The organism is Priestia megaterium (assembly GCF_046599315.1).
GTDB lineage: Bacteria > Bacillota > Bacilli > Bacillales > Bacillaceae_H > Priestia > Priestia megaterium_F.
Genome location: NZ_JBKIKC010000003.1, coordinates 120,343 through 235,685, shown reverse-complemented (window position 1 = coordinate 235,685; position 115,343 = coordinate 120,343). Strand labels below are relative to the sequence as shown.

Sequence of the window (115,343 nt, the reverse complement as noted above, 5' to 3'; positions counted from 1 at the left end):
CGGCGAAGCACGTTAGCACGTTCTTCATTTCCGACAATTTCTAAAAAAAGCGAATTAACAAACCCAATGTGACCAATTGCCACTTTAAATGATTTAAGTCCCGCCCTTTTTAATGCACCAATCATAAGGGCAATGACTTCAGCATCGCTGCTCATCGTAGCGTCTCCAATCAGCTCAACACCTATTTGTTCAAACTCCGCCGGGCGGCCACCCTCACGCTGCTGAGCTCGGAATACATTTGCTTCATAAGCTAAGCGTAAAGGAGAATTATTTAAAAGTTTTGAAGCGGCCACGCGTGCAAATGGCGTTGTTACATCCGGTCGTAGCACAAGCGTATGTCCTTCTTTATCTAAAAGTTTAAACAATTGTTGATCTAAAATAGCTGATGCGTTTCCTACCGTTTCGTAGTATTCCACGGTAGGCGTTGCCATATATTGATAACCCCAGCTGCTGATTTCATCTGCCAGCTGATTGCGAACTTGTTTTTTTCTTTCAAAAAGAGCAGGCAGAGTATCTCTCATTCCAAGGGGTTTTTCAAACATAAATAACTTTGACATTCCGACACGTCCTTTAAGCTTGATTTTATCTATTTAAGGAACCATTGATAGGTTGATTTCACTTTATCACACTAATGTATTAGCGAAATAACAAATTAAAGTTATTGATAGTTTACACCCGATAAAGTCAGCCGTCAACCGCCAGCTGCTCAAATTTACAAAAAAAGCCACAGCTTAGTTCTTGCTAAGTTGTGGCTTTAGGTTCTTCTTCCCTACGCTTTTCCATTTCTTCTTTTGTATAGATGACACGCATCGGGTTACCTCCAACAAAGAAACCGGGTGCTACATCTTTATGAACCACCGTTCCAGCCGCTACAACCGCTTCGTTGCCGATTGTTACACCTGGAAGGATGGTACTATTTGCTCCAATCATCACTTCATCCCCGATGATGACATCTCCAAGACGATATTCCGTTATCAGATATTCATGAGCGAGAATAGTTGTATTGTATCCAATGACCGTATTGCGTCCTACTTGTATTTTTTCAGGAAACATAATATCGAGCATCACCATAAGGGCAAAGGATGTTTGAGGCCCTACTTTCATCCCTAAGCACGCTTTATACAGCCAGTTTTTCATCGAAAGAAAAGGCGTATAACGAGCGCATTGAATGATGAGGAAGTTGCGCACTACTTTCCAAAAAGGCACAGTCTTATAGACATGCCAAAGAGAGTTAGCTCCTTTAACCGGATAGCGCATCGTTTTTCTCACTGACGTTCTCCTTTTAATATATCAATTAAATCCGTCATATTTTCTAAAATAATATCAGGGTTATAAGAAGCGATATGTTCTCTTCCTTTTGCACTCCAAGCAACACCAGCTGTTTTTGTGTAAGCTCTTTGGCCAGAAACGATGTCGTGATGGTTATCTCCTACCATCAACGCTTCTTCAGGTTTAGCGCCAAGGAGCTTTAGTGCTTTTTCTACCGGCTCAGGATGAGGCTTTGCATTTTTCACGTCTTCAATTGCGACAATCGTATCAAAGAACTGATCTAAGTTTGTTAATTTAAGTCCCATCATGACCGTATTCCTTTGCTTTGTAGTTACAATACCTAATTTATAATTCTGTTCATGAAGCCATTTAACTGTTTCAAATACGCCTTCAAATTCTTTAACAAGCAAATCATGATTGGCTAGATTATGCGTGCGATACATATCAATCATTTCGTTTACTCTCGTTTTATCCATTTCTACAAACGTGTCGTATAAAGGCGGCCCCATAAACTGTAAAATATCTTCACGGGTATATTGTTCAGGATAATAGTGATTGAGCGTATGAGTAAACGAGGCAATAATTAATTCATTTGTATCAATTAACGTACCATCTAAATCAAACAAAACCGTATTAATTGTCATTATTCATTTCCTTCCCTTGCACCAGATCAAGTTTGTTTAAGTTTTATAGCTTGTTTCATTTACGCCTTAGATTGTGCTTCTTCATTCTCTAAATATCTCTGCTTACTCATTCCCGTCACGCGACGGATAATAATTAAAATAATGGCTATTACAATCAGTGCAAGTGAAACAACTTGAGCGATTCTGAGTGTATGCGTCAGCATTAAGCTATCCGTGCGAAGCCCTTCTACAAAGAAGCGTCCAACTGAGTACCAGATTAAATAAGATAAGAAAATTTCTCCTTTTCGCAGACTAGTACGGCGAAGTACCAGCAACAGGATAAATCCGGCAAAATCCCATAATGATTCGTATAAAAAAGTAGGATGATAATATGTACCGTTGATATACATTTGATTAATAATAAAATTTGGAAGGTGCAATCCTTCTAAAAAAGCACGGGTCACCGGCCCCCCATGTGCCTCTTGATTCATAAAGTTACCCCAACGCCCAATAGCTTGGCCAAGGATTAAACTAGGCGCGGCAATATCAGCCAACTTCCAAAATGAAATCTTTTTCACTTTCGAATACACAATGGCAGTTAATACGCCTCCGATTAAGCCACCATGAATGGCAATCCCACCTTGCCAAATCTGAGGTATTTCATTTAAATGCTTTGAATAGTATCCCCATTCAAAGGCTACATAATAAATTCGTGCACAAATAATGGCTATTGGCACAGCAAATAAGATAAGATCAACAAATGTATCTTTTGCTAAGCCTCTTCGTACGCTTTCTCGCGTTGCAATATAAAGGCCTAGCAGAACACCTACACCGATAATTACGCCGTACCAGTATACCGTTAGAGGGCCAATCTCAAGGAAAACGCGATCTAACGGCTGAATAGTTGCTTCCACAAGTTAACACCCTTTCTTATAAATCTTCACGATCTCCTTCTTCAATTACATCTGTTAGACGCGCGGAAAATTGTTCTGCTGCGTTAATACCCATACGCTTTAAGCGGAAGTTCATTGCTGCCACTTCAATGATAACAGCTAAGTTTCGTCCTGGACGTACTGGCAATGTAATTTTTGTAACGTCTGTATCAATAATTTTCATTTTATCTTCTTCTAAACCAAGTCGATCATAATGTTTTTGCTGATCCCATGTCTCTAGCTGAATAACAAGCGAAATTCGCTTATAGCTTCGCACAGCTCCTGCACCGAATAACGTCATTACATTAATGATCCCTAGTCCGCGAATTTCAAGCAAATGCTCGATTAAACCGGGCGCATTTCCTACAAGCGTGTCTTGATCTTCTTGACGGATTTCCACACAGTCATCGGCTACAAGGCGATGTCCTCGCTTAACAAGCTCCAGAGCTGTTTCACTTTTACCAACGCCACTTTTCCCCATGATTAATACACCGATTCCGTATATATCAACTAATACGCCGTGCAGGGCAGTAGTAGGTGCTAGTCGGCTTTCAAGAAAATTCGTTAGATGACTGGAAAGTCGCGTTGTTTTAAAATTTGAACGCAGCACAGGAACTGATTCACGTTCTGAAGCTTCGATAAGTTCTTCCGGTACATCCATTTCACGCGAAACAATGATAGCCGGCGTGATATCTGTACACATTTTTTCCATTCGAACTTTTTTTTGTTCATCATCTAATTGTTTAAAAAATGATAGTTCTGTTTTACCTAACAGCTGGATACGTTCTGCCGGGTAATATGTAAAATAACCTGCCATTTCAATACCTGGACGTGAAATATCACTCGTTGAAATAGGGCGATCGATTCCTTCTTCTCCGCTAATAAGCTCTAATTTAAATTTCTCAATGATGTCTTTTGTACGTACTTTAACCACCGTGCATCCTCCTTTTATAAACAGCCATATGCCTGTTCATGTCTACAGTATATCCAACTCTCGCTTTTATGTCGCGTTTGGTTCTACTAGCCACTTTATTTTATCATTAATACGGAAAGAAAAGAAAAAAAAAAAGATGGCATAGGGCGCATCGCCTTACCATCTTTTTCAGAAAATTAAATATTGTAAGAAAGTCACCTTCTATTTTGAAGCGGTTCAATAATCACTCGTTGAATAAGCGCATTTAGAAGCGACATGATTACTGAGGCTAAAAGCGCTGTACCAAACCCGTCAATATTAAAAGAATCTCCCATAACACTTTGTGTAATCATCAGCGTAATGGCGTTAATGACGAATAGAAATAGGCCAAGCGTAAGAAAAGTCACCGGCAGGGTAAGTAAAATTAAAATCGGCTTAACAAACACATTCAAAATTGATAGAATCAAGCTGGCAATAATAGCTGCACTGACTGATTCCAAATGAAAGGTGTCAATATAACCTGCGATTACTATTAATACGAGGGCATTGATTAAAATACTAATGATTCCACGCAATAACATCTTTAGAAATCTCCTTCTTCATTTGGAACTAAAAATACAAAAATCATATATAAAATAACCGGAGTGCCTACTGTAAAAAATAAACTGATGATAAACAATACGCGCAGTAGTGAAGCATCTATTCCGATATACTGAGAAATACCGCCGATAACACCCGCAAGCTTGCGATTTGTTCGCGAACGATACAACTTTCGCACGTTAATCATCTCCTTTACTTTTTTACTAAAACAAGCGTTTTCTATTTTATAACAATTGAACCCGTTTTGGATTCAGCTAACAATTTATAGCCTTTAGGCGAAGCGACATTGGCTTTGAAACGAAGTTGTTTCATTACCGTTTCTTTTTTCTCATCTACTATTTCCACCTCAGGAAGTGTACATGTAAAGTTCCCAAAATTAGATTTCAAATCTCCATCAACGGAGAGATGCGGCGGCGTATAGAGCGTAATACTTCCCGTAGTTGTTTTAAAAAATGCTTTTTCGATGCGTTCCCCTTTTAAATACGTATCAATATCTCCGTTAAATGTTTGAACGTCAATTTTCTTTGTATCTCCATCAAATTTAACGGTTCCATTGATTGTTTCAAGCTCACATTTCGAAGCGAAAATTCGAGAAAGTTCCATATGCCCGTTTGATGTCTCCATTTCAAGAGAATGGCTATTTACATCGTAAAAGCGGATGGTACCATTAGCTGTTTTGGCTTTTAGATCTCGTACGCTTAGTCTTTCCCCATCGATTGAACCATTAAACATACGGAGTTTAACCCGCTCATATTCCATTTCTGGAATATAAATAATCGCTTTTACCTTCATTTGTTTTTGCTGAATAGCAAAGCGCAGTTTGCCATTTTCAATAGAAAATGCCGTGTGCTGCAAGAAAGTACGGCGCGCTTCATCCAAATTCTCTACTTTGTATATAGCAGCTTGACACTCTATTCGCACTTCTGGACTCCCCCAAGGGCGGAGCTGGACGCTTCCATTTGCTAAATCTACATCAATCTCTTGAATATATGCTTCTGATTGTTGAAAGATGTGCTGAACGTCAATCGAAGGTCCAAAGTTAAAATCCAAATCTCCTTCTTTTACTTTTTTTACCGTTTGGTCCACAAATGTAAATAATTTTTCTTTTAAAGAGCTTTGAGATGACTTAGAAGCGTACGGTTTTTTCTGTTTTTCTCCTACATAAGGGGATAGTTCAGCTTTATCAGACGTAGCATAGGAAGAATCACTAGCTGAGTTTTTTTCTAGTGAGTTTAGCAAAGTTAAAGCCTCGTCTACACTAAGTTTTCCTTCTTCTACCATCTGTAAAATTTGTTTGCGCTTATCACTCATACGTTCCATCTCCTCTTTATGTTTTAGTCATTTAACTTTTATCTACTTAATATTTGTATTCCTTTTACAATGTTCCATACAAACACAACAACATTAACTAAAGAAACGACAACTAAAGCTACAATTAAAAGGATAAATACTGTTCCACTAGACCCAGTAAGAGCAGGAAGTAAGAAGAATAAAAACAAGATCGCTGTAGCAATGGGTAATAAATGTGACAAAAATGCATTTTTTGCATGTTTCTTTACTTCTATGTTATGAACAACAAAATAAATAATAATAGGTAATAAGAATGGTGCAAAGAAAACGCTAAAATAATTTAAGGAAGATAGTACGCGATTTCCTTCCATGATAATCAACTCCTTATATCATGTATTACGGTTTAATGAGTTAAAAAGTTTCACTCTTTATAAAAAAGACACCAATGCTGGTGTCTTTTAACGAGTTAATGCCTCTGCTTTTTCAACTTTTTTCTCCATACGCTTACGGTCGCGTTCTAAAATCGGTTTCAAATAATGGCCCGTATAGGATTCTTTTACTTTTGCGACTTCTTCTGGCGTACCCGTAGCTACAATTTGTCCACCTTTATCTCCGCCTTCAGGCCCTAAATCAAGTAGGTAATCAGCTGCTTTGATCACGTCTAAGTTATGTTCGATAACCAGAACCGTATCTCCATTTTCAACTAAACGCTGAAGTACTTTTAATAAGCGTGCGATATCATCGACATGAAGACCCGTAGTCGGTTCATCTAAAATGTACAGTGTTCTTCCTGTTGAGCGACGGTGAAGCTCTGAAGCTAATTTTACACGCTGCGCTTCTCCACCAGATAAAGTAGTAGCCGGCTGTCCAAGCGTAATATAACCAAGCCCTACATCGTAAATTGTCTGCAGTTTCCGCTTAATCTTTGGAATATTTTCGAAGAAGTGAAGCGCATCCTCAACCGTCATATCCAACACATCTGAAATGTTTTGATCTTTGTATTTTACTTCTAAAGTTTCACGATTATATCGTTTACCGTGGCAAACTTCACAAGGAACGTATACATCTGGCAAGAAATGCATTTCAATTTTAATAATGCCGTCTCCTCGACAAGCTTCACAGCGACCGCCTTTCACGTTAAAGCTAAAACGGCCTTTTTTATATCCGCGCACTTTTGCTTCGTTTGTTTGTGCAAATACATCTCGAATATCATCAAATACACCTGTATACGTTGCAGGATTCGAACGAGGCGTACGACCTATTGGAGACTGATCAATATCAATGACTTTATCTAGGTGTTCAACGCCTTTGATTTCTTTATGTTCTCCTGCTTTGCTTTTTGCTTTATGCAGTTTTTGTGCTAATGTTTTGTGAAGGATATCGTTTACAAGCGTACTCTTGCCTGATCCAGATACACCTGTAACAGCCATAAATGTACCAAGAGGAAGCTTAGCTTTTACATTTTTTAAATTGTTTTCTTTTGCTCCTATAATTTCAATCATCCGATTTTTATCTATCGATCGTCTTTCGGCTGGAAGAGGAATAAACTTCTCTCCTGACAGGTATTGACCCGTTAAAGAGTTTGCATCATTCATCACTTCCTGAGGCGTGCCTTGGGAAACAACCGCACCCCCATGTACGCCGGCTCCTGGTCCAATATCAATTAAATAATCAGCTGCCATCATCGTATCTTCATCATGTTCTACAACAATTAACGTATTTCCAATATCGCGCATATCTTGCATCGTCCGAATTAAGCGGTCATTGTCGCGTTGATGAAGACCGATAGAAGGTTCATCTAAAATATAAAGAACCCCCGTTAAACGAGAACCAATTTGAGTAGCTAAACGAATGCGCTGCGCTTCCCCTCCTGAAAGAGTTCCAGCAGAGCGGTTCAATGTTAAGTAATCAAGTCCCACGTTAATAAGAAAGCTTAGACGCTCACGAATTTCACGTAGTATCATATCCGCAATCTTCATGTCTTTTTCAGATAAACTGAGACTGTCAAAAAATCCATATGCTTCTTTTACTGAAAAGCGCGTTGTATCTCCTATATGCTTTTCGTCAATAAGCACCGCTAAGCTTTCGCGTTTTAAGCGATTTCCTTTACATTTTGGACAGGCTTGCTGAGCCATGTACTTTTCCATTTGCTCACGGATATAATCTGAACTTGTTTCATGATAACGACGCTCTACGTTCCGAAGTACGCCTTCAAATTCGATATGATTTTCTCTTACTTGACCAAAGTCGTTTTCATAACGAAAATAGATTTTTTCTTTACCGCTGCCATATAATACTTTATCAAATAAATGTTCCGGGATATCTCGAACCGGCACATCCATATCAATACCGTAATGTGTACATACGGCTTCGAGCAGCTGCGGATAGTATTGAGAGCTCGTTGGCTCCCAAGGTGCAATTGCGTGTTGGCGAAGTGTTAAATCATAGTTAGGAATGACTAAATCTTTATCCACTTCTAATTTCGTTCCTAACCCGTCACACGTAGGACACGCACCGTACGGGCTATTAAATGAAAACATACGAGGCTCAAGTTCTCCAATAGAGAATCCACATTTTGGACAAGCATGATGCTCACTAAAAAGTAATTCTTCTTCACCTATCACGTCAATAATTACTTTGCCATCTCCAAGGCGAAGAGCTGTTTCTAAAGAGTCCGACAAACGAGCAGCAACACCTTCTTTTACAACAACGCGATCAATCACTACTTCAATTGAGTGCTTTTTATTCTTTTCGAGTTCAATCTCTTCTGTTACTTCACGCATTTCTCCATCTACTCGAATACGAACGTACCCTTCCTTTTTTATATCTTCTAATACTTTTACATGGGTCCCTTTTCGGCCGGATACCACAGGGGCCAGCACTTGAAGCTTTGTTCGTTCAGGGTACTCTAAAATTCTATCCACCATTTGCTCAATCGTTTGAGACGTAATTTCAATCCCATGATTAGGACAAATTGGCTTTCCTACACGAGCAAACAAAAGGCGCAAATAATCATAGATTTCGGTCACAGTTCCGACGGTTGAACGAGGGTTTCGGCTCGTTGTTTTTTGATCGATTGAAATAGCAGGCGATAACCCTTCGATTGAATCTACATCCGGCTTATCCATTTGACCTAAAAACTGTCTTGCATACGCCGAAAGCGATTCAACATAACGTCTTTGTCCTTCTGCATAGATTGTATCGAAAGCCAAAGAAGATTTACCAGAACCTGATAACCCTGTTAACACAACTAATTTGTCCCGTGGAATTTCAATATCAATATTTTTTAAATTGTGGGCTCGTGCACCTTTTACCACGATTTTTTCCATCGCCATGTTTTATCACCCTTCCGCTTTTAATTCTAGAATCAAGTCACGAAGTTCAGCTGCACGTTCAAAGTTAAGTGCTTTGGCTGCTTCTTTCATTTCTTGTTCCATTTCTTCTATGAGCTTTGCTTTTTCTTTTTTGTTGAGCTTATCAAATGCCGGTGCTTCTTCGTACGTTTCTGTATCTTCTGCTACCACTGTCGCACGAATTGAGCCTCGAACTTCTTTTTGAATTGTTGTCGGCGTAATGCCGTGCTCTTCATTGTAAGCTTCTTGAATACTTCTACGACGCTTTGTCTCATTGATCGCAATGTCCATGGAGTTCGTAATGCGATCTGCATACATAATGACATGTCCATTAGCGTTTCGCGCAGCACGTCCGATAGTTTGAATAAGCGATCGTTCTGAACGCAAGAATCCTTCTTTATCCGCGTCTAGTATGGTTACTAACGAAACTTCCGGAATATCTAAACCTTCACGGAGCAAGTTAATTCCTACAAGCACATCGTATTTTCCAAGCCGCAGTTCTCGGATGATTTCAATACGCTCGAGCGTCTTCACTTCAGAGTGAAGATATTGAACTTTAATACCGATTTCTTTTAAGTAGTTCGTTAAATCCTCAGACATTTTCTTTGTTAACGTTGTAACTAGCACTCGTTCATTTCGCTTAATCCGCTCGTGAATTTCCCCAATTAAATCATCAATCTGCCCTTCAATTGGTCGAACTTCAATATTCGGATCTAATAATCCCGTTGGCCGGATAATTTGTTCAATCACATCAGGTGCCTTCTCAAGTTCGTAAGGACCCGGCGTTGCTGAAACATGGACAATTTGGTTGATGTGCTGTTCAAATTCATCAAATTTAAGCGGGCGGTTATCTAACGCAGACGGCAAACGGAAACCGTGATCCACCAACACTTGTTTACGCGCTTGGTCTCCATTGTACATCCCTCTAACTTGAGGAATTGTCACGTGGGATTCATCCACAACAAGAAGGAAATCTTCAGGGAAGAAATCCAGTAGTGTATAAGGTGTAGAACCTGCCGGACGAAGCGTCAAATGACGAGAATAGTTCTCGATTCCTGAACAAAAACCCATTTCTCTCATCATTTCTAGGTCGTAGCGCGTGCGCTGTTCCAAGCGCTGCGCTTCTAAAAGCTTGCCTGCTTCTTTTAACTTCTCTAGCTGTTCTTCTAGTTCTTTTTCAATATTTTGAATGGCAACACGCATTTTTTCTTCCCTCGTGACAAAGTGAGATGCCGGGAAGATAGCGACATGTTCACGATCTCCAATAATTTCTCCTGTTAAGGCATCGACTTCTCGAATGCGGTCAATTTCATCACCGAAAAACTCAACGCGAATACAGTGTTCATCTCGAGACACCGGAAAAATCTCAACAACATCACCGCGAACGCGAAACGTTCCGCGCTTGAAGTCAATATCGTTTCTTTCATACTGTACATCCACTAGCGTGCGAAGCAGCTGATTGCGCTCTTTTTCCATACCTACTCGAAGAGATACGACCATTTCTTTGTATTCTTCTGGAGACCCTAATCCATAAATACAAGACACGCTGGCAATAATAATGACATCTTTTCGTTCAAACAGAGCAGAAGTTGCCGAGTGACGAAGTTTATCAATCTCATCATTAATGCTTGCATCTTTTTCAATAAATGTATCTGTTTGAGGTACATAAGCCTCAGGCTGATAGTAATCATAGTAACTGACAAAGTATTCAACTGCGTTATTAGGAAAAAACTCTTTAAATTCGCTGTATAATTGACCAGCAAGCGTTTTGTTATGAGCCATAATTAATGTTGGCTTATTTATTTCCTTAATAACATTAGACATCGTGAAGGTTTTTCCCGTTCCTGTAGCACCTAACAAAACTTGATGCTGCTTACCTTCTTTAATTCCTTTTACAATCTTTTCGATTGCCTTTGGCTGATCACCTTGCGGTTGATATGCGGATACTAATTCAAACTGATCTTTCAAATGAAGGCCTCCATTTCCATTTTCTTGTTTTATCTATTTTTTATTACGATATGTAAAAACCGAAAACACGAACTGATATTCGTATTTTATCACTTTATAGTCATAAATGAAACCAATGAGTATTAATCTTATATAGTGTTTGTTTGTTTTTATTTTTTACCCTGTTACTTTATTACCCACTAAATTCTTATACTACCCTTTTCGAAGGGAATACAACTCTTTGGATGAAAGCAATACAAGAGAGTAAGCTGCGCAATTGTTTGAAAAAGATAGGATTTTGCGCCAATTTCTAAATTATGATACATTATAAAAAATATGTACTGAGAGGGGTTTAGTATGGCAAACGTTGATCAAGTTCTTATAAATAACTCCTTTAAAATAGTTGAAGAATCGACTTCTTTAGCTAAAGTGAAATCTGAACTTTCAAGCTATGATTTCGTTATAGTCACAGCAAGTACCTTTTATGTAATACAAAAAAATGAACGATACCTTTTAACAGGTCATGACGAGGCATCTTCCATTAAGCAAGTAATAGCGGATACAAATTGGCCTTCATCTTCTACTTCTACGTTAGCCAATTTACAAGCCAACACAAACTGGAACAGACCAGTCCTCATTCAAGCAGAAAATCAAGAAACCACAATAGGACTTGTAACACCTTCGCAGTGGATTACACATTTGCATAGCCAAAATGAGATATTAGCTTCCTATTTTGATACATTGGCAGAAACCATTAACGATGCAGTGACAGCGGTTGATAATGAAGGAAATGTAATCTTGTGGAATACTGCTGCGGAACATACGTATAAGATTCAGAGAGATGATATTATTGGCAGAAAAATCGGAGAGCATTTCAAAGACGAATCCATCATTCTACATACGATTCTAAATGAAGGACGCCCTGTTCGCGGAACGTATCATCGTCCTAATGAACAAACTCACGTGCTCATCAATGCATCACCTATTGTAAGAAATAATCGAGTCATAGGAGGAGTCGCCACCGAACATGATATTACCAATATTGTAAGGTTAAATGAAGAAATTGATGTGTCTCTTCTCATTCCGAAAGATAATCCATTTTCTTCTTTTACGGGTATCAGTCCTGAAATTAAGCAAGCCGTTGACATTGCCAAAAAAGTGGCATCTACAGATATGCCTATTTTATTAACAGGAGAACCTGGTTCGGGAAAGAAATGCTGGCTCAGGCCATTCATTACGGGGGCTCTAAACATAAAGAACCATTTTTATCTTTAAATTGTGCCACTATTCCATCTGGACTTCTGGAAATTGAGCTCTTTGGCCATCAAAAAGATGTCTTTTCAGAGGATCCAACGACCATTGCGGGAAAACTAGAGCAGGCTCATAATGGCACATTATTTATTGAGGAAATTGATAAAATGCCTCTTGAAATTCAAGTTAAGTTTTTCCGTTATCTGGAAGAACGATCCTTTTATCACGTTGGAGGCACTGAAGAAATTCAAGTACAAACGCGAATTGTAGCCTCTACAACTACACCTTTGGAAGAGTTGCTAAAGGCCGGTGAATTTCATGAAAACCTTTACTATTTGCTGACCGTTATTAACATTATTATTCCGCCGCTTCGAGACCATAAAGAAGACATCGAAGCATTGACTCAGCAGTTCGTACAGGAATTTAGTAAAAAGTATAAAAAGAAAGCTCCTTTCATCAGCTCTGAAGTTCTCGAAGCCTTTATGCAATACGATTGGCCAGGCAATATTCGTGAGCTGAGAAATACGATTGAACGAATGATTTTTCTAAGTGATCAATCGTTGATTAACCTTACGCACCTTCCTGACAACCTGAAGGATGCAAGTTCTTTTACAGAAATTCAAAAAGAAGAAGATTCTCTCCAAGAAGCTAGGCTAATAGAAGAGACTCTTCAAAAAACCTATGGAAATAAAAGTGCAGCAGCAGATTTACTTGGCATCTCACGCGGCACGCTTTATAACAAAATTAAAGAATACGGATTAAACTAATTAAAACATTCGACACGAAGCTAAAGGTGATCGTGTCGAATGTTTTGATTTTCCTTGGACTAAACTTATTTAGATAAGTTTTTCAACACGAACCATACGTTGGCGGGACGCTCCGCTAAGCGTCTCATGAAATACCCAAACCAATCGATGCCGTAAGGAACATAAACCCTTATTTTATATCCTTCTTTTACCAAACGGTCCTGCAGTTCTACGCAAATTCCATAAAGCATTTGGAACTCAAATTGATCATTTGAAATATCATTTTCTCTTACTAATCGCTTGGTGTACTGAATCATTTCTTCATCATGACTTGCTACAGCTGTATAGTGTCCATTTAATAAATGCATTTTAATTATTTTTTTATAGTTTTCATCTACGTCTTTCTTTTCCTCAAATGATACTTCTGGTGATTCTTTATAAGCTCCTTTTACCAGACGTAAATTGGCTTGATATTGATGTAAGTCTCTCATATCTTGTTCTGTACGATAAAGATACGCTTGAATTACAATTCCAACATTATCGAATTCTTTGGATAATTCTTTATACATATCAAGAGAGATCTGGCAGTGCAAGTAGTCTTCCATATCAATTCGAACAAAAATATCGTTCATCCTGGCCATGTGTAAAATTCTGCGCATGTTTTCCATACAAAGTTCTTTGCTAATATCCAACCCTAAAGAAGTCATCTTTAATGACAGATTTGATTGAACGCCCGATTCTGCAATGGCTTCTAATGTCTGAATACACATGGCAGTAGATAACCTGGCTTCTTCTTCTGTAAAAACGAATTCTCCTAAATGATCGAGTGTAACAACTTTTCCACAATTGTTAAGCTCCTTAGATGTTTGAATTGCCGATTCAATTGAGTCTCCAGCTACAAAACGAGCTGCCCCCATCCGCAATCCATACTTTTTAGCTAATTTATTCATTGAATGGTTTTTGCCAAGCGACTGAAACATTGTTCTCATTAATACTTCCATCAATACTAAACCTCCTTTTATTTTTTAAATTCAGGAATAAACTAAATTTTCAGATTAATATCTTTATTTTTCTATACCCCAATCACACTTCTGTACACTTATTCGAAATAATTTAATACATAATTGTTTAAATGTATTTATTTTTAAACATATTTGTATAATAAATTTAATTATCTCACTTATCAATTGAACCGTAACAATATTTTCATGAGTTCTAACTCGTTTTTGACATAAAAAAGCTCTCCACATTTTTGTAGAGAGCTTTTTTGTACATTTTAATAAAAATCGATTAACTTATCATCAAAGTAATAATCTTTATTTTTTAGCTTCCAGCATGTCTTTTGCATACACAAAACCGATGGCTGCTGAAAGTAAATCTATTAAAATAATAAGTGGATAATCTGCGTACCCTTTATATACAGAAACAGCTATCAGCAAAATCGTCAGTGCTGCTGCAACATATAAGTTATATGTTACTCTAGCAAACAGAACAAGCAACATGGCGGGTAGAAAAACTGCGGCAATCGTTTTGATCTCCACACACATTTCTCCTTTTCATCCATCTTTTAACCAGCTTGTGAATCACGTTTTGTATAATTGTGTACAAACAAAATACCTAGTTCATGATGTTCGTTGTCATACAATGCTCGCTGAGTAAATCGAACTTCTCCATTTTCGTCAATAACTTCTAGCTTACAAAAAGCACGGTTATTAACTTGTAATGCTTCATAAAATTTATGCACTTCAGATATGGCGATTCCATTTACCTTAATAATCACTTCTCCTACTTTCAAACCCATTTTCTCTGCCGGAGAATGAGGGATGACTCCTAGTACAACCAAACCTTGTGTACGCTTAGTAAACAGAGCAGGAGCTTTTTCATCGCTTCGACGCTGCTGCAAACGAATCCACTCTCTTCCTATAATCGCCAGAAGAACAACAGCTACAGCCGCAAGAGAATAAAAAATCGCAGCAATCGTAATCACCGTTAATCCTACGCCTAATGCTAATACACGCTTACCTGTAAATTCAATGGATTTAAACGGCACCATACTTTGAATTCGCTGATAGAAGCCGATAGCAAAAGGAACAAAAAACAAGCTAAACGATGTCCCGTCAATAGATAATACAGGCCACCATGGAAGCACAGACGTAATAGCGCTGCCTGGAATTAAGACAAAAAGCGGGACTACCCATAACTTTTGAGAGTAATGAGCTCCAATTTCCTGCCCTCTTTTACTTTTTACAATGGCTGGAGACGTACCTTTTGCTCCAAACTTCCAAATTAAATATCCTTCTGCTAATACAAGCAGAGACATTAAAATAGTAAGAGAAGGTAAATCTGCGTTATGAGCTTGTACAGACCAAGTTTGAATAAACCCTTCACCGAAACCAGATGCAGGGATAAGCAAGGTTGCAAGAACAGCTAGTCCTATCGTATAAGAAGGAGAAAGCCATTTAAACGTCCAAGGGCCGCTTACGATAAAAGTTAAAACAGCTACAAGTACAATTGTTCCTATAGATACATAGACACCTAGCAACACGGTAACAACGGATAAAATCAACCCAATAACGATACCTGGAAAAAATAAATATTTTGCTTCTAAAATAAAATCAAACACGCGAACATGAAAATTCTGACGCTCTCTCTTGACGCGAGAAAGACCTACAAAAAACGAAACGAGCAGAAATAAATAAGTTAACGGATGTAAAAACAAACGCCCGATACCTTTTAAGAGCTCTAATGCAAAATCCATTTTTTCACCACCTGTATTTTTCACATTTTTATTACAACATTTACGATTGATTGTTATGTATCATAGGCTTCTTTATTTTATCAAAATGAATCACTAACCGACAATGTTGTTTTTACTAAAAAAGTTCCGTGCTTTGGAAAAGCACGGAACTTTTTCTATTTCTTATTGACTAGCTAACTTTAAAGCTGTTTGAAGCTGACGATCTTCATCTTTTGATTTGATTTTTTCTAACAGTTTTGTTTGTAAAAGCGCTGCTGTATCTTCATCGATTTCACCTGTAGCTTTTTGCTTATTGGCTTTTTGGAATGCTGTTACAGCTGTTTCTGTCTCTTTACTAAAATATCCGTCTGTACGTCCAGGTTCAAAGCCAAGGCCTTTTAGCATAACTTGAGCATTTTTCACTTGGTCACCTGTCGTATCACGTATTAATGGCTTTTTATCAACTTGGATTGGATTTGCATAATAATAATCCGGCTGCTTGACTTCCACCGTTGGTTTTATACCTTTTTCGTTAATCCAGTTTCCATCAGGCGTTAGCCATTTATAAAAAGTCAATTTTAAATTACTGCCGTCTTCCATTGGAACAGCTTGTTGAACCGTTCCTTTTCCATATGATTTTTCACCTACTAGCTTGTATCCTCCTGCTTCTTTTAATGCCCCGGCAAGAATTTCAGAAGCCGATGCACTTCCTCCATCAATCAAGGCCACAATTGGATAATCTTTTTGCTTTTTCATTGAAGAAACCACTTTTTGACGTTCTCCGTTACGATCTTCAATTTGAATATATGGTTTTTTATCCGTTACTAATTTGTCGAGCATTTTTTCAACGCTCGTTAAATAGCCACCAGGATTTCCACGAACGTCTAGAACTAATCCATCAATATTTTTATTTTCAAGTTTCTTCAACTGTTTCGTAAATTCGTCTCCCGTTGATTCAGAGAATGACGTAATTTCCATGTAACCAATTTTTTTATTGTTTACATTTTTAACAGAAGAATAGACGGTTTCAATTGGAATCTCATCTCTTACAACTTTCACTTTCATCGTTTCTTTCACGCCTGGTCGTTGAACATCTAATGTCACGGTAGAGCCTTTTTTACCGCGAATTTTTAATACAGCTTCATTTAATTCAAGACCTGCGATACTTTTACCGTCAATCTTTAAAATTTGATCATTTGGTTTTAAGCCTGCTTTTTCCGCAGGAGATTGTTTAAATGGAGATACAATTGTTACTTTTCCATCTACCATGCTCACTTCAGCGCCAATTCCCTCGAACGATGAATCAAGAGACTGCGTGAATTGCTGTGCCGTTTTCTTATCCATGTAAGATGAGTGAGGGTCCCCTAAGGTTTGTACCATTCCTTGGATTGCACCATCTAATAACTTTCTGTCATCTACATCTTTGTAATATTTTGAAGATATCAGTTCATAAGCTTGCTTGATTTTGTCTAGCTCTTCCTTTTCCACTTTACTATCATTTGAAGAAGTTGTAAGGGGCGTACTGACCGTTCCAGCATTTGCATACTGAATGCCAAAATATGTACCTGCTGCTCCAACAACTAAGGAGAGTGCCATTAATAGTGCAACGATTTTCCGATTCAAGTTCTTTCATCCTCCTCAACCTTAAGCCATCTCTTCTTATTATAATGGATACAATCAAAACTATGTAATAAAAAGGATGCATGTGTTATTTGTAGCAAAAGGCACCACACAAATCAAGTGCGATGCCTTTTTGTTAAACTATATGTTGAGCTTGTACCACGTATGCTAGGAACTTAAAATTTAATATAACTTTCAGGGTTTACAGCAGAGCTTTTGCCTTTCCAATCGCCTTTATGCAATTCAAAATGCAGGTGAGCACCGAATGAATGCCCTGTGTTTCCTATATAACCTAATTGTTGACCTTTGTTAATAGATTGACCACTCGAGACGCTGTAGCTCTCTAAATGAGCATAAACTGTAACCCAAGTCTGACCGTCTACATTATGACGAATAAATACGGCATTACCAAAAGAAGAAGATTGATATGCTCTAATTACTTTTCCGCTTGCTGCGGCTACAATTGGAACACTTTCTCCTCGCTTTCCAATATCAATACCGTAATGTCCTCTTCCAAACGTTTCTCGATAGCCAAAATGAGACGTTACCGGGCCTTTTGCCGGCCTCATAAACGAACCGCTTGTGACAGTAGGTATCTCCTCTGCTGTCCCGGCTTCTTCATTAAATTCTTTGTCCTGATCTCTGAGCGTCTGCATGAGCTTATTCTTTTCGCCTACTTGTTTTTGCAGCTTCGCGCGAAGGTTTTTAAGCTCTTCAAGCGCTTGATTTACTTCAGTTAACTTGTTTTGCACTTTCGTTTCTTTCAATTCTTTTGCCTGTTTATCCGCTTCATGCTGCATTAACAAGTCGCGGTCAGCTCCTACAATTGTCGACACCGCACTCATTCTGCTAATAAAGTCTCCGAAACTTTCAGAGCCTAGCAGTACATCTATGTAATCCACAGACCCACCGTTTTCTTGTAAAGCACGAGCACGTTTTTTTAATAGCTCATTTCGTTTTTCAATCCTTTTTTTTACAACGTTAATCTCGTTTTTAAGCTTTTCGATGTCTCGCTTTGCTTGTTCTACTTCAGCTTCACGACTGTGGATGTCTGCATTCGTTTGTCCGACTTCCGAATCCAGGCGCGTAATCTCAGCTTCTTCACTCTTTTGTTTTTCTTGAACTTCTTTTAATTTCTCTTTATTTTGATTAATATCTCGGTTCACATCATTACTTTTTTTCTCTAAATCACTGAGTTTAGTAGTGCTAGCATTTTCTGCATAAGCAATTTTTTCATTGCTTGTCCAAGCTGCACTTAGTCCTACTAAAACTGCTGCTGTCATTACTAATGTCTTACGTGTCATTTATTTCTCCCCATTTGCACATATTTCCCTGTATAAAATGGGCATTAGCAAGATCCCCATTAGCACTTTTTTCTATTTTTATGTGTAATTACACAACAACCTCACATTTGATAAACATCAAATGTGAGGTTGTTGTAATCTATTATGTTAAAAATCTATTCTTATTTTCGTAAGAATTTACGGATGGATAGTGTACTTCCCCACATCCCAATTAGACCACCGATTACTAGTAACAATAGCGATACTTGAAGCACGAATGGAAATGCTGGTAAAAGTTCAAAGAATCCATCAAACCTAGGTTGAACTTCATTATATAAAACACTGTACACGCCGATAATAACAGCGATTGGCACAATAGAACCAAGCACCCCTAAAAACAGACCTTCAATAAAGAACGGCCAACGAATAAAGGAGTTTGTGGCTCCCACTAAGCGCATAATTTCAATCTCTTCACGGCGAGCTACAATCGTAATTTTAATAGTATTTGAAATGAGGAACATCGCTGTAAATAGAAGCCCTAAGATCAGTACTACCCCGATGTTACGAGCTACTTTCAACACTTTAAATAACTTTTCAACTTGATCTTGTCCGTACTGAACTTTTGCCGCATACGGATATTTCTCAATTTGTTCAGCTACTTTTGCGACATCAGTCGGCTCTTTTGTTTTAACAACAAATACATCATTTAATGGATTTTGTTGTTCAAACGGTTCAAATGCCTGTCCTTCATCACCCATACTATTAATTAAATCTTTTAACTCTTTATCTTTAGAAGAAAACGTCACCGTATCAACTTGCTTAATTGCATCTAGCTTTTCCTTCATAGCTTTTCGGTCATCTGCTGTCGCTGCAGCGTCAACGTGAACGCGAATTTCTACATCATTTTCAATCAATTTAGCAATATGATTTAAATTCATCATTAACATAAAAAATACGCCTACAAGTAAGAGCGTCACGGTAACCGCACTTGCAGATGCGAATGTCATCCAGCCGTTTCTTCCTAAACTTTTAGACCCTTCACGTAAGTGGCGACCGAATGTTCTAGCCTTCATATCCGTATTCACCTCTTACTTCATCGCGTACAACATTTCCATTTTCAATCGCAATTACGCGCTTTCGAATTGTATTTACAATTTCACGGTTATGTGTTGCCATTAAAATAGTCGTGCCGCGTTTATTAATCTCCTCAAAGATATCCATAATTTCCCATGAAGTTTCCGGATCAAGATTCCCTGTCGGTTCGTCGGCGATGACAACCTTAGGACTATTCACAATCGAACGCGCGATAGACACACGCTGTTGCTCTCCTCCTGATAGTTCATCAGGAAAAGAATCCATTTTACCCTTTAACTTAACAAGCTCTAGTACCTCTAGCACTCGCTTTTTAATTTCTTCGGGACTTTGCTCAATTACTTCTAGTGCAAAAGCAATATTTTCATAGACCGTTAATTTTGGAAGCAGCTTGAAATCTTGAAAGACTACACCGATATGACGTCTAAAGATAGGAACTTTGCTATCTTTTATTTTTGCTACATTTGCACCGTTTACAATGATATTACCTGAAGAAGGCTTTTCTTCACGGTACATCATTTTAATAAAAGTGGACTTTCCTGCTCCACTTGGTCCTACGATATAAGCAAACTCACCTTGATTAATCTTGATGCTAATGCCATTGATTGCTTTTACACCGTTCGGATATGTTTTATATACATTTTGCATTTCAATCATAAGTAATCACCTAATCAAGTGTGTTATTTTAATACTATGTAAAACTTGTCAAAATACGACAAAACTCTACAATCCAAACCAAAAATTCGACTCTTCTCATGCGCTTTCTCATTATAACATCACTCTTCGTGAAAATAAGCCCCAAAAATATTACATTTTTATTTCAAATATGACAAAAGTAGGATATTTTTAGCAAGGGATGAGAATTTATCCTTATTTTTATTTTGTTATTTTTTGCTACCCATTTGTTTCTTACGAGTATCGTTAGACAGAGCACCTTCATATCTACTTTTGTACAAACAAGGTATGATAAACAAGAAAAAAGATGAGGAGAGATAACATGATCACCATTTATGGAAGTTCACGGGAAAACGGAAATACAGAAGAATTAGCTAAAGCAGTCTTAAAAGGCATCAATACTGAAGAGGTTTACTTACGTCAGCATACCATTCATCCTATTACTGATATGCGTCACGATGAACATGGATTTACTAATCAACAAGATGATTATTATGATATAGCGAAAGAAATGACATCCCACGACACTATTCTATTTGTTACACCTCTCTACTGGTACGGTATGAGCGGATTGATGAAGAACTTTGTGGATCGTTGGTCTGAAAGTCTCAGAGATTCAACAATTAATTTTAAAGAACAAATGAAAAATAAGCGCGTTTATGTATTAGTAGTGGGAGGCACAGGCGCATCTGTAAAAGCCCTTCCTCTTATTATGCAATTTCAATACATTGTCGATTTTATTGGTGCTTCCTTTAACTGATACATTATTGGAGAAGCAAATGCACCTGGCGACATAGCTAAAGATACCAATGCTCAACAGCAAGCTATTATCTTAAACCAAGAATTAAAACAGCTTTAACACAAAAATAAGACGGATATCCGTCTTATTTTTTCTTTGCTAACCAAGCAGCAACTTTTTTAGCATCTTCCTCATTAATTAGTGCTTTCGGCATACCGCCTTGACCATCGTTAATAATGTTTTCAATTTCAGCTTCTGAGTGTTCGCTGCCTACCTTTTGCAAGCTCGGTCCATTCGCTCCTCCTAAATCTACTCCGTGACAGCCTGTACAGTTTTTCTTCACAATATCTTCTGCACTCGCTGAAGATTCACTACCAGCAGATTCATTTTTAGAAGTTTCTCCTCCGCATGCAGACAAAACAAGCGCTAGACCGATTGTTAACGTCAGTAATATTTTTTTCAAGCCTTCTCTCCCCCTTGCTGTAGAGTTTTCACTCTATTATAACCTACTCCAGAATGTTTAAAACACTCTGTTTACAAGGACTTTGTTTCAATTTCATGAATTCTCTTATCACATTTATAGGTATTATTATGCAATCGCTTCGTTCCCTAAACGTTTTTTGTATACTACGCGTGAAATTGTCACACTGAGCTCGTATAAAAGAAGAAGCGGAACAATTACTAAAATATCCGAAATAAAGTCAGGAGGAGTAATAAGTACGGATATCACAATTAAAGCAAAATAAGATAGCTTCCTTGCTTTAGCTAATCTTAATGGATTTAGAACCCCTAAGCGCGTTAAAAATAAGACAACTAAAGGCATTTCAAATAAAAAACCAAATGGCAAACACAAATTAAGCATAAAACGAAAATAATGCTCAGCCGTAAACATCAGGGAAAACTGGTCATTCGACAGGCCTGTTAAAAACGCTAAAACCATTGGAAATAAAACAAAATAACCGAATCCCAATCCGCTTACAAACAAGAAAAAAAAGAGTGGAATGAAGGTAATCATAACCTTATATTCTTCCTTTTTTAATCCCGGTGAAACAAAGCGAAATACTTGATATGCAGCTACTGGAAGCATAAAAGCAAGTGCAAAAACGAATGCAATCACCATATAAATCCATACGATTTCACTTGGTCCAAGTACAGCAAGCTTGCCGTCCAAATCTTTCACTAGCCACTGATAAATATCTTGTACAAATATAAAGCTAAAAATAAGTAAAACTATAAATGCGCAAAGCGTTTTAATAATACGAATCCGCAATTCTTCAAGATGCTCCATCAAACTCATTTCTCCCATCGTCTATTTCTCCTTTCTGACAAGTAGAAATAGACGAGTTTCCTCGTCTACTTCTTTACTTACAGGGTTGATTTATTCTCTTTTTGTTCAGAAACAGTTGCTGCCTGCTTTTCTTTGACACTTTCATCATCTGATACGAGCCCTTTTGCAGCTCCTTTAAATTCCGTTAGCGTTCGTCCAAAAGCTCGTCCAACTTCCGGCAGCTTAGACGGTCCAAAAATAATTAACGCAATGACTAAAATAATAACCAAACCAGGAATTCCAATATTGGAAAACATACTTGTCCCCCTTTCTTTTACTTAGATTTTTACTGCTCTACCTTTCCCTTCTTCTTCAACTCTTGTTTTTCATGTGCTCTCCCGTGTGCCCTCACACGATCTTCTTCTACTTCTTTAGAAATCTTTAATCCACGCGGTACGTTATTCACTTCAACTTCCGTCATACCTTTACCATCTTTTTTATATTGAAAAGAAGCTCGAGTTGAAATTTCCGCACCGGGCTCCGTTACAAAAGGCACAACGCGATAATCAGCTTGCCATAAATCAGGAGTTACCGTACACCTTACATATCCTCTGTAATCATTAAAGAATGTGAGATGCGGGTTTTGGCTTAAAATTTTATCCGTATCAGCTCGTTTATCTGCTCCGTTCCCTCCAGAAGTGATAGAGGTGCCGACGAACTCTGCACCAATAATTCTTGAATTAAGATTGACAAAATCCGTGTATAAATTAGAAGCCCAGTTAGCGTGTACGTCTCCAGTTAGTACGATGATGTTGTCCAATTTTTTCTTTTCAATAAAATCAATAACACGCTGACGATTCGCCGTATAACCATCCCATGCATCCATGCTGTATGTAGGCTTAGCTTCCGTTCCAAATTTTCTTGGTGCAAAGAAAATTTGTTGAGCTAATACGTTCCAATGACATACTGACTTTTCAAGATTAGTAAAAAGCCATTTTTCTTGTTCACTCCCCAATAGCGTACGTTTAGGATCAAGAGATTCTGGAGTTTGCGGCTTTGTTCCGTCTCCGTTTGCTTGATCATCTCTGTATTGACGCGTATCCAACACTTGAAAGGAAGCTAGTTTCCCATATGAGAAATCACGATATAATCTCATATCCGTTCCGTGAGGCAAAGATGTTTGACGCAAAGGCATATGTTCGTAATAAGCTTGATAAGCTGCGGCGCGGCGTTGAATAAATGCTTCTACTGATTGGCCTTTTTCAGGAATTACATTTGCATAATTGTTTTCTACTTCATGATCATCCCACGTCACAACCCATGGAAAAGCAGCATGAGCAGACTTCAAATTAGCATCTGACCTGTACTGGGCATGCCTGTTTCGATAATCTTGAAGCGTTTGAATTTCTGCGCTGCTGTGAGTACGAACGTTTCCACTTGCAGCCACATACTCATTTGGCCCATATTCATAGATGTAATCGCCCAAATGCACTACAAAATCCAATTGTTCCTTAACCATATGCTCATAGGCTGTGAAATAACCATGTTCATACTGTTGACACGAAGCGAACGCAAACGTCATTCTGTCTACTTCTACATTTGCTGAAGGAAGCGTTTTGGTTTTTCCAACTGGGCTTAACTCATGACCGCTTTTAAATCGATAATAATAAATATGGCTTGGCTTTAATCCTTTTACGTCAACGTGAACAGAATGAGCAAGTTCAGGTCTAGCCATTTCTGTTCCTCTTTTGACAATTCGATGAAAGTCTTCATCTGCAGCAAGCTCCCACTTTACCGGTACGGGTTGATTAGGCATCCCTCCGCCATTTAAAGGGTCCGGCGCTAATCTTGTCCAAAGGACGATGCTATCTGCTAAAGGATCTCCTGATGCGACGCCTAGAGTGAACGGATAATTTGAAAATTTAGGCGCTGCAGCGGAAACATCTACTGTATTTAAACCTATAGATTGAGCAATTGTTAAGCCAAGAGATAATCCCGCTACTTTTCCAGCTCCTTGTAAAAAACGCCGTCTATCAAACCCCTTACTCGAAGAAAAACTATTCTGTTTTACTTGTTCTATTAATTCATTTAACAATTTATTTTCCACTGGATATGCCCCTCCCTCTTGATTTAGCTCAAATTATACAAGCTGTTTGTAAAAGAGGTATAAAGGATTGTAAAGAGAAACCTACTGTGAATCAGGTATTTTTAACCATTTTATTTCATTGACAAAATAAGAGTCCTTACGACAGCGCCTTTTAAATTTCTCCATTTTCTTAATTTTCTATCTAAAAATAGTTCTTTAAACTCAATTTTCTTTATCCAAATTTTACAAAGTTCTAACAACTAAAAAAGCAGCATACCAAGGTATGCTGCTTTTTGATTAAATATGAGAACGTAAATATGCATCGATAAACGGATCTAGATCTCCATCCATTACGCTTTGTGTATTTCCGACTTCCGTGTTTGTACGGTGATCTTTTACTAATGAATACGGATGGAATACGTAAGAACGAATTTGACTTCCCCATCCAATATCTTTTTGTTCTCCGCGAATTTCAGCTAGCTGCTCTTGCTGCTTTTCAATTTCTAATTGATACAACTTAGATTTTAGCATCTTCATTGCTTGCTCACGGTTTTTAATTTGTGAACGTTCCGTCTGACAAGATACGACTACGTTAGTTGGAAGGTGAGTAATACGAACAGCTGAATCTGTTGTATTGATATGCTGACCTCCGGCACCGCTTGCACGATACGTATCAACTTTCAAATCTTCCGTACGAATATCAATTGAAATTTCATCATTAAATTCTGGCATAATATCACACGATACAAATGACGTATGACGACGGCCTGATGAATCAAACGGAGAAATACGAACGAGGCGATGAACGCCTTTTTCAGCTTTTAAATAACCGTACGCATTATGTCCTTTAATTAAAAGCGTTACACTTTTAATACCTGCTTCATCTCCAGGTAAGTAATCAAGTGTTTCTACCTTGAAACCTTTTTTCTCAGCCCAGCGCGTATACATACGTAGTAACATTGAACCCCAGTCCTGTGACTCTGTTCCACCAGCGCCTGGGTGCAGTTCTAAAATGGCGTTATTTTTATCATATGGCTCGCTTAAAAGCAGCTGTAATTCAAAGTCATTCATACCTGAAATAAGCTCTTTTAATTCACCAACTAGTTCTTCTGCTAAATCTTCATCGTATTCTTCTTTTACAAGTTCATACGATACTTGTAAATTTTCGTATGTTTCATCCAAGTGGTTAAATTGATTTACGGCATCTTTTAAACCATTCGCTTCATTAATAACAGTCTGAGCTGCCTGCTGGTCATTCCAAAAATTTGGATCAGCCATAGTCTCATCTAATTCATCGATACGAGCTTGTTTTGTATCGAGGTCAAAGAGACCCCCTAAAGTCCGCTAATCGCTTAGCTGTTTTGTCAAGTTCTTGCTTAATTTCTACTAAATCCATGAGTTAAACACCTCTATTTTATTTTTGACGCACAGGAAGGAAATGAGAAGACTCATTTCCTTCCTGTACTAGTTCATTCTATACTAATTGACTCTTATTTTATGATTCTTTACCGCAGCAGTTTTTATACTTTTTGCCACTTCCGCAGATACAAGGATCATTTCGGCCAACTTCTATCGCATTTACTTTTGGTTTCTTCTTAGCCGGCGCGTCTCCTTCTTTCGGATGAACAGCCGCCTGACCTTGCGCTACTTCTTGACGCTCAAGATTGTTGTTAATTTCTGCTTTCATGATATACTTCGTTACTTCTTCTTCAATGGTTGCAATCATATTTTCAAACATCGCAAAACCTTCCATTTGATATTCGCGAAGAGGATCTGTTTGGCCATATGCACGAAGGTGAATACCTTGGCGAAGCTGATCCATCGTATCGATATGATCCATCCATTTAGAATCAACTGCTCTCAGAACAACAACTTTTTCAAATTCACGCATTTGTTCTTCAGGGAGCTGAGCTTCTTTTTCATTATAGCGAGCTTTCGCATGATCTACCAGCAGTTCTACCATTTCTTCAGGCTCTTTGCGGCGAAGGTCTTCTTCTGTGACTTCCCCTTCCTCAAGAACATTAGCATTTACGTAATCAATAATCGCTTGTAAATTCCATTCTTCTTCTAATTCTTCACGCGGTGTGTTTACTTCAACCACACGCTGTAGCGTTGATTCAATCATACGTTCTACAATAGCACGTAAGTTGTCTGAATCAAGCACTTCAAAGCGCTGTTTGTAAATAACTTCACGCTGCTGACGAAGAACATCATCATATTGAAGCAATTGTTTACGCGCATCAAAGTTATTACCTTCAACGCGTTTCTGAGCGGATTCAACAGCTCTTGTTACAATTTTACTTTGAATTGGCTGTGAGTCATCCATACCAAGACGATCCATCATTGCCATCATATTATCTGAACCAAATCGGCGCATTAATTCATCTTCCATGGATAGATAGAATTGAGATACCCCTGGGTCTCCCTGACGTCCGGCACGCCCGCGGAGCTGATTATCAATACGGCGTGATTCATGACGCTCTGTACCAATTACAGCAAGACCTCCAGCTTCAATGACACCTTCACCTAGTTTAATATCCGTACCACGACCGGCCATATTTGTTGCGATTGTTACCGCACCTTTGTGACCCGCATTTTCAATAATATCCGCTTCACGCTCATGCTGTTTTGCATTTAACACGTGATGGCGAATGCCTTTTTTCTTTAACAAAGCTGATAAAATTTCAGATGTTTCAATCGCAACTGTACCAACAAGAACAGGCTGTCCTTTTGCATGGCGCTCGGCAATATCTTCTACTACCGCATTAAACTTGCCTTCCATTGACTTATAAATTAAATCCGCTTTATCATCACGTGAGATTGGCTTGTTTGTTGGAATAACAACAACATGCATATTGTAAATATTCCGGAATTCTTCTTCTTCCGTTTTAGCTGTACCCGTCATACCTGATAGTTTTTCATACATACGGAAGTAGTTTTGGAATGTAATCGTAGCTAACGTCATGCTTTCATTTTGAATCTCGACGTTCTCTTTAGCTTCGATTGCTTGATGCAAGCCGTCGCTAAAACGTCTTCCTTTCATTAAACGACCAGTAAATTGGTCAACGATTACGACTTGATCTTCATCAATTACATAGTCCACATCATTTTGCATCGTTACATGTGCTTTAAGCGCTTGGTTGATGTGATGGTTTAGCGCTACATGTGAAATATCAAATAAGTTTTCAATGCCAAATGCACGCTCTGCTTTTGACATACCTTCTTCAGTTAACTGAACACTTTTTGTCTTGATATCAAAAGTAAAATCAGTTTCTTTATCAAGCGTCCGAACGAATGCATTAGCCTGAATATAAAGCGCAGTTGATTTCTGTGCGCTGCCGGATATAATAAGCGGCGTACGTGCTTCATCAATTAAGATAGAGTCAACTTCATCGATTACGGCAAAATGAAGTGGACGTTGAACCATTTGTTCTTTGTAAAGCACCATGTTATCACGTAAATAGTCAAACCCTAGTTCGTTATTTGTACTATACGTAATATCTGCTGCATATGCTTCTTGCTTTTCTTCACGCGTTAAATTGTTTAAATTTAACCCTACTTTCAAGCCTAGGAATTCGTATAAGCGACCCATTTCACTAGCATCACGGCTTGCTAAGTATTCATTGACTGTTACTACATGTACGCCTTTTCCTGTAATGGCATTTAAGTATACAGGCATGGTAGCTGTCAACGTTTTACCTTCACCAGTTTTCATTTCTGAGATATTCCCTTCGTGCAGAGAAATACCCCCCATTAGCTGAACTTTGTACGGATACATGCCTAACACACGTTTCGCTGCTTCACGTACAACCGCAAAAGCTTCATCTAATAGATTATCGAGCGATTCGCCATTTTGGTAGCGTTGTTGAAATTCAGCTGTTTTTTCACGAAGCTGATCGTCCGTAAAAGACGCTATTTCAGGACCTAACGCATCAATTTGGTCCGCCATTTTTTCTAAACGGCCGATTTGGCGCTGATTGCCGTCAAACACTTTTTTAAATAATCCAAGCATATTAAAACGCTCCTCTATTTATAATCAGTACATTTCATACTATTTTCATTCATATCTGTATCTTTCATTATAAAACATTCTGAGTAAAATTGTAACATTGCAGCTAAACAAGTAGCAACTTGTACCCTTTTTCATCTGTCTCTTCACTCGCACTACTTTATTAATGAACTATTTTCCATTGTGATTTCTCCTATTTAACTCTTACAATAAAAAAGGGGAATGTAGAATGAACGTTCAATCTATTACAAAAGAACAAGCTTGGCAAGTCCGACATATCGTCATGTGGCCTGATAAAGATTTTAAGTATATTCAGCTGAAAGATGATGCATCAGGCATGCACTATGGATTGTTTGAAGAAGGAGAGTTAAAATCGGTTGTTTCCTTATTTATAAAAAATGATGAAGCTCAGTTTCGGAAATTTGCTACTCTCCAAGAAGAACAAGGAAAAGGATATGGCAGTCATCTACTAGAAGAGGTCTTTCTTAAAGCTAAGAGCCTTGGGGTACGAAAGATCTGGTGTAACGCGCGAGAAAACAAAGTTCCTTTTTATCAGACGTTCAACATGAGAGAAACAACGCGTGCATTCACCAAATCTTCTACGCGCTATGTAGTCATGGAACTATTTTTTTAAACAGTTAAAAAAGCAGCGTGCGAAAGCACGCTGCTTTTATTTTTATAGCTCTTATTTGAAAGAGCATATAACCTTTAGTTTGGTTCAATCAATCCATATCTTCCATCTTTTCTTCGATACACAACGTTTGTAATGTTTGTCTCAGCGTTTGTAAATACAAAGAAACTATGTCCTAACATATTCATCTGCAAAATAGCCTCTTCGCTATCCATTGGTTTTAAGTTAAATCGTTTTGTACGAACTAGCTCCAGTTCATCTTCTTCAGTTGCAACGGCTACGTTCGCTTCGCTTTCTAATGCAGCGAACAGATACTTCTCAGCACCTTTTTCACGCATTTTTCGATTCACTTTTGTTTTATGCTTACGAATTTGACGCTCTAATTTATCTAGGACAAGATCGACAGCTGCGTATAAATCACTGTGTGTCTCTTCAGCTCTCAATACGAGATCATTCATTGGAATTGTGACTTCTATTTTTTGATCGTTATTGTAGACTTTTAAGTTTACATTTACGTCAGCAGTTGGTGTTTCGTCGAAATAACGCTCTAACTTACCAAGCTTTTTCTCTACGTATTCCCTAATTGCTGGAGTCACCTCAATGTTTTCACCACGAATGTTATACATCATGTTCGAACTCCTCCTTTAATCCATTGCTATACCTCTACAATTCTACAATACCCGACACAATCCCTTCCTAAACTATTAAAATTTTTTGAAAATTTAGTGAAAATTTTTGGAACCTGAGAAAAGTTTATGAAAAAACCAAAAAAATAGACCTTCTTCATAAGAAGAAGGGTTGTATTTTTTTACGCCGAATTAATTTTTTTTATCGTAAAACATCCCATCAAACGATTTCGTTTCGTAAGGGTTTACATAGCTGTTATTATGCTTTTTTTTCGTTTTTAGCAAACGGAGATCAACCACGATTTGATGTCGAATTAAAATCAGCTTTTGATCAATCACCTTATTCATTTCGACAATTTTCTTACCCATCCAGTCATGATCTCTACTTTTTGGCGGCAGCTTCTCTATAATATCGTGCCTTTTTAATAGAAGATACTCTAACTTTTTAATGTTTTCTTCTCGGTTTTTATCTGAAAATGTTTGAGTAAGCCGATAAATCTCATCAGTTAGCTGATACAGTTCGCTTATCATATTTATGCTTGCCCCCCGCTTCCATGGACTTGCTGGCGATGGAGCTGCACAACTTGCTTCCATGTATCGCGGAATTCAGTTACATATTGTTCAGCTTCATCCAAACTTGCTGTATCATTTTTTGTATTAGCTTCAATTAAACACTGGTTAATGTAGTCGTACATAGCCATCATAGACTTAGCGACTTGCACATTTATATCAAGTGTAATCATTAATTCCTGAATAATACTTTGAGCTTTTAACAGATTTGTATTTTTTAGCTCAATATTTCTTTCCTGTATGCCTGTTCGTGCAAGTTTGATAAATTTCAAACATCCGTTATACAGCATAAGCGTTAACTCTCCTGGAGAAGCAGTCTGAACAGCTCCTTGTTGATACGCTTGATATGGATTATTTGCTGTCATAAGCATCCACTCCCTCTTAACTAAAATATTGTGATAGCTGCGCGCTTTGAGCATTTGCATTCTGAATGGCTTTTTCCATTGCTGTAAACTGACGATAATACCGATCCTCTATTTGGGTGAGCCTGCTTTCAAAACTAGTGATTTGGCTATCTACGCTTTTTAAATTACGTCCAAGCAAAAACTGTTCACTTGTCCATGTCGAACGTCCAGCGCGCTGCTCCACTTTGGATACGGTTTGAGTAATCGTATCTCGTAAGCGTCGGACAATTCCTTTTTCACTCGTTGTACTTCCATTTTTCATAAATAAATCCATGACGGACTGCGGGTCTTTTTCAAATGCTTCTTTTAATTTAGTACCGTCACCTTCAATCACTAGCTTGCCTCGCTCACTATAGTTTGCGCTAGTTGAAATACCGATGTCGGTTAGCTGTGAAAACGCTCCACTAATCCCTGATACAGAGGCATACCAGTTAGAGCGCATTTGATTCAGCCCGCTTGATAAAATTGAGTCTCCTTTTAACAAACCGCTTTTCGCCTTATCATCCCACTGCTCAGCTTGTTTATCCGTTAGCTTTTCTCTTTCTTGGTCAGTCAAAGGCTGATAATTCCGATCTCTTTCTTCCGTAATCTTTCCGTTAATTTTCTCAATCAATTCATTATATTTAGTCACAAAATCTTTGATTGTATCAAATACTTTTTGCGTATCGTTGCTTACGTTAATGCGCACGTCTCCTGTAAAATTATTTTGCAGGGTATAAGTAACGCCTCCCGTTGTAAACGTATTGGATTTACGAGTTGTTTCTAGACCGTTTAGCGTAAATTTTGCATCTGTTCCTTTGGCATCACCGCCGAGATTTAAAAAGCCCGTCAAGAATGCGCCTGAAAAAACTATGTTTGAACCATCCGGACTATCAGCAGAGGATAAATTCCCCGTATCTTTACGAGTCATGACAACTTTATTTGTTCCTTCATCGAAAAAAGCTGAAACGCCTGCTTTTGAATTACTGATTTGTGTAAGAACGGTGTTTAAGGATGTAGAACCGTCGAATTCAAATACAGTGCTGCCACTTGGGCCATCTCCTGTGGCTTTACCGCTGCTGTCATATGTTGTAATAGAAAAATTCAGCACATTTTGCTGATACGAGAACGCTTCAATTGTGCTGCCGCTTGTTAATGTCGTACCAAACGTCATTTCACCTGTGTCTTCGTTAATGAATACTTCGTTAGCATTTACTGCTCCTACCTCGGTTCCTATTCTCACGCTATAACTGTTAGTTACACCCCCAGTAGTAACAGAGATAGACTTGAGAGTATTCTCCTCAGAAAGAGATCCTTTAGCTAGTTTTACTGTACTAGTATCAGCACTTAACGCTATAGCAGCTTGATCAATTGTTTTTTTAGCCCACACACTTGCATCCATCGACCCGCGTTGAGACCACAAGCTTTTCGTAGGATCAATATTAGAGGCAATACTCTCAGAGCTAATACTCTGAGCAGCAGTCGCCATTGTGACGTTTGAAAGAGTATAAGACGCATTACCTGCCGAGGAAGTAGCTGCTGCTTTTACTTTCGTTTCATCTGCTGAAGATACTGTTTTAGATGAATAAGAAGACTGCAAGGTCATGTTAAAAGCGAGATTATTAAATTCTGATAGCAGCAAGTTCATAGAACGGTAATCATCTCGCTGCCACTCTAACGTTTGCTTTTGTTTTTTCATTTTATCAATAGGCATTCGTTCAGCCTTCATTAAATCACTGACGATTTGATCAATATCCATTCCGCTTGCTAACCCGCTTACTCTTACCATTTACTATCACCACCGTTTTTTTATTTATCTATCCATCAACTGTTGGCCATAAAATATGAGTGTATTTTTTAGAGGCTTCCTATCAGTTCTTAGGTCATCACTTCTCTATTTTTTATCGGTGAAATAAATATTTTTTCCATAGGTCAAATGATGCAAGATATAAAAAGCTCACTTATTTTTCTACAATAAGTGAGCTTTTTATTATTGACCGAACATATTCAGTTTCTGGGATAAATTTCTTTGAATGTCTTTAGGAATAAGGTATGGTGCTAGATTTATGATATCCCGTAATGAATCAATGGTTACAGAGGCAGATAAATTTATATATTCGTTCGTGGTATCTGCTTGTTCAAACGAAATTGAATCTGGCAAGTTATTAAGTAGAGTAATTTCATTCGTTTCTTTATCGACCGTGACATCGGAAGACTCGTTAATATTTAAGCGATCCCATACAAGAGACATAGGAATCGGCACTCTTCCTAAATGCACGCTGTTCACTTTTAAAACAAGCTTTCCATTTTCAGCATTTGGCGTTACATCCACTACAAACTGCGATTCCATAAAGGATACTACCTGTTTATTAATATAAAATTTTATATGTTCCGGAAGCAACTCGGCTTCTGCTCCGTCAATCGTTTCATCTTTTTTATAAAGGTAGCTGCGCAAATAATCAGTAACATCGCTCTCGCTTAATCGATATCCTAAAATAGGAGATCCTCCATTAAGTTCTAGTGAGGTCGCATGGGCTGACTTTTCTTGTGCTAGTGAAGGTAACGAAGCAGCCTGATCAAGCTTTTCAACGTTTCTAACTGGACTAACTAAAAAATACAGGCCAAATAAAAGGACAATAAATAGAAAAATAACAGCTATAAATTTTCTCAAACACACGCACCCTCTCAAACATTCTTCATGGAATATAATACCGATTTCTCTTTTAGCATACAAGATAAATAAGATATATGTCGAAAACTTGTATAGAATGTACGTATATAGCAGAAATTCCGAACAACAAATAAGTCTTTTATGAATATATTGAGTCTTTTTTAACTTAAAACACTTTAAATTTAGTAACTTAAATGTGATTTTAATAGTAATTTGATAATTGGCACACTTCTTGCTTATTATAAAGGTAAGGGGAGGAATTTCTATTTATATTTTCTGAATTTACTTTATTTTCTAATATTCTTTCAATAATTCTAAAGGAGTGAATACGATGGGAAACAAAACAGAATCACACGGAAAGTTAAAACAACGTCACGTTTCCATGATTTCTATTGCAGGTATTATCGGAGCCGGCTTGTTTGTAGGAAGCGGATCCGTTATTAATGCAACGGGCCCAGCAGCAGTAGTTTCATATGCAGCAGCAGGACTGCTAGTCGTTCTATTAATGCGTATGCTCGGTGAAATGGCTATGGTAAATCCAGATAAAGGCTCATTCGCAACGTATGCTCAGCAAGGAATTGGCGCTTGGGCCGGTTATGCTGTTGGATGGCTTTACTGGTTCTTCTGGCTAATTGTAATTGCAATCGAAGCCACTGCAGGAGGAGCAATTGTTCATGAATGGCTCCCTTCCGTGCCAATTTGGCTTTTAAGTTTAATCTTAACTTTTGCATTAACCTTAACGAACTTGTTCTCTGTTAAATCATTTGGAGAATTTGAATACTGGTTTGCCATGATTAAAATTGTGGCTATCGTTGCCTTTATGGGAATTGGTTTAGCTATTATTTTTGGATTGATCCCAGGCACATCTTCACCTGGTTTATCTAATTTAACGGGCCACGGAGGCTTTATGCCAAAAGGAACGAACTCTATCTTTTTAGGCGTTATTACCGTTATTTTCTCTTATTTTGGAGCTGAAATTGCGGCTATTGCAGCTAGTGAATCAGAAAATCCAGCGAAATCAATTACAACTGCTATTCGCAGTGTTGTATGGCGAATTTTGATTTTTTATATTGGTTCAGTTGCTATTTTAGTAACTCTTTTACCTTGGAACTCAGCTGATTTACTAAAAAGCCCGTATGTAACAATGTTAGAAATGATCAATATTCCAGCAGCTGCACAAATTATGAATTTAGTCGTATTAGTATCCGTTTTGTCTTGCTTGAACTCTGCTTTGTATACGAACTCACGAATGATTTTATCATTGGCTCAAAAAGGACAAGCTCCTCGTGCTTTAGCAAAGGTAAGTAAATCAGGCGTGCCAGCAAGAGCTGTATGGATTAGCACAGCTGCTGCATATGTGTGTGCTATCTTTAGCTTCGTTTCACCAGATAAACTCTTTTTATTCTTAGTTAATGCATCAGGAGCCATCGCTCTTATTGTTTATTTAGCTATCGCTATTTCTCATTTACGCCTGCGCAAGAAAATGATTCAAGCCAACCAGCCAATTAAAGGAATGAAAATGTGGTTGTTTCCGTATTTAACATACGCAACAATCGCTGTCATTACTGTGATCTTCTTATCAATGGCATTTATTGATTCCATGCGCTCTCAGTTTTTCTTAACGCTTGGATTAACAGTTGTGGTTATTCTTTCATACTCGTTCATTAAAAAAACAAACAATAAGCAACCTGACGATCAATTTTCTAATTCAGAAAAAGTTGCAAAATAAAAAAGCCGCATCTGCGGCTTTTTTATTTTGCTTTTTATAATACAAGGGTCCAACCTGCTTGAGAGCTTTTGATTATTTTTCAACCGATACGTCACGATGGAGATTTCGAAGCGGCTGAGGAGGGCAAATACGTCTCGTTGCGTATGAAACAATAAAAATGGTTAACAACCCTCCTACCATCGCAAATGTACGAAACGGAAACATAACCACCCCCTCTTCAATCATCGGATACGGAAGCAGCGCTTTTAAATGAAGCAATGGTTCTCCTCCACCGATTCGAAGGACGAGAGAGACAATGAATCCAGCCAAAGATCCGTACCAGTTAGCTCCTTTAAAGAACAAAGCACAAACTAACTGTGGAAAAAGAATACAGTATACGAGGTCTCCTGATAAATACCATAAAGAGTAGACGCTCTCGGAGTTTAAAGCAATTAGAGTTGCCCCTGTTCCAATAATAATGATAGAACGTTTAATAACTTTATCTAACTGCGCCTGGGTCGCATTTGGTTTTACAATGGGGCGATACACGTTCCAAGCTGCCATCCCCGAAGCCGAAAGCAACGAAGCCGCTACTGCAGCCATAACAGCAGCCGCTAGTCCGCCAAGAGCAATCGCTCCTACTAAATCAGGCGTTAAATATTTAAATACATACGTTAAAATCATCGACGCGCTCTCAGGGCTTGACGCTCCAAATGAAGACCAGTCTGCACTATAACCAATCATTCCTATTAAAGTTGGAGGCAAGGCTGCTAACGCGCAAAAAATGCCGGCTGTAATAGATAGCCACATGGCTGCTTTTTCATTTTTAGCAGATAGCACGCGCTGAAAGTAAATTTGCCATGGAATACCGCCAAAAATAAGTAAAAATGTGCTATCCCACCATTGCCAATATGTATTTCCCCATTTCGGATCTTCCCAGCCTTTTAATGGAGGAAATAAATGGAGAGAACCAGCCATGCCTTCTGAATAAGTAGAAAAAACGGCTCCCACTCCTCCCGTATTCGAAAATGCAAAAGGAAGAACCAGAAATAGGCCTAAAAACATAATAGAAAGCTGTAAGATATCGGTATGTGCTACTGCCCACAAGCCGCCAATCACGGTGTATGCAATGGCAATAAGTGCGGAAAGAATGATGGAAATTGAAAAACTGAGGCCTAAAATTATACCAAATGTTGTTCCCAAAGCAGTTAAGATAGCTGCGCTCCAAAACAGCTCTCCTAATATGGCTGGAAAATAAAGAACCGTAGCCATTTTCTTACCAAAACGAGATTCTAAAGGATCAAGCATTGTCATAAACTCAAATCTTCTCATCTTTCTAGCAAAAAAGATACCGCCTAAAATTAAGCTGATTGAATAACACCATGGTGCTTGGGTCCAAGTTAATCCTGAAGAATAAACTGTTTCGGCCGTTCCAGCAATATATCCTCCACCGACCCAAGTAGCGGTCATTGTGAACATCGAAATCAAAAGCGGCATAGACCTTCCTGCAACAAGCATATCGCCTGATTTTCCTTTTTCACTTTCAGCGGCTCGAGCGCCAATAAAATAAATAACACCATACATAATGAACATTAAAATGAGGCCTGGCCAATAGAGATCTGGATTATAGAGAGAATAGATAAATGCAACAACCATAAAGATTGAAAATCCTATAATAGTTGTCCATAAGGGGGTTAGTAGACGGTTTTTACTGTTTGATTTCCCTGAAAAGTCAGAGGTCTTATTCGACTTTTCAGGCCTGGCTTGTTGTGTGTCTGAACGAAATGGCTTTTTAGCATTTTGCATCGTCTCACATCCTTTAAATTGATAAAGAAATCTGAAAACATAGTTGTCCTCTATTCCTTTTTTCTACCGGCATACAATTAAACCCAAAAATAGATTTTTTAGAATAAAACACAAATAGTTGGATTACACATACCAATGCTAAGGGGAGAAATTACGTTTATATAGTTATACTAAAATAATTTAAATTAACTTATTTTAGTATTCTGCTAAGAACTCATATTTTTTTCATCTTCTATCTAAACTCCTTTCTTAATTTCTATTTTAAAAATCCTTTATTTTTCAAGGTTTGTATGCAAGCAGATATAGTACTATGGTTAATATATCTGAATGTTTAGTATATTGTCAAAAAAGTTTGAGTTTTTTTATATGAAAAAAGAATAACATTTTTATAGCTCGTACATCAAAAAACCTTATGTATCAAGGGACATAGCAATCTCTGTTTTTTTATCATTTTTTGTTAAATTTTCTCTTAATATCCGAATAATTAACCTCTTAAAGAAAATTCGTTAATTTCAGAATATTTTAATTATTTTAATTTGACTAAATTAAATACTCGATGCTATAATTCAAATTGTTAAGAACGTTAAATATAAATTTAACAAATTCTATTATTTGGAGGTATACGCTATTGGAACAAACACTTACGCTTGAAAAAATGCACATAAACGGCGAATGGGTTGAAGCACGCAGCGGTGAGAAAAGAGAAATTATAAATCCTTTTAATCAAGAGGTTATCGCTGTCGTTACAGAAGGAAATCGTGCTGATGCTATAAAAGCCATTGAAGCAGCTAGAAAAGCTTTTGATACAGGTGAATGGTCTAAATTTACAGCGGCCGAAAGAGGTTCCTTGCTATTTAAAGTAGCGGAAGAAATTCGCAGTGACCGAGAGGAACTAGCAAAGCTTGAAACCTTAAATACTGGAAAAACCCTCGTTGAAAGCCTAGCGGACATGGACGGAATTGCTGATGTCTTTCAATATTATGCCGGATTAGCAGATAAAGACGGTGGACAGATGATCGAGTCCCCTAATCTACATTCTGTTAGCCGCGTTATCCGCGAACCCGTAGGCGTGTGTAGCCAAATTACTCCTTGGAATTACCCTTTACTGCAAGCCTCTTGGAAATTGGCTCCCGCACTTGCTGCTGGGAATACAATTGTTATTAAACCAAGCGAGATCACCCCTTTAACAACTATTCACATGATGAAAATTTTTGAAAAAGTTGGCTTCCCAGCAGGCGTAGTCAATATTGTACTTGGCCCTGGTGCGACAGTTGGACAAGAAATGGCAGAAAGCCACTTAGTAGATTTAGTTTCATTTACAGGTGGCGGTGTATCTGGACGTAAGGTCATGCAAGCTGCCGCCGGAAATTTTAAAAAAATCGCTCTTGAACTTGGAGGGAAAAATCCGAATATCGTCTTTGATGACGCCAACTTTGACACTGCGGTTGATTATGCATTAAATGCTGTCTTCTTTCATGCCGGTCAAGTTTGTTCAGCTGGTGCGAGATTACTGGTTCAAGATTCTATTCACGATGAGTTTGTTTCAGCAGTTATTGAACAAGCCAAAAAAATTAAGCTAGGGGACGGCATGGATGAAGCCACTCAAATGGGACCTGTTATCTCAAAAGAGCACCTAGCTAAAGTGGAACACTACATTGAGCTTGGTAAGCAAGAAGGTGCTTCTCTTGTTTTAGGCGGCAAGCGTCCAACTCAAGACTCTTTACAAAAAGGCTTATTTATTGAGCCAACTATTTTTACAAATTGTCATGGAGATATGAAAGTTGTCCAAGAAGAGTCATTTGGTCCGATTATGACAATTGAGCGCTTCGACACTGAAGAAGAAGCGGTATCACTTGCTAACGATACAATCTATGGATTAGCTGGAGCTGTGTGGACAAGTGATATGAATCGAGCTGAACGTGTAGTGAAAGCACTTCGTATGGGAACAACTTGGATTAACGATTATCATCCCTACTTCCCGCAGGCTCCTTGGGGAGGTTATAAACAATCTGGGATTGGAAGAGAGCTTAGCCATATCGGACTAGAAGAATATACGGAAATCAAACATATTTATACGAATACAAGTCCACAGCCAATGCGCTGGTTTCAATAAAAATTAAGGGGGAATTTAAAAATGTTTATGAGATTTGAAAGAATGGAACGTTTAAAAAGTTTTGAGATGCCGACGGTTGTAAAACACGGAATTGGCGCTGTAAAACATACTGGAGCGGAAGTAAAAAACCTAGGTGTGTCTAAAGTTTTATTAGTAACAGATCCTGGTGTAAAAAAAGTAGGTTTAGCAGACCCTGTAATCGCTAGTTTAAAAGAAGCGGACGTAGATGTTATTCTATTTGATCAAGTGGAAGCCAACCCGTCTATTCACGTAGTAGCAGACGGCACAAAAATATACAAAGAAAATGGATGCAACGGCCTAGTAGCTGTTGGAGGCGGAAGTTCAATGGATACGGCAAAAGCCATTGGTGTAGAAGTGGCTCATAATGCTCCCGTCCTAGATTATGAAGCAGCTGAAGGAAAAAAACCTTTAACAAAACGTATCCCTCCTTTAACAACAATCCCTACAACTGCCGGTACAGGAAGCGAAGTAACACAATGGGCTGTCATTACAGATCCTGTCCGTGAGTTTAAATTTAATACAGGTGGACCTTTGATTGCTGCCCACTTAACCATTATTGATCCAGAACTGCATGTATCTATGCCTTCACATATTACGGCGGGTACAGGAATCGATGCATTAGCTCATGCAATTGAATGTTATACATGTCATTTTGCACAGCCAATGACAGACTCTGTTGCTTTATTGGCTATTGAGTACGTTGGAAAATACTTACGACGTGCAGTTGCGAATGGACAGGATATCGAAGCACGCTATGGAATGGCGCATGCAGCTATGCTTGCCGGTCTTTCATATGGAAGTGAATCTGCAGGAGCAGCTCACGCGATGGCTCAAACATTAGGAGGTATTTATCCAATTGCTCACGGCCCTTGCGTAGCAGCAATGCTAGGTCCTGTAATGGAATATAACTGGATGGGTGAGCCTGAAAAATTCGCTCGCATAGCTCAAGCTCTAGGAGTTAATACACATGAATTAACGCTTGAAGAAGCAGCTCAAGCAGCTGTTCGTGAAGTATATCAATTAGTTAAAGATGTCCAAATCCCTTCTTTAGAAGAACAAGGTGTTCCAAAAGAAGCAGTCTCTCGCTTAGCTCAAGAAGCATTTAATGATCCACAAACAGTTGGTAATCCTCGTGATTTAACTGTAAAAAGTTACGAATGGATTTATAACCGCTGCTTTGAAGCTACACCATTAACCGTATAAAAATGATAAAAAGGCTGTTGATTTCTCAACAGCCTTTTTATGTTAATCTTTCGCTAATTCTTCATTTAAAATATCGATGATTCTTCGATCATCAAAAACTTTTACTACTTTTTTCAAGAAATGATAATAATGTTTTGACTCTATAATCTGCGCTAAATTACGCTTAGCTTTTACCGCAATCTCCTCAGGTACATCCTCATTATTTAAAAGAATTTGCAGCTTGTTTTCTGCTTCTTCAATTGCCTCTAGATTAACTGAAATTTCTCTTTGCCACTTCTTACAGAAAAAAGAAAAAAAGGACTTAGAAAAATCTTTTTCGGCTTCATACAGGTCTTTCCGAACACCTTTTTTCCACACTTTGTGCACCATGTCAATATTTTGCAGTGAACGAATGGACGTACTCATCGTTGGTTTACTCATACCTAATTCTTCACTCATTTGATCCAATGTAACAGGTTCATCCATAAAATAAAGCATACCATATAGCCTTCCTACTGAAGGTGTTACACCGTATAGATCCATCGTATCAGCTAAAGCGCTGACAACAACATCTTCTGCCTCTTTTAATAAATCGTGATACGCTTGAACATCACTCATTTGCTCTTCTCCTCTTTTGTTAAATTCATTTGAATTATACTTAATAAATTTAATGATACATGATAAAAAGGAAAAAAACAGAAATTCAGTTCAATTTTTTGATAAAAAAAGAAGCCTTCTCTTAAAGAGAAAGGCTTAAGACATAGTGGGGAATACTATATGTTTATCTTTCCCGGTTTAGGGATCTTTTATACCATATATTTTTGGTTATTTTTAAACTAATTGTTTTGTTTCTTTTTCGGTAACTGTTTCAGCATATTAATAGCATGTAACGTAATTTGAGAAGCAATTTTATTTTCATTACGTATCTCTTCGTAAACCTCTTGTCTATGAATATCCACAGACTTTGGAGCTTGAATTCCTAACTTTACTTGATCACCATTAACTGCAAGGACGGTCACTTCAATTTCATCACCTATTTTGATTGTTTCATTTAACTTTCGCGTTAAAACAAGCATGGACTCACTCCTTATCTATTCCTCTTACTCAAATAACCTGTGCTTTGTTTCGTAAGATGTATTCATTAAAATCACTTGCTTAGCAAGCTGCTGCTTTGTATTAATAATAACAGGAGCCTGCAAATTAGCTGTTATTTTTTCAACAGAATCTGACATCGTAAGCAATACGTAAACAGCTGCATCTTCCACTTGTTGTAATTGAAGCTTTTCAATTTCCTGAGGTTCTAATTGAAAATCATAATCTAAAAAAAATTGAAACGGATCCGTGATAATAAAAGCTAGTTCTTTTGTTTGAATAGACTGCAGCACTTGGAAAGCTTCTGCTTCCGGAAGTGGTAAAATAACAAATTCAGTTTCTTCCAAAAAACCTGGAATCCCTTGATTAAATGTAAATATTTGATAATTATCTATTTCTATATCTCCATGATAGCTTGTTGAAATTTTCATTTCATCACACCTTTGCTGATTAATTTTGATTCATCTTGTTATCTTTTTTCATTATAAAAAAGCTCCTTCTGTCTAGAAGGAGCTTTTTAACGTAAGAAATCTAAAAGCGTAGGCTGAATAATTTGAGCCCCTACTCCTAAGGCAGCACGATGCACACTTTCTTGTACGGTTAAATCCGTAATAACTTTTTCAATATCTGCATCTTCATTATCTGAAAGCATCTTAGTAGCCGTAATTTCCTGTGAGTCGAGGCGGTTTTCAATCAGCTCAAGCCGATTGCTCCTTGCTCCTAATTCAGATCGCTCCGCTAATAGCGTAGACAGCTGCGTGTCTACCTGTATAGATAGATCTTTTAGTGAATTTACATCGTTTTGTTCAAAAGCTGTTTGAATGTTGTTCATCAAGTCGAATGCACCTTGTCCAAAGATGTTTTCAGCATGAATATTGACTCTCAGCTGGATACCTTTTGATACCTCAATTGAAAAAGGATCTAGATTAATATTCGATTCTATCGTGCGGCTTGCGTTTTCACTAACAGGCGGTGCCCCTACATTTACACCGTTAAAGATATAATTTCCTGCCACTTGCGTATTGCCTACTTGCATATAATCCAGCTTTAACTGTTCAATTTCACGTGCAATCGCCTGGCGGTCATCACTTTCATTCGTCCCGTTTAACCCTTGCACAACCAGCTCTTTAGTGCGCTGAAGAATGGAATTGACTTGTTCAAGTCCTGACTCTGAACTATCAAACCAAGACTGTGCTTCTGTTAAATTACGTTTATATTGATTTACCTCAGAAAGGTTAGAACGATAAGCCATTCCTTTAGTAGCCACTACTGGATCATCCGAAGGACGAGTAATTTTCTTTCCTGTTGATAATTGGTTTTGAAGTGTTTCCAACTTATTGTAGCTATTGCTAATCTGTTTTAACGAATTAGCTGCTAACATTCCTTGTGTGACACGCATCTCTTCCCCTACCTTCCTCCAGTTCCAAGACCGTTTACAATTTTATCAAGCATTTCATCAATCATAGTCACCATACGGGCACTGGCATTATATGCGTGCTGAAACTGAATCATATTCGTCATTTCTTCATCTAATGAAACTGCACTTGTAGATTGGCGTCTTTGCTCTACAGCTCCCTGAAGGGTTTCTGAATTACTTTTTAAACGGTTCGCTTGTTGGGCATCCACTGACATTTGGCCAATAATAGATTGATAAAAGCCATCTAGGGAAACATCTTGATTCCCGGAATTAATAAGCACCTTTTGACGAAATTGAGACAATAGCTGAGCATTTTGTCCATCTCCTTGGCGATCACTTCCAACAGCACCAGAGGCCGCAGCAATACTGTTCGTGTTTCGTTTGATTTTATCAGCAATAACGATTGCAGCTGCTGCTCCTTCTTTTTGAGACACATCATTAAAAAAGGTAATATTCGTCTCTCCGTCTAATGTTACACCTTGTTGATGTACATCATTAAACCAGTTTACAAACTCATAGGCCATTTCATCTAGATGGTCAATCATCGAAGCGTAAACACCTGTTTTGTTACTGCTATTATTTATGAAACCTGAAGCTTCAATCACTCCTTTAAGTTTCCCTTGAGGAAATAATTCAGGATTCCAGCTCTGATCACCTATATGAATTTCCGTCACATAGGAATCTTGATTTGTTGTAAGACTGATAGCATTTACTTGATGATTTTGTCCATCTAAAAGGGTAATAGGGCCTCGAGACGTTTGAAGCTGAACCGTTACTACTCCTTCTGACTGTGCAGAAGCATTCCCACTACTTTTTGTATACTCTAAAGAAACCGGCATAAATTTAGAAAGCTCATCTAGTAACCTGTCTCTTTCATCATACAAATCATTAGGCAGATAACCATTTGGTTCTACGTTTTTTATTTGTTGGTTCACATTATTCATTTGCTCTAGTAAAGAGTTCACTTGTGTTACGGCTACATTGCGTTCGTTTTGTAAATCACCTTGAATCGTTTTTAAAGAAGTAGATAAATAAGAGAATGTATCACCTACTGCTTCAGCTCGTTCAATCATCACAGACCTGGCTCCTGCTTCTGAAGGATGTGAAGCTACATCTTGAATAGCCTCAAAAAATTGATTAAAAACAGCTGAAAGTCCATCTTCAGTAGGTTCATTCATAATTTCTTCCATTTTCTCAAGAGCACCAGCGCGTGCACCCCAATACCCTACTTTAATAGTTTCATCTCGATACTGGGTATCTAAAAATGCATCACGTATCCTTTCTACTGTATTGGCTTCTACTCCCATTCCTATTTGACCCGCAGTTCCAGGCTGATTCATCCCCGGGGCTGGATAAGCTGGGAACGTTTCTAAACTTACCCGCTGACGCGTATAGCCCGGCGTATTTGCATTAGATACGTTATGGCCAATCGTGTAAAGAGCCGCTTGTTGGGCATCCATTCCCCGTTTAGCTACCTGTAAACCATGAAATGTTGAACTCATCCTGCTTTCCTCCGTTCCTTATACCTTCGAATTAAAAATAGATCTGGACTGAAACGAACTATTATTTGTTTTTGTGTAATTGAACGAATCCTCTCGTTTTGATGGAACAAGAAGGTCTAATTCGGTATAAATCAGCTGCAAAGACTGTGTGAGCAGCTGATTGTTTAAGTCATTTGCATACTTTATATCTTGAATTATATCTACTAGCTGCTTTTGAAAAGGCATCAAGATGGAGTATTCAGGAAATGAGCCTGCTATTTCTTCAATGGAACCAGCAGTATGTCCACTTTTTTCCATTTCTGCTATACGCTTTGTTTCAAGTGCGGAAATCGCAGCTATATGAGATTGCTCTTTTTGTAATGAAGACGTCAATGCCTTTACATCCTGTTTAATAATAAAGTTTGTTTTCTCTTTAACAATGACAGACAAACTTTTGTGAAGTGTTACTTGTTTTTCTAGTATCATTTGAATTTCCTGCACGTTCAAGCAATGTCAGTCCTTTTATTTTTTATAGAAATCTACAATACTTTTAGCAATTTCTTTTCCGTTAATTTCGTATGTTCCGCTGTTAATTTGCTGTTTTAGTTTTTCTAATTTTTCAATTCTTTCTGGAGATGGCTCATTTTTCTGAAGCTTCTTCGCTTCAGATGAAATATGAATCTGATCTTGGGGGTTCTTTTTAGAGACCTGTTCTGCTTTTTCTGATTGTTTTTTGTACGGATTTATTCCAAATAAGTTCGATGGGTTAATCTTCATCTCTCTCACCTCTTTTTATATTTGTATCCGTTATCTCTATTCATTATATCGGAATTCCCACCTAAACCTTTAGCATTGGCAAAGAAGTTGAGACCATTTTCACAGTTCACCTTACACATAGGTCTATGGGTAGAGAATTCTTAAACAATCACTCTCAGCATACTTCTACTCTTTTTTTCCTTCGTTAGAACGATAGGTTGGACGCGTCAGCTCTTCATTTGAACGCAACACCTCACGATTATGCTTTTCTAACTGATGTCTAATTTCTTGAGAGCATGAATTACAAAGTTTCCCTTCTCGAATTTGGGCGTTGCATTGCATGCATGGATAGCTTATATTTGGAAAGTTAGTTAGCACCAAGCGACCTTGTCGAATAAATTGATGAATTAAAGACTCTGAAACTCCCGTTTCGTTCACCACTTCATAAGTAGTTGCTGTACGATTTGCTCTTTTCTTTAAGAATGAAGAAACACGTTGAAATAGAGCTTCTTCTTTGTCAAAGCATGACTTACATATATTTATTGATCCACTCTTTACAAATAAACGACCGCATTCACTGCAATTATCTAACGTTCCCATATTCGAAACTCCTCATTTGTTTTTTTATTTTACTATCGGTCAAAGTTTTAAATTATACATCTTCATGCTCGAATAAAAGTGAGCGAATGAACTGAACGTGCCCCAGCTTCTTTCAGACACTTGGCCGCTTGGCGCACGGTTGCTCCCGTTGTATAAATGTCATCAACCAAGAGAAACTCTTGATTCGTAACCATAGAGGAATCGATTACTTTAAATTCCAGCCTTTCTGTCAGCCGACTTTGCCTATCTTTCTTTGATTGCTTTGTTCCTGAACAACGAATAAGAGGCATTTCTATGTTGTCACTGAGCAGCTCAGCTAGTGCTAAAGATTGATTAAACCCTCTCTCATATAATCTCTCTTCGGTTAAAGGTATAGGAACTAGTATAGCTTTTGGATTACATTCTTTTTTATAAAATTTATACCACTGTCCTTTGAATGCTTGGATAATTTCATAGTCTCCTTGAAACTTAAAACGTTCTATTATACTTTGCATAAAATTACTATACGTATAAAGAGAACGGTTAAAAAAAGAAGCATCGTTCCATTTCTGACAATCCATACATGTGTCTAGCTCATAATGAGAAGAAGCTAGGTCTGCAAGAGAACGGCCACACCCCCTGCAGATGTCACTGCTAATGATGGGACATTTTTGCAAGCAAGCAGAGCAAACCCTGTCCGTTGAAGAAGGGTTTAATAATGACCTCCAATCGAAAGTGGAGACAAGCGGTTCAAAACAAATAAAACATATCGTCATCGGCCAATCAGCCCTTCCTTATAAGCTAGAGCGTTCATTTGTTCAATATGTTCTTTTGCTTTTCGCATAGACAAAGACTGCCCATAATGAAAAAAGACAACGTCTCCTGTGGGAAATTGAGCACTCCTCCCTACCCTTCCTGAAATCTGAACAAGAGCACTTTCAGTAAAAATTGTTTCTTCTGCTCCCAATACTGCAACGTCTATATTAGGAACCGTTACGCCTCGCTCTAGAATTGTTGTCGTTACTAAAATAACTAGCTGCCCTTTTCTAAATTTCATTACTTTTTCTTTTCGCTGGGAATCTTCAGCATGAACGCCTTCTACCTGTTCGGTCAATTTTCGAATCATGTCTGTGATGGGGACAATCCATTTAATTTTTGGAACGAAGATAAAGCATTGTTTTCCTTCCTCTATTCTTTTCTTTAGCCATTTTTCAACATTAGCAGGCAGAGCATCTGCTTTCATTTTTTTCTTCCAATTGCCGCACCATTCAAATCTAGGAACAGGAATAAACGCTCGGTGATAGCGGGCTGGAATTTTAACTACCTGCTTTTTTCCTTGCTCAACGTCTTTTTTTAATGATTCACTTGGAGTCGCTGTTAAATAAATTTTTGATCCAACAGGTTTAGCTGCTTTCGCAACAGCATAGTGCAACATAGGCTCTGTTGAATAAGGAAATGCATCTACTTCGTCAATAATTAGCACATCAAATGCTTGGTAATAATGCAGAAGTTGATGAGTCGTGGAAATAATAAGAGAGGATTCATGAAAACGGTCTTCGCTACCTCCATACATAGCCAGCACAGACATATCCGGAAATGCTGATTGAATTCTTGGCTTTAGCTCAATAACTACATCTGTTCTTGGGGTAGCAATACAAACTTTCTTTCCGGTGTTCAACGCTAATTCAATACCTTTAAATAAAATTTCCGTTTTTCCCGCTCCACAAACGGCCCAAATTAACAGTTCTTCATCCTTTTTTATGGCTTGAATAAGTTCATTTGAAGCATGTTCTTGAGCCTTAGATAGCGCTCCCTTCCAATTCATCACGCTGCTTTTTGGCAGTATGTTGCTTTCTGGTCCTTCCCAGTTTATAAAGGGTGTACACTCACTTACTTTGCCCATTACAATACATGCTCGGCAATAATGGCACTTCTGGTGACATCTGTTGCATGGAAATGATGCGAAATAGAAAGGGCTATCGCTTCCACAACGGTTGCATCTATATCCGTTTTCTTTCTGGGTAAGTGCTTTTTGATAGGAAATATATCCGTTTAGATAATGCTCATGAATGAGGGATAAAGGATAGGGAGTCTGAGTGAGTAGAAGCTGCTTTCCGCTTAAAGAGCGCTGAAGATCTAAAGAATAGGGGTATGAAGGATTTAAAGGTGGAGTTCTCCACGTGTCGATTTGCGAGAGAGGAAAAGCATAAGGACTAGGTACTTGAACAGGATCTAGCAATTCTTGTTTAACAGTAAAAAGCATATTTTCATTCCTTTCTATGTTTATCGTACACATCTATATACGCAAAGAAAGGTGTTTTTTCCTGCAAAAAAACCAAATCAAATGATTTGGTTTTCGATTACTTTTTATACCAGCCTATACCGATGGCACCTTCACCTAAATGCGTGCCAATGACAGCGCCAAAATAAGAAAGGCTCCATTCAATATGAGGATATTCTTGTTCTAACTCTCGTTGAATTTCTTTTGCTTCATCTTCACGATTAGAATGAATAACTACAGCTTTCATAGGTACGTTTTCTTTCGCATCCTCATGAAGAAGCTCCATAATTCGTTTTAATGCTCGCTTACGCGTGCGAATTTTTTCAAATGGAACAATTTTTTTAGACTCAAAATGCAGCACGGGCTTTACTTGGAGAAGGCTGCCGATAATAGCTTGAGCAGCATTTAGGCGACCGCCACGCTGCAAATGCGATAAATCATCTACCATAAAATACGCACGCATCGATAGTTTCATCTCTTCAAAACGCGCAATGATTTCATCAGGGTGTTTATTTAATCGGACCATTTCGGCTCCTTCAATTGCATAAAAGCCTTGAACCATACAGCTGATTTCTGAATCAAATACGTGCACATCAAAGTCTTCTACCATGCTACCTGCCGACAAAGCACCCTGATACGTTCCGCTAATCCCACTAGATAACGTAATAACGATAGCTGCGTCGAATTGATCTCGTTTTAACTGCTCAAACAACTCTACGAATTCTCCGATAGCAGGCTGAGAAGTGGTTGGAAGATTTTTTGCTTCTTTAATTTTTTTAAAATATTGATCTGCAGTCATATCCACTTCTTCACGATATGTTTCTTCACCAAAAATAACGCTTAGCGGTACCATATGTATATGATAGTTTGATCGAATTTCCTCTGATATATAGGCGGTACTATCTGTAATAATTGCTGTCTTCATAAGATAGGGATCCATCCTTTGTTATATAAAATAATTTCACTCTATTCTACAACATTTAGGATTAAAATGCATGTAACGAGAGGTTTACCCACTAGTGAAAGCGCACTTACATATACATATTAATTAACAAACCTTGAATTGCTCCAACCTGCTTAAGTAAATCCAAACTGTCTTTTTCTTTTTGGAGGATATCATTTGTCAAATCAACTAGTTTCGCATCCACTTCTTTCACTAACGTATATACTTTAGTCGTTCCTCTACGGTTAAATCCTCTTTCTTCATGCATTTCAAAACCATTTTTAACAGCTTCGTTCATAAATTGCTTCACAAGCGCCTTATATTTTCGCAAAGAATCAATGGTTTGACTTTTTACTAACTGCTTTCCTTGTTCTTCAATTCTATTTATCACTTGAGTTAAATGTTCATAGGTCAGTTCTTTTTGTTTCTTCACCATTACTCCTGTAAATGAAACCGAACCACTCACTTCTTTTTCTCTAATCGGATTCATGGAAGAAGAAAGGCCGTTAATCCGCTGTACCTCCACTATGCGTCTCTCCTTTTTTTATTAATATACACTTCATTCAATCTAGACTTTTAGATGTGCTAGCTTAATTAGCTGAAAGGCTTCAATAGGTATTTAATGCTTGAATATAATGATGAATTCTCATATTAAAAGCTCCTTTAGCTAAAAGTGAGACTTATGTGCTGCTCATAAGAAGACAGCATGTTTTTTCGGGGTGAGAGATAACTTTAGGGGTCGTTTTTAACACTTCATTCCAAGCGTTAGAAAGCTTCTTCATCATTTGTTGAACTTCACATAAAATAAATGTATCTTTTTTTAAATTAGCCACAATTAATCTGTCAGACATATAGTTGTAAAGAATATCTAACTGCTCTGCAATGATCCCTGCTTGATATGTTAAACCAGTTCCTAGACGATATAAAATATCGTTGCACTGTTTAATTTTTTCATTGGTTGTGAAATAATCTATGTGTTGAATCGCTATAACAGCTTCATCAATATTATGAATAAATTTTTCATACAGTATAGCTGTTAGCTCTTGCGGAGATTTTTGATAGATTAATTCTTCCGTTATAAAATTCAGCTTCATCACCTTCTAATCTTCTTTAAATCATTTTTCTATTTGTTTCACCAAAAGCTAACTCTTAAAGTTTTAAAGGGAACTAGTTGAAGGAAGAGTGAACTCGCGAAGGTATCACTCTCAGCCTTCCTATCGTTAAAAATATTTTCTCCCCTTAACTTATCGGTTGTTTTCTCCTCTTAATAAACATGACTTTTTACCCACAATTTCAAAAAAAGTTATAAAAAGCAAAAAAAAGTCCGATATACCTAGTTGTATATCGGACTTTTGAACTTATCTTACTTCTACCCAGCCGTTTTTGATTGCAACAACAACAGCTTGAGTACGATCATTTACATTCATTTTTTGTAAAATATTACTTACATGGTTTTTAACGGTTTTTTCACTAATATATAATGCTTCTCCGATTCCTCGGTTGCTTTTACCATCGGCTAACAGTTGTAACACTTCGCACTCACGACGCGTCAACAAATGTAATGGACGGCGAATTTCAATTGGTTCGTGCGGATAAGAAGACGATTGTCCTTGAGCTGCCAGTCGGCGGTACTCTTTTACTAAACTGTGCGTTACTTTCGGGTGTAAATATGAACCACCCTCTGCAACTACCTTCACTGCTTCAATTAACGCATCCGCATCCATTTCTTTTAGCAAATAGCCTCGTGCACCTGTTTGTAAGGCATGAGTTACATATGTCTCATCATCATGGATAGATAAGATAATAACTTTAGCGTCCGGATTTACTTCTACAAGCTTTTTCGTAGCTTCGACACCATTTACAGCTGGCATGTTAATATCCATGATTACAACATCAGGTTGATGTTCTTCTACAAGGTCAATAACTTCGCTACCGTCGTCACCTTCTGCAACTACTTCAAAGTCTTTTTCGAAATCTAAAATTCTTTTTACTCCTTCACGGAATAATTGGTGATCGTCGATTATGATAATTCTTGTCTGCATGTTTGATTCCTCCCCAAATCGAACAACAAATGTTTTACTCTATATTGACCCCTATTTATATACATATCTCTGCCTTTTTAAGCGGCTATAATCGGTACTTTAATCATAACAAGCGTGCCTTGGTTAATTTTCGAATGAACGGAAATAGTCCCATCTAACAAATCAACACGCTCTTTCATTCCTATTAAGCCGAACGAATTCTCTTTTTTCTCTTCTTGATTAAAACCGCAGCCGTCATCTTTGACAAGCAAAATAGCATGTTCATTGTTGAACTCTATCTTCACTTGGATTTCCGTCGCATCTGCATGTTTTAATGCGTTCGTTACAGCTTCTTGCACTAGACGAAACAGTGCCACTTCTAATTTTGAAGCAGTTCGCTTCTCTTGTCCAATGGAAATAAACGTAATCCGAGGCTTGCCTTCGTTATAATCTTCAATTGTATCAAGATATTTACGCAGCGTCGGAATTAGACCTAAGTCGTCAAGTGCCATCGGTCTTAAATCATATATAATTCGACGCACTTCGTATAGGGCAGAACGAACCATTTTTCGTAAATCTCGAATTTCTTCCATTGCTTCTTTTGCACTACGTTCCCGGTAAATTCGGTCAATTAATTCCGATCTCATCATAACATTTGCAAGCATTTGAGCTGGCCCGTCATGAATCTCTCTTGATAAACGTTTCCGTTCCTCTTCCTGAGCTTCAATAATCCGAAACCCAAAATACTCTTTTTGAATAGCATCTTCTACTATTTCTCCTACTTGTTTTAAATCACTTGTTAAATAATTCAAGACAACGGAAATTTGACCTACCAGATGATCTGCACGTTTAATCGTTTCTTCCAATGTAAGCAGGCGTCTTTCTAGTTCATCTCGGCGATTACGCAGCTGATATTCGCTTTGCTGATTCATCAGCAGCTTGGTTTGTAATTCGTGTGCTTTTTCATAAGCACCTTTTACTTCAGGCTCTGAATAAATTTGAAAATGTCGGCTCACATCAGACAAACGCTTTCGAGCCAACCTTGCCTGAGTTTCCAATTTATCGCCTTGCTCTATCGTCTCAAGAACTTTTCCTTTTAACACTTCTAACTCTTCTTTAATTTGCTGATATTCTTGTCTGGCATCTTCAGAAAGACGATAGACTTCATTTTTACTATCTCCTACTGTGCCAATAATCTTCTCAAAGATTTCATCAAGTGCCTTGCTTGTTAATTTATGTTTCGACATTTACTCACCCCAAACTATACTCACATTCGGAGAAATGCCTATACGTTCATGCTATATATAGTATTCGTATGACCTATCTGAATTGTGAGGATAAGATCCATATTTTCTCCCTATCTGACTTTTTATATCCAAAAAGTAACCGCTGCTTTTAATACCCTCAAACCCGACATCAATCGACGTTTGACTCGCGTTATTTGAATAGATTACCATTTACGCTCACTCTTCAACAGTGACTAACTGCCTGTTTAAACTATTTCATTACCTAGCTATACAAGCCTGCACACTACTTTATTATAACGTATATTCTATATGGCTTGTTTAAGTGATTTTGAATTTGATTAATTGATGTCTTTTCATAAACATTTTATACTAATAGCAAGTAAACAGTACGTAAATACCCGTTTTTCTTCTATTTATAATGCTAAGGAGGATTTTTTGATTGTTATCACAATATTATACCGTAAAACAAGAAGGTTCACATGAAATCACTATCCAAAAATCTAGATTCATTTGTCATATGAAACGTGTAACAACTGAGGAAGAAGCTCAGCAATTTATTCAAAACATTAAAAAACAGCACTGGAATGCTACTCATAACTGTTCAGCTTACCTAATTGGAGAACGAGATCAATTTCAAAAAGCAAACGATGATGGAGAGCCAAGCGGAACAGCAGGCGTACCAATGTTAGAAGTGCTCAAAAAGAGAGGCCTAAAAGATACGGTTGTCGTTGTTACACGCTATTTCGGAGGTATTAAATTAGGCGCAGGTGGCTTAGTGCGCGCGTATGGGAAATCCGTTTCAGAAGCGCTAAATGAATTAGGTATAGTCAAACGAACTCTCATGGCGGTTATGCATACAAACGTTGACTATACATGGCTTGGAAAATTAGAGAATGAGCTTCGAAGTTCCGTTTATCTATTAAAAGAAATCCACTACGCAGATATGGTAGAAATTGAAACATTTGTAGAGGAAGCTCAAACGGAAGCATTTAGTGAATGGATGACTGAGCTAACAAACGGACAAGCAGATATTCGCGCAGGTGAGACGACCTATTTAGAAGAAGATGTAGAATGAATTATTTACTCTTATTAAAAAACATTGTACAATTGATAAATAGCGCAACTATTCTGATGGTTGCGCTACTTGTCAATGAGTAAAAATCTCGTACAGATGCGTAGCTTTGACGAGTTTGATTCATACATTCCAATTTATAACACATACTAAGTGTCACAATAAGTGTTCGAATATACGAATAAAAGGAGAAACCGTATGGCTCAATATAGACGTTTTCAAAAAAGAGTAAACAAACGGAAAAGAAAACGAAGGCTTTTTACATTTTTTCTGTTACCTATCCTTATTTTAGGGCTTTCTGCAACCGCTTATGGCTCTTATTTATTTGTTAAAGCTAAAACAGTAGCTTCTGACTCTTATGAAGGACTCGGAGATCGCGATAATTCTCCTATGCGCGATCGTAAAATCGATCCGAAAAAGGATGATATATCCATTTTATTTATGGGTGTGGATGATAGTGAAACCAGGAAATTCGGAAAATCAGCTCGTACAGATGCTTTAATTTTGGCAACTTTTAATGAGACAAACAAAACCGTAAAGCTTGTAAGCATACCTCGAGATTCACGGGTTTATATACCTGAAGTGAACAAAAAAGATAAAATTACACATGCACATGCGTACGGTGGTCCAAAAGCAACTGTGGAAACGGTAGAACAGCTATTTAATGTCCCTGTTGATTACTATGTTAAAGTGAATTTCAAAGCTTTCACAGACATTGTAGACTCCCTTGGCGGCATCGATTTTGATGTACCTTATGCGATGAGTGAAAAAGATTCAAAAGACCGTCATAATGCTATTGTCTTAAAACCAGGAAAACAACATTTAAACGGTGAAGAAGCATTAGCTGTTGCTCGAACACGAAAACAAGACAACGATATTGAGCGAGGAAAAAGACAACAGCAACTGATCGAAGCCATGATTAAAAAAGCTGCATCCATTGGATCACTAAACAAATATGGCAACCTTATCGAAGCTGTTGGCGATAATATGAAAACGAACTTAATGTTTGGTGAAATGCTTTCATTTTACGATTATGCTTCGAAAAAAGTAGACATCGAAACCATTAACTTAAACGGTAGCGATGAAAAAATTAACGGCGTTTACTACTTCAAACTAGACAATGATTCAGTAGAAAAAGTAAGTGAAAAGCTCCGCAAGCATTTAGGCATTGAATCAACTTCAGATACAACAGAATAATCAAAAAGACCTCTTGGATATCCAAGAGGTCTTTTTGATTAATTTTTTAAACGCAGCCCACGAACCATATTGAGAATTGGCCTATATGTCTTATCAACTAGCCCTATCTTTTCAACGATAATTTCAATCGCTACAAGGAGGATAGCCAGTACAAGAAAAGAACCCCACATTGTTTGTACCTTTGAGAAGATAACTGCCGCTAAACCAAATATCGCACTCATTCCATAAATAATTAAAACCGTTTGTCTATGGCTGTATCCTAAGCGCAGCAAACAATGATGCAAATGAGATTTATCAGGAGCCGATAGCGGTTGATTTTTTACGATTCGGCGAATAATAGCAAAGAACGTATCTGAAATTGGTACCCCTAAAATAATAACTGGAACAATGAAGGAAATGACCGCTACATTTTTAAATCCTAACAGAGACAATACAGAAATCATATAGCCCAAAAATAGTGCGCCTGTATCACCCATGAAAATCTTAGCGGGATGAAAGTTGTAAAACAAAAATCCGAGCGTGCTTCCCAATACGATGAAACCTATGCTTGTAACAAACACGTTGCCCATCATAATAGCCATACCCGAAATGGTAATTAATACGATAGAGGAAACGCCGGCAGCTAATCCATCCAATCCATCAATTAAATTAATAGCGTTGGTAATTCCTACAATCCATAATACTGTAATTGGAATACTTAACATTCCGAATTCTAATTTTCCGCCAAACGGCAAGTTAATAAAGTCAATTTGGACTTCACCATATACAACCACAATTAATGTCGCTACTAGCTGACCGCCTAATTTGATTTTAGCGGATAGCTCAACCATATCATCTAATACACCGGTAATAATGATAATGATGCTTCCGATTAAAATTGGCAGCGCATATTTACTGTCAGGCTGTAAAACGAGGTAGCCAATAAGAAAACTAAAAAATATCGCCAAACCTCCAAGGCGAGGCATAATTTTTTGATGAACTTTTCGTTGATTTGGTTTATCCGTTGCACCTATTTTAAACGCCAGCTTCTTAACCAGCGGAGTGATCAGAATAGATGTAATAAAACAAATAAACAAGGTCAAATATAGCATGGAGACCCTCCTCAGGTTTATGTTAACCAAAACCATAAAAAATGTATCCAATTTTATATAATTGGATAGTATTTCAAATTGCGTATGACAATAATTACTTACTTATTCCCAAAATGGATTATATCACAATGATTCTACTACTTAAATAGAAATTTATTCTCAAAAATTAGCACATTTACAAACTATTAATAGAGAAGAACTGTATTTTTTGGTATATAAACAGCTGATTTACTTTATCTTTATGTGATTGCTTTATGTACAACGCTTTCTTTACTATACTTTATTAAAATATAAGCGAACTCCCCCTTTTCGTCTAATTTATTCGTCATCTTTAACTCTTTTTCCTTTTTATTAAGTATATTTAAACCTTTATTTTTATTCTACATGGCCACACTCATTATATGAACAAACTTTTGTCCTATGCATGTCCAATACTTTAAACAACATCCACTGAATCTTTGTCCTTACCTTATATCATTTAAAAGTTAAAATATAGTGAAATGGATAGAGACAGAATTAAACAAAAAAAGGAATTTTATCAAAAAATTGAAACCTTTTTTGATATGACTCGTAATACATAGTAGAAACAGCATCAATCATCTTACATAAAGGGGGTGTTGAATGAACTATGTTCGGTTTATCTGTTCAAACAATATATTTGTATGGATTAATCATCTGCGGAAGTCTAACCTTCTTATACATTTTATTTAACGATTTGTTAGATGGATTGTCTGAAGCGATACCTTTTTTTAACCCCACTCTCATTTTTTCTTTTTTAACATTCTTTAGTGCCAGTGGATATTTGTTTACCTATACATCATTGCAAAATTATTGGATTATTTCGATTTCCGCTATTATTGCTCTTCTACTCGTTATTTTGCTCAACGTTTTCATATTAATTCCTTTATCATCGGCTGAAGAATCTCTTGCTTTTACTGAAGATTCGTTAAAAGGAAGACTTGGCACCATTATTACTTCCGTCCCTGCAGATGGTTACGGGGAAGTATTTATTGAAGGAGTTAGTGGTATCATCTCCAAACCCGCCGCCAGCTTTAAAAACACAGCTATACCTTTAGGCAGCAAAGTACTTGTTGTAGATATACAAAGTGGCAACGCACTCGTTGTGATTTATGAAGAAGTTATGAACAATCACTCATTATAAATAGTATTAGGGGGAGTTTTATGTTTTCAACACCTATATTAGTTGTCGTTGGAATTGTTGTTTTTTTATTAATTGCGCTGATTGCCGTATTTATTACAAAATACCGTACAGCAGGTCCGGATGAAGCGTTAATTGTAACAGGAAGCTATCTAGGAAATAAAAATGTGCACGTCGATGAATCCGGAAACCGCATTAAAATTGTTCGCGGCGGCGGTACATTTGTACTGCCAGTTTTCCAGCAGGCTGAACCTCTGAGCTTGCTGTCAAGCAAACTGGAAGTATCTACACCTGAAGTATACACAGAACAAGGGGTTCCTGTTATGGCTGATGGTGTATCAATTATCAAAATTGGGGGTTCTATTTCAGAAATTGCAACAGCCGCTGAGCAATTTTTAGGCAAAGCAAAAGAGGACCGTGAAACCGAAGCAAGAGAAGTCTTAGAAGGTCACCTTCGCTCGATTCTTGGTTCTATGACGGTAGAAGAAATTTATAAAAACCGTGAAAAATTCTCTCAAGAAGTACAGCGTGTAGCTTCACAAGATCTAGCTAAAATGGGGTTAATTATTGTATCGTTTACGATTAAAGACGTTCGAGATAAGAACGGCTATTTAGAATCGCTAGGGAAACCACGTATTGCCCAAGTTAAGCGAGATGCTGACATTGCAACAGCTGAAGCGGAAAAAGAAACAAGAATCAAGCGTGCCGAGGCCCATAAAGATGCTCAAAAAGCGGAGCTTGAGCGAAATACAGAAATCGCGGAAGCTGAAAAGATGAATCAATTAAAAACCGCGGAATATCGTCGCGAACAAGATATTGCCAAAGCTCGCGCAGACCAAGCATATGATTTAGAAACAGCTCGTGCCAAGCAAGATGTAACAGAACAAGAAATGCAAATTCGCATTATTGAACGTCAGAAACAAATTGAATTAGAAGAAAAAGAAATTCTTCGTCGTGAGCGTCAATACGATTCTGAAGTGAAAAAGAAAGCAGATGCAGATCGTTACTCTGTCGAACAATCTGCAGAAGCTGAAAAAGCTAAACAGCTTGCTGAAGCAGATGCCAATAAATATCGAATTGAAGCAATGGCTAAAGCTGAAGCTGAACGCGTTCGGATTGATGGTTTAGCAAAAGCTGACGCTCAGCGTGCCCAAGGTGAATCTGAAGCTGAGATTATTCGCTTAAAAGGTTTAGCGGAAGCAGAGGCTAAACAAAAAGTTGCGGAAGCATTCGAGCAGTTCGGCCAAGCGGCTATTTTAGATATGATTATTAAAATGCTTCCTGAATATGCAAAGCAAGTTGCGAGTCCTTTAGCAAATATCGACAAAATTACGGTTGTGGATACAGGAAGCAACGGCGAAAACAGCGGAGCTAATAAAGTGACTGGCTATGCAACAAACTTAATGTCTTCTCTTCAAGAATCGCTGAAAGCATCCTCGGGTATAGATGTGAAGGAATTGATTGAGAACTTTTCTGGAAAAGGAAATGTTCGACAAAGCTTGCACGAACTAACGGATGAAATTAAACAACAAAATAAGAAAGAAGATATCTAAAAGTAAAAAGCATGCGGACATAATCCGCATGCTTTTTTTAACCTCTTAATACTCGAAGAAGAAACTTAGGTAATTCTAACTGCCGCTTCCATCTCCATGGTTCTTTTAACAGTCGATAAAGCCACTCTAAACCAAACTTTTGAAAAACAGCAGGCGCCCGGTTCAAACGCCCTGAAATAACATCGAACGAGCCCCCTACACCTTGATAAACAGAAGGATTGAGTTTCTCTTTATGAGCAATAATCCAATTTTCTTGGGCTGGACTGCCTAAAGCGACAAACACAATTTCTGCTCCTGAATCATTAATCGTACGTTCAATGACTTCTTCATTTTTTTCGTAGCCATTTAACGTTCCAACAATTAAAATTCCTGGAAACATCTCTTCTAGCTTAACTTTAGCTTCATCTGCAATTCCAGGCTTGGCTCCGTATAAAAAGATTTTTTTACCGTTATTCGTTGCTTCTTTACAAAGCTTCAGCATCATATCAATACCCGTTACACGCTCACGAATACGTCCCTTTTTGAGCTTTGAAGCTAAAATCACACCAATTCCATCTGGAATTTGATAAGTTGCCTGGTTTAACAGTAACTTTAATTCCCGGTCTTCTTGTGCTTTCATAATTTTTTCAGGGTTGATTGCTACAATAAATGATTTTCGGCCTTTATCTATATCCTGAAGTAACTTTACCGCTAGCTCATCGTACGTGTCGCTACAAACGTCTATTCCTAAGATGTTTTCCTTCATTAAATCACCCGTATGTTGATTTTTTAGTTTTTTACAAACGAAAGACAGGCTGTTCAGCCCGTCTTTTTATAAAGTAGAAACTTTTGAATCACCAAGTAACACTACGTCAAAGCCTGCTGCTTTCCATTGATCACGCTGAATGCAGTTTTTTGTATCAAAAATAACCTTTGTACGCATATGATTTTCAACAGCTGATGGAAGAAGCTCTTTGAACTCATTATGATCTGTTAAAATAAGAATCACGTCCGCATGCGCAACAGCCTTATCCAAACTTTGCGTCTGACGTTCGATTTTATTTTCTTTGATATGAGGATCAAATGCTGTGTAATCAACGCCTAGCTTTTCTAAATGATGAAGTACATCTGTTGATGGACTTTCACGCATATCGTCAATATTTCCTTTAAAAGCTAAACCTAAAACAGCTACACGTCCATGCTGAATACCCTTTTCATCTAGTAGGCTTTTCGTTTTTAATGCTGTATATTCAGGCATTGAATCATTTGTATGACGAGAAAGAGAAATAATTTTTGCAAGTTCTGGCTGAAGCTCTGTTAGGAACCAAGGGTCAACAGCAATACAGTGGCCCCCTACACCAGGACCTGGCAAGTGGATGTTTACACGTGGATGATAGTTCGCTAATTTAATCGCTTCCCACGCATTCACACCAATCTTTTCACTAATTTTCGCCAGCTCATTTGCAAAAGCAATGTTCACATCACGATATGTGTTTTCGATTACTTTCACCATTTCAGCTGTTGTAGCATCCGTTACGTGAATATTTCCTTTTACAAATGTTTTATAAAGCTCAACAGTCAAACGACTAGACTCTTCGTTAATACCACCGACAATGCGGTCATTATTTACTAGTTCCTCAAACACTTTTCCCGGAATAACGCGTTCAGGTGAGTGAGAAACAAATAACTCACTGCCTAATTCTAAACCAGTTTCTTTTAGTACAGGTAGCATAACATCTTCTACTGTACGCGGAGGAACCGTGGATTCTAAAATAACTAAATTTCCTTTACGAACGTAAGGAACAATCGATTTTGTCGCTTCTCGAACATAGTTCAAGTTCGCCGTTTTATCTTCATTAATTGGTGATGGTACAGCAATAATAAAAATATCCGCCTCTTCAGCCATTGTGCCTACCGTGAAGTGGCCGTTGTCAACTGCTGATTCTAAACGTTCTTGTAAGCCGTTTTCTTCTATATGAAGTTGCTTATTTTTAATTAATTCTACTGCTTTTTCATTTACGTCAACACCATGTACATATAAGCCGTGATTGGCAAACATAACAGCTGTTGGTAAACCAATATATCCTAAACCAACTACACACAATTTCTTTGTCATTGCAGAAAATCTCCTTTATATGACATGCTTAATAAATAAAACCTATCTGATATTATATCGAAAAATGTCATTTCATGATAGCATTTATATAAAAACATGAAATAATTTCTTTTACTTATTATTATGTAACATTTTATGATAATTCATCAATAAACGATATAACCATGTTTTACACAACTGGCTCTAACCGAAAAGAACTATTGAAAATCTCCATGATTCCCAATAGTTCCAATAGTAAATATACTTTTACATATGTCCTTCTTTTTCAATAATTTCCCTGAAATAGCTTACTAACTCTTCTCGAAGGGGCTCTCTCTGTAAGGCGAAATCAATTGTTGCTTTAATAAACCCAAATTTATCTCCGACATCATAACGTTTTCCTTCGAAATAATAAGCAAGAACACGTTGAAATTCATTCAGACGTAAGATAGCATCCGTTAATTGAATTTCTCCTCCCGCGCCAATCTCTTCTCTGCTTAAGATATCAAAAATTTCCGGTGTTAAAATATAGCGTCCCATAATTGCATAGCCTGAAGGTGCATCTTCTGGATTAGGTTTTTCAACAAGTGTTTCTACGTCTAATAATCCTTTTTCAAGAGGCTCTCCTTTTGGACCTACAATCCCATACTTCGAGGTTTCTTTCCTAGGCACCTCCTGTACACCAACTACAGCGCATTCATATTTTTCGTATACGTCCATTAACTGTTTCAAGCAAGGTGTTTCTGATTGAACCACATCATCACCTAGCATAACAGCAAAAGGTTCATCTCCGATAAAGCTTCTTGCACAGTGGATAGCATGACCTAATCCTTTAGGTTCCTTTTGACGAATATAGTGAACATTAGCCAAACTCGAAATACCCTGCACTTCTTCAAGCATGTCCCATTTTTCCTTTGCCGCTAATGTTTCTTCTAGCTCATATGATTTATCAAAATGATCCTCGATTGCTCGTTTTCCGCGACCGCTTACAATTAAAATATCTTCAATACCTGATGCTACAGCTTCTTCCACAATGTACTGAATCGTTGGTTTATCTACAATTGGCAGCATTTCTTTAGGCTGTGCTTTTGTAGCTGGCAAAAAGCGCGTCCCTAATCCAGCTGCTGGAATAATAGCTTTACGAATTTTCACTTACTTTTCCTCCTGTCAATGTCAATCGTGCTTATTGGTTATAGTATAGTAAGTCTTCGATTGAGTATGTACATAAAGTCATGTTGAATCTATTTCTTTTTGTAAAGAATCATGTTGGATTCTGCTTTATCATAACAAAAGATTTTGTATAATTCTATTTTTATCATTTATAATGAAAAGAAAATTAATCGCTTATAAATATAATTTATGCCTTATTTATGTATAGAAAGGAATGGGATTATGAGTTCGTTTTCAAATCACTTACAGCGCCAATTTATACATCATTTCCCGTACAGTGATGCACGCCATCGTACAAATGCTCAAACAGGACTAGACCTTTACCGTACCCATTCATTCTTCATTTTGCATAATGATGAACAGATATTAAACGTTAAAATCGATTCGTTTTATGTTGAACTCAACAAGCAGTTTCTCCCTGAAAGTACTTGTTCTTGTCAGCATAACGGATTTTGTGAACACTCCTTTGCAGCGTTTTTTTATATGTATTCATTAATAGAACCGCTTGCGCCCCTATTCAAAGAATGGAGAAACCATGAAAAAGCAGCTTTGACTATGTTGTCCGCAAAACAAGTGTTAAAAAAGCCGCAGGCAACCTTTCAAGAGTGGCGACAAACTTTTGAGGAGCAGTATATGCTTTTTATGCAGGGACGAAACGAAAACGACCTTTCCATTTATCATGAGTATTATCAGTACTATTATCGTGCTTTAGTGAAAAAGGCTCCTGAGCATCCATTGCTTTATGCTTTATTTTGTATGTATGGAGCGGTTCATACATTCTATAAACTATCAGCTCAATTACAGACTCAGCAGCTTTCTACCAACATCGAAGAATCCTTCGTATATAGTCACGTCTACAAGATAACAAATGAAATTTATGATAACGCTGATTTGTTAAAACAAAAGAAATACGATGGGGAAGCATTATCTATTATAGAGGACAGTATTTCGTACATCCGAGAGTTATTACATAAAGATATGCCTTTACAATATGAACGTATTGAGATTTATCGCGTTATTTGGCAAAAAGTTTTCACGTTAGAAAGATGGCGAAAAACTGAAGAAAGCGAATTAAAAACCAAGCATGATTCTTTTATAAATAATACAGCTCTTTCCTATCTTTTATTCCTTCAAGAAAAAGATAGAGAAGCAAAAGAACATTTGAGCGGTGAAACATTACAAATGATTCCCTATCTTATCCCTTGGTTAAATGATTTATTGCACGAAAAAGAAACTGACCGCTTTGCTCAGTGGGGCACTTATATAATGGCCTATATAGGAGATTACGTACGCACCGTTCCTACTACTTATCAAGGAAGCCGAAACATGGTCTCCATGATTTTAAATTTATTTCGGTACTATAAAGACTTAACGAAAGATCAAACTTTGTATACCGAAGCATTACAAACGCTTCTTCCTTATAGTTTTATTGAATATAGTGATTTTCTATATGCTTCTGACCAATTGAAAAAGTGGGTTGAATTACAAGTGCTTCTTCAATATGACAGCATCAAATATGACGAACAAACGATAGAAGCCTTAAAAAGAAAAGATGAAAAGATGGTTATCCCTCTTTATCATCAAATGATTTCCAAGCTAATTGACGAAAAAAAGAAAAGCAGTTATCAAGAAGCCTATATCTACTTACAAGAATTGAAGAGACTTTATCTACAAATGAATCGCTCTCTACTGTGGGAACATTATATAGAAGAATTAACGTTAAAAACGAAGAAGCAGCGCGCGTTTCAACAACTTTTAGAAAAAGGAGATTTACTGAATGTTTGATTTGTTTCATTTAACACTTGAAGTCGAACCTGTACACGATGACTTTTTTCTCTACTGTGTATCGCCTAGCGGCCAAATTTTGCTCCCTGATACATGGAAAGATGCGCTGTTTCTATGGCATGAACAGACCTATTACGGGAGTGAAGTTACACAGGTTGAGATTAACGGAAAAAAAGGAATTCTTCTTTCTGCATGGCAAATGTTCACTTTCATACAATCGCCTATTCAACAGCATGTGTTGAAACCCACTTTCTCCACTTCAGCAGAAGCTTATCAACAAGTTGCAATCGATATGACCAAAAGGATTATCCAAGGGAAATTTCATTCCGTTCCTTTTAAAAAACAAATGACTGAATTGCTTTCGCAGGCTGCTGAACAAGAGTGGAGAACACAAATTAAAGAGAGCTTATTAAAAAAAGAAGGAAAAGACTTTTTAATAAGTATAGAAGGCGAGGTCTATAATCCTCCCTTTGATCTTTCACTGCGTATTGTAGAGCCGACGACTGATGGAGATGTGTGGACAGCTCAAACATTCGTGATTCCCCACGATGAAGCAAAAGAACCTTTTACACTGGGAAGAACCCTTCCTAAAGAGTGGAATCACTATGAATCATATATCGCTTACGAACACGAACGATGGAAAGCACTGGCTCCTACTTTATACCAAAAAGGAGCATTTATTCAGTCTGTCCTAACAGATGAAGAAGTATGGGAATTTCTAACTCAAGATAGTGCAGCATTAATCAAACAAGGGGTATCTATCCATCTGCCGAGCTGGTGGGAATCATTAAAAAAAGCCACTATAAAAGTATCTGGTGCCATCGAAAGTACTTCATCTACCTTATTTGGTAAACAAGCTATCAGCAGCTTCCGCTGGTCATTTTCTATTGGTGATCAGACCTTTTCAGAAGAAGAGTTTCGGAAATTAGTCGAACAAAAACGCAGATTATTATCTATTAATGGGCAGTGGATTCGCCTGGATTCTAGATTAATTAAACAAGCGCAGAAAATTGTTAAAGAAGCTAGTAAAAAAGGGGTATCTATCCATGAAATTTTAAAAACGAAGCTAACCTACATGGCAGATGGTAAAACTGAAGAAGAAGAGATAAAAGTTGAGTTCCAGGTCCCCGCTTCCTTTCAATCATTTATTACATCCCTAACGGATTTAAAACAGCTGCCGAAAGTGCTGCCTCCTTCTTCATTTAAAGGTACATTAAGACCTTACCAGCAGCAAGGGTTAAATTGGCTCATGTTTTTGAGAAAGTTTAACTTAGGAGGATGTCTAGCAGATGACATGGGACTAGGTAAAACCATTCAATTAATTAGTTATTTAACAAACATTCATCAGTCACATAGCTCTCCTTCTCTTATCGTTTGTCCAACTTCTTTAATTGGAAACTGGGAAAAAGAATTCCAGAAGTTTGCCCCTTCTCTTCGTGTTCATGTTCATTACGGGCCAAAAAGAGCCAACGGAGAAGCATTTGAGAAGATATGTGAAAGCACTGACGTTGTGATTACGACGTATCAAGTTGCCCTTTTGGATGTTGAATTGTTGAAAGGATTTACGTGGAGCAGCATTTCCTTAGACGAAGCGCAGCACATTAAAAACCCGCAAACTAAACAAGCAAGAGCTATCCGGCAGCTGCAAGGAAGACACAAAATTGCGCTGACTGGTACTCCGATTGAAAACCGCCTGTTGGAACTATGGTCATTATTTGAATTCATCAATCCAGGTTACTTAGGAACCATCAATTCATTTAAAAACCGATTTGTATCCGGCATTGAAAAAGGCGAGAAACCAGAACGAACTGTTGAGCTTAAATCACTCATTCAGCCTTTCTTATTGAGAAGAACAAAACAAGATAAAAACATCGCCCGCTCACTGCCTGATAAACAAGAACAAAAAGAATACATTCCGCTGACAGCGGAACAAGCTTCACTTTATCAGGAACTAGTTCAAGCAATGCTTCAAGAAGCAGAGCAAAAAACAGGATTCGAACGAAAAGGCCTGATTTTGCAAACACTAAATAAATTAAAATTATTATGCAATCATCCAGCTCTTTACTTAAAAGAGAGTGCAGCTAAACAAACGGTGCGGCGATCTCATAAAAATGAAAAAATCATTGAGCTCGTAGAAAGCATTCGCACACAGCAAGAAAGCTGTTTAATCTTTACTCAGTATATTGAAACAGGGCTCATGCTACAAAGAACCTTAGAAAAAGAAATTAACGAACCAGTTTTATTCCTTCACGGAAGTTTGTCAAAAGAACAAAGAGATCAAATGGTTGCTCAATTCCAAGCAAGGAAAAAAGCCATCTTTATTCTCTCTCTTCGCGCAGGTGGAACTGGATTGAATTTAACAGCTGCAAATCACGTTATTCACTTTGACCGATGGTGGAACCCAGCTGTTGAAAATCAAGCAACCGATCGTGCCCATCGAATTGGACAGAATAAATTTGTTCATGTTCATAAATTTATCACAAGAGGAACAATTGAAGAAAAAATTGAGGAAGTTATTAATCAAAAACAACATCTAAATGATGAACTCATCCAAGGAGATCAATGGGTAACAGAACTTTCTAATAAAGAACTACAAGAGCTTCTTGCCTACAGACACGAATAAAAAAATTATAAAATGTGTTACACCGTTACCAAAAAGAGGACTTTTTTACTTGTCCTCTTTTTTTATTAGATCATTCGACACAAAAAAATAAGTACAAATCTTTCTTTAGCTACTGATAAAGATACAAAAAACGCAGTAAATTTCGTTTTTTTGAATAAAAAGGTATTTTTATAGCGAAAAAGGCCCTTTACTTTCTCTTTAAATTCCAGCATATTTATACATATAATATTTTTGTAATTTAATAGACATATTGGAAAAATAAACACGAAATATTTACATAATTAGGGGGATTTATTAATGAAAAAAAGGCAGCTCGTTTTATCTCTAGGCGCCATTGTTGGCGGAACATTCTTATATCAAGCTTCAGCTGAAGCATCTGCTTCAACTGTTCAAGTGAAAGCTGGAGATACACTTTGGTCATTATCTACCAAATATCATACAACGGTAGAAGCTTTAAAAAGCATAAACAATTTATCTTCAAATACAATTCGTATAGGACAAACGTTATCGATTCCTTCTGCTTCAACCTCCCAATCATCTAATAAGGAAGAAAAGCCTTCAGCTCCTGCTACTGGTTCAACCTATAAAGTTCAAAGCGGTGATACCCTTTGGAAAGTTGCTACTCGTTTTAATATAAGCGTAGAAGAATTAAAACGTTTGAATGCTCTTTCTTCCAACATTATTTATATTAACCAAACGTTAAAAGTAAATGGAAGCATCAGTCCATCGACTTCAACTACAAGTAAACCAGCAGAAACTCCGTCTAAGGATACAAACGGAACTTACAAAGTTCAGCGTGGAGATAGCCTTTCTAAAATAGCTTCGGCATTTCACATGAGCGTCAGCGAATTAAAACAAATAAATGGATTAACCTCTAACACGATTTATATAAATCAACAACTGAAGGTATCAAAAAGCAGCCAAACAACCACGCCACTACCAACAACAGCAAAACCAAGTACATCCATACCTTCAACTTCTAGCAGAACATTAAATGTCTCGCAAATGATTTCAGATGCAAAACGTTATATAGGTGTTCCTTACAAGTGGGGTGGCACAACTCCTTCTGGTTTTGACTGCAGCGGATTCATTTATTACGTAATGAAACAACAAATTTCTACAACGCGCTATACGACGGCTGGTTATTGGAGTGTATCAACACCCGTAAGTAATCCACAGCCTGGAGACTTAGTGTTTTTTAATACATACTCTAGCGGGCCTACCCATATGGGCATTTATCTTGGTAATCGTCAATTTATTCATGCTGGATCTTCTACAGGTGTAACCATTGCGAGCTTAGATAATAGCTATTGGAGCAAACGCTACTTAGGCGCAAAACGTTTTGCTAAATAATTTATAAAAAGGTCTCTTTTGAGACCTTTTTATATACAGCAAAAAAACCGTTAAATGATTTAACGGCTGAAATAGAGGAATGGTTCGGGGATAGTGAATACTTTAATTTTCTCTCTTGACAACATAGAAAGAGCCTTGCTCTTAAAGAGGATCTATCTTCTGTTATGATAGATAAGAGGAATTTAAACCTTAGCTGGACTAATCACCTCCTTTCATACTAGGTAACTTTATTCTTCTTGTTGATTTAAACTAGATGAAGAATATCCGGATGGCTTTCCACTTAAAAATTTAACAGCGTCAGCCACAACGTCGGTCATGTATACTCGCTGCTGAAGATTGTTTTCAAATGTGCGTGTTTGTACACGCCCTACTACACCTACAACCGCCCCTTTATCACAGTAAGCAGCCGTATTTTCTGCGTTTTTTCTCCAAAAGGTAATGTTGACAAAATCAGCATCGTATTCCCCTTCAACATTTCGAAACGTTCGATTAATTGCTAAAGTAATGGTAGATACTGCAATCCCTTCATGGGTATATCGAAGCTCCGGTTTTTTTGTCAGTCTTCCTACAAGAACAATATGATTAATCATAGTCTACCACTCCAACTAATTGAATAATGAGAATCTTTAAGCTCATTCATGTTATAATATGAATAACTTACTATTTACGTAAAGGAGGAAACATCAATGAAAACATTTAAACTTGTGTCATTTCAATTGGTTGATGATCAAGAAAAGCGTCAGTCTGTCTCACTAACAAATGGCCTTATTATTAATAAAGAAGACGGCGAAAATAACTGGATTTTAGAAGCAGTTATCGATAAGAAATGGTACGATGAATTTCATGTTTTGTTGAAAGATAAACAAAAAGTGACGGTAGAAGCTAAAATTACGAAAGAAACAAATGATCCGGCTACTTTTATAGCTACCGTGGCTTCTATTACTTCAATTGGCGAAAACCGTATTAGCTTGTTGATGAAAGGTGTTTTAAAAGAACGGAGACTTCATTATGCTGAAATGCTCTTAGAGGATTTAATTAACCAAGGGTTGTCAGGTCAAGATTTACTTCAACAGTTTAAACTGCAGCTTCGAAACAGACGGATAAAAAGTACATCTAAAAAATAAATCAAGTCATCTCAAGGTGTCTGAATTTAAAGGAGAGGATTATTGTTTGCGGTCTTTTTCGCTGCTCCATAAGAAGGGTAAAGAAAAGATAGTTGACTGGAGAGGTATCTTTCTTTTTTTTCCTAAAAATAAATGAGCACGACTAGAATGTTTTAAACGATTATCTCTTATACGAGCGCCTTGCCTTTTCAAATAAAAATTTGTCATTTTTTCACTCCTTTTTCTTTGTAATTCGTATATTAATTCATTTTCCCCCTTTGTTCAACCATTTTTTTCAATATACTGAACAAAAAATAGGATTTTTTTACTACAAAAACCTATTTTTCTGTTCTTTTTTTTATATTCATGCAGAAAAATGAATTTTTTTGGAGAAAAAAGAGAAAGAAAAACAGGTTTTATTCCCTTTATTGCAGAAAGTAAAGTATATATATTTCATATTGTGCGAATTCCGCATATTAGAAAGAACATGAACTACATTCGAACAATAAGACACATACTTATCTTTATGAAATCAGGTGATGCATATGAGGGGTTTTGGAGAAAGAATTAAGCATTTCAGACTAAAAGGAGGATTTTCACAAGAAGAATTAGCAAATCAATTGAATGTTTCTCGTACAACTGTTTCAAAATGGGAATGTTCGAAACAAACACCTTCCATTTTTGACTTTCTATCTCTGTGTAATTGTTTTCAAGTTACACTAGACCAACTTATTGAGCCCTCCTCTTATAAACAAGAACATTTACATGATTTCCAACTTCTTTACTTAACAAGAAAACGGGAATCTGATTCACACAACGATACTATTTTAACACTTATAGATAAACAGCCCTTATTGAAACATGTGCTCTTACAATTTTCATCTCTGTCACCAACTCTTCAAAAAGAGTTGCTGACGGATATTATACCTTTACTAAAGAAACTTTTCTCTGCTTTGCAGCGCCAATAAAAAAAGCTGCATCAGCAGCTCTTATGTACTATTCTTTTTTATCACCTAAAGCAAACATAATGTCTGTTTCGCAGACTAACTCTCCATCTACAGTTGCGATACCTTTTCCTTTGCCAATAGATCCACGCGCACGTACAATTTCTACCTCTAAACGCAGTTGATCACCAGGTCTTACTTGCTTTTTAAAGCGGCAGTTGTCAATCCCTGCAAAAAATGCCAAACGGCCTTGATTTTCTTCTTTTTTTAGCATAGCTACAGCTCCTACCTGAGCTAAAGCTTCTACAATTAAAACCCCTGGCATCACAGGATAGTCAGGGAAATGACCATTAAAAAATTCTTCATTGGCAGATACGTTTTTCAAACCAACTGCTTTTTTTCCCTCTTCCACTTCTAAAATACGATCGACCAATAAAAATGGATATCGGTGTGGAATAATTTCTTTAATTTGTTCAATATCAAGCATAAATGAGTCTCCTTTCAAACCGCATGTAATATACGATACTATTATCAATATACAGAATGCTCAATAGAGAAGCAACTACTTGCTTAAGCTCTGATTTCATTCACCAAGCCCATCATTTGATCTGCAATTGAAATAGAGCGAGAATTAAACTGATATGCACGTTGAGCAATAGACATATCGGTGAGCTCTTTGCTCAAATCTACATTTGACTGTTCCAATTTCCCTTGTTCTACGCCTGCTGTATCTCGGGCTTTTCCATTCAAATCTATAAACATATTCGGTTGGTTCATCCCTGCTGGAAAGGCAAATAAATTTTCCCCTTTAGCTTCTAGCACCTGCGGGTTTTGGATATTTGTTAACCCAAGGGTAAACTGGTTAACACCCGTGTTTGTAGTAACAGTTATCGTTCCACTTCCATCAATTTGTATATCTTTGAACGCTTTACTAAAAATAATCGCTTGACCATTTTCCCCTAGTACATCCTGACCAGAACCGTTTACTAATTTAACATTGTTCGGTCCTTCAGGAGTAAGGTGAAAAGAACCATCTCGCGTATATTGTACAGGCTGTTGGGAATCGTTTACTGCAACTTGAAAATAAACATTGGGATTTGATGAAGCTACATCTAATAGTTTATCTGTATTCTGAAAAGCACCTTGCGTCATATTCAAGCTGGTTTGATCTAAATAAGCGCCTGTCCCTTGCCGAATTCCGGCTGGTGTAAGTCGCTTTTCCATTCCCTTATCTCCTTGATTATTTACTTGTTGATATAGCATATCATTAAATGAAGCATCTCTCGATTTGTATCCTGTCGTATTTGTATTAGATAGATTGTGACTAATGACATCAAGCTGCTGCTGCAGCTGCCCCATCGTATTGGCCGCTGTTACCATTGTACGGTTCATCCTTCTCATCTCCCCTGTTGCTTTTAGCGCACGCGTCCAATTTCATTTACGGCTTTATCCATGCTTCTATCGTAAGCTTGCATTATTTTTTGATTTGCTTCAAAAGCTCTGTAAGCCGTTAGTAAATCAGTCATACTTTGGGTAGCATCTACATTGGAACGCTCAACAAACCCTTGATTTAACTGATAAGAAATTCCTGGATTATTCCGTGCTGAAGGCAAGGGCTGATTGTTTAAGGTTTCATACAATCCATTTCCTGCCTTTTTAATAGTTTGCAAATCACTCGCATAAGCAATATCAATTTGTGCAATCTGTTGATTATTTTCCGTCACGTTACCTTTTGAATCCACGGTAAAGTTTTCACTTTTCAGTTGAATTGGTTGATTATTTGTACTTAATACATAAGCTCCGGTAGAGGTAGTTAAAAACCCTTCTTGATCTAATGTGAAATTGCTGTTTCTTGTGTATTGAGGAATATTGTCAGAACTCTTTAGCACAAAAAATAGTCCGCCCTCTTTTGTAGGCATATTTTGCTCCATCAATGCAATATCAGTTGATTGAGATGTTTGCTGAAGATCACCTTGTTTAAAATTTGGAACCGTTTCTTGCATATATACACCTGTATTAATCGTACCTATGTCCTTCCTCTTTTGAACAGAAATGGTACGGTCAGTGGGTAAATTTTCAGACTCCATTCGTTGCAGTAACATATCAGGAAATGCCTTTAACGTACCTTGATCTGCTTTAAATCCTGGCGTATTAGCATTTGCTATGTTATTTGTTAATAAGTCAGTTTGACGCTGCTGAGACAGCATACCTGCTGCTGCCGTGTAAAACCCTTTAAACATCCTTCCTCCCCCTCACAAGTAAACGTTGTTTGTTATATATAAGCCGGTTGACAGAGTATAGATAAAAGAAGAGACTCCTCTATATGAAACGGGCCAATAGAGGAGTCTTCATTTATTTAAACAATACTGCGACGAGATAGTTTATCAATATTGTCGAGCATAATACCTGTTCCAACAGCTACGCAATCCATCGGATTTTCTGCAATTAGCACAGGCACCTTTAATTCTTCCGCTAACAGCTGATCCATACCGTGCAACAATGCTCCGCCGCCGGTTAAAATAACACCTCTGTCTATAATATCGGCAGAAAGTTCGGGAGGTGTACGCTCTAATACACTTTTTGAAGCTTGTACAATGACGCTGACAGACTCTCTAAGTGCCTCCTCTACTTCCTCAGAGTACACAGTAACCGTACGAGGTAAGCCTGAAACCATGTCTCGCCCTCGAATGTCCAGCTCTTCATTACGGGCTTTAGGAAACACCGTGCCAATTTTCACTTTAATTTCTTCTGCTGTACGCTCTCCTATTAAGAGCTTATATTTCTGCTTAATGTACTGCAAAATTTCGGCATCAAAACGATCACCAGCCATCTTAATAGAAGCTGCCGTTACAATATCGCCCATGGAAAGGACGGCCACATCAGTTGTACCTCCACCAATATCTACGACCATATTTCCGCTCGGCTGAAAGATATCCATTCCAGCACCAATGGCCGCGACTTTTGGTTCTTCTTCCAAATAAATGGTTTTTCCACCGCTTTTTTCAGCAGCTTCGCGAATTGCTTTTTGTTCAACAGAAGTAATATTTGTCGGACAACAAATTAAAATGCGAGGCTTGGATAAAAACCCTTTTACGTTTAATTTATTAATAAAGTGTTTGAGCATAGACTCCGTAATTTCGAAGTCAGCGATAACGCCATCTTTTAAGGGACGAATGGCAATAATATTACTGGGCGTTCTTCCTACCATACGTCTCGCTTCTTCCCCTACTGCTAGCACTCTATTTGTATTTTTATCAATCGCCACAACAGACGGTTCATTTAACACAATTCCCTTGCCTTTAACGTGAATTAAGACGTTAGCTGTACCTAAGTCGATACCAATGTCTTTTGCTAACATACCTTAAATCCTCCTTCTATTTACATATCTTTGCATGATAACCATTCTTTTTTCCTAATTTACTATTTTATCACAATTTGTATATGTATGTTGTTATTAGCAAAAATATTTATTATATACCTATTTTATCCAAAAAATAAAATGCCCTATACCACCTCTACAAAAAAGGTAATATCGGGCATTCTTTTACTTTACAGTTTCTTCTTCCTTTTTGTACTTTAATTTTGTTGCTTCTCCTCCACGCAAATGCCGAATAGATTTATGGTAATCAAGAATTTCTTTTACTTCATTTGCTAATTCAGGATTTATTTCTGGTAAACGCTCTGTTAAATCCTTATGGACAGTACTTTTCGAAACGCCAAATTCTTTCGCAATCACACGAACTGTCTTCTTTGTTTCTACAATATACTTTCCAATCTTGATAGTTCTCTCTTTGATGTAATCGTGCACACTACTCGCCCTCCCCAAATTGGATATGAGAAGTATCCAAGGGAATGTATATATTATCCCTTTTCTAACATTCTCTTTATAGGTTTGTAACAGTTTATTAGCTTGTGTGCAGATATATGCTAGAAAAGTCAGTAAGGACAAGTGATTTCTTATATTTTTTTGAAAATTTAGTGCTTTTTATTTACTTTTTTAACATAATGCATCTCATTTTAGAAAATTTCACAAAAAAAAGAAGCTCGGTTTCACCTAGCTTCTTTTCGTATTTATGGTCTTGCCTTATGCATTTGGTTTAGACGTATCTGTTGAAGGTTGTTTTGAGTCTTTATCTTCTTTAGTCTTTTCATCAGATGATTTTTCGCTATCCTTTGATTCTTCAGAAGAAGAGTCGTCTTTTGGTTCTGCTACTTCAGCTGCTTTTACCTCTTTAATAGAACTAACAGATTTCCCAAAATAACTGCTTGGATTAATCGCTACACCATCTTTACGAACTTCAAAGTGCACATGTGTTTTTGCTTCTTGATTATATAAGCTTTTTCCAGCTTTTGCGATTGTTTGGCCTTGTTTAACAATATCTCCTACTTCTACATCAGCTTTTTCAAGAGATTGATACTGTGTTACTAAACCATCTTTGTGGTCAACTTCTACTACATAACCAAGTAAAGGATCTTTTGTTGCTTTTGTTACTGTACCGCTAGCTGCTGCTACAACATCAAATGATTTATCTCCCTTAACAGCTAAGTCAACACCTGTGTTTGGATGATACGTATTGTTGTAGAAAACTAGTGCTTCTTCTTGCTGTTTTTCAGACGCTTGGTCGTCATAGAAAGGCTTTTTCACGATAGCAGATGCTTCACTAGCAACTGGCATTTTTAAATTTTCAAGCGAAGCATTTACCTCTACAGCGTCGTCTCGATAAGTCGTACCGTCTTGGCTATAGCCGCTTTTGTCTTCTTTGCTAATATCATTTCCATTAGCTTGAAACCAAAGGACTGCTGTAAGAATAATTGCTGCACTCGCTAAATAGATAGCCGGGAATACCCAACGCTTTCTAACTAATTTTTGAACTTTCGATTTTGGAGAAGTACGTTTCTTTTCTTCCTCTCTCATATATCATCACCTCAGCAATCAGTCTGAACACAATTGAGTGAATATATACGCAGCAATAAAAAAATTTTTTCGATTATTTTTCAACAAATGAATCTAAAATATACATTTTATTTAAAAAAAGCGAAAAACATAAAAAAGACCCTGCTGTAAGGGTCTTTGAATTAGCGTTTAGCTGTCAATTGTGCAACAAACTGATCGTTAGGGGTGATCGCAACACCTGTATAATAATGAGTCACAATATCTTTATATGTTTTTCCTTCAAGTGCCATGCCATTTGCTCCGTACTGACTCATCCCAATACCATGCCCATATCCTTTTGTATTGATGATAATTTCATTACCTTTTTTTATCCAATGAAAGTCGGCTGACGATAACCCTAGTTTTTCGCGGACATCTTTTCCCGACAGTTCTTTACCATTTATCTTGACGTAATCTACGCGTTGACCTGGGGTTCTAGAGACAATTTCACCTACTGATCCACTGCTTGTTAATTTCACTCCAAGCCTCTGTTCAAAGTTAGCAACAGACATTACTTTTTGATTTGTAAATTCAGGAGACTTTTTATCCCATGGACTAGCTACACTTTTTAGATACGGTATAGAATTCTTCCAATACGCTTCTGAATTTTCAGTATAACCATTGCTGGTAGAAAAGAACGTAGCGTTAATTGGCTTATTTTTGTACGTAAGAATTTGACCTTGAGTGTCCTTCACTGCTTCTTGAATTTTTTTGATTTTCCAATCATAGTCTTTGTTCCATCTGCTTCTTAGCTCATCTTTATTTAAATACACTTGGTACTCTACGGTATCCGTCACGTCCGCTCCTTGAGGAAGGTGACTATTTCCTTTCATCATCGTTTGCACAATATAGGTTCTGGCTGCCAAACTTTGAGCCTTGAGTGCTTCAAGTTCAAAAGTAGCGGGCATTTCAGCAGCCACTACCCCTACCAGATAGTCTTCGAGCGGCAGTTTTTCTACTTTTTTCGTTTCCGTACGATAAACACTGACGTCAAGAGGAGACGCTGTCACTTTTTGTAGTTTTTCGGTTTTTGGGGTCTGTTTGACATTTTCATATAGCTTTCCATCTGTCTTTTCAATAAAAGGAACAACGAGCAGTGTTGGAATAAGTAACACAACGAAAAAAAAGATGACTCCTAGTACGACAATTGGCTTTGCTTGTTTCATGAACGCCTAGCCTCCATATCTATTAGTTTGACAAGGAACACCTATATCCTTATATTCCATATGTATGGAGGTGGACAACCTTTTATGACAGCAAACCGGCCATAAGGGTCGTCCAACGACAAAAAAAGCATCTCGTCATGAGATGCTTTTTTTATGACATATTTACTTAACGTCTGAAGCCTGTTGAGTTTGTTCTACTTGCTTTGTTTCGTCATTTACACGTTCAATATCAGCGCCTAAAGCTGCTAATTTATTGTGGAAATTTACATAACCACGATCAAGGTGTTTTAATTCCGTTACACGTGTATAGCCATCTGCTACAAGTCCTGCCAATGTTAACGCTGCTGCTGCACGAAGATCTGTTGCCGCTACTTCAGCACCTTGTAGTTGAGAAGGTCCGTTAATAATAACAGAGCGTCCCTCAATTTTAATATCAGCGTTCATACGACGAAACTCTTCTACGTGCATAAAACGGTTTTCAAAAACAGTTTCTGTAATCATACTTGTGCCTTCTGCTGCTAATAATAATGCCATCATTTGAGACTGCATATCCGTAGGGAACCCTGGATGAGGCATTGTTTTAATATCTACTGATTTTAGCTTTTCAGGGCCTACAACACGTAAGCCGTCGCCTTCTTCAGTAATTTCAACACCCATTTCTTCCATTTTAGCAACAAGTGAGCTGATGTGCTCTGCTACTGCACCGCGTACAAGTACGTTTCCACCTGTAATAGCTGCTGCTACCATGAATGTTCCAGCTTCGATGCGATCTGGAATAATTGCATGTTCTGCACCATATAATTTATTAACACCCTCAATACGGATCGTACCAGTTCCTGCACCGCGAACTTTAGCACCCATTGCGTTTAAGAAGTTTGCTAAATCGACAATCTCAGGTTCTTTTGCTACGTTTTCCATAATTGTAGTGCCTTCCGCTAATGCTGCTGCCATCATAATATTTTCTGTAGCACCTACACTTGGGAAGTCTAAATAAATTTTAGCACCTTTTAGTCTTCCTTCAACTTTTGCATCAATAAAACCATTTCCTACTTGAACTTTAGCACCCATTGCTTCAAAGCCTTTAAGATGCTGATCAATCGGTCTTGATCCAATCGCACATCCGCCAGGTAAAGCTACACGAGCCTCACCTGTACGCGCTAATAAAGGACCCATTACAAGTACTGAAGCGCGCATTTTTCTTACATATTCAAAAGGTGCATCTGTTTTCAACTCTCTTGATGCATCTACAACTACACGATTTGTTTCAAAATCTACTTCTGCATTCAGATGTCTTAAAACTTCGCCAATCGTAAATACATCGGAGAGAGCTGGTACATCATTTAGAATTGTTTTTCCTTCACTAGCTAATAAGGTTGCAGTGATAATAGGTAAAACGGCGTTTTTTGCTCCTTCAACTTTAACTGTACCGCTTAATCTATTTCCACCGCGGACGATGATTTTTTCCAAGGTATTCCCCTCCGCGTCCATTTTCTCTATATTAATATTCAGACGTAATGATAGGTGTGCCAACAACTATGGTTGTTTGACCGCCCATTCTTGTCTTGCGTAATGCAATTTGTAAGTTCATTTCCTGCTTTTTCGTTTGAAGAGCTTCTTTCCACAGTCCAGTATATGCTGAGACAGAGGTAAATGACTCTTCCACTAGAGATTCCACTGGTTTAGCATTGAAAGCTCGTAATAGGTCTTGAATTTCAACAGACAAAACACTTTCCATCTTATCATTGATTTCCCCTGTTGCACAAGAGAAAATTATGGGTTCCGATAGGAAAATTTTTTCATAATTTGTCTGAAATACATTTTGAAAATGGGTCATATTTTTTTCTTTTAAACCTTGTCCCGTTACATGATACGATATGTACGCATTGCTGTGTTCATCGATCGCATAAGTTAACAGAATGACTTCGTTCACATCTTCACTTTTACGTGTACCTATTGCTTTCCATAGGTCTCTTTCCCTCTTCACTTCCCATTTAAAACCTCTAAAATTACTTTTAATACTTTTCGCTTGCGAATAAAAGGTTTTTTGGTCAGTAACAGCTTTTACTTCTTCTCTTGCATACAACGATACTTCAGTTAACGAAACATGCTGCTTATTTAAGGTGTGAACAATCTTCTCAATAGTAGTTTCATTGTTTTGGGCATTGCTCACATAACTTCCATGATATACGAATAAGCCAGTAATGAAAATAGCCAAAAAGACACTAATTTTTCCAAACATTTCGCCACTCCCTCTCCGTACTCATCAGTCTTTCCAGAAGCCGATGATACATACATGAAAAGGGTCGTCATATTTAGACATAGCAACATACATTACCGTATAAATTCGTATGTTTTTCAATAAATGAACGCCTATTTTATAATAGATTCATAGCTTGTCAATCATTGAAAAAATGTGGGAATGCGCTGTGACCAAAATAAATAATCCAAAAAGAAATTACTTACTGTTGATGAAATCGTAATGGTCAATAAAATAAGCATTAATTTTGCTTGAAACACATGATTAGGTTTCATCAGTTTTTCAATTTGAAAGCCTTGCAAAGCATACCAAGTAATCACAATAAAAATCAAATGTGAAATCATGGTTAGTAACGTTTGCTGTTCAATTCCTCCAAACAATAAAAGCACTCCTTTTAAACGCCATATGAAAAGAAGAGACGATCATCGTCTCTTCTTTTCATATTAAAGCACACTTATGCAAATTCGTAAACGGTAACATGAAAAACATTTATTTTATTCCCTATTATAAGATCATTTTCCATTATTGAGCAACATAAAGAAAAGAGATGCACTGAATTAAATGCGCTATATAATAACCGATAAATGCTATTTGTTCTTCTCCTTTTATCTAATAGAGCAAAAAAAGCCCTCTCATCCGTTTGAGAGGGCTTTTTTTAGAACTTACGTTGACTAATATCTAAACGATTGATTGCCCGTTTCAAGGCGATTTCAGCACGCTTAACATCAACGTCGTCTTGTTTGCTATCAAGGCGCATTTCAGCGCGCTTTTTCGCTTCTTCTGCACGAGCTACGTCAATCTCTTCAGCTGTTTCGGCAGCTTGTGCAAGAATTGTTACTTTGTCAGGTCTTACTTCAAGAAATCCTCCGCTAACAGCCACAAGTTTTGTACTGCTTGCTTTCTTCAAGCGGACGGCTCCAATTTGTAAAGGAGCAACCATCGGAATATGGCCATGTAAAATACCAAGCTCACCGCTCTGTGCTCGGGTACTTACCATTTCCACTTCTGATTCGTAAACTGGGCCATCAGGAGTCACTACACTGACATGGATTGTCTTCATTTAAAAAACCTCCTATGTCCCTTAAATTAAACTTCTACTCCCATACGTTTCGCATTTTCAATAACTTCTTCAATGCGACCAACTAAACGGAACGCATCTTCAGGTAAATGATCGTATTTACCTTCTAAGATCTCTTTAAATCCTTTAACAGTTTCTTTTACAGGAACGTAAGAACCTTTTTGGCCTGTAAATTGTTCTGCTACGTGGAAGTTTTGAGACAAGAAGAATTGAACGCGACGAGCGCGTTGTACAACAAGTTTATCTTCATCAGATAACTCATCCATACCTAGGATTGCAATGATATCTTGTAACTCTTTATAACGCTGTAACGTTTGTTGAACTTGACGCGCAATTGCATAGTGCTCTTCTCCAACAATTTCAGGAGATAAAGCGCGAGATGTAGATGCTAATGGATCTACCGCAGGGTAAATACCCATCTCTGATAATTTACGCTCTAAGTTTGTTGTTGCATCTAAGTGAGCAAATGTTGTCGCTGGAGCTGGATCCGTATAGTCATCGGCTGGTACGTAAATCGCTTGAATCGATGTTACAGAACCTACGCTTGTTGACGTGATACGCTCTTGAAGCTGACCCATTTCTGTCGCTAATGTTGGCTGATAACCTACTGCTGATGGCATACGGCCAAGTAATGCTGATACTTCTGAACCCGCTTGTGTGAAACGGAAGATATTGTCGATAAAGAATAATACGTCTTGACCTTGTTCGTCACGGAAGTATTCTGCCATTGTTAATCCTGTTAATGCAACACGCTGACGTGCACCAGGTGGCTCATTCATTTGTCCAAATACCATAGCCGTCTTCTTAATAACGCCAGAATCTGTCATTTCATGGTATAAGTCATTACCTTCACGCGTACGCTCACCTACACCAGCAAATACCGAAATACCGCCGTGCTCTTGAGCAATGTTATTGATTAATTCTTGAATTAATACTGTTTTACCTACACCGGCACCACCGAATAGACCGATTTTTCCACCTTTAATGTAAGGAGCTAATAAGTCTACTACTTTAATACCTGTTTCAAGAATTTCAGCTTGTGTAGATAGGTTTTCGAACTTTGGTGCTTGACGGTGGATTGGATCACGACGTGCGCCTTCATCGATTGGCGCGTCTAAGTCAATTTTTTCACCTAATACGTTAAATACACGACCTAACGTAACGTCACCAACTGGTACTGAGATTGGTGCACCTGTATCTTCTACTTCTAATCCACGAACTAAGCCGTCAGTGGATGACATTGCTACTGTACGAACTGTGTTATCACCTAAGTGAATCGCAACTTCTAATGTTAATTCGATTGCAACTTCACTCGCACTGCTCGGTTTATGTGAAATTTTAAGGGCGTTATAAATTGCCGGAAGGTGTCCGTTGTCAAACTTTACGTCTACAACTGGACCCATGATTTGAGTAACGCGTCCTTTTGTCATCGTGTTCCCTCCTAACTTGCTTTTCCATTAAACTTTCTATTCTAACGCTGCCGCTCCGCCAACAATTTCCGTAATTTCCTGGGTGATTGCCGCTTGACGTGCACGGTTATATGACAATGTAAGATTATTGATAAGATCTTTTGCGTTGTCTGTTGCACTCTTCATTGCTGTCATACGAGCAGCATGCTCACTTGCTTTTCCATCAAGCAAACCGCCGTAAATTAAACTCTCTGCATACTGAGGAAGTAATACTTCTAAAATCTCTTCTTGTGATGGTTCAAATTCATAACCAACAAGTTTACCAGAAGGTTGAAGATCTGTTAGAGGCAATAGCTTCTTCTCCGTCACTTCTTGTGAAATTGTATTGATAAAGTGATTATAGTATAAGTAAAGTTCATCAAACGTACCGTCCGCAAACATTTGAACTGTTTGTGAAGCGATCCCTTGAATATCAGCAAAAGCTGGCTGATCTGCTAGGCCTGTGATTTCAAGCAAAACCGGAATACCGCGTTTTACGAAGAAATCTCTCCCTACTCGTCCAATTGCAATCACACCGTATTCGTCAGGTGATTGATGGCGTTTTTCAATAGCTTGAGATACTTTTCGCAAAATATTACTATTATATGCTCCTGCTAGACCACGATCTGAAGTGATTACAATATAACCAGTCTTCTTCACGCTGCGTGCAGTTAACATTGGATGTGAAGCGCCTCTGCTTCCTAGGGCTACGCTTGAGACTACCTCTTGAATTTTTTCCATATATGGAACAAACGATTTTGCATTTTGTTCCGCTCTATTCAGCTTTGCAGCTGAAACCATTTCCATTGCTTTCGTAATCTGGCTCGTTTTTTTCGTCGATGTGATTCGAGTTTGTATATCACGTAATGATGCCAAAGGTTTCACCACCTTGTTTTAGAAGATCACGTGGTATGAAAGGTGAACAAATGTTCACCTTCACCTTATTGAAAGATTGTCTTAACATACCATGCTGACAATATATTATTCAGATGCAATAAATGTTTTCTTGAATTCTTCAAGCGCTGATTCAAATACGCCAGCTTCAGGAAGGCCACCAGTTGTACGGATTGATTCAAGTACTTCTTTACGGTTTGATTCTAACCATGTTAAGTACTCGTCTTCAAAGCGTGTAATATCTGATACTGGAACATCATCTAAGAAACCTTTTGTTAATGCGTAAAGTACAGCTACTTGTTTTTCTACGCGAAGCGGTTTGTGTAAACCTTGTTTTAAGATTTCAACTGTACGCGCTCCTCGGTTTAATTTTGCTTGAGTTGCTTGGTCAAGATCAGAACCGAATTGAGCAAACGATTCAAGCTCACGATAAGATGCAAGGTCTAGACGCAGTGTACCTGCTACCTTTTTCATAGCTTTAATTTGTGCAGATCCTCCTACACGTGATACAGAAAGACCTGCATTAATCGCAGGACGTACGCCTGAGAAGAATAAATCTGACTGTAAGAAAATTTGTCCGTCTGTAATCGAAATTACGTTTGTTGGGATATAAGCAGATACGTCTCCTGCTTGCGTTTCAATAAATGGAAGAGCTGTTAATGAACCTCCACCTTTTGCGTCCGATAACTTTGCCGCACGCTCTAGTAAACGAGAGTGCAGATAGAATACATCCCCTGGATACGCTTCACGACCTGGAGGACGACGTAATAGTAATGAAAGTTCACGGTAAGCTGATGCTTGTTTTGTTAAGTCATCATAAATAACAAGTACGTGCTTACCGTTATACATAAACTCTTCACCCATTGTTACTCCAGCGTATGGTGCTAAGAATAATAGTGGAGCTGGTTGTGAAGCTGATGCTGTTACAACGATTGTGTAATCTAGAGCACCGTGTTTACGTAATGTCTCTACTACGTTACGAACTGTTGATTCTTTTTGGCCAATCGCTACATAGATACATACCATATCTTGATCTTTTTGGTTTAAGATTGTATCGATTGCTACCGATGTTTTACCCGTTTGACGGTCACCGATAATTAACTCACGCTGTCCACGACCGATCGGCACAAGTGCGTCAATCGCCTTGATACCTGTTTGAAGCGGCTCATGTACTGATTTACGATCCATAACGCCCGGTGCAGCACCTTCAATTGGACGTGTTTTTGTTGTTTCTACTGGGCCTAAGCCGTCTACTGGCTGACCTAATGAGTTAACAACACGACCGATTAATTGCTCCCCTACTGGAACTTCCATGATGCGTCCTGTACGACGAACTTCGTCACCTTCACGAATTCCCGTATATGGTCCTAAAATAATGATACCTACATTGTTTTCTTCTAAGTTTTGTGCCATTCCCATAACACCATTTGAAAATTCAACCAGTTCTCCAGCCATGACATTGTCGAGGCCATGAGCACGTGCGATACCATCCCCAACTTGGATAACAGTACCTACATCACTCACTTTAATCTCAGACTGATAGTTTTCAATTTGCTGCTTGATCAGCGCACTAATTTCTTCAGCTTTGATGCTCATGAATTTCACCCCTATCTACGATCTGTGTGCAAGAAGTCCCCGGTGGATCGTTTCTAATTTGCTGCTAATGCTGCCGTCATAGATACGATTGCCAATGCGAAGCTTCACGCCGCCGATTAGGCTTTTATCTACTATATTTGAAATATTTAACGTATGTTTTCCAACTTTTGAAGCAAATGATTGAGAAATTGCTCTTTTCTCATCTGCACTTAAAGGTTTGACAGAGTAAACAGTTGCATCTGCCACACCACGCACTTCATTTGCTAGGAAACGGTATTCTTGTACCATTTGGCTAACAATTTGAATGCGGTGACGCTCTAATAACAAAAGAACCGTATGTTGAACAGTTGGTGAAAGTTCAGCAAATGCCTCACTTACAAACTGTTTTTTTCGCTCAATTGTAATTTTTGGATGAGTTAATACATCCATTAATTCAGGTGTTTTAGCAAACACCTCTTCAACGATTTGTAGCTGTTCTTGCATTTCATCGATCATCTGTTTTTCTGTTGCTAATTGAAAAAGAGCTAGAGCATAGCGCTTCGCTACAGCTGGTTGACTCATCGTACATCCCCTACCTCTTGGATATACTCATGAATTAACTTCTCTTGATCTTGTTCAGAAAGTTCTTTTTCAATAACTTTCGACGCAATTAAAACAGATAATGAAGCAACTTGCTCACGTAACGCAGCAACCGCTTGATCTTTTTGCTGTTCGATTTCTTGTTTTGCTGCAGCTTTTAGACGCTCAGACTCTTCGCGTGCTGCTGCAATAATTTCTTCTTTTTTATCTTCTGCAGACTTTCTAGCGTTTTCCATCATTACTTGCACTTCTTGACGAGATTGCTTTAAGATTTCACGCTGCTCTTCAACAAGCTTCTTCGCTTCCTCATTTTGCTTTTCTGCTTCATCAATCTCACCGGCAATATGCTCTTCACGTTTTTTCATGATTCCCATTACAGGACCAAACGCGAATTTTTGAAGTAACGCAAGTAGGATAAGGAACATCACTAATTGGAAAAGAATATCTCCACCATTAATGCCTGCTGCTCCTAACACAAACATGTTCGACACGGCCATGTTCACTCCCTTCAGAGACTCCACATATATAATTTACTTATTAAAGACATAAAGTAATGGCGAAGGTTCTTTTGAATGATCTTCGCCACATGTAACACATTATTATTTACCTTGTACCATGAATGCAATAACTACGGCGATAATTGGAAGCGCCTCAACTAAGGCAACCCCAACGAACATCATTGAAGTTAATGTACCACGTGCTTCTGGTTGGCGAGCTGTGCCTTCAATCGTCTTAGAAACGATAAGACCGTTACCAATACCAGCACCTAGTGCCGCTAAACCAATCGCAATTGCAGATGCTATTAAACCCATTTTATAAAGTCCTCCCTTAATATATATGATTTTGTTTAACTAAGTTTTGTTTTGTCCAAATTGGGTATTACTTGAACAAAGCTTTATAAATTAATGGTCGCTACTCACTTTGTGAGATAAATAAACCATCGTTAACATTGTGAAAATGAAGGCCTGAATTGCGCCTACAAAAATACTGAATCCTTGCCATAAAAGCATTGGAATAGCTGCCCCAATTGTACCTAGGACACCTGTTGTTGCCAAACCAGCTAGCAAGCTTAATAAAATTTCTCCAGCATAAATATTACCGTAAAGACGAAGGCCAAGCGTTAACGTATTGGCAAACTCCTCGATAATCTTAAGCGGGAATAAAAATGCCATCGGCTTGAAGTAATCTTTCGTGTATGCAGAGAAACCTCGCATTTTAATACCATAATAATGTGATAGTACAACTACCATAACGGCTAATGTCAGCGTAATTGCTGGATCAGCGGTCGGCGATTTCCACCATAAGTTATGGTCAATCACGATGGCAAATGGAAGCCCCAACATATTTGACACAAAAATGTACATAAGTAAAGTTACACCTAGCGTCAAAAAGCGGCCACCTGTTTTCCAATCCATATTGCTATTAACGAGGCCTTTAACAAAATCTAAGACCCATTCAATAAAGTTTTGTGCACCGCTTGGCTTCATAGCAAGAGTACGAGTACATAAAACTGCAATTAAGAATACAATAACAGAAGCTACGGTAACCATAAGCAAGTTACTTTGACTAAAAGTAAGGCCTAGAAACTCTATAGTTGGTGATTCATGACCCAACTGTGTTCACCTCTCTTTCTATCTTCTACGCATATTTTGAACAACTAAATCTATGATAATGACAACATAATACGTCATTAATCCCACAACTACACTAATAATATGAAAGGTTTTTGGATAAGAGATGGTAATCACAACTGCGAGAGCAGCTGTTGCAAATCTTACAACAGTCCCAATTGAACGGGGCTTTTTCCCCTCATCCAACGCCTGTCCAAACTGCTCAAACTTTCTTACTAAGTTCCACAAATTATACAAACTCAGGGCGGTTCCTAAAATTAAACCTGCAAAAACAGCCTTATAACTTGTAAATCCCCAGCCGAGAACGTATAATGCTAACAAATACAATATGTATGAACGAAGTCTTGGAAAAACGTGCTGCAAATCCTGCATGAATTATTAATCTCCTGAAAAAAAATGGTGGACTGTCCGCAGCATCATAAAAACACCTGCTGCTAGCCCTGAAAGAAGGCCTAAAATTAAAAATAGTGGTTCGGTGTCAAGCCATTGATCAGCCCATCTTCCAGAGAATAAGCCAATTAAGACTGAACCTGCTAACTGTGATAGAATGATTGACACTAATGCCATCGCTTGCAAAGGATGACGGTTGCGATCTTTCATAAGCTCATACCCCTTTTGCAAAATTTTCTTTTTTCCGAATTCTCTATCGTTTTCATAGCTCAATATATGATAGAAAGGCAAAAAAAATTGCTAAAAAAGGTAAAAACAGCTAATAAAATGCGCAGAAATATCAACGGTTTTCACAGGTTGAAAACCTTATCATTTATATTCCCTGTAAGCATACAATAGCGTATATTTAATGTCAATGTGTTTAAGCTAAAAACTTCACAATCTATTCTTATTGTTCACATTTCTGCCACACATAAAACCTCTTCAAATGAAAACATTTAAAGAGGTTCATTCAATCGTTATTGTACTGTGTACAACCTGCTCTTGTCTATGCTTTTTCACAAATGCAAATATTTGGTACGCTCCCGGTACAAGCGATTCATCAATCGTTATTTTTCGTTTTCTCATGCCTCTTTCTACATCAACGTCAACATCTAAATACGATACAAACTGTAAAGACTGCTTATCAAAAAGAGCAACGCCTAATTCATCTGCTCCTTCAGGCAAAAACAGCTCATAGCTATATGTATTCTTCTCTTTTTCCGCTGCTACTTGCAGCCCCATGACCCGAGGATAATCTGGAACCCTGACCATATACATATAAGGAAGCGAAAATGTTTCACGTGAATCATTTATTTCCAAATAACCGTCATATATACCTTTATTTCTAAAACGTGGTTGCACCGATAGAGTGACAGCTATTTTTTTTGTTTGATGGGGTGGTACCGTGACGGGCAATGGGATATCCCAGTTTACTCCTTCATCTCTTTTCGGAACGTTTAAGCGGTACGTTTTTGTTTTATCAGACTGGTTATCAATTTTAAAGGATAAGACTTTCTTTAATGGACGCGTAAAAATACCGAAAGATAAAGAAGATGGATAGAATAAAGATTCTGCTGTGACGGCTTTTGCTATTTGAATTCTTCCGGCGCCTTGTTCGTATACGCGATACGTTTGACCATTTAATTGTTGCATCACTTTACTTGTGTTCATCAATGAAGCTTTGACCTGTTCGGGGGACCAGTTGGGATGAGCTTGTAAAATAAGTGCGCATGCTCCAGCTACATGGGGTGCAGCCATACTTGTACCATGCATGCGCTCATATCCTCCAGGCACTGTACTGTTAATGAAGTAACCAGGTGCGACGACGTCCGGCTTTATTTCCCAAGTGGTCGTTACCGGCCCTCTTGAGCTGAAAGATGTGAGTAAGTCTTGTACCACTTGCTTGCCAGTGTGTAAGTACGGTTGTTGGGACTGAATGTATTGATTAATGGTATCACCGCTTTTTTTACTTACCCATATCACTGGAATATTTACTGACTCTTTTAGTTTATCGATTATGCTTTTTTCGGTCGGACTATATAAAATAACGGCTTTTGCTCCTACCTGTTCAGCTTGTTTAATCTTTTTTTCAACCGTATTTCCTTCTGCTTTTAGCAAAATGACGTTACCCGATGCAAACTTTTGCTCCTTGAAGGATTCTTCATTTATTACACGCAGCGTTTGATTAAACGTCCATGGACGCGCCCCTTCCACTGGCGCCATCATGATTTTCTCTTTGTTAAATCCTATTGTTAGAAATTGAACTGTGGTCGGGGAAACAGAGGCACCAACGGAAATAGCTTTTCCTGCTGTACCTGGAGAGCCCACGGTCCATAAACCTGGTCCTGAATTACCGCTAGATGTCACCGTTACAATTCCTTTTTCAACAGCCCGATCTAACGCTAAGCTTGTTGGTAAATCAGGGCCATTCACATCATTTCCTAATGATAAATTAATAATATCTACATCATCTTGAATTGCTTTTTCGATAGCTAGAATAACACTTTCAGACGTCCCAGCTCCTCCAGGTCCAAGAGCTCGGTATGCGTAGATTTCTGCTTCCGGTGCCACACCTTTAATATTTCCATTTGCTGCAATAATACCAGCTACATGAGTTCCATGTAGCGTAGGTTCTCCTTGTTCACGAGTTGTTTCCATCGGCTCATAATCTTCATCTATTACATCATACCCTCCCTTGTAGGTTTGTTTTAAATCAGGATGAGAATAATCAATGCCCGTATCAATGACGCCTACTTTGATTCCTTTTCCTGTTAAGCGCTGATTATGAGTATCAAACAGACTTCTGACCTGTTCTGAGCCAATGAATGTTACGCTATCTTCTTCTGTAACCTGATAGTTTTTAATAGAATGTGAACTAATAATAGATGGATTCTGAGATAGTTTTTCCAAATCCGAAATGGAGCCTTTTAACGAGAATCCTGTAAACACCGTGTGAAATTCGCTTTCAATCTTTATATTAGGATAATTTTTTTGCAGCTGACTTTTAAATTTCGTAAACTTTTCTTTTTCAATCATCACAATTACTGATTTTTGCTGGTAATTCATTTCTTGTTTTATAGAAGGAAATGACGGATTAAGCTGAGTATACCCTCCCCCACTTCCCAATATAAGACTGATCATTAGCCATTTCATCCACATAAAAAAACACCTCTCACACTATCGTGTCTCAAAGAGACACTTTTCATGTGAAAGGTGTTTAGAAATCTTACGAAAGCGGATTAAAAGCTTCCGGTTTATTTTCACGACGGTTGAAATAGTAGCTAATAGCATCACAAATGCGTTTAGAAGCTAAGCCGTCCCCGTAAGGATTTGATGCTTGTGACATTTGCTTATATACGTCTTCACCTATTAACAGCTCTTTTGCCATCGTATAAATTGTTTCTTCTTCCGTTCCCGCTAGTTTAAGCGTTCCTGCTTCAATTCCTTCCGGTCGCTCTGTTGTATCGCGAAGAACCAATACAGGTACACCTAATGAAGGAGCTTCCTCTTGAACACCGCCCGAATCTGTCAAAATAATATGAGCACGCTCAGCGAAGTTATGGAAGTCAATTACATCTAACGGTTCAATTAGATGAATACGCGGATCATTTCCTAGGATATCGTTTGCTGTTTCTCTAACTACCGGATTCAAATGAACGGGATACACAACCTGCACATCTTCATGTTCATCCACAATACGTTTAACAGCACGGAACATATTTTTCATTGGTTCGCCTAAATTCTCGCGGCGATGTGCCGTTAATAAAACGAGACGATCATCTCCCAATTTTGTCAACACTTCATGCTCATATGTCTCTTTTACTGTTGTTTTTAACGCATCGATAGCTGTGTTTCCAGTTACAAAGATTCGCTCTTCTTTTTTATTCTCTGCTTGCAAATTAGCTGCAGACTTCTCTGTTGGAGCAAAGTGCAAATCAGCGAGAACGCCTGTAAGCTGGCGGTTCATTTCTTCCGGATACGGAGAATATTTATTCCATGTGCGCAAACCTGCTTCAACATGTCCAACCTGAATTTGATTATAAAAAGCTGCTAAACCGGCAATAAACGTCGTAGTTGTATCACCGTGTACAAGTACGATGTCCGGCTTTACTTTTTTCATTACGTCGTCCAAACCTTCTAACCCTCTCGTCGTTACGTCCATAAGAGTTTGGCGATCCTTCATAATGTTAAGGTCATAGTCAGGCTGAATGTCAAAAATGCTCAATACTTGATCTAACATTTCACGGTGCTGAGCCGTTACCGTAACAATCGCTTCGAACTCCTCTGGACGCTTTTTAAGCTCTAACACTAGAGGAGCCATTTTAATTGCTTCTGGTCTTGTTCCGAATATCGTCATTACTTTAATTGGCTGCTTCATGTTCATCACCCGAATCTACAAATTATTTTGTACCGAATAAACGATCGCCTGCATCACCTAAACCCGGAACAATGTATCCATGGTCATTTAATTTCTCATCTAATGCTGCAATGTAAATATCTACGTCAGGATGTGCTTCTTTTACGATTTCCACACCTTCAGGAGCAGCAATTAAACACATAAATTTAATGTTCTTAGCGCCTCTTTTTTTAAGAGAGTTGATTGCTTCTACAGCTGACCCTCCTGTTGCAAGCATAGGATCTACTACAATAAAGTCACGCTCTTCTACATCATTAGGTAGCTTTACATAATATTCAACAGGCTGTAATGTTTCTGGATCACGATATAAGCCGACATGTCCAACTTTAGCAGCTGGCATTAGTTTTAAAAATCCATCTACCATGCCGATACCAGCACGAAGAATCGGAACGATACCAAGCTTTTTCCCTGCAATAACTTTTGACTTTGTTTTGCAAACCGGTGTTTCAATTTCAACATCTTCTAGCGGTAAATCACGTGTCGCTTCAAAAGCCATTAAGCTTGCCACTTCATCAACTAGTTCACGAAACTCTTTCGTTCCCGTTTTTACATCGCGTATGTAAGTTAATTTGTGTTGAATAAGCGGGTGATCAAATACGTATACTTTGCCCATTGATATCTCTCCTTATATATAAAGATGTACACATTAAAATACCATTCAACGAATTGAATGGTACGTACTAGTAAAAACATATCTCTTGCTAATTAAATTTATACATTGCATTCATTTTACAGAAAAAAGTTTTTGAGTTCAAGCATTATTCAAAAAATGATTGAATCGCTGCCATCTTCTCCACAAAAAAACAGGCACAAAGGCCTGTCTCTCTTAAAGTGATTTATACATTTCAAACTTGCTTGTTAAAGCTTCAACGCGTGTTTTAGCTTCAGCTAACTTTTCTTCGTCTTCGATATTTTTAAGCGTTAACCCGATGATAGAAGCAATTTCATCCATCTCTTCTAGGCCAAACCCGCGTGTTGTAACCGCAGCTGTACCGATGCGGATACCGCTTGTTACAAATGGACTTTGCTCATCATAAGGAATTGTATTTTTGTTTGTTGTAATACCTACATCGTCAAGTGCTTTTTCAGCTACTTTACCTGTCAAGTTCATTGAGCTTACGTCAATTAACACAAGGTGATTGTCTGTTCCTTCAGATACAAGAGCAAATCCTTCTTTCTTTAACCCTTCTGCTAAACGATTAGCATTGTCGATGATATTTTGAGCATAGTGCTTAAATTCATCTTGTAATGCTTCACCAAATGCTACTGCTTTTGCAGCGATAACGTGCATTAATGGACCACCTTGAATACCAGGGAAAATTGACTTATCAATCTTTTTCGCAAATTCTTCTTTACATAAAATCATACCACCGCGTGGTCCGCGTAGTGTTTTATGTGTTGTAGTTGTAACGAAATGAGCATGTGGCACAGGATTTTGATGAAGCCCTGCAGCTACTAAACCAGCAATGTGAGCCATGTCTACCATTAAATAAGCGCCTACTTCATCAGCGATTTCACGGAAACGCTTGAAGTCGATTGCACGTGGATATGCGCTTGCACCAGCCACAATTAATTTTGGTTTATGCGTACGAGCTTTTTCTAATACATCATCGTAGTTAATGCGGTGTGTTTCACGATCTACACCATATTCGATGAAATTGTACTGAACACCACTAAAGTTAACAGGACTTCCGTGCGTTAAGTGACCGCCGTGTGATAAATTCATACCAAGTACTGTATCTCCAGGCTCTAAAACAGTGAAGTATACAGCCATGTTTGCTTGTGCGCCTGAGTGAGGTTGAACGTTCACGTGCTCTGCTCCGAAAATTTCTTTTGCACGATCACGAGCTAAATCTTCTACCACGTCCACGTGTTCACAACCGCCGTAGTAACGTTTAGCTGGATAGCCTTCAGCATATTTATTTGTTAAAACTGAGCCTTGTGCCTCCATTACCGCTGTTGTTACAAAGTTTTCTGAAGCAATTAGCTCAATCTTAGTACGTTGTCTTTGTAATTCATCCTTGATCGCATTATAAACTGCTGGATCTTGTTGCATTAGTTGTTTCTCCATCAAAACCCTCTCCTCGTTTCGTATTCGCAATGTTCGTTATTTGTTAATTCAACTACATTGTAACATGATTTATTTAGAATAAAAAAGAAAAAATGTGTATTATTTTAATATATTTAATTACGAAAGTTCGTAAAACGCTCTCATTCCACCAATTAGTTTTGGACGCGTCTTTGCTAAAGTAATATGAGCGTGTCCAACTGCGTTTAACGTACAACGAACGGGTACTGCAACATGCTTTAAATGCATGCCAATGAATGTATCTCCAATATCAATTCCAGCATCAGCTTTAATAAACTCTACTAAAACGGGATCTTCCAATTGGCCATAGGCCTGTGTAGCCATCGCTCCACCTGCCTTATGAATAGGAACAACACCAACTATTTCTAAACGCTCTTTGCGAGCTAATTCTCTTTCTACTACTAGTGCCCGATTGAGATGTTCACAACATTGAAATGCTAAGTGGACACCTGTTTTTTTCCGAAAATTTGCTAGGGTCTCAAAAATCATTTCTGCAACTTCCATTGCACCTGCAGTTCCTATTTTTTCACCAATTACCTCGCTTGTACTGCATCCAATGACAAGTGTATGTTCTGAAGACAACTGCACTTGTGCTGAAAAATCAGATAAAACTGTTTCTAACTGCTCTTTCCATTTTGTAAGTTCAGACACGTTTTTCTTCCTTTCTTTCATTGAATACGTTCACATTATACAGTTACGATTACATCGCTTTGCTGCTCATACTGTTTAATTTTATTCACGCGATTTTCATGTCGCCCGCCTTCAAAATCTGTCGTCAACCAAATTTTTGCAACTTCACGTGCAAGTCCAGGACCAATGACACGTTCACCCATTGCTAAAATATTGCTATCATTATGTTCTCTTGTCGCTTTTGCACTGAATGTATCATGCACTAAAGCACAGCGAATTCCTTTTACTTTATTAGCTGCTATACTCATACCGATTCCTGTTCCACAAATAAGAATACCTCGACTCACTTCTTGGCTCGCCACTTTTTGAGCCACAGGAAGGGCATAATCCGGATAGTCTACAGACGCTGAGCATTCGCACCCTAAATCCACATATTCAATATTTAATTCTTCCATTAGAGAGATAATTTCCTGTCGTAAATTTATACCACCGTGGTCAGATGCAATAGCTACTTTCATCTTTGTTTCCTCCTCATACATACCTTCGCCTTATATTTCTGTTCACTTAAGCAAATAAAAATTTATGGGACCTTTTATAATTTGTCGACTATTTTGTTAATCATACGCTCTAGCTCTTCTAAAGTCTGTTCGTACGTCTGTAATGATCCACCAAACGGATCGGATACTTCTCCTTGCTCTTCGGCAAATTCTTTTAGTGTAAATAACTTATTACTTACGTATGGAGCTTGGTTTAAAATCAGCATTTTATGCTGCTCCGTCATCGTAAAAATATAAGTAGCCCACATCAATTGTTCTTCCGTTAATGCTGCCGAAGCATGAGAACAAGCTATGCCTTTCTGATGAAGGGCAACTTGTGCATGGACAGAAGCTTCACTTCCATTTGAAGCAAATACACCTGCAGACTTCACGTTTATTCCATCTATCTCTTTAGCTTTTAGCAACGCTTCTGCCATAGGGCTGCGGCACGTGTTTCCTGTACATACAAATAAGATGTTTTTCAAGATACACCCTCCCTTGCTTTGACTATGTTCGACTATGTTGATATTCCACCCTATTGTATCTCTATTGCTTGCATAAATCCAGTTAGCTTTTCTAGGTATTTTTTATCCATTGTCCTGTCATTCACCTCGAAAAAACGACTTCGCTTTCCTTCTTTTATCATTGCAATCCAAAAGAAGCAAAAAAAGACCATAACCTGCATGGTTATGATCCTTTACCTATTTATATATAGTTAAAAAGGTAATAATAATTTAATTCCAAAAGCTAATAAAATGCTCCCGCCCAGTGCCTCACTATATGAACCAAGCCAGCCTTGTACTCTTCTACCAAATAGCAGTCCTAACCAAGTTAAGAGCATACTCACTACACCAAAGACAATAATGGTTAAAAACGTCCTTGCCCCAAAAATACCTAAGCTAAGTCCCACAGAAAAACTATCTAGACTCACACTGAGCGCAAAAAATAGCAGTCCAAAGCCAACTGGTTTGATAAATGGTGTTTCTTCATGCTTAAAGGAGGAATAAATCATCTGCGCCCCAAGAATCAGCAGTAAAATTCCACCGCCATAGGTAGCAAACATTCCAAGTTTATCAGATAAAAGTCGTCCAATAAACATGCCTAATAGCGGCATCCAAATATGAAATACACCGATAACAACGCCAATGTAGAAAATTTGGCGAAAGCGTAAACGAATTAACCCCATTCCCAAACCAACTGAGAAAGCATCCATTCCTAAAGCAAACGCCATAATGACTAACGTAATCATTTCACTAATTAACTGAGATACATTCATCTTTACCCTCCTCGGACGTGCTCCTATTTCAAAATATGCACATTCGAAAAGGTTTAGAAGATGAATTTTATTGCTTAACCACGTGATGTCCTGCAGCTTTCATTAATCGATTCATAACGGCATGACCGACTCCTTCTTCAGAAAAACTTTCGCTAACGATAATATCTACATCGCACTCATTAAATGAACGAAGCGAATCGTATAAGTGGCTAGCAACCGTCTCTAGATTTAAGCGAGAACCACATGTAATAACAGCATCTGCTTTATATGTATCTTCATGTTCAGATGTTGTTAACACTCCGACTCGCTTACCCTGATCTTTATAGCGATCAATAACAGATTGGAAAAAATCTGAACTGCCGTCAACAATGACAAGCGGTGCATCAGGTGCGTAATGCGTATATTTCATACCTGGAGATTTTGGCGCTTTTTTATCACTTATTAACGCTTGATCTACTTTTACGGGACCAATTACATTTTCCAGATCTTTCTGAGTAATGCCGCCCGGACGTAAAATGACAGGAATATCTTCGGTACAATCAAGGACAGTCGACTCTACTCCTACCCCTGTCGCTCCTCCATCTACAACTCCGCTAATACGCCCTTCTAAATCATTCATCACATGATGAGCTAAAGTAGGACTTGGCTTACCGGAAAGGTTTGCACTAGGAGCTGCGATAGGCAAAGCCACTTTTTTTAACAATGCCAGAGCTACCGGATGTGAGGGCATTCTCACTGCAATGCTGTTTAAACCAGCCGTCACCTTATCTGAAACTCGATCTTTTTTAGGTAATATCACTGTAAGAGGACCCGGCCAAAAGGCATCGATAACTTTCTCTGCTTTTGAAGGAATTGACTCTACAAATGTATGAAGCTGCTCTTTATCTCCAATATGAACAATAAGAGGATTATCACTAGGGCGTCCTTTCGCTGCAAAAATTTTATCCACAGCTTTATCTGATGTTGCATCTCCTCCTAGTCCATAAACTGTCTCTGTAGGAAAAGCAACCACTTCGTGATTGCGCAGCAAATCTGCTGCTTCTTCTATCTGTGGATAAATATCTTTCTCGTCCGTAAAATTATCCACAACCCATAACTTGGTTTCCATCTTCTTCAACTCCTTCTTCTTTCTATATCTAGGTTTTTTTTACTTTAAAAGTACAATATGTATCAAAAATAGTAAAATACATGTATTCATTATATCAACAAACAACCTTTATCCACAAAATGTGGATAAAGGTTATGTTTTTGTGAATAACATTGTGGATACCACATTAAAATGGTTTATCCACATTTTCTTTTAACTAGCTGCATAAAACAGCACGTAGACATCCTGAGGGTCTGATAACTGTTTTAAATAAGAATGTTCTTTTAACAAATCAGGTAGTGCACTGTAAGATGTTTGCTGAAAATTCATCATTTGAAAAAAATGTAGAGAAGATGCTTTATTTGTTAGTAAATATAGTTGCTTTACGCCATGCTTTTGAGCCAGCTGGACGATACTTTTAAATAACAGCAAAATATCAGATTGCATTAAAGAAGGTGACACCACAAGGGAGCGGAGAATTCCATCCATACCTTCTTTTTCAAATCCAACTGTTGCTAGCAACTCGCCTTCTTCATTTTCCATTATGACAAACTGATGAATATGCTCTTCTACGCCTGCTGTACTGATACCCGCTTTTTGTAAAAACTGTTTAATTCGAATATAATCATTTTCACTGGCAATTTTTAATTGCTCTCTCATTTTAATCACCTCAACTTGTTTTCTAGTAACAAATCTATGAGATGGTTAAAAAAAGTAGAACTGAATTTTATTTTTAATGATTCTATTAATTAAATACTGACGATACCCATTCTACTACAAAAAACTTAACTTCTACAGAATCTTCTTTTGATTTCGAAGCAGCTTTTTTCTTAGATGAAACAGACTTTTCAGCTTCCTTGCTTTCCTTTTTTTCAACCTTAGCGCTTGTTTCTTCCTTTACTGTGTCGCTTGTATCTTTTGCAGCTACCTCTTTAGAAGATACTGTTGCTTGAGAAGGTTCCTCAGCTTTCTGCTCAATAGAATCTGATGTAATAGTTGCAGATTGAATTTCTGTTTTCACTGCTAACTCTTTACTTTCAGCCGATTTATCATCTGTTTTTTCTGCAGGTTTTGATGCAGAGTCTGCTGGTTTCTCTTTTTCTTCCTTTGGTTCTCCTTCAGATGGTTCTGGCGCCTTTACTGCTTCACCGTTTGAGAAATCTAAGAAACATAAAGGAGGAAATAACACACACCACCAGTTCGCTCCCTCTCCTTTGCCAAGGGTAATAAGCACTGCTTCATACTCACCTGCTGGATATAAAAACTGACCGTACAACTTAGTAGGGAACTCTACTTTTCCGAATTTCACATGAACAGATTCATTTACGCCTTCTTCTTTTAGCACTTCTTTCGCAATTGTCTCAAGCGCCGGCAAATTTTCTTTAATTTTTTCTCGAGCTACAGCTACAGACGTTAAATCTTTTACCCATTCTGTAATTTGTTCGTTCACGCGGTCACGAATCAGACGTTTTACATACTGATCTTTTTCATCGTCACTGTTTGCTAGAATGCGCAGTCGAATTGCCTCGTCCGGAATGACTGCCGGCTGATCTGCCTGCACTTGATCGTGTGTATATATAAGTTGAGCATTTGCTCCAATAATTAATAAAATAAAATAAATAATAGCATATTTCTTCATTTCGGCCACCGCCCTTTCATAGGAACAGTATGGCCGAAAGCAAGATATCTTAAACTAGTAATTTAGTAAAAAATACATGATTTTCAAAAATCAAAGGGAACATCATTCCCTCTGATTCTTTTAGTTCCCACGAAGTTGTGCAAATACCATTCGATCTTTTCCATTGATATCATATACACATTCTACAAAAGCTGTCGGAAACGTTTTTTGCAGCATCTCGGCTACATCTTTTGTCTGTCCAGCCCCAACTTCAAATCCAATGATACTCTTTGACTTCGTCACGTATGGCAGCTCTTCCATAAAACGTCGATAAAAATCCAGACCATCTTTCCCGCCAAAAAGAGCTCGGTTTGGCTCATGATCTTTTACCACTGTGGATAGTTCATCATCTGCTGGAATATAAGGGGGGTTAGACACGATTACATCAAATTTCTCATTTAATGATAGGAATGGTTGTAATAAATCTCCCTGTATAAACTTTACAGAAGCGTCGAGATTTTGGGCATTTTCCTTGGCTACGCTTAGAGATTCTATAGCTATATCTGTTGCTGTAACATTAACGCTGTCAAGCTCAAGTGCTAAAGTAATAGCAATTGCCCCACTTCCCGTTCCAATATCTACGAGCTCGATAGGCCGATGTTGAAATTCTTTTTTTATTCGAGAAATCATTCCGTATACTAACTCTTCTGTTTCAGGCCTCGGAATTAATACATGTTCGTTTACAATAAATGAACGTCCGTAAAATTCTTCTGTCCCGATTAGATATTGCACAGGTATACCTGCTTTGTGAGCATGGACATCTTGTTCAAATCTTTTTAAGGTTTCTTCTTCTAGTTCTTCCTGCAGAGCTCCTAGCAAATGAGTTCTCGTCATCTGTAAGTGGTGGCGAAGCAAGAGTTCTCCCGCGTTTTCATCTCGCTTTGCCTCTTTCAAAAAAGAAGAAGCCCACTTAAGGGCTTCAAATACTTTCATTAGTTCGAATCTTCCATTCGGCGCGCTTGGTCTTCCATTACTAATGCATCGATGATTTCATCAAGCTTGCCTTCTAAGATTTGATCTAGCTTTTGAATCGTTAGACCAATACGGTGGTCCGTTACGCGATTTTGCGGGAAATTATACGTACGGATACGCTCAGAGCGATCTCCTGATCCAACTGCTTGTTTGCGCGTTGCATCGTACTCTGCTTGTGCTTCTCGCTGAAACTTATCGTACACGCGAGCACGCAATACTTTCATTGCCTTTTCTTTATTTTTAATCTGAGACTTTTCATCTTGACATGATACCACTGTATTTGTTGGTAAATGCGTTAAACGAACGGCTGACATCGTCGTATTAACACTTTGGCCTCCAGGTCCACTTGAAGCAAATGTATCTACACGGATATCTTTTTCATGAATGTCCACTTCGACTTCTTCCGCTTCAGGAAGACATGCCACCGTTGCTGTAGATGTATGAATACGACCGCCTGATTCAGTTTCAGGAACTCGTTGAACACGGTGTGCACCGTTTTCGAATTTCATCTTGGAGTACGCACCTTTACCATTAATCATAAAGATGATTTCTTTATAACCACCTACTCCAGTAGTCGTTGCTTCCATTACTTCTGTTTTCCAGCCTTGTGATTCAGCATAGCGAGAATACATGCGGTACAAATTAGCTGCAAATAATGCTGCTTCATCTCCACCAGCTGCTCCACGAACCTCCATGATTACGTTTTTATCATCGTTTGGATCTTTTGGAATTAATAAAATACGTAGCTTTTCCACTAGCTCTTCTTGCTGCGTTTCTAACTCGGCAATTTCTTCCTTTACCATGTCACGCATATCAGCATCAAGCTTATCTTCAAGCATTGTTTTCGCTTCCGATAACTGCTCTTTTACATCTTTGTATTCCTGATAAGCAGCTACCGTTTGTTGTATATCTGATTGTTCCTTCGAATATTCTCTCAACTTAGAGGGGTTGTTTACGATCTCAGGGTCACTCAGAAGTTCGTTTAACTTCTCATAGCGCGCCTCTACCGCTTCTAAACGATCAAACACGTCATTCACCTCATTCTTTATCCATAACATTGTAATTATAGTATAGCTTTAAAATAGAGTCAAAACCTTGTTAATACAGGTATATGAACAAAAAAACAGAACTCCGCGTTCTGTTTTTATCATCATAAAATTCTTGCTTTATTTTTCGGCCATTTCGCTTGAGTCCACAGAAACAGCTTGTCCTTTAGACTTTTGCACAACATGGCAATGACGGCATCTTGGTTCGTATGATTCAGAAGCACCGACTAAAATAATAGGATCGTCATAAGAAGCAGGCTCACCGTTAATCAAACGCTGCGTACGGCTCGCGGGAGACCCACAGGAAGCACACACGGCTTGTAGCTTTGTTACCGATTCTGCAATAGCCATCAACTGCGGCATTTGCCCAAACGGTTCGCCTTTGAAGTCTTGGTCTAACCCTGCTACAATCACACGAAATCCTCGATCTGCTAAAGATTGAACAATTTCTAAAATATCTGTGTCAAAAAACTGCACTTCGTCTATCGCTACTACGTCTGTCTCTTCATTTACTCGCTTTAAAATATCGCGCGATGCCGTGATTGAGTAAGCCATAACAGATGTACCATTATGTGAAACGACAGCTTCTTCACTATATCGATTATCAATTGCGGGCTTGAATACTTGTGCTTTTTGTTTAGCAAACTGCGTACGGCGCACACGTCGAATCAACTCTTCTGATTTTCCTGAAAACATACTGCCACAAATTACTTCTATCCAACCGCTTTGTTTCATTACGTACACCACTGCGGGACTCTCCCTTCTTCTCGTTCCGTTTCTGAGTGAACCGCTACTAACTTAATCTACGTCTTCTATGTAGATCTTATTCCTATGATAAAGTACCTACTTTTTATCAAGCAGACACTGTTTTTCCACTTTTATAAGCAAAAAAACAGGCAAGAAGTTAAGCTACTTGCCTGTTTGTTTCGACAATGTGATTACTTAAGACCGTATTTTTTGTTGAAGCGATCAACACGGCCACCAGCTTCAGCGAATTTTTGACGACCAGTGTAGAATGGGTGACATTCAGAACAAGTCTCAACGCGGATCTCTTCTTTTACAGAACCACTTTCAAATTCGTTTCCGCAAGTACATTTAACCATAACTGTTTTATAGTTTGGATGAATTCCTGTTTTCATTCGTTTCATCTCCTTCCGCCCTGAATCATTCTGAAACAGAGTTTATTGATAAAGATAGTGATGAAATAATAGCTATTTCACTGTGTACTTTATCAACACACATGATGAAATTATAACAAGGGTTGTATGCTTTTGCAACTACATGTTTTATAACTTATCGTTTATTTGCTAGAAGCGTTTTTTTCTCTTCCGTTAACATCGAAAAGAACTCTTCATTTGTCTTTGTTTGACGTAAACGTTTTAAGAATTTTTCTGCAAAATCAGGAGCATCTGCCATTGATTTACGAATTGCCCATAAGTGGTCTAGGTGCTCTTTTGGAATTAATAGCTCTTCTTTACGTGTGCCTGAGCGACGAATGTCAATCGCAGGGAAGATGCGTTTTTCAGCTAGTGAACGATCTAGATGCAGTTCCATGTTACCTGTACCTTTAAATTCTTCATAAATAACATCATCCATACGAGAGCCTGTATCAATTAAGGCTGTTGCTAGAATGGTTAAGCTGCCTCCATCTTCAATGTTACGCGCAGCTCCAAAGAATCGTTTTGGACGATGAAAAGCAGCTGGGTCAATACCCCCTGATAGTGTACGACCGCTCGGTGGAATAACTAAGTTATAAGCACGAGCAAGTCTTGTAATGCTATCCATCAAAATGACAACATCTTTTTTATGTTCGACCAGTCTCATCGCACGTTCAAGGACAAGTTCCGCTACTTTAATGTGATTTTCTGGTACTTCGTCAAATGTTGAACTGACAACATCACCATCAACCGAACGCTCAATGTCCGTCACTTCCTCAGGACGCTCATCAATAAGAAGAACAATCAATTCGGCATCAGGATGATTCGTTGTAATGCTATTTGCAATTTCTTTTAACAGCATCGTTTTACCTGCTTTTGGTGGCGCAACAATTAGTCCCCTTTGCCCAAATCCAATCGGTGAAATCAAATCAATGATACGCGTAGAGAAACTTCTTGGTTGAGTTTCCAGCAGCATTTGCTCATTTGGATAAATTGGCGTTAGTGCTGGAAAATGCACGCGATCTTTTGACGTTTCTGGGTCTTCTCCGTTTACTGCTTCTACATGCAATAACCCATAGTAGCGCTCATTTTCTTTCGGAGGACGAACTTTGCCCGATACCTTGTCTCCATTACGCAGATCAAAGCGACGAATTTGTGAAGCTGAGATATAAATGTCTTCCGAACTCGGCGAATAGTTAATTGGTCGTAAGAAACCGAATCCTTCTGACTGAATAATTTCAAGAACACCTTCCATAAATAAAAGCCCATCTTGTTCAGCTTGAGCCTTTAAAATAGCAAAGACAAGTTCTTTTTTCGTTAATTTACTATAGTACGAAACTTTATACTCACGAGCATGTTCATATAGCTCTTTTAATTTCATATTTTCTAAACTGGATAATGTTAAGTTCATTAGGACACCACGCTTTATAATGAATAATTTTTAACCGTTCCTCCCATATTAAATTCAAATATAAAATTGAGAGATGATATGGATGGAATAAATCTGTGAAAATGGAGAAAATAACCTTTGAAGTATAATAAGTAGAATCAATTGATTAACTATACACTTTTAGAAGAATAATTCCGACATAAAACCATTTATATTATCTTGATAAATTTAACGTAGCAATTTATATTCTAACCTTTTTCTATCTTTTTAATCAATCTTTTTTTACTTTAGAAGATGAATAAAAAAAAGGAAATTTAATAGCTTAAGAGAAGTAAGGAAAACCTTTTCATAATTTCACATTAAAGGAAATAAACTGGACATTAAAATAAGAAGTGAAATTTATCTTTTAGCTTCCCCTTTTTATATATTTACCCTATTCATAAATATATAAGCTACACAGACATAGAAGAACGTTCCTACACCTGTGTAGCTTATTAAACGGCTCATTTCTAGACTTTACTTTCATGACTGTTGTGCAATTTGCCTCTATGAATTTTGAAATTGTTCAATTTCTTCTTGAGTCATCTCTTCACGCCAAATCATTGCACCTAAATCCGATAGCTTGTCTACTAAATGGCTGTAACCTCGGTCAATGTGCTCTAAACCCGTTACTTCTGTAATCCCTTTAGCCATTAAGCCAGCGGTTACAAGAGCTGCTCCTGCTCGTAAGTCTGACGCTTTCACACGTGCACCTTGTAATTGAATGGGACCATTAATAATAGCAGAACGTCCTTCTACCTTAACAGATGCATTCATTCGTCTCAGCTCATCAATATGCTTAAACCTTGCACCGTAAATTGTATCCGTCACAACGCTTGTACCTGATGCTCTTGTTAGAAGAGTCGTAAATGGCTGCTGTAAATCCGTTGGAAAACCTGGATATACTAACGTTTTAATATCTACGGGTTTCAACAGCTGACGAGTCGCTACAAGAATTTGATCTGAGCTTGTTTCGATGTGAATACCCATTTCACGCATTTTAGCCGTTAGTGACTCCAGATGCTGAGGGATAACATTATCAACAATAACTTCTTTCCCCATACTCGCTCCCATAATCATATATGTGCCTGCTTCAATTCGGTCCGGAATGATAGAATGACGGCATCCTTTTAATTGATCTACTCCATCAATTCGAATAACGTCGGTCCCTGCACCTTTAATACGGGCACCCATACTTGTCAGTAAAGTAGCTACATCAATAATTTCAGGCTCTTTCGCAGCATTCTCAATAACGGTACGCCCTTTTGCTCTTACAGCAGCGAGCATAATATTGATTGTTGCTCCTACACTAACAACGTCTAAATAAATTCGAGCACCAATCAGTTCATCAGCTCGAATGTAAATAGCTCCTTGTTCATTTGTTACTTTAGCGCCAAGAGCTTCAAAACCTTTAATGTGCTGATCAATTGGTCTAGGACCAAGGTAACAGCCGCCTGGAAGACCAACTACCGCTTTTTTAAAGCGCCCTAACATTGCCCCCATTAAATAATAAGAAGCACGTAATTTTTTTACTTTCCCGTTCGGTAAAGGCATTGCAACCATTCCGGATGGATCTACTGTTAATTCGTCGTTATCAATGGTTACTTTCCCACCAATTTCTTCAACTAAATCCCCTAATAACTGCACGTCTGAAATATCGGGCAGACCTTCAATTGTAACAGGTGACTCGGCTAAAATTGTTGCTGGAATAAGCGCAACGGCACTATTTTTAGCACCACTGACGCGGACGGATCCACTTAAGGTAAAGCCACCTTGTATTTTTAACTTTTCCATTTATAGCTCCCTTCTAGTGAAAGAAAGTTTCTCACCTAGTAATTGAGGAAAATTTTGGTACAAAGAATACCTAAAAGAATGGTTATTTTTCCTATTACCTACTAGTGTACACGAAAATGAAAAAATCATGTATAGTTTCGACAAGATAAAAGAAAAATATGGCATTCACCTGTCAGGATGGTAAATGCCACACAAATTTATACATGTTTAGACATTTCGTTTTTCCCAATCTGCCAAAAATTGTTCAATTCCTGCATTTGTTAACGGATGTTTGAACAGTTGCATTAAAACTTTGTAAGGAATTGTCGCAATATGTGCTCCATTTTTTGCAGCTTCCGTTACGTGCATTGGATGACGAATAGATGCTGCAATAATTTCTGATGAAATGTCATGAATCGTAAAAATATCTGCGATATCTGAAATTAAATCAAGGCCATTAAAACCAATGTCGTCTAATCTTCCCAAGAAAGGCGATACGTAAGTAGCACCTGCTCTTGCTGCCATCAACGCTTGGTTAGCTGAGAAAATAAGCGTGACGTTTGTCTTAATACCTAAACTAGTAAATTCTTTTACTGCTTTTAAACCATCTGGAGTCATCGGTACCTTGATTGTAATATTTGGCGCAATCGCAGCAAGCTCTTTTCCTTCGCGAATCATCCCTTCTGCATCAAGCGCAATCACTTCTGCACTTACAGATCCTTCGAAAAACTCTGTAATTTCACGAAGACGATCTTCAAACGTGATGTTCTCTTTAGCTACTAAACTAGGATTTGTTGTAACCCCCGCTAACAAACCTAATGAATGCGCTTCCTTAATTTCGTCTAAATTAGCCGTATCGATAAAAAATTTCATGAATGCCATCCCCCAGTGTTATGTATTCAGAATGGTAAGAAAATTATAGTAAAAATAAAACCGCCTTACAATAAAAATAAGACGGTTTTATTTTTCAGAATCAACTAACTGAAAACAGACAATCCGAAGATTTCAAGTTATGCTTTGTTAGAAGAACCGAATTCACGCATTTTACCTTGAACCGTTTCTTTGATTGCATCGCGAGCAGGTCCTAAGTATTTACGTGGATCATATTGTTCAGGTTGCGCAGCTAATACTTCACGAACAGTTTTAGCTGAAGCAATTTGGTTTTCAGTGTTTACATTGATTTTAGCAGTACCTAAAGAAACTGCTTTTTGGATATCTTTTGTTGGGATACCAGTTCCACCGTGTAGAACTAATGGTAAACCTGTACGATCTCCGATTTCTTTCATTTCAGCAAAACCTAGGTTTGGTTCACCTTTGTATGGTCCGTGAACTGATCCTAATGCTGGAGCTAAGCAATCGATGCCTGTACGTTTAACAAGCTCTTCACACTCGTTAGCATCTGCATAGATAACGCCTTCAGCAATAACGTCGTCCTCTTGTCCACCAACAGTTCCTAGTTCTGCTTCTACAGATACTCCGTGGAAGTGAGCTAGTTCAACTACTTTAGAAGTAATTTCAATGTTTTCCTCAAATGGGTGGTGAGAAGCATCGATCATTACAGAAGTAAATCCAGCGTGGATTGCTTTTGCACATGATTCAAAGCTTGAACCGTGGTCTAAGTGAATTGCAACTGGTACTTGAACGTCGTAATCTTCGATTAGAGCTTCAACCATTGCTACAACAGTTTTGAAACCGCCCATGTAGCGTGCTGCACCTTCAGATACACCAAGAATAACTGGAGAGTTTTCTTCTTTTGCTGCTTGAAGAATAGCTTGAGTAAACTCTAAGTTATTTAAGTTAAATTGACCTACTGCATAGCCTTGTTCTTTTGCTGTAATAAGCATTTCTTTCATTGATACTAAAGGCATATTGAAATCCTCCTTAAAATCAACCTTAGATTAGATGCTAACCAAAAGGCACACTCAAATAGTATGCTCTTGAATTGAGTGTTTCATGTAGAAACAACGCGCATCTTTACATAATAGATTGTCGAATTATGAATACAGTAATTAGGATACCAACTAACAATGAAAACAGCAACATTTTTAGGTTGATATTCAAAATTTGTTAGGATGAAAACCCTACCAAAACCTTAATTCGACTTTACTGGTATATATTCCCTAACAACTTTTCGGATTTCATCAATATCAAATGGTTTTGCAAAGTGTGTTAGAGCTCCTAGATCTTTTGCTTCTTGAATCATATCCAATTCACCATAAGCAGTCATAATAATGACTTTAATTGTTTCATCGTGCTGTTTTAACCTTTTTAAAATTTCGATTCCATCCATTCCTGGAATTTTCATATCTAATAAGACAAGGTCCGGTGCTTGCTCTTTTGTAATATCAATCGCCTGGAAGCCGTTCGCCGCTTGAAATGTCGTATAGCCTTCTTTTTGCAATACTTCCGTTAATAAAATACGTATACCATACTGATCATCAACAATTAGAATTTTCTCTGCCAATATAATCCCACCTTTTATATTCCTCTTCTACAGACAAAACTAACATATGTATTTCGCCTTTAAAACAAAAATCCCTGCTAATTAGAGAAAATGTTACAAAACATAGCTTTTTTTGTCGTCCATCTAACTTCATTGCACTTTACTTTCATTGTAGCTCATTTCAAGATAGAATACAGATAGCTTTTTTCGTTATAATGTGTAGATAGACGGTTTTAGCCGCTTAAATTGAAGGGAGATTCTATGCTTAAAATTTTCACAACTCAACTTTCAGGCTTTTTTAAACGAATTGAAGAACAAGAAGAATTTCAATTTGAAGATGCTGCGCGTATTTTAGCACAAGCCTCTGTCGGAGAAGGATTTATCTATATTTATGGTGTAGAAGAAATGCACGCCATTACACTTGAAGCACTGAGCAGCGCTGAACCTTTAAGTCAGGCAAAAGCTTTGCCTTTACATGAATTAGATCAGCTAACTAGCGTCGATCGCGTGCTACTTGTCTCGCGATTTTCAACAGATAACAAAGCAGTGGAAATAGCTGAACGTTTAAAAGAACGAGATATTCCATTTGTTAGCATTGCCGCTGTTCCTAAAGAAATAACTGAACCTTCTTTAACAGCACTGGCAGACGCACATATTGATACAAAATTATTAAAGCCTCTTATTCCTGGGGAAGACGGCTCAAGATTTGGTTTTCCAGCAATGATGGTCGCTTTATACGCATACTATGGTTTAATTTTTACATTAAAAGAAATCGTAGAAGAATATGAATAAAAACCACGCTGTCTAAAGACAGTGTGGTTTTATTTCACTTATTTGTTTTGGCTTGACTCCATTGATGCGCGAATAAATTCTTTGAACAATGGTTGCGGTCTTGTTGGACGAGATGTGAACTCTGGGTGGAATTGTGAAGCCAAGAACCATGGGTGATCTTTTAGCTCTACAATTTCAACTAAACGGCCATCTGGGCTTGTACCAGAGAAAATAAAGCCTTTCTCTTCCATTTGTTGACGGTATTCGTTATTAAATTCATAACGGTGACGATGACGCTCATATACCACTTCATCTTGATATGCTTCATATGCAAGCGTATCTTCAGACAATTTACAAGGATACAATCCTAAGCGTAGTGTACCGCCTAGGTCTTCTACGTCTTTTTGTTCTGGTAATAAGTCGATGATTGGATAATTTGTTTCAGGGGCAATTTCTGCTGAATGCGCTCCTTCTAAGCCTAATACATTACGCGCAAACTCAACTGATGCCAACTGCATACCTAAACAAATACCTAAGAATGGAACCTTTTGCTCACGTGCATATTGTGTTGCTACAATTTTACCTTCAATTCCACGATCACCAAATCCACCTGGAACTAAGATACCATCTACATCACTAAGTAAATCTTGAACATTTTCTTTTGTTACGAATTCAGAGTTTACCCACTTGATGTTTACATCTGCATCGAATGCATATCCAGCATGTTTCATTGCTTCTACAACAGAAATATAAGCATCTTGAAGCTCTACATACTTACCAACCAATGCAATTTTTGTTGTATTTGAAAGTCCTTTTACTTTCTCAACCAGTGCTTTCCACTCAGTCATTTCTGCTTCTTTGCAATCTAATTTCAAATGATCGCATGTAATTTGATCTAAGTGCTGCTCTTGTAGAGATAGTGGAATTTCATATAATGTTTCAGCATCTGCACACTCAATAACTGCTTTTGGATCAATATCGCAGAATAAAGCTAGCTTGTCTTTCATATCTTCAGAAATTGGCATTTCCGTACGAACAACGATAACATTTGGCTGAATCCCTAAGCTACGTAATTCTTTTACACTATGCTGTGTTGGTTTTGTTTTCATTTCACCAGCAGCTTTTAAATACGGCACAAGTGTACAGTGGATATACATAACATTGTCACGGCCAATATCGCTTTTGATTTGACGAATAGCTTCTAGGAAAGGAAGTGATTCAATATCTCCTACCGTTCCGCCGATTTCAGTAATAACAACATCTGCGTTTGTTTCTTTACCTGCACGGAAAACGCGTTCTTTAATTTCATTTGTGATGTGCGGAATAACCTGAACTGTTCCGCCTAAATAATCACCGCGACGCTCTTTCTTCAATACTGTTGAATATACTTTACCCGTTGTTACATTGCTGTAGCGATTTAAGTTGATATCGATAAAACGCTCATAGTGACCCAAGTCTAAGTCTGTTTCCGCGCCGTCATCCGTTACGAATACCTCACCGTGTTGGTATGGACTCATTGTTCCTGGGTCCACGTTAATGTATGGATCAAACTTTTGAATCGTTACGTTTAATCCACGGTTTTTTAATAAACGGCCTAAAGAAGCTGCTGTAATCCCTTTTCCTAGAGATGATACAACACCGCCTGTTACGAAAATATACTTTGTCATCTATACTTCCCCCTCTAAATAATTTGAACTGTACAATATTAAAAGTTTTCACATAAACAATCACAATTCATTCATTGTGCATGCGAAATTATAAGAAACCTTATGAATGTGAAACGTTCAAGAACCAAAAGAAAGTTTCTATCAAGGATTTATAAGAACATATCGGGGTGTAAAACATTGATAGATAAAATAAAAAAATTGCTCCCAATACCAAAACTGGATTGGGAGCAATAGTCTATTTTAAATAAAAACTTTTTAAATGCTTGTTTAAAGAGCCCAAAAAAGATTCTACCTACTTCGCTTGAAAAAGTCAAGAAGGATTATTTTTCTTTTTCGTCCTCATAATCGTCTTCTTCGTCTTCTTCGTCTTCTTCATCATCGTCTAGATCATCTTCTAAATCGTCAAAATCGTCTTCTGCAAGATCATCTTCATCTTCTTCTAGATCGTCAATGTCATCGAAATCGTCTTCTTCGTCTAAATCATCAACGTCTTCATAATCTAAATCTTCTTCTAAATCATCAAAATCGTCAACGTCTTCAACAACAGCTTTTTTCGCTTTTTTCTTTTTAGGTTTTGCAACTGGAATAACTTCTTCTTCAGCTTGGTCAAAAGGATACCATCCACGAAGACCCCAATGGTTGTCCCCTACTGTTAAAAAGCGGCCATCAATATTAATATCTGTATAAAACTGAGCTAATCTCGTTTTTAATTCTTGATCTGACATTTCAGCTGCTGCTTTAATTTCAGCAATAATTTCTTGGAATGACATTGCTTGGCGATCTGTTTTTTCTTCTAGAAGCGCATAAGCAATCTCAATCATCGACATTTCTTTTAAATCCGTTTTTGAGTACTGTGCTAAACTCAAATCTGGCACATCCTTTCTATGGCTATGTATATCGAAAATCTATTAAATCAATTCATCATATGTGTAAATGATGGAAACGAATAAATACATACCATTCATTATAAACAAATTCAATACATTTATGCTAGCCTCGTTTCTAAAAATCTCGAGAATTTCGCATAAAACAATGAAAAAATAGACATTTTATCACTATAATACATTCTACTTAATACGCCAACAGCATCCTTTGATTAACAAGAATTCACCATCAGTTACTCTGTCTCTGTGAGGTTGAGTCTACAAAAGCCAAAATGACCAAAAAATGGTCATTTTGGCTTTTAATATATCGCTGTATACTAACGATACATTATTACATATTTCGACGATACTGCCCGCCGCATTCATATAAAGCTCGCGTAATTTCTCCTAAACTGGCTACTTTAACGGTCTCCATTAGCTCTTTGAAAATGTTCTCTCCTTCTGTTGCAGCTTTCTTTAACCTTTTCAACGCATCTTCTCTTTTTTCTTCGTGCTGCTGCTGGAACTTCTGAAGCTGAGTAATTTGATGATTTTTTTCTTCAATTGATGCGCGGGCTAACTGCATGTTATCAACAGAGGAACTTTCCTCTTCATTTGGATTAATATACGTATTTACTCCTATAATAGGCAAAGCTCCCGTATGTTTTTGCATCTCATATTCCATTGATTCATCTTGAATCTTACCTCGCTGATACTGCATTTCCATCGCACCTAAAACGCCACCTCGATCATTTAAGCGCTGGAATTCAGCCAATACGGCTTCTTCTACCAAGTCTGTTAGTTCATCAATAATAAATGAGCCCTGTAATGGATTTTCGTTTTTGGTTAATCCATGCTCTTTTGTAATAATTAATTGAATGGCCATCGCTCTTCGTACAGATTCCTCTGTCGGTGTTGTAATTGCTTCATCATATGCGTTCGTATGAAGGGAGTTACAGTTGTCATGAAGAGCCATTAAAGCTTGCAGCGTCGTACGTATATCATTAAAATTAATTTCCTGCGCATGAAGTGACCGACCGGATGTTTGAATATGATATTTAAGCTTTTGACTTCGTTCGTTTGCGCCGTATTTATCACGCATCACAATTGCCCAGATTCTTCTCGCCACACGTCCAATAACCGTGTATTCAGGGTCCAGTCCATTACTAAAGAAAAACGATAAATTAGGAGCGAAGTCATCAATATGCATCCCTCGGCTTAAGTAATATTCTACGTACGTAAAACCGTTGGCTAATGTAAAAGCTAGCTGGGAAATCGGATTGGCCCCTGCCTCAGCAATATGATAGCCAGAAATAGACACAGAATAATAGTTGCGCACTTTCTCATCAATAAAGTACTGCTGAATATCCCCCATCATTTTTAACGCAAATTCTGTGGAAAAAATACACGTATTTTGCCCTTGGTCTTCTTTTAAAATATCAGCTTGAACGGTTCCTCTTACTTGTTTCAACGTACCTGCTTTTACGTCTTGATATTCCTCTTCCGTTAAAGGACGTTTCAATTCCTCTTCCTTCTTTTCTACCTGCTGACTGATAGCTGTATTCATAAACATAGCTAGTAATATTGGAGCCGGCCCATTAATCGTCATCGAAACGGAAGTCGAAGGATGACAAAGATCAAACCCCTTATACAAGAGTTTCATATCATCAAGCGTACAGACATTTACACCGCTTTCGCCAATCTTTCCGAAAATGTCTGGCCTTGGATCGGGGTTTTCTCCATAAAGCGTTACGGAATCAAACGCTGTACTTAAACGCTTAGCCTCATCATCTTTTGACAAATAGTGAAATCGGCGATTTGTCCGCTCCGGTGTTCCTTCGCCTGCGAATTGACGCTTAGGATCTTCTCCTTTTCGTTTGAACGGAAAAACACCCGCTGTGTAAGGAAATGCACCTGGCACATTTTCTTTATAAAGAAAACGAAGAACTTCCCCGTATTCTTCAACCTTTGGAAGGGCTACACGCGGAATGCGTAGTCCTGATAGCGTATCAACTTGCAGTGAGGTTTTAATTTCTTTATTTCGTATTTTTGTAATAAGTTCTTCTTGCCGATACTGACTTTTTAATTTAGGCCAGTTTTCCAGCTTTTCGATTGACTCAGCCGTTAACTGTTTTTTATATTTTTCCTTGAGCTGAGTAAGCTCTTGCTTGGCTGCTTCTGTTTCCACTTCTTGCAGAGCGCCTTCTAACTGATAAAACTTACGCGCTGTTTGTACTTGAACGTCAGTATTAAGGTGGTACGAGCGAACGCTGTGTACAATTTCCTGCAAATATTGTTGTTGATCATTAGGGATGATGGTATATTTCTTTTCACTTATTCGTTCAGATGATTTTTCTACGCGCCAAGAGGTACAGAATGTTTGATGTAGATGATTTATGAGATCTTCAAATAAAATATTTGTTCCCCCGTCGTTGAACTGACTCGCGATTGTGCCATAAATCGGCATAGTAGAGAGATTATTTTCAAACAGCTGATGATTGCGCTGATATTGACGCTGCACTTGTTTTTTTGCGTCTTCGGAGCCTTTTTTTTCAAATTTATTAATAACAATAAAATCTGCGTAATCAATCATTTCAATCTTCTCTAACTGTGAAGGCGCACCAAATTCGCTTGTCATTACGTAAAGAGAGACGTTTGCAATATTTTTAACTTGTGCATCAGCTTGCCCAATCCCGCTTGTTTCGACAATAATAATGTCGAAACCCGCTTTTTTCACGATGGCAATTCCATCTCGAATGGCCGCCGATAGCTCATGTCCCGATGAACGCGTGGCCAAACTTCTCATATACACACGAGGAGACGCTGCGATGTTCATGCGAATACGATCACCAAGAAGCGCTCCTCCAGTCTTTTGTTTAGTTGGATCGACTGATAACACAGCTACATGAATATCTGGAATATGTTCAATGAACCTTCTTACTAATTCATCCGTAAGCGAACTTTTCCCCGCTCCTCCTGTTCCTGTGATTCCAATAACCGGTATTTTTTGATCCGTCTCGCTTTCGATTACACTTTCTCGAATTTCTTCAAGAGCAGCCGCGTGCTCTTTTGTGTATTCATAAGCTTCATTTTCAGCGCATGTAATAAGCTGGGCAATTAAACGGTCATTAGCTGGCGTTAAGATTCGATCCTTTGGTAGTGCAGGGGGATTGGTATAATAACAATCATCAATCATGAATTGAATCATGCCATCTAACCCCATTTTTCGTCCATCTTCCGGAGAAAAGATTTTAGAAATGCCGTAATCATGAAGCTCTTGGATCTCACTCGGAATAATTACCCCTCCTCCTCCTCCATAAATTTTAATATGAGAAGCCTGTTGTTCTTGAAGTAGGTCATACATATATTTAAAATATTCTACATGGCCGCCTTGGTAAGAAGAAATGGCAATTCCTTGAACATCTTCCTGTATGGAAGCATTAACAATTTCTTCAACAGATCGGTTATGTCCCAGGTGAATGACTTCTACTCCCTTAGCTTGAAGAATTCGTCTCATAATATTAATAGACGCATCGTGGCCGTCAAACAGGCTAGAAGCGGTTAAAAAACGAAGCGGTCTTTTACTTGTATTCAAACTGTTTCCCCCTCACACAGTTGTTGAAATGAAAAATTTTTAAGTAAAAAATCTAACTGCATATCTGTATATTCTTCTAGTGAATAATGTTTTTGCAGCCACCATCTGCGAAATGCCCACATTTGACCTTGAACAAATAAATGATGAGCAAACAGAGAAATTTCTTTATCCGTGAGTGTAAATTGATTGTTTTCTACGCAGCCTTCGATAATAATCTTAAACATTTCAACCATATCTAACTCTTTTTTTAATACATATGGAAGTGCGTCTTTAGACAGTGATTTCGCTTCTTGGTACATGACTAATACTTCATCTTGAAGCTCATCCACAACTTTAAAATAGTGCTGAATTGCTTGTTGAAGTTCAGCGATTGTATAACGGTCCACTACCATCTCTTCTAATCGCTCTCTCACTTCATCGTAGATGTTGTCACATACAAGATATAAAACATCTTCTTTGGATTGAATATATTCATAAAGTGTACCGATACTGAACCCTGCGGCTTTGGCAATTTCTCTTGTTGTTGTTCGGTGAAAACCTTTTTCCTTAAATAGCGTGACGGCCCCTTTAATCATTTGATTACGACGTTCTACAATCAGCTTTTCATCTTTAATGGATGTGAGAACTTCTCTCTTTTTCATCTTTTCACCTCTTTTACAACAAGTGTTTTATTTAGCAAGATACCTAGAAATAACGAGACGCTGAATTTCTTGTGTGCCTTCATAGATTTGTGTGATTTTTGCATCTCTCATAAAACGCTCTACAGGATAATCTTTTGTATAACCGTACCCTCCAAATACTTGAACAGCTTCTGTCGTTACTTTCATGGCTGTATCCCCGGCATATAATTTTGACATGGCTGATTCTTTGCCGTATGGCAGGCCTTGTGACTCTAGCCAAGCAGCTTGATAGGTTAAAAGTCTTGCAGCTTCTATACTCGTGGCCATGTCCGCCAACTTAAAAGCGATTCCTTGCTGAGAAATAATCGGCTTACCAAATTGCTGACGTTCCTTTGCATACGCCACCGCGGCATCTAACGCCCCTTGAGCAATTCCTACAGCCTGCGCCGCGATACCATTTCGGCCGCCATCTAGTGTCATCATTGCAACTTTAAATCCTTCTCCTTCATTTCCTAGCAAATTTTCTTTCGGAACACGGCAGTCCTCGAAAATAATCTCTGTGGTAGGGGAAGAGCGAATGCCCAGCTTCTTTTCTTTTTTACCAACTGAAAATCCGGGCATATCTTTTTCGATAATAAACGCGCTCGTGCGTTTTTCATTGGGATCGATTCGAGCAAATACGACGTAAATATCCGCTTCGCCGCCGTTTGTAATAAAGATTTTAGAGCCATTTAAAATATAGTCTTCTCCGTCCTTTACAGCGAGCGTTCTCATTCCTCCTGCGTCTGATCCAGCACTCGGTTCGGTTAACCCATAAGCACCTATTTTCTCACCCGTTGCCATAGGTTTCAGGTATTTTTGCTTTTGTTCTTCCGTTCCGAATGTATAGATCGGCCAGCCGGCAAGAGAAGTATGAGCCGACAAAGTAACGCCTGTTGACGCACATATTCTAGACAGTTCTTCAACGGCAATGCAATAAGCGAGATAGTCACTGCCAATTCCGCCGTATTGCTCCGGCCACGGAATACCCGTCAATCCTAGATCAGCCATTTGAGTAAAAATCCCTCTGTCAAAACGCTCTTCTTCGTCTCGTGCTGCAGCTGTCGGAGCGACTTCGTTTTTGGCAAAGTCTCGCACCATTTTTCGAATCATTTCGTGTTCTTCTGAAAGTTTAAAAAACATGATTATTCCCCCTATAATTGACTGCTAATGACGATGCGTTGAATTTCACTTGTACCTTCGTAGATTTCGCACACCTTGGCGTCACGAAAATATCTTTCCACTGGATAATCTTCCATATATCCATATCCTCCAAAAACTTGAACAGCATCAATCGCTACATTCATGGCCGTCTGGGAAGCAAATAATTTCGCCATTGATGCTTCTTTTTTACAAGGAAGTTTTTGATCATATAAAAAAGCGGCTCGGTACATTAAAAGCTTTGCTGATTCAACAGAAGTTTCCATATCAGCAAGCTTAAAAGCAATTCCTTGCTGAGCTAAAATCGGTTTTCCGAACTGATATCGTTCATTTGCATAGTTTTTAGCTGCCGTTAACGCGCCTTCAGCAATTCCTACAGCCTGAGCAGCAATACCAATTCTTCCTGCATTTAAATTAGCCATAGCAATTCGAAAGCCTTCACCTTCTTCTCCGAGACGATTTTCTACAGGCACCCGTATATTTTCAAAGTGCAGCTGAACTGTACGAGAACCGTGAAGGCCCATCTTATGTTCATCCTTTCCTACTGAGAATCCCTCCATCGTCTTTTCAACGATAAAAGCGCTCATCCCTCTAGAACCGCGTTCTGGATTCGTTTTTGCAAATACAATATACGTATCTGCTTCGCCGCCGTTTGTAATAAAAAGCTTTGATCCATTTAAAAGATAGTGGTCTCCTTTTCGTTCTGCTTTTGTTTTTAAACTTGCGGCATCAGACCCTGCACTAGGTTCTGTTAAACAAAAAGCACCTAAATATTCACCTGTCGCCAGTTTCTTTACGTATCTTTGTTTTTGATCTTCGGTCCCAAATACGACAATAGGATTCGTACCTACGGAAGTATGAACAGACAAAATGACACCGAGGGCTGGACTTATTTTTGATATTTCGTGAATGGCAATCATATACGAAATAAAGTCCATTCCGCCCCCGCCGTATGTTTGAGAAACAGGAATGCCCATCAAGCCAAGCTCAGCCATCTGCTTTAATAAACCTCGAGGAAATTCACCCTTTTCCATGTTTGGTACAGCCGCAGCGACTTCTTTTTCACTAAAATCAGCTACCATCTTTTTAATCATGTGTTGTTCAGACGTAAAAAAGATCATTTCGCCACTCCTTTATGTTTCATACGTAAAAAATCCTTTTCCTGTTTTTCGACCAAGCCACCCTGCCTTTACATATTTCCTAAGCAATGGACAAGGACGATATTTGTCATCACCAAATCCTTTATGAAGCGTTTCCATAATAAACAAACATGTATCGAGGCCGATGAAATCTGCTAAAGTCAACGGTCCCATTGGATGGTTCATTCCTAGTTTCATCACTTGATCAATATCTTCTTCGTTTGCTACCCCTTCATAGAGTGTAAACACAGCTTCGTTGATCATCGGCATTAAAATTCGATTTGAAACAAACCCTGGAAAATCATGAACTTCCACCGGGGTTTTATTTAATTTTTTCGTTGTTTCATAAATTGCTTGA

113 protein-coding genes and 2 pseudogenes (2 of these 115 only partly in view) are annotated in these 115,343 nt (G+C 38.0%); 17 read left to right on the top strand and 98 right to left on the bottom strand.

Features of this window, described 5'->3' with window-relative positions; genetic code table 11:
- The 11 genes from ACLHDF_RS12210 to uvrB all read right to left on the bottom strand — a co-directional run.
- Window positions 1-557: the start of an ATP phosphoribosyltransferase regulatory subunit gene (locus tag ACLHDF_RS12210; protein WP_413919087.1), read on the bottom strand. Its footprint begins 625 nt before the window's first position; the window shows 557 of its 1,182 coding nt (coding positions 1-557); its start codon is at window positions 555-557; its stop codon lies beyond the left edge, outside the window.
- 184 nt (window positions 558-741) lie between these two features.
- Window positions 742-1,269, bottom strand: coding sequence for an acyltransferase (locus tag ACLHDF_RS12205; protein ID WP_413919086.1), 528 nt, complete (start codon window positions 1,267-1,269; stop codon window positions 742-744).
- Window positions 1,266-1,913 (bottom strand): pyrophosphatase PpaX, encoded by a 648-nt coding sequence (gene ppaX / locus ACLHDF_RS12200; RefSeq protein WP_413919085.1) that lies wholly within the window; start codon window positions 1,911-1,913, stop codon window positions 1,266-1,268. The genes ACLHDF_RS12205 and ppaX overlap by 4 nt, the downstream gene beginning before the upstream one ends.
- A gap of 59 nt (window positions 1,914-1,972) precedes the next feature.
- Entirely contained in the window at window positions 1,973-2,806 is an 834-nt protein-coding gene (gene lgt / locus ACLHDF_RS12195) for a prolipoprotein diacylglyceryl transferase (protein WP_413919084.1), read from the bottom strand.
- Window positions 2,807-2,822: 16 nt separating this feature from the next.
- Window positions 2,823-3,758, bottom strand: coding sequence for an HPr(Ser) kinase/phosphatase (gene hprK / locus ACLHDF_RS12190; RefSeq protein ID WP_413919083.1), 936 nt, complete (start codon window positions 3,756-3,758; stop codon window positions 2,823-2,825).
- Between the two features lie 194 nt (window positions 3,759-3,952).
- The gene (locus tag ACLHDF_RS12185) at window positions 3,953-4,318 is read right to left on the bottom strand and encodes a phage holin family protein (RefSeq protein WP_413919082.1); all 366 of its coding nucleotides are present in this window, start codon (window positions 4,316-4,318) and stop codon (window positions 3,953-3,955) included.
- A gap of 2 nt (window positions 4,319-4,320) precedes the next feature.
- Window positions 4,321-4,515: a PspC domain-containing protein gene (locus ACLHDF_RS12180; RefSeq protein WP_013059728.1), complete on the bottom strand. Its 195-nt coding sequence runs from the start codon at window positions 4,513-4,515 to the stop codon at window positions 4,321-4,323.
- A 41-nt stretch (window positions 4,516-4,556) separates the two neighbouring features.
- On the bottom strand, window positions 4,557-5,648 hold the full coding sequence (locus tag ACLHDF_RS12175; RefSeq protein WP_413919081.1) for a DUF4097 family beta strand repeat-containing protein: 1,092 nt from the start codon (window positions 5,646-5,648) through the stop codon (window positions 4,557-4,559).
- A gap of 38 nt (window positions 5,649-5,686) precedes the next feature.
- On the bottom strand, window positions 5,687-5,998 hold the full coding sequence (locus tag ACLHDF_RS12170) for a hypothetical protein (RefSeq protein ID WP_413919080.1): 312 nt from the start codon (window positions 5,996-5,998) through the stop codon (window positions 5,687-5,689).
- An 87-nt stretch (window positions 5,999-6,085) separates the two neighbouring features.
- Entirely contained in the window at window positions 6,086-8,962 is a 2,877-nt protein-coding gene (uvrA, locus tag ACLHDF_RS12165; protein WP_413919079.1) for an excinuclease ABC subunit UvrA, read from the bottom strand.
- A gap of 6 nt (window positions 8,963-8,968) precedes the next feature.
- Window positions 8,969-10,948, bottom strand: coding sequence for an excinuclease ABC subunit UvrB (gene uvrB, locus ACLHDF_RS12160; protein WP_413919078.1), 1,980 nt, complete (start codon window positions 10,946-10,948; stop codon window positions 8,969-8,971).
- Between the two features lie 336 nt (window positions 10,949-11,284).
- Here uvrB and ACLHDF_RS12155 point away from each other — a divergent pair.
- Together ACLHDF_RS12155 and ACLHDF_RS12150 are read left to right on the top strand one after the other, a co-directional pair.
- A pseudogene (locus tag ACLHDF_RS12155) lies at window positions 11,285-12,489 on the top strand (sigma 54-interacting transcriptional regulator); the annotation flags it as partial.
- Window positions 12,490-12,660: 171 nt separating this feature from the next.
- A complete protein-coding gene (locus ACLHDF_RS12150; RefSeq protein ID WP_413919424.1) occupies window positions 12,661-12,945 on the top strand; it encodes a helix-turn-helix domain-containing protein in 285 nt (94 codons plus the stop codon).
- Window positions 12,946-13,010: 65 nt separating this feature from the next.
- Here the strand turns inward: ACLHDF_RS12150 and ACLHDF_RS12145 are convergent, their stop codons facing one another.
- The 7 genes from ACLHDF_RS12145 to ftsE all read right to left on the bottom strand — a co-directional run bounded on the left by ACLHDF_RS12145 (window position 13,011) and on the right by ftsE (window position 20,313).
- Window positions 13,011-13,925, bottom strand: coding sequence for a proline dehydrogenase family protein (locus ACLHDF_RS12145; RefSeq protein WP_413919423.1), 915 nt, complete (start codon window positions 13,923-13,925; stop codon window positions 13,011-13,013).
- Window positions 13,926-14,240: 315 nt separating this feature from the next.
- Entirely contained in the window at window positions 14,241-14,471 is a 231-nt protein-coding gene (locus ACLHDF_RS12140; RefSeq protein ID WP_413919077.1) for a DUF2198 family protein, read from the bottom strand.
- A 20-nt stretch (window positions 14,472-14,491) separates the two neighbouring features.
- On the bottom strand, window positions 14,492-15,682 hold the full coding sequence (locus ACLHDF_RS12135) for a PDZ domain-containing protein (protein ID WP_413919076.1): 1,191 nt from the start codon (window positions 15,680-15,682) through the stop codon (window positions 14,492-14,494).
- A gap of 162 nt (window positions 15,683-15,844) precedes the next feature.
- Window positions 15,845-17,284, bottom strand: coding sequence for a S41 family peptidase (locus tag ACLHDF_RS12130; protein ID WP_413919075.1), 1,440 nt, complete (start codon window positions 17,282-17,284; stop codon window positions 15,845-15,847).
- A 173-nt stretch (window positions 17,285-17,457) separates the two neighbouring features.
- A complete protein-coding gene (locus tag ACLHDF_RS12125; RefSeq protein ID WP_413919074.1) occupies window positions 17,458-18,585 on the bottom strand; it encodes a murein hydrolase activator EnvC family protein in 1,128 nt (375 codons plus the stop codon).
- A gap of 161 nt (window positions 18,586-18,746) precedes the next feature.
- Window positions 18,747-19,637, bottom strand: coding sequence for a permease-like cell division protein FtsX (gene ftsX, locus ACLHDF_RS12120; RefSeq protein WP_413919073.1), 891 nt, complete (start codon window positions 19,635-19,637; stop codon window positions 18,747-18,749).
- Window positions 19,627-20,313 carry a cell division ATP-binding protein FtsE gene (ftsE, locus tag ACLHDF_RS12115; RefSeq protein ID WP_014457812.1) on the bottom strand — a complete coding sequence of 229 codons (687 nt, stop codon included), beginning with the start codon at window positions 20,311-20,313 and terminating at the stop codon, window positions 19,627-19,629. The genes ftsX and ftsE overlap by 11 nt, the downstream gene beginning before the upstream one ends.
- Window positions 20,314-20,653: 340 nt before the next feature.
- Between ftsE and ACLHDF_RS12110 the strand changes: the two are divergent.
- Window positions 20,654-21,190 (top strand): annotated as a pseudogene (locus ACLHDF_RS12110) (flavodoxin family protein).
- Between the two features lie 25 nt (window positions 21,191-21,215).
- Here ACLHDF_RS12110 and cccB read toward each other — a convergent pair.
- The 6 genes from cccB to secA all read right to left on the bottom strand — a co-directional run bounded on the left by cccB (window position 21,216) and on the right by secA (window position 28,435).
- Window positions 21,216-21,533 carry a cytochrome c551 gene (cccB, locus tag ACLHDF_RS12105; protein WP_413919072.1) on the bottom strand — a complete coding sequence of 106 codons (318 nt, stop codon included), beginning with the start codon at window positions 21,531-21,533 and terminating at the stop codon, window positions 21,216-21,218.
- Window positions 21,534-21,659: 126 nt separating this feature from the next.
- Window positions 21,660-22,376 (bottom strand): twin-arginine translocase subunit TatC, encoded by a 717-nt coding sequence (tatC, locus tag ACLHDF_RS12100; RefSeq protein ID WP_413919071.1) that lies wholly within the window; start codon window positions 22,374-22,376, stop codon window positions 21,660-21,662.
- A gap of 59 nt (window positions 22,377-22,435) precedes the next feature.
- Window positions 22,436-22,654: a twin-arginine translocase TatA/TatE family subunit gene (locus ACLHDF_RS12095; protein WP_221778369.1), complete on the bottom strand. Its 219-nt coding sequence runs from the start codon at window positions 22,652-22,654 to the stop codon at window positions 22,436-22,438.
- A gap of 29 nt (window positions 22,655-22,683) precedes the next feature.
- A complete protein-coding gene (locus ACLHDF_RS12090) occupies window positions 22,684-24,432 on the bottom strand; it encodes an alkaline phosphatase D family protein (protein WP_413919422.1) in 1,749 nt (582 codons plus the stop codon).
- Window positions 24,433-24,720: 288 nt separating this feature from the next.
- Window positions 24,721-25,819 (bottom strand): peptide chain release factor 2 gene (gene prfB, locus ACLHDF_RS12085; protein ID WP_195781601.1). Its coding sequence is split into 2 segments (ribosomal slippage): window positions 24,721-25,755 and window positions 25,757-25,819, totalling 1,098 coding nucleotides; the frame shifts between segments, so codons are not numbered across the junction.
- Between the two features lie 99 nt (window positions 25,820-25,918).
- Entirely contained in the window at window positions 25,919-28,435 is a 2,517-nt protein-coding gene (secA, locus tag ACLHDF_RS12080; protein WP_413919070.1) for a preprotein translocase subunit SecA, read from the bottom strand.
- A 226-nt stretch (window positions 28,436-28,661) separates the two neighbouring features.
- Here secA and ACLHDF_RS12075 point away from each other — a divergent pair, with 226 nt between their 5' ends.
- The gene (locus tag ACLHDF_RS12075; protein ID WP_413919069.1) at window positions 28,662-29,066 is read left to right on the top strand and encodes a GNAT family N-acetyltransferase; all 405 of its coding nucleotides are present in this window, start codon (window positions 28,662-28,664) and stop codon (window positions 29,064-29,066) included.
- A gap of 74 nt (window positions 29,067-29,140) precedes the next feature.
- Here ACLHDF_RS12075 and hpf read toward each other — a convergent pair whose 3' ends face one another.
- The 5 genes from hpf to ACLHDF_RS12050 all read right to left on the bottom strand — a co-directional run bounded on the left by hpf (window position 29,141) and on the right by ACLHDF_RS12050 (window position 33,319).
- Window positions 29,141-29,692, bottom strand: coding sequence for a ribosome hibernation-promoting factor, HPF/YfiA family (gene hpf, locus ACLHDF_RS12070; protein WP_013059750.1), 552 nt, complete (start codon window positions 29,690-29,692; stop codon window positions 29,141-29,143).
- A gap of 189 nt (window positions 29,693-29,881) precedes the next feature.
- Window positions 29,882-30,220: a flagellar assembly protein FliT gene (locus ACLHDF_RS12065; RefSeq protein WP_413919068.1), complete on the bottom strand. Its 339-nt coding sequence runs from the start codon at window positions 30,218-30,220 to the stop codon at window positions 29,882-29,884.
- A 2-nt stretch (window positions 30,221-30,222) separates the two neighbouring features.
- A complete protein-coding gene (fliS, locus tag ACLHDF_RS12060; protein WP_413919067.1) occupies window positions 30,223-30,624 on the bottom strand; it encodes a flagellar export chaperone FliS in 402 nt (133 codons plus the stop codon).
- Between the two features lie 16 nt (window positions 30,625-30,640).
- Window positions 30,641-32,431 (bottom strand): flagellar filament capping protein FliD, encoded by a 1,791-nt coding sequence (gene fliD / locus ACLHDF_RS12055; protein ID WP_413919066.1) that lies wholly within the window; start codon window positions 32,429-32,431, stop codon window positions 30,641-30,643.
- A gap of 201 nt (window positions 32,432-32,632) precedes the next feature.
- Window positions 32,633-33,319: a hypothetical protein gene (locus tag ACLHDF_RS12050; protein WP_413919065.1), complete on the bottom strand. Its 687-nt coding sequence runs from the start codon at window positions 33,317-33,319 to the stop codon at window positions 32,633-32,635.
- A 325-nt stretch (window positions 33,320-33,644) separates the two neighbouring features.
- On the opposite strand from ACLHDF_RS12050, the gene ACLHDF_RS12045 reads away from it, so the two are divergent.
- Window positions 33,645-35,042 carry an amino acid permease gene (locus ACLHDF_RS12045; protein ID WP_413919064.1) on the top strand — a complete coding sequence of 466 codons (1,398 nt, stop codon included), beginning with the start codon at window positions 33,645-33,647 and terminating at the stop codon, window positions 35,040-35,042.
- 72 nt (window positions 35,043-35,114) lie between these two features.
- Here the strand turns inward: ACLHDF_RS12045 and ACLHDF_RS12040 are convergent, their stop codons facing one another.
- The gene (locus ACLHDF_RS12040) at window positions 35,115-36,827 is read right to left on the bottom strand and encodes a sodium:solute symporter family protein (protein ID WP_413919063.1); all 1,713 of its coding nucleotides are present in this window, start codon (window positions 36,825-36,827) and stop codon (window positions 35,115-35,117) included.
- A gap of 655 nt (window positions 36,828-37,482) precedes the next feature.
- On the opposite strand from ACLHDF_RS12040, the gene betB reads away from it, so the two are divergent.
- Both betB and ACLHDF_RS12030 read left to right on the top strand, forming a co-directional pair.
- Complete coding sequence (gene betB, locus ACLHDF_RS12035) at window positions 37,483-38,940, top strand: betaine-aldehyde dehydrogenase (RefSeq protein ID WP_413919421.1); 1,458 nt, start codon at window positions 37,483-37,485, stop codon at window positions 38,938-38,940.
- A 21-nt stretch (window positions 38,941-38,961) separates the two neighbouring features.
- Entirely contained in the window at window positions 38,962-40,164 is a 1,203-nt protein-coding gene (locus ACLHDF_RS12030) for an iron-containing alcohol dehydrogenase (protein ID WP_413919062.1), read from the top strand.
- Window positions 40,165-40,206: 42 nt separating this feature from the next.
- On the opposite strand, the gene cudC is transcribed toward ACLHDF_RS12030, so the two are convergent.
- The 15 genes from cudC to ACLHDF_RS11955 all read right to left on the bottom strand — a co-directional run bounded on the left by cudC (window position 40,207) and on the right by ACLHDF_RS11955 (window position 51,960).
- Window positions 40,207-40,761: a choline uptake/conversion transcriptional regulator CudC gene (cudC, locus tag ACLHDF_RS12025; protein WP_413919061.1), complete on the bottom strand. Its 555-nt coding sequence runs from the start codon at window positions 40,759-40,761 to the stop codon at window positions 40,207-40,209.
- A 218-nt stretch (window positions 40,762-40,979) separates the two neighbouring features.
- Window positions 40,980-41,219, bottom strand: coding sequence for a carbon storage regulator CsrA (gene csrA, locus ACLHDF_RS12020; protein ID WP_413919060.1), 240 nt, complete (start codon window positions 41,217-41,219; stop codon window positions 40,980-40,982).
- Window positions 41,220-41,243: 24 nt separating this feature from the next.
- Window positions 41,244-41,666 carry a flagellar assembly protein FliW gene (gene fliW / locus ACLHDF_RS12015; protein WP_413919059.1) on the bottom strand — a complete coding sequence of 141 codons (423 nt, stop codon included), beginning with the start codon at window positions 41,664-41,666 and terminating at the stop codon, window positions 41,244-41,246.
- 86 nt (window positions 41,667-41,752) lie between these two features.
- Window positions 41,753-42,634, bottom strand: coding sequence for a flagellar hook-associated protein FlgL (gene flgL / locus ACLHDF_RS12010; protein WP_413919058.1), 882 nt, complete (start codon window positions 42,632-42,634; stop codon window positions 41,753-41,755).
- Window positions 42,635-42,642: 8 nt separating this feature from the next.
- Window positions 42,643-44,154 carry a flagellar hook-associated protein FlgK gene (gene flgK, locus ACLHDF_RS12005; protein WP_413919057.1) on the bottom strand — a complete coding sequence of 504 codons (1,512 nt, stop codon included), beginning with the start codon at window positions 44,152-44,154 and terminating at the stop codon, window positions 42,643-42,645.
- A gap of 18 nt (window positions 44,155-44,172) precedes the next feature.
- Window positions 44,173-44,634, bottom strand: a complete 462-nt coding sequence (locus tag ACLHDF_RS12000) for a flagellar protein FlgN (RefSeq protein WP_413919420.1) — start codon at window positions 44,632-44,634, stop codon at window positions 44,173-44,175.
- Window positions 44,635-44,655: 21 nt separating this feature from the next.
- Window positions 44,656-44,910, bottom strand: coding sequence for a flagellar biosynthesis anti-sigma factor FlgM (gene flgM / locus ACLHDF_RS11995; RefSeq protein ID WP_413919056.1), 255 nt, complete (start codon window positions 44,908-44,910; stop codon window positions 44,656-44,658).
- A 165-nt stretch (window positions 44,911-45,075) separates the two neighbouring features.
- Window positions 45,076-45,489, bottom strand: a complete 414-nt coding sequence (locus ACLHDF_RS11990) for a TIGR03826 family flagellar region protein (protein ID WP_413919055.1) — start codon at window positions 45,487-45,489, stop codon at window positions 45,076-45,078.
- 62 nt (window positions 45,490-45,551) lie between these two features.
- Window positions 45,552-46,244: a ComF family protein gene (locus ACLHDF_RS11985; protein ID WP_413919054.1), complete on the bottom strand. Its 693-nt coding sequence runs from the start codon at window positions 46,242-46,244 to the stop codon at window positions 45,552-45,554.
- On the bottom strand, window positions 46,241-47,731 hold the full coding sequence (locus ACLHDF_RS11980; RefSeq protein ID WP_413919053.1) for a DEAD/DEAH box helicase: 1,491 nt from the start codon (window positions 47,729-47,731) through the stop codon (window positions 46,241-46,243). The genes ACLHDF_RS11985 and ACLHDF_RS11980 overlap by 4 nt, the downstream gene beginning before the upstream one ends.
- A 97-nt stretch (window positions 47,732-47,828) precedes the next feature.
- The gene (locus tag ACLHDF_RS11975; protein WP_413919052.1) at window positions 47,829-48,674 is read right to left on the bottom strand and encodes a DegV family protein; all 846 of its coding nucleotides are present in this window, start codon (window positions 48,672-48,674) and stop codon (window positions 47,829-47,831) included.
- A gap of 106 nt (window positions 48,675-48,780) precedes the next feature.
- Window positions 48,781-49,218 carry a YaaR family protein gene (locus tag ACLHDF_RS11970; protein WP_413919051.1) on the bottom strand — a complete coding sequence of 146 codons (438 nt, stop codon included), beginning with the start codon at window positions 49,216-49,218 and terminating at the stop codon, window positions 48,781-48,783.
- Between the two features lie 154 nt (window positions 49,219-49,372).
- A complete protein-coding gene (fliS, locus tag ACLHDF_RS11965; protein ID WP_413919419.1) occupies window positions 49,373-49,786 on the bottom strand; it encodes a flagellar export chaperone FliS in 414 nt (137 codons plus the stop codon).
- Between the two features lie 264 nt (window positions 49,787-50,050).
- Window positions 50,051-50,734: a response regulator gene (locus ACLHDF_RS11960; RefSeq protein ID WP_013059772.1), complete on the bottom strand. Its 684-nt coding sequence runs from the start codon at window positions 50,732-50,734 to the stop codon at window positions 50,051-50,053.
- A gap of 77 nt (window positions 50,735-50,811) precedes the next feature.
- Complete coding sequence (locus ACLHDF_RS11955; protein ID WP_413919050.1) at window positions 50,812-51,960, bottom strand: sensor histidine kinase; 1,149 nt, start codon at window positions 51,958-51,960, stop codon at window positions 50,812-50,814.
- Between the two features lie 439 nt (window positions 51,961-52,399).
- On the opposite strand from ACLHDF_RS11955, the gene ACLHDF_RS11950 reads away from it, so the two are divergent.
- Both ACLHDF_RS11950 and ACLHDF_RS11945 read left to right on the top strand, forming a co-directional pair.
- The gene (locus tag ACLHDF_RS11950; RefSeq protein WP_413919049.1) at window positions 52,400-53,035 is read left to right on the top strand and encodes a YigZ family protein; all 636 of its coding nucleotides are present in this window, start codon (window positions 52,400-52,402) and stop codon (window positions 53,033-53,035) included.
- A 195-nt stretch (window positions 53,036-53,230) separates the two neighbouring features.
- A complete protein-coding gene (locus ACLHDF_RS11945) occupies window positions 53,231-54,229 on the top strand; it encodes an LCP family protein (RefSeq protein ID WP_413919048.1) in 999 nt (332 codons plus the stop codon).
- A 38-nt stretch (window positions 54,230-54,267) separates the two neighbouring features.
- Here ACLHDF_RS11945 and ACLHDF_RS11940 read toward each other — a convergent pair whose 3' ends face one another.
- Window positions 54,268-55,320 carry a glycosyltransferase family 4 protein gene (locus tag ACLHDF_RS11940; protein WP_413919047.1) on the bottom strand — a complete coding sequence of 351 codons (1,053 nt, stop codon included), beginning with the start codon at window positions 55,318-55,320 and terminating at the stop codon, window positions 54,268-54,270.
- A 628-nt stretch (window positions 55,321-55,948) separates the two neighbouring features.
- Here ACLHDF_RS11940 and ACLHDF_RS11935 point away from each other — a divergent pair.
- The gene (locus ACLHDF_RS11935) at window positions 55,949-56,482 is read left to right on the top strand and encodes a hypothetical protein (protein ID WP_413919046.1); all 534 of its coding nucleotides are present in this window, start codon (window positions 55,949-55,951) and stop codon (window positions 56,480-56,482) included.
- A gap of 20 nt (window positions 56,483-56,502) precedes the next feature.
- Window positions 56,503-58,032 (top strand): flotillin family protein, encoded by a 1,530-nt coding sequence (locus ACLHDF_RS11930; protein WP_028412004.1) that lies wholly within the window; start codon window positions 56,503-56,505, stop codon window positions 58,030-58,032.
- Window positions 58,033-58,069: 37 nt separating this feature from the next.
- Here ACLHDF_RS11930 and ACLHDF_RS11925 read toward each other — a convergent pair whose 3' ends face one another.
- From ACLHDF_RS11925 to galU, 3 genes are all read right to left on the bottom strand, one after another.
- Window positions 58,070-58,777: a WecB/TagA/CpsF family glycosyltransferase gene (locus tag ACLHDF_RS11925; protein WP_413919045.1), complete on the bottom strand. Its 708-nt coding sequence runs from the start codon at window positions 58,775-58,777 to the stop codon at window positions 58,070-58,072.
- A 66-nt stretch (window positions 58,778-58,843) separates the two neighbouring features.
- Complete coding sequence (locus ACLHDF_RS11920) at window positions 58,844-60,127, bottom strand: nucleotide sugar dehydrogenase (protein WP_413919044.1); 1,284 nt, start codon at window positions 60,125-60,127, stop codon at window positions 58,844-58,846.
- A gap of 246 nt (window positions 60,128-60,373) precedes the next feature.
- Window positions 60,374-61,258: a UTP--glucose-1-phosphate uridylyltransferase GalU gene (gene galU, locus ACLHDF_RS11915; RefSeq protein ID WP_413919043.1), complete on the bottom strand. Its 885-nt coding sequence runs from the start codon at window positions 61,256-61,258 to the stop codon at window positions 60,374-60,376.
- A 240-nt stretch (window positions 61,259-61,498) separates the two neighbouring features.
- On the opposite strand from galU, the gene ACLHDF_RS11910 reads away from it, so the two are divergent.
- The 3 genes from ACLHDF_RS11910 (at window position 61,499) to ACLHDF_RS11900 (ending at window position 67,037) form a co-directional block, all read left to right on the top strand.
- A complete protein-coding gene (locus tag ACLHDF_RS11910) occupies window positions 61,499-63,061 on the top strand; it encodes a replication initiation protein (protein WP_413919042.1) in 1,563 nt (520 codons plus the stop codon).
- On the top strand, window positions 63,054-65,684 hold the full coding sequence (locus ACLHDF_RS11905) for a DEAD/DEAH box helicase (protein ID WP_413919041.1): 2,631 nt from the start codon (window positions 63,054-63,056) through the stop codon (window positions 65,682-65,684). The genes ACLHDF_RS11910 and ACLHDF_RS11905 overlap by 8 nt, the downstream gene beginning before the upstream one ends.
- A 297-nt stretch (window positions 65,685-65,981) precedes the next feature.
- On the top strand, window positions 65,982-67,037 hold the full coding sequence (locus ACLHDF_RS11900; protein ID WP_413919040.1) for a LysM peptidoglycan-binding domain-containing protein: 1,056 nt from the start codon (window positions 65,982-65,984) through the stop codon (window positions 67,035-67,037).
- Between the two features lie 227 nt (window positions 67,038-67,264).
- On the opposite strand, the gene ssb is transcribed toward ACLHDF_RS11900, so the two are convergent.
- Window positions 67,265-67,627: a single-stranded DNA-binding protein gene (ssb, locus tag ACLHDF_RS11895; RefSeq protein ID WP_413919039.1), complete on the bottom strand. Its 363-nt coding sequence runs from the start codon at window positions 67,625-67,627 to the stop codon at window positions 67,265-67,267.
- Window positions 67,628-67,723: 96 nt separating this feature from the next.
- Between ssb and ACLHDF_RS11890 the strand changes: the two genes are divergently transcribed.
- Window positions 67,724-68,161, top strand: a complete 438-nt coding sequence (locus ACLHDF_RS11890) for a YwpF-like family protein (RefSeq protein ID WP_413919038.1) — start codon at window positions 67,724-67,726, stop codon at window positions 68,159-68,161.
- Window positions 68,162-68,200: 39 nt separating this feature from the next.
- On the opposite strand, the gene ACLHDF_RS11885 is transcribed toward ACLHDF_RS11890, so the two are convergent.
- Window positions 68,201-68,368: a hypothetical protein gene (locus ACLHDF_RS11885; protein ID WP_413919037.1), complete on the bottom strand. Its 168-nt coding sequence runs from the start codon at window positions 68,366-68,368 to the stop codon at window positions 68,201-68,203.
- A gap of 317 nt (window positions 68,369-68,685) precedes the next feature.
- Between ACLHDF_RS11885 and ACLHDF_RS11880 the strand changes: the two genes are divergently transcribed.
- Window positions 68,686-69,108: a helix-turn-helix domain-containing protein gene (locus ACLHDF_RS11880; RefSeq protein WP_413919036.1), complete on the top strand. Its 423-nt coding sequence runs from the start codon at window positions 68,686-68,688 to the stop codon at window positions 69,106-69,108.
- Window positions 69,109-69,136: 28 nt separating this feature from the next.
- Here the strand turns inward: ACLHDF_RS11880 and fabZ are convergent, their stop codons facing one another.
- The 40 genes from fabZ to ACLHDF_RS11680 form a co-directional block, all read right to left on the bottom strand.
- Window positions 69,137-69,571, bottom strand: a complete 435-nt coding sequence (fabZ, locus tag ACLHDF_RS11875; protein ID WP_013059788.1) for a 3-hydroxyacyl-ACP dehydratase FabZ — start codon at window positions 69,569-69,571, stop codon at window positions 69,137-69,139.
- Between the two features lie 83 nt (window positions 69,572-69,654).
- Window positions 69,655-70,476, bottom strand: coding sequence for a flagellar hook-basal body protein (locus ACLHDF_RS11870; protein ID WP_413919035.1), 822 nt, complete (start codon window positions 70,474-70,476; stop codon window positions 69,655-69,657).
- Between the two features lie 23 nt (window positions 70,477-70,499).
- Window positions 70,500-71,324: a flagellar hook-basal body protein gene (locus ACLHDF_RS11865; protein WP_413919034.1), complete on the bottom strand. Its 825-nt coding sequence runs from the start codon at window positions 71,322-71,324 to the stop codon at window positions 70,500-70,502.
- A 116-nt stretch (window positions 71,325-71,440) separates the two neighbouring features.
- Complete coding sequence (locus ACLHDF_RS11860) at window positions 71,441-72,442, bottom strand: rod shape-determining protein (protein ID WP_251397167.1); 1,002 nt, start codon at window positions 72,440-72,442, stop codon at window positions 71,441-71,443.
- Window positions 72,443-72,628: 186 nt separating this feature from the next.
- Window positions 72,629-72,892 (bottom strand): sporulation transcriptional regulator SpoIIID, encoded by a 264-nt coding sequence (gene spoIIID, locus ACLHDF_RS11855; protein ID WP_013059792.1) that lies wholly within the window; start codon window positions 72,890-72,892, stop codon window positions 72,629-72,631.
- Window positions 72,893-73,168: 276 nt separating this feature from the next.
- Window positions 73,169-73,999 carry a peptidoglycan DD-metalloendopeptidase family protein gene (locus ACLHDF_RS11850; RefSeq protein ID WP_413919033.1) on the bottom strand — a complete coding sequence of 277 codons (831 nt, stop codon included), beginning with the start codon at window positions 73,997-73,999 and terminating at the stop codon, window positions 73,169-73,171.
- A gap of 161 nt (window positions 74,000-74,160) precedes the next feature.
- Window positions 74,161-75,183, bottom strand: coding sequence for a stage II sporulation protein D (gene spoIID / locus ACLHDF_RS11845; protein WP_413919032.1), 1,023 nt, complete (start codon window positions 75,181-75,183; stop codon window positions 74,161-74,163).
- A 162-nt stretch (window positions 75,184-75,345) separates the two neighbouring features.
- On the bottom strand, window positions 75,346-76,650 hold the full coding sequence (gene murA / locus ACLHDF_RS11840; protein ID WP_013059795.1) for a UDP-N-acetylglucosamine 1-carboxyvinyltransferase: 1,305 nt from the start codon (window positions 76,648-76,650) through the stop codon (window positions 75,346-75,348).
- A gap of 31 nt (window positions 76,651-76,681) precedes the next feature.
- Window positions 76,682-77,422, bottom strand: coding sequence for a YwmB family TATA-box binding protein (locus ACLHDF_RS11835; protein WP_413919031.1), 741 nt, complete (start codon window positions 77,420-77,422; stop codon window positions 76,682-76,684).
- 161 nt (window positions 77,423-77,583) lie between these two features.
- On the bottom strand, window positions 77,584-77,820 hold the full coding sequence (locus ACLHDF_RS11830) for a DUF1146 family protein (RefSeq protein WP_042991814.1): 237 nt from the start codon (window positions 77,818-77,820) through the stop codon (window positions 77,584-77,586).
- 275 nt (window positions 77,821-78,095) lie between these two features.
- Entirely contained in the window at window positions 78,096-78,500 is a 405-nt protein-coding gene (locus ACLHDF_RS11825; protein WP_413919030.1) for a F0F1 ATP synthase subunit epsilon, read from the bottom strand.
- A 26-nt stretch (window positions 78,501-78,526) separates the two neighbouring features.
- Entirely contained in the window at window positions 78,527-79,948 is a 1,422-nt protein-coding gene (gene atpD, locus ACLHDF_RS11820; RefSeq protein ID WP_413919029.1) for a F0F1 ATP synthase subunit beta, read from the bottom strand.
- Between the two features lie 36 nt (window positions 79,949-79,984).
- The gene (locus ACLHDF_RS11815; RefSeq protein WP_413919028.1) at window positions 79,985-80,842 is read right to left on the bottom strand and encodes a F0F1 ATP synthase subunit gamma; all 858 of its coding nucleotides are present in this window, start codon (window positions 80,840-80,842) and stop codon (window positions 79,985-79,987) included.
- Window positions 80,843-80,947: 105 nt separating this feature from the next.
- Complete coding sequence (gene atpA, locus ACLHDF_RS11810; protein WP_144646106.1) at window positions 80,948-82,456, bottom strand: F0F1 ATP synthase subunit alpha; 1,509 nt, start codon at window positions 82,454-82,456, stop codon at window positions 80,948-80,950.
- A 15-nt stretch (window positions 82,457-82,471) separates the two neighbouring features.
- Complete coding sequence (locus ACLHDF_RS11805; protein ID WP_413919027.1) at window positions 82,472-83,017, bottom strand: F0F1 ATP synthase subunit delta; 546 nt, start codon at window positions 83,015-83,017, stop codon at window positions 82,472-82,474.
- The gene (locus ACLHDF_RS11800) at window positions 83,014-83,532 is read right to left on the bottom strand and encodes a F0F1 ATP synthase subunit B (protein ID WP_013085463.1); all 519 of its coding nucleotides are present in this window, start codon (window positions 83,530-83,532) and stop codon (window positions 83,014-83,016) included. The genes ACLHDF_RS11805 and ACLHDF_RS11800 overlap by 4 nt, the downstream gene beginning before the upstream one ends.
- A 102-nt stretch (window positions 83,533-83,634) precedes the next feature.
- Complete coding sequence (atpE, locus tag ACLHDF_RS11795; RefSeq protein WP_013059804.1) at window positions 83,635-83,847, bottom strand: F0F1 ATP synthase subunit C; 213 nt, start codon at window positions 83,845-83,847, stop codon at window positions 83,635-83,637.
- A gap of 90 nt (window positions 83,848-83,937) precedes the next feature.
- On the bottom strand, window positions 83,938-84,648 hold the full coding sequence (gene atpB, locus ACLHDF_RS11790; protein WP_413919026.1) for a F0F1 ATP synthase subunit A: 711 nt from the start codon (window positions 84,646-84,648) through the stop codon (window positions 83,938-83,940).
- Between the two features lie 18 nt (window positions 84,649-84,666).
- Complete coding sequence (locus tag ACLHDF_RS11785) at window positions 84,667-85,038, bottom strand: ATP synthase subunit I (RefSeq protein WP_013059806.1); 372 nt, start codon at window positions 85,036-85,038, stop codon at window positions 84,667-84,669.
- A 6-nt stretch (window positions 85,039-85,044) separates the two neighbouring features.
- Window positions 85,045-85,266 (bottom strand): AtpZ/AtpI family protein, encoded by a 222-nt coding sequence (locus ACLHDF_RS11780; protein WP_013085464.1) that lies wholly within the window; start codon window positions 85,264-85,266, stop codon window positions 85,045-85,047.
- Between the two features lie 297 nt (window positions 85,267-85,563).
- Window positions 85,564-87,756 (bottom strand): S8 family serine peptidase, encoded by a 2,193-nt coding sequence (locus tag ACLHDF_RS11775; protein WP_413919025.1) that lies wholly within the window; start codon window positions 87,754-87,756, stop codon window positions 85,564-85,566.
- A 67-nt stretch (window positions 87,757-87,823) separates the two neighbouring features.
- On the bottom strand, window positions 87,824-88,975 hold the full coding sequence (gene wecB / locus ACLHDF_RS11770; protein ID WP_413919024.1) for a non-hydrolyzing UDP-N-acetylglucosamine 2-epimerase: 1,152 nt from the start codon (window positions 88,973-88,975) through the stop codon (window positions 87,824-87,826).
- Between the two features lie 22 nt (window positions 88,976-88,997).
- Window positions 88,998-89,627, bottom strand: a complete 630-nt coding sequence (gene upp, locus ACLHDF_RS11765) for a uracil phosphoribosyltransferase (RefSeq protein ID WP_013059810.1) — start codon at window positions 89,625-89,627, stop codon at window positions 88,998-89,000.
- Between the two features lie 213 nt (window positions 89,628-89,840).
- On the bottom strand, window positions 89,841-91,085 hold the full coding sequence (gene glyA / locus ACLHDF_RS11760; RefSeq protein ID WP_413919023.1) for a serine hydroxymethyltransferase: 1,245 nt from the start codon (window positions 91,083-91,085) through the stop codon (window positions 89,841-89,843).
- Window positions 91,086-91,202: 117 nt separating this feature from the next.
- Entirely contained in the window at window positions 91,203-91,754 is a 552-nt protein-coding gene (locus ACLHDF_RS11755) for a TIGR01440 family protein (protein ID WP_413919022.1), read from the bottom strand.
- 35 nt (window positions 91,755-91,789) lie between these two features.
- Window positions 91,790-92,251 carry a ribose 5-phosphate isomerase B gene (gene rpiB, locus ACLHDF_RS11750; protein WP_413919021.1) on the bottom strand — a complete coding sequence of 154 codons (462 nt, stop codon included), beginning with the start codon at window positions 92,249-92,251 and terminating at the stop codon, window positions 91,790-91,792.
- A 74-nt stretch (window positions 92,252-92,325) separates the two neighbouring features.
- A complete protein-coding gene (locus ACLHDF_RS11745; protein ID WP_413919020.1) occupies window positions 92,326-92,754 on the bottom strand; it encodes a low molecular weight protein arginine phosphatase in 429 nt (142 codons plus the stop codon).
- A gap of 230 nt (window positions 92,755-92,984) precedes the next feature.
- On the bottom strand, window positions 92,985-93,545 hold the full coding sequence (locus tag ACLHDF_RS11740) for a manganese efflux pump MntP family protein (RefSeq protein ID WP_413919019.1): 561 nt from the start codon (window positions 93,543-93,545) through the stop codon (window positions 92,985-92,987).
- Between the two features lie 67 nt (window positions 93,546-93,612).
- A complete protein-coding gene (locus tag ACLHDF_RS11735; RefSeq protein WP_413919018.1) occupies window positions 93,613-94,653 on the bottom strand; it encodes an L-threonylcarbamoyladenylate synthase in 1,041 nt (346 codons plus the stop codon).
- 192 nt (window positions 94,654-94,845) lie between these two features.
- Window positions 94,846-95,292 carry a GNAT family N-acetyltransferase gene (locus tag ACLHDF_RS11730; protein WP_413919017.1) on the bottom strand — a complete coding sequence of 149 codons (447 nt, stop codon included), beginning with the start codon at window positions 95,290-95,292 and terminating at the stop codon, window positions 94,846-94,848.
- 85 nt (window positions 95,293-95,377) lie between these two features.
- The gene (gene spoIIR, locus ACLHDF_RS11725; RefSeq protein WP_413919016.1) at window positions 95,378-96,271 is read right to left on the bottom strand and encodes a stage II sporulation protein R; all 894 of its coding nucleotides are present in this window, start codon (window positions 96,269-96,271) and stop codon (window positions 95,378-95,380) included.
- A gap of 120 nt (window positions 96,272-96,391) precedes the next feature.
- Window positions 96,392-97,243 carry a peptide chain release factor N(5)-glutamine methyltransferase gene (gene prmC / locus ACLHDF_RS11720; RefSeq protein ID WP_413919015.1) on the bottom strand — a complete coding sequence of 284 codons (852 nt, stop codon included), beginning with the start codon at window positions 97,241-97,243 and terminating at the stop codon, window positions 96,392-96,394.
- Window positions 97,243-98,310 (bottom strand): peptide chain release factor 1, encoded by a 1,068-nt coding sequence (prfA, locus tag ACLHDF_RS11715; RefSeq protein WP_413919014.1) that lies wholly within the window; start codon window positions 98,308-98,310, stop codon window positions 97,243-97,245. The genes prmC and prfA overlap by 1 nt, the downstream gene beginning before the upstream one ends.
- A gap of 138 nt (window positions 98,311-98,448) precedes the next feature.
- Complete coding sequence (locus tag ACLHDF_RS11710) at window positions 98,449-99,072, bottom strand: thymidine kinase (RefSeq protein ID WP_413919418.1); 624 nt, start codon at window positions 99,070-99,072, stop codon at window positions 98,449-98,451.
- Between the two features lie 194 nt (window positions 99,073-99,266).
- On the bottom strand, window positions 99,267-99,467 hold the full coding sequence (rpmE, locus tag ACLHDF_RS11705) for a 50S ribosomal protein L31 (RefSeq protein ID WP_013085477.1): 201 nt from the start codon (window positions 99,465-99,467) through the stop codon (window positions 99,267-99,269).
- A 154-nt stretch (window positions 99,468-99,621) separates the two neighbouring features.
- A complete protein-coding gene (gene rho, locus ACLHDF_RS11700; protein ID WP_013059823.1) occupies window positions 99,622-100,896 on the bottom strand; it encodes a transcription termination factor Rho in 1,275 nt (424 codons plus the stop codon).
- A gap of 525 nt (window positions 100,897-101,421) precedes the next feature.
- Window positions 101,422-102,708 (bottom strand): UDP-N-acetylglucosamine 1-carboxyvinyltransferase, encoded by a 1,287-nt coding sequence (locus tag ACLHDF_RS11695; protein WP_413919013.1) that lies wholly within the window; start codon window positions 102,706-102,708, stop codon window positions 101,422-101,424.
- Between the two features lie 207 nt (window positions 102,709-102,915).
- The gene (gene fsa, locus ACLHDF_RS11690) at window positions 102,916-103,560 is read right to left on the bottom strand and encodes a fructose-6-phosphate aldolase (protein WP_413919012.1); all 645 of its coding nucleotides are present in this window, start codon (window positions 103,558-103,560) and stop codon (window positions 102,916-102,918) included.
- Between the two features lie 137 nt (window positions 103,561-103,697).
- On the bottom strand, window positions 103,698-104,555 hold the full coding sequence (locus ACLHDF_RS11685; protein WP_413919011.1) for a class II fructose-bisphosphate aldolase: 858 nt from the start codon (window positions 104,553-104,555) through the stop codon (window positions 103,698-103,700).
- Window positions 104,556-104,779: 224 nt separating this feature from the next.
- A complete protein-coding gene (locus tag ACLHDF_RS11680; RefSeq protein ID WP_087944205.1) occupies window positions 104,780-105,154 on the bottom strand; it encodes a response regulator in 375 nt (124 codons plus the stop codon).
- 237 nt (window positions 105,155-105,391) lie between these two features.
- Here ACLHDF_RS11680 and ACLHDF_RS11675 point away from each other — a divergent pair, with 237 nt between their 5' ends.
- Window positions 105,392-105,922: a DUF2529 family protein gene (locus ACLHDF_RS11675; protein WP_413919010.1), complete on the top strand. Its 531-nt coding sequence runs from the start codon at window positions 105,392-105,394 to the stop codon at window positions 105,920-105,922.
- 38 nt (window positions 105,923-105,960) lie between these two features.
- Here the strand turns inward: ACLHDF_RS11675 and ACLHDF_RS11670 are convergent, their stop codons facing one another.
- From ACLHDF_RS11670 to ACLHDF_RS11640, 7 genes are all read right to left on the bottom strand, one after another.
- Window positions 105,961-107,568: a CTP synthase gene (locus ACLHDF_RS11670; protein ID WP_413919009.1), complete on the bottom strand. Its 1,608-nt coding sequence runs from the start codon at window positions 107,566-107,568 to the stop codon at window positions 105,961-105,963.
- Between the two features lie 320 nt (window positions 107,569-107,888).
- Window positions 107,889-108,434, bottom strand: a complete 546-nt coding sequence (rpoE, locus tag ACLHDF_RS11665; RefSeq protein ID WP_413919008.1) for a DNA-directed RNA polymerase subunit delta — start codon at window positions 108,432-108,434, stop codon at window positions 107,889-107,891.
- A gap of 349 nt (window positions 108,435-108,783) precedes the next feature.
- The gene (gene icmF / locus ACLHDF_RS11660; RefSeq protein ID WP_413919007.1) at window positions 108,784-112,026 is read right to left on the bottom strand and encodes a fused isobutyryl-CoA mutase/GTPase IcmF; all 3,243 of its coding nucleotides are present in this window, start codon (window positions 112,024-112,026) and stop codon (window positions 108,784-108,786) included.
- A complete protein-coding gene (locus tag ACLHDF_RS11655; protein ID WP_413919006.1) occupies window positions 112,023-112,667 on the bottom strand; it encodes a TetR/AcrR family transcriptional regulator in 645 nt (214 codons plus the stop codon). Before ACLHDF_RS11655 ends, icmF begins: the two co-directional genes overlap by 4 nt.
- 27 nt (window positions 112,668-112,694) lie before the next feature.
- Window positions 112,695-113,828, bottom strand: a complete 1,134-nt coding sequence (locus ACLHDF_RS11650; RefSeq protein ID WP_413919005.1) for an acyl-CoA dehydrogenase — start codon at window positions 113,826-113,828, stop codon at window positions 112,695-112,697.
- 11 nt (window positions 113,829-113,839) lie between these two features.
- A complete protein-coding gene (locus ACLHDF_RS11645; protein ID WP_413919004.1) occupies window positions 113,840-114,967 on the bottom strand; it encodes an acyl-CoA dehydrogenase in 1,128 nt (375 codons plus the stop codon).
- A 12-nt stretch (window positions 114,968-114,979) separates the two neighbouring features.
- Window positions 114,980-115,343, bottom strand: the 3' end of a protein-coding gene (locus ACLHDF_RS11640) for a 3-hydroxybutyryl-CoA dehydrogenase (protein ID WP_413919003.1). Its footprint extends 491 nt past the window's final position; 364 of the gene's 855 nt are visible here — the last part of the coding sequence; its start codon lies beyond the right edge, outside the window — the gene reads right to left on this strand; it ends in the stop codon at window positions 114,980-114,982.

Excerpts from the sequence above, each read along its gene's own strand:
- flgM (WP_413919056.1), bottom strand. The coding sequence starts at position 44,910 with ATGAAGATTAACCCATCGAACTTATTTGGAATAAATCCGTACAAAAAA.
- ftsX (WP_413919073.1), bottom strand. The coding sequence starts at position 19,637 with ATGAAGGCTAGAACATTCGGTCGCCACTTACGTGAAGGGTCTAAAAGT.
- ACLHDF_RS11930 (WP_028412004.1), top strand. The coding sequence starts at position 56,503 with ATGTTTTCAACACCTATATTAGTTGTCGTTGGAATTGTTGTTTTTTTA.
- ssb (WP_413919039.1), bottom strand. The coding sequence starts at position 67,627 with ATGATTAATCATATTGTTCTTGTAGGAAGACTGACAAAAAAACCGGAG.
- ACLHDF_RS11890 (WP_413919038.1), top strand. The coding sequence starts at position 67,724 with ATGAAAACATTTAAACTTGTGTCATTTCAATTGGTTGATGATCAAGAA.
- tatC (WP_413919071.1), bottom strand. The coding sequence starts at position 22,376 with ATGGGAGAAATGAGTTTGATGGAGCATCTTGAAGAATTGCGGATTCGT.
- ACLHDF_RS12065 (WP_413919068.1), bottom strand. The coding sequence starts at position 30,220 with ATGATAAGCGAACTGTATCAGCTAACTGATGAGATTTATCGGCTTACT.
- ppaX (WP_413919085.1), bottom strand. The coding sequence starts at position 1,913 with ATGACAATTAATACGGTTTTGTTTGATTTAGATGGTACGTTAATTGAT.
- flgK (WP_413919057.1), bottom strand. The coding sequence starts at position 44,154 with ATGAGTTCAACATTTCATGGTTTACAGGTAGCTAAACGGGGAATGGAT.
- ACLHDF_RS11980 (WP_413919053.1), bottom strand. The coding sequence starts at position 47,731 with ATGCTTTTTACTGTTAAACAAGAATTGCTAGATCCTGTTCAAGTACCT.
- rho (WP_013059823.1), bottom strand. The coding sequence starts at position 100,896 with ATGAACTTAACATTATCCAGTTTAGAAAATATGAAATTAAAAGAGCTA.
- ACLHDF_RS12185 (WP_413919082.1), bottom strand. The coding sequence starts at position 4,318 with ATGTTATTGCGTGGAATCATTAGTATTTTAATCAATGCCCTCGTATTA.
- ACLHDF_RS12040 (WP_413919063.1), bottom strand. The coding sequence starts at position 36,827 with ATGCAAAATGCTAAAAAGCCATTTCGTTCAGACACACAACAAGCCAGG.
- ACLHDF_RS12150 (WP_413919424.1), top strand. The coding sequence starts at position 12,661 with ATGCAATACGATTGGCCAGGCAATATTCGTGAGCTGAGAAATACGATT.
- secA (WP_413919070.1), bottom strand. The coding sequence starts at position 28,435 with ATGCTTGGATTATTTAAAAAAGTGTTTGACGGCAATCAGCGCCAAATC.
- ACLHDF_RS11655 (WP_413919006.1), bottom strand. The coding sequence starts at position 112,667 with ATGAAAAAGAGAGAAGTTCTCACATCCATTAAAGATGAAAAGCTGATT.
- ACLHDF_RS12045 (WP_413919064.1), top strand. The coding sequence starts at position 33,645 with ATGGGAAACAAAACAGAATCACACGGAAAGTTAAAACAACGTCACGTT.
- ACLHDF_RS11800 (WP_013085463.1), bottom strand. The coding sequence starts at position 83,532 with ATGGCCGTGTCGAACATGTTTGTGTTAGGAGCAGCAGGCATTAATGGT.
- ACLHDF_RS11910 (WP_413919042.1), top strand. The coding sequence starts at position 61,499 with ATGAGTTCGTTTTCAAATCACTTACAGCGCCAATTTATACATCATTTC.
- ACLHDF_RS11645 (WP_413919004.1), bottom strand. The coding sequence starts at position 114,967 with ATGATCTTTTTTACGTCTGAACAACACATGATTAAAAAGATGGTAGCT.
- ACLHDF_RS12170 (WP_413919080.1), bottom strand. The coding sequence starts at position 5,998 with ATGGAAGGAAATCGCGTACTATCTTCCTTAAATTATTTTAGCGTTTTC.
- ftsE (WP_014457812.1), bottom strand. The coding sequence starts at position 20,313 with ATGATTGAAATGCAAAATGTATATAAAACATATCCGAACGGTGTAAAA.
- ACLHDF_RS12030 (WP_413919062.1), top strand. The coding sequence starts at position 38,962 with ATGTTTATGAGATTTGAAAGAATGGAACGTTTAAAAAGTTTTGAGATG.
- ACLHDF_RS11730 (WP_413919017.1), bottom strand. The coding sequence starts at position 95,292 with ATGAGAGAGCAATTAAAAATTGCCAGTGAAAATGATTATATTCGAATT.
- ACLHDF_RS12140 (WP_413919077.1), bottom strand. The coding sequence starts at position 14,471 with ATGTGTGTGGAGATCAAAACGATTGCCGCAGTTTTTCTACCCGCCATG.
- ACLHDF_RS11835 (WP_413919031.1), bottom strand. The coding sequence starts at position 77,422 with ATGTTTGGAAAAATTAGTGTCTTTTTGGCTATTTTCATTACTGGCTTA.
- fliS (WP_413919419.1), bottom strand. The coding sequence starts at position 49,786 with ATGAAGCTGAATTTTATAACGGAAGAATTAATCTATCAAAAATCTCCG.
- ACLHDF_RS12145 (WP_413919423.1), bottom strand. The coding sequence starts at position 13,925 with ATGGAAGTATTAATGAGAACAATGTTTCAGTCGCTTGGCAAAAACCAT.
- spoIIR (WP_413919016.1), bottom strand. The coding sequence starts at position 96,271 with ATGAAGAAATATGCTATTATTTATTTTATTTTATTAATTATTGGAGCA.
- ACLHDF_RS11925 (WP_413919045.1), bottom strand. The coding sequence starts at position 58,777 with ATGAAGGAAAACATCTTAGGAATAGACGTTTGTAGCGACACGTACGAT.
- ACLHDF_RS11880 (WP_413919036.1), top strand. The coding sequence starts at position 68,686 with ATGAGGGGTTTTGGAGAAAGAATTAAGCATTTCAGACTAAAAGGAGGA.
- ACLHDF_RS11940 (WP_413919047.1), bottom strand. The coding sequence starts at position 55,320 with ATGCTATATTTGACCTTGTTTATTTGTTTTATTACATCTATTCTGATC.
- ACLHDF_RS12135 (WP_413919076.1), bottom strand. The coding sequence starts at position 15,682 with ATGGATTTTGCATTAGAGCTCTTAAAAGGTATCGGGCGTTTGTTTTTA.
- prmC (WP_413919015.1), bottom strand. The coding sequence starts at position 97,243 with ATGAAAGTATTTGAAGCCCTTAAGTGGGCTTCTTCTTTTTTGAAAGAG.
- ACLHDF_RS11695 (WP_413919013.1), bottom strand. The coding sequence starts at position 102,708 with ATGGAAAAGTTAAAAATACAAGGTGGCTTTACCTTAAGTGGATCCGTC.
- cudC (WP_413919061.1), bottom strand. The coding sequence starts at position 40,761 with ATGAGTGATGTTCAAGCGTATCACGATTTATTAAAAGAGGCAGAAGAT.
- fliS (WP_413919067.1), bottom strand. The coding sequence starts at position 30,624 with ATGACAGCAAATAATCCATATCAAGCGTATCAACAAGGAGCTGTTCAG.
- ACLHDF_RS11775 (WP_413919025.1), bottom strand. The coding sequence starts at position 87,756 with ATGTGGATGAAATGGCTAATGATCAGTCTTATATTGGGAAGTGGGGGA.
- ACLHDF_RS11960 (WP_013059772.1), bottom strand. The coding sequence starts at position 50,734 with ATGCAGACAAGAATTATCATAATCGACGATCACCAATTATTCCGTGAA.
- uvrA (WP_413919079.1), bottom strand. The coding sequence starts at position 8,962 with ATGGCGATGGAAAAAATCGTGGTAAAAGGTGCACGAGCCCACAATTTA.
- ACLHDF_RS11870 (WP_413919035.1), bottom strand. The coding sequence starts at position 70,476 with ATGAACCGTACAATGGTAACAGCGGCCAATACGATGGGGCAGCTGCAG.
- csrA (WP_413919060.1), bottom strand. The coding sequence starts at position 41,219 with ATGCTTGTTTTAACGCGAAAGTTAAATGAAACAATCAAAATAGGTGAT.
- ACLHDF_RS11785 (WP_013059806.1), bottom strand. The coding sequence starts at position 85,038 with ATGCAGGATTTGCAGCACGTTTTTCCAAGACTTCGTTCATACATATTG.
- fabZ (WP_013059788.1), bottom strand. The coding sequence starts at position 69,571 with ATGCTTGATATTGAACAAATTAAAGAAATTATTCCACACCGATATCCA.
- rpiB (WP_413919021.1), bottom strand. The coding sequence starts at position 92,251 with ATGAAAGTAGCTATTGCATCTGACCACGGTGGTATAAATTTACGACAG.
- ACLHDF_RS11945 (WP_413919048.1), top strand. The coding sequence starts at position 53,231 with ATGGCTCAATATAGACGTTTTCAAAAAAGAGTAAACAAACGGAAAAGA.
- fliD (WP_413919066.1), bottom strand. The coding sequence starts at position 32,431 with ATGGTAAGAGTAAGCGGGTTAGCAAGCGGAATGGATATTGATCAAATC.
- ACLHDF_RS12175 (WP_413919081.1), bottom strand. The coding sequence starts at position 5,648 with ATGAGTGATAAGCGCAAACAAATTTTACAGATGGTAGAAGAAGGAAAA.
- ACLHDF_RS11865 (WP_413919034.1), bottom strand. The coding sequence starts at position 71,324 with ATGTTTAAAGGGTTTTACACGGCAGCAGCAGGTATGCTGTCTCAGCAG.
- hpf (WP_013059750.1), bottom strand. The coding sequence starts at position 29,692 with ATGATGTATAACATTCGTGGTGAAAACATTGAGGTGACTCCAGCAATT.
- ACLHDF_RS11975 (WP_413919052.1), bottom strand. The coding sequence starts at position 48,674 with ATGAAGACAGCAATTATTACAGATAGTACCGCCTATATATCAGAGGAA.
- ACLHDF_RS11675 (WP_413919010.1), top strand. The coding sequence starts at position 105,392 with ATGCTTAAAATTTTCACAACTCAACTTTCAGGCTTTTTTAAACGAATT.
- upp (WP_013059810.1), bottom strand. The coding sequence starts at position 89,627 with ATGGGCAAAGTATACGTATTTGATCACCCGCTTATTCAACACAAATTA.
- ACLHDF_RS11670 (WP_413919009.1), bottom strand. The coding sequence starts at position 107,568 with ATGACAAAGTATATTTTCGTAACAGGCGGTGTTGTATCATCTCTAGGA.
- ACLHDF_RS11985 (WP_413919054.1), bottom strand. The coding sequence starts at position 46,244 with ATGACGATATGTTTTATTTGTTTTGAACCGCTTGTCTCCACTTTCGAT.
- flgL (WP_413919058.1), bottom strand. The coding sequence starts at position 42,634 with ATGCGTGTCACACAAGGAATGTTAGCAGCTAATTCGTTAAAACAGATT.
- rpmE (WP_013085477.1), bottom strand. The coding sequence starts at position 99,467 with ATGAAAACAGGAATTCATCCAAACTATAAAACAGTTATGGTTAAATGT.
- glyA (WP_413919023.1), bottom strand. The coding sequence starts at position 91,085 with ATGGAGAAACAACTAATGCAACAAGATCCAGCAGTTTATAATGCGATC.
- ACLHDF_RS11990 (WP_413919055.1), bottom strand. The coding sequence starts at position 45,489 with ATGGGAACGTTAGATAATTGCAGTGAATGCGGTCGTTTATTTGTAAAG.
- ACLHDF_RS11805 (WP_413919027.1), bottom strand. The coding sequence starts at position 83,017 with ATGAGTCAACCAGCTGTAGCGAAGCGCTATGCTCTAGCTCTTTTTCAA.
- ACLHDF_RS12125 (WP_413919074.1), bottom strand. The coding sequence starts at position 18,585 with ATGACACGTAAGACATTAGTAATGACAGCAGCAGTTTTAGTAGGACTA.
- ACLHDF_RS12095 (WP_221778369.1), bottom strand. The coding sequence starts at position 22,654 with ATGTTTTCCAATATTGGAATTCCTGGTTTGGTTATTATTTTAGTCATT.
- ACLHDF_RS11860 (WP_251397167.1), bottom strand. The coding sequence starts at position 72,442 with ATGTTAGCAAAAGACATTGGTATCGACTTAGGTACAGCTAACGTCTTA.
- ACLHDF_RS11935 (WP_413919046.1), top strand. The coding sequence starts at position 55,949 with ATGTTCGGTTTATCTGTTCAAACAATATATTTGTATGGATTAATCATC.
- ACLHDF_RS11955 (WP_413919050.1), bottom strand. The coding sequence starts at position 51,960 with ATGTCGAAACATAAATTAACAAGCAAGGCACTTGATGAAATCTTTGAG.
- fsa (WP_413919012.1), bottom strand. The coding sequence starts at position 103,560 with ATGAAATTTTTTATCGATACGGCTAATTTAGACGAAATTAAGGAAGCG.
- betB (WP_413919421.1), top strand. The coding sequence starts at position 37,483 with ATGCACATAAACGGCGAATGGGTTGAAGCACGCAGCGGTGAGAAAAGA.
- ACLHDF_RS11735 (WP_413919018.1), bottom strand. The coding sequence starts at position 94,653 with ATGGAAACCAAGTTATGGGTTGTGGATAATTTTACGGACGAGAAAGAT.
- wecB (WP_413919024.1), bottom strand. The coding sequence starts at position 88,975 with ATGAAGCAGCCAATTAAAGTAATGACGATATTCGGAACAAGACCAGAA.
- ACLHDF_RS11850 (WP_413919033.1), bottom strand. The coding sequence starts at position 73,999 with ATGAGAGAGGAAGAAAAGAAACGTACTTCTCCAAAATCGAAAGTTCAA.
- fliW (WP_413919059.1), bottom strand. The coding sequence starts at position 41,666 with ATGAAAATTTCAACAAGCTATCATGGAGATATAGAAATAGATAATTAT.
- ACLHDF_RS11650 (WP_413919005.1), bottom strand. The coding sequence starts at position 113,828 with ATGTTTTTTAAACTTTCAGAAGAACACGAAATGATTCGAAAAATGGTG.
- ACLHDF_RS11885 (WP_413919037.1), bottom strand. The coding sequence starts at position 68,368 with ATGACAAATTTTTATTTGAAAAGGCAAGGCGCTCGTATAAGAGATAAT.
- ACLHDF_RS11740 (WP_413919019.1), bottom strand. The coding sequence starts at position 93,545 with ATGAATGTATCTCAGTTAATTAGTGAAATGATTACGTTAGTCATTATG.
- ACLHDF_RS11905 (WP_413919041.1), top strand. The coding sequence starts at position 63,054 with ATGTTTGATTTGTTTCATTTAACACTTGAAGTCGAACCTGTACACGAT.
- ACLHDF_RS11685 (WP_413919011.1), bottom strand. The coding sequence starts at position 104,555 with ATGCCTTTAGTATCAATGAAAGAAATGCTTATTACAGCAAAAGAACAA.
- ACLHDF_RS11900 (WP_413919040.1), top strand. The coding sequence starts at position 65,982 with ATGAAAAAAAGGCAGCTCGTTTTATCTCTAGGCGCCATTGTTGGCGGA.
- ACLHDF_RS12075 (WP_413919069.1), top strand. The coding sequence starts at position 28,662 with ATGAACGTTCAATCTATTACAAAAGAACAAGCTTGGCAAGTCCGACAT.
- atpD (WP_413919029.1), bottom strand. The coding sequence starts at position 79,948 with ATGACAAAAGGACGCGTTACTCAAATCATGGGTCCAGTTGTAGACGTA.
- ACLHDF_RS11780 (WP_013085464.1), bottom strand. The coding sequence starts at position 85,266 with ATGAAAGATCGCAACCGTCATCCTTTGCAAGCGATGGCATTAGTGTCA.
- spoIID (WP_413919032.1), bottom strand. The coding sequence starts at position 75,183 with ATGAAACAAGCAAAGCCAATTGTCGTACTAGGAGTCATCTTTTTTTTC.
- atpE (WP_013059804.1), bottom strand. The coding sequence starts at position 83,847 with ATGGGTTTAATAGCATCTGCAATTGCGATTGGTTTAGCGGCACTAGGT.
- ACLHDF_RS11920 (WP_413919044.1), bottom strand. The coding sequence starts at position 60,127 with ATGACAAAGAAATTGTGTGTAGTTGGTTTAGGATATATTGGTTTACCA.
- atpA (WP_144646106.1), bottom strand. The coding sequence starts at position 82,456 with ATGAGCATCAAAGCTGAAGAAATTAGTGCGCTGATCAAGCAGCAAATT.
- ACLHDF_RS11825 (WP_413919030.1), bottom strand. The coding sequence starts at position 78,500 with ATGAAGACAATCCATGTCAGTGTAGTGACTCCTGATGGCCCAGTTTAC.